Source organism: Pedobacter frigiditerrae (genome assembly GCF_004331645.1).
GTDB lineage: Bacteria > Bacteroidota > Bacteroidia > Sphingobacteriales > Sphingobacteriaceae > Pedobacter > Pedobacter frigiditerrae.
This window is the reverse complement of record NZ_SJSK01000003.1, coordinates 1-115,343: the sequence shown is the minus strand read 5'-3', so window position 1 is coordinate 115,343 and position 115,343 is coordinate 1. Positions and strand designations below refer to the sequence as shown.

Genomic DNA, 115,343 nt, shown 5'->3' with positions numbered 1-115,343 from the left:
AAGTTTAATCCGATGTTGGTTAATTCTGTGGTAGGCTTTATTGGTCCAGAATACCTTTATGATGGTAAACAAATTACCAGGGCAGCACTAGAAGATCATTTTTGCGGCAAACTTTTAGGGCTTCCAATGGGTATGGATGTTTGTTATACCAATCACGCAGAAGCAGACCAAGATGACATGGATAATTTGCTAACCTTGCTGGGGGTTGCCGGGTGTAATTTTGTTATGGGTGTACCGGGTTCTGATGATATCATGCTCAATTACCAGTCTACTTCATTTCATGATGCTTTATATCTACGCAAAGTTTTGGGATTAAAACCAGCCCCAGAATTCGAAAAATGGCTAATAGCTCATCAGATTTTTGATGAATACGGAATGCTTGCAAAACATACTAATTTAGGGATTTTAAAAAATTTGGATGTATTATGGAAGAGTTAGAAAATGTTGGAAAACAACCGTTGCTTGACTTTAATTTCCTTAAAGAATTAACCGATGCCCGTATTGGCCTTGGTCATGCCGGCACCAGTATACCAACTAAAGAATCGCTTAACTTTAAACTTGCCCACGCCCAAGCCCGTGATGCGGTTTATACACCAATGGCAATTGTTGCGCTGAGTAGTAAATTAGAATCATTTAGTTTACCATCAACCACATTATATAGCAAGGTTAAGGATAGAACCGAATATTTACAGCGACCTGATCTTGGTAGATTGCTTAACCAGCGTTCGACAAAAGTGCTGAGCGATGAGATAAAAAACTGCGATGTAGTAATCTGCGTTGCTGATGGGCTATCTGCACTGGCTATCAATTTAAATGCATTTGACGTAATCAAGCTGTTAGTACCCAAAATACAACAGGCCAACTGGAGCTTAGCAACCATATGTTTGGTTATGCAAGGGAGAGTTGCCATTGCCGATCAGATCGGTGAGATCTTAAAGGCGAAGTTATCCCTTATTCTTATTGGAGAACGACCAGGTTTAAGCGCAGCCGATAGCATGGGCATCTATCTTACGTATCGGCCAAAGAGAGGTCTTACCGACGATTCGCGTAACTGCATTTCCAGTATCCGTAAAGGTGGACTATCTGCTGAGTTGGCTGCAAATAAAATCTTTTACCTAATTCAACAAGCAATGGGTAAGCGTATTTCGGGCACTGGATTAAAAGATGAGTACGAAAGCTGAAAAGTATTTATTTTGCATGGTGCGATGGAAACCTTCAAAAAACTTAATCTATTGTATCTGGACGAAGATATTGAGGGAAAAATGGAAATAATTCGTTCGATATTTCCAAAAAAAACTTGTTTTTGAAAACAGAAACTATCGAACGCCAGAAATAAGTATTGCCGCTTCTTTTATCTATCAGATTAACAACCAGTTAAGACGTAAAAAAAGCGGAGTAACATCTAAAAAATTAGAGTTATCCGCTTTTGTACCGCAGAAGGATCCAGTTCGAACCAATTATTGGAAGATTTAAGGCTTATTGCAATGTTTGAGATGTTTGAGTTTGACCCAATAGGATAGTTCTCGAACCAAACAATAAGTTTATCTTTCCTAAAAAGAATTTATGATGAAGGCAGCAATTACATTTATTATTTTAATCTCCTCAATAATTACTTCATATACGCAAAAAGAAGTAAAAAATGAGAATAAGACTTTGGCAAGTCAACAGCCACCACCATTACCAGAAGCTAAATGGCTTGATAGTGGAAAAGTAAAATTGGCAATTGATACAACATTAACCCACAAAAAAGGTGCTTTCGAATGTGATTCTGTTATTATAGTAGATTATAACGGAGCTTTTGGTGAACATACATATTTGCCTCTTAACGATAAAGGGCAATGGATAGCTACGATAAAAAAAACAAAAAGATTATTAGAAGATCAACTCAATTTTATTCAAATAATATTCGGCAGTAAATCATCTTTTAAAAATCCAAAAATGGTTTTTTGTTATGAACCAAGGATTGGGCTAATTTACTACAGGAATAACAAAGTAATTGCACAATCGGCAGTATGTTTAAGCTGTTGTAGAATGGAATCCACTGCTAAATTAGGAAGTGGCGACAATTATGCATCTTACAACACAGAAACTAACGAAAAAATTGCTAAATTCTATGATCAGTTAAATTTGCAATAAATCTGCTATTTAAAACAAAAAGCCATCTATTTTCCCCTCTCTAGCAAACGTCCAGCTTGTGCCCAAAACAGAAAACCAAAATACAATAATTAATCAAATTAGCTTAAAACAAAAAATTCAGCATATTTCTTAGGTATGCTGAACGATTATTTATTACAATCACAAGCGGGGCCCTTATGCTAGATGGGATAATCGAATCTTGCGATTGCTTCTTCTTTCATTGTCAGTTAATGTTTTATCCAAAAACTGTAAAGCTATAGACGGATAAGACCCAAGTTAGTCTTATATCAAATTCCTAGTGATCTTACCCTTAATGATATACATGGAACTGATACTTTCTTTGGTAATTACCGTATCTCCCTTAAAATTCGGATTGCTAGAGCGTAAGATCAATTTACCTGGATCTTGATGTTGGTGTATTAATTTAATGCTCCTTAAGCAATTTGTTTTTTCATCACCCATGATTACATAAGCCTCGCCCCATTGTAATACATCAAAATTGGTTACCTCTTTTACGGCAATAATTTCGCCAGAGGCATATTTAGGGTACATGCTATCACCATAAACAGGCAAATAGGCCGTGCAATCATTAAAAGGTTTATAGTTTACAAAGTACTCGGGCTCATCTTCCATTAACATCAGGCTAGGCGCTCCAGCATCAGCCAAGCTAACGTCGTAATAAGGCACACCTTCCTTAGCTTCAGATACAACTGGCCCCTTTTTTAAAAAGGGCTCTCCTATCCCATCCGTTAACCATTCTTGGTTCACGTTAAATAGCAATGTTAACTTATCCTTAATAGCATTTGAAAGCTTTTCTCCTGTTTTTCCGCTTAAAATACCAGACAAAGAACCTTGCTTTATATTCATTGCTACAGCAAAATCAGATTGAGTTTTAAATTTCAACTTCTCCATTAAAACTTTTAGTCGTTGATTTTCAGACATATGAATTACCTTGTTATATAATTTATATATTATTATAGATTATATATAATAATATGGTATATTGGTATTACTAACGCAAGTTATTAAATCTACCTCAAATTAATATACCTCCTATGAAAGATCTCACATTTAACTCAAACGAAACTAAATTCTTGGATGGGATTCAAGAGTTTTTCGGCACCAGAACCGTAATTAATCACCTTACTTTTATCGATAAATGGATGGAACTGTTATTGGGTGGCAAGCCTAGTAAAAGATGGACTAAACCCGCCGACCTCTATTACTTTTATGAAAGGATCGAAGCTTTATTTGAAGTGAGTTATCAACTCAATAAAGCAACTGAAGGCTATGTTTCATTAGCAGCTAGCGCAACATTAGATCAAGCATTTTTAGAAACGGAGCAATATGCCTTAACTTACTTCCCTTATCAATTAAAAGAACAACACTTATTAAATCCATTAAAAGCCATTAAGGCCATTTTTAAGAAACAAGACCTGCAGTACTACAAACAAACCTTAAGAGAATGGGTGGCAGAAGGATTAAATGATAATTACGCAACAGAAAATGCAGACTATATTATCCCATTATATACCAATGCCAAAAAGTTGATTGCTGCTTGTTGGTTATTTCATGAAAGGGTGGTTACTAAGAATAGTTTCAAAAAGCCAAGCTATCCCAACCCATTATTAAACTTTGCCTTAACCGAACCTCGTTTATTTACAGAAGAGGAGGTTAAAAGCCCTTATTTAATGATTGAAGAGTTTTTCAATTTTACCAATTTAAGTGGCTACCGAGAAGAACTGCAAGATTGGTTCATGTCTGTAATTAATGAAGATATAGCGGCAAAAAAACCAAACGATTGTTTATTTATACACAACCAATATACCCAGTTGGTACAGGCAGGTTACATCATTGTAGCTCAAAAATTGCCATATGTACCTAAACCAGATAAACATGACGGTAGAACCATGGGTCAATGGATGCTTGACAAAAGGGACAGTGATATTTCAGAAGGAGAAATCATGTTGGGCGATGAAGAACCCCATGTGCTCAGTTTAGCAGAAAGAGCGGCACCAATGGAGTATTGTACGGAGGCTTTAAGCCATGATAAGGTGGTAAAGCTAAGGTTTGGCTTGCAGGAATGGCTAGATGCTGGTTTAAGCGAAAATTCGAGCATACATGGTATAGGCGATGAGTATGCCTTTAGCTTTTACCTCACGCTGCAAAAACTCACAGAAGCTTTTTACCTGATCATTACGGAAAATGCCAAAACCCCTGTTTTACCTTTAACCATAGCAAGCCATGAAGCCTAGGCCAAATTTAACACAAGAGTTTAATAGCTTATTTAGCTATTACCCTGCAGACTTGATTGAGGCTGCTTTGGTGCCTTTAATGCCAGCTTCGGCCGATGAGATAGATGAACATACAGCTATTCAGCAATTATTTTATGCCGAGCTGACTGAAATTATACATGGCAATTTAATAGCATACCAGCAAACAAAAGCTAATGAGCAAGCCAATACAGCAGAAAATGAAGCGTTAACAGACGCAAAATCGATTATTAATATCCTAACACCCATTATCCCCATTGGCTATGTTTTCTTTCAGCAGGGCAAGCTAAACAGTGGCAATTTAACCTTTGTAGTAGATAGATATGAGTATAAACCAATCGACGAAGTACATCAGGCTGTTAACTTCAGCCTAATGGCTTACCCAAAAATCACTTTTGAAATACATACCTATGGCACCATGGTTAATTTAATTAGCAATGGACATTTCTATTATGCTACCTTATGCGCTCAAAAAAACTGCATCTATCAAAAGAAAGCACATTATAACCTACCCTCACCTAATCCTGTCTTATTGGCCGCAAATAGGTTAAATGCAGCCATCTTATTTAAGCAAAACAGCGATAAGGCCCTTAGTTTCATGAACGGTGCTAAACAATACCTTGAGCGTAATGAAAATACCATGGCCGTTTTCATGCTTCAACAGGCATGTGAGTTTACTTATCGGGGTTTAATCATGGTCTTTAAAGGCAAGAACATCAAAAGCCACGAACTGGTTATGCTTCGAAAGCAGCTGACCCATTATGCGCCACAGGTTATTGGCCTTTTTCATCCTAAACCAAAAAAAGAACTACGTTTATTAACCTTTTTGCAAGAGGCTTACATCAAGGCGAGGTATGAAAATGCATACCAAATTGATCAAGAACAAGCCTTAGAATTGGTAATAGCCACCTCAAGTTTAATGAAGGGAGTGCAAACCTTATTTGATGATTATTTGGCAGAAACCATTTGTTGAATGTAGAGCGTTGTTTGTTGTGCGTTGTTCGAGTTTTCTTCGGGAATTCATTTAGGTTTCTTCGGGAACTGTTCGGGAAGCGTTCGAGTCTGCTTCGGGAAGGCTTCGGGAAACGTTCGGGAAGGCTTCGGCACCGACCCGAAGAAAAGCCGAGGCCAAGTCGAACAAGAGTAAACCGCAACCCGATGCAGCTATGACCCCATCTCGAAGCTGTTTCGAAGCACTTAGCATCGTTTCTCGAATGTTGATTGATAAAAAACAACTCCTTTATCAAATGTTTACCCTACTTCTTCAAATTTAGCACATTGTTTAGAAAGCAATTCAAAATCTGCTCTATACTCGATGTGTTTCCATTTTGTTCAAAGATTTCAGCTGATGAAGAGTTAACTCGAAATAGCATGACTCTCAAAGAAAAGGCCTTAGCTTTCGCTAAGGCCATAATAGCTTGAGATCAATTAATTCATTATTAGCTAACCTATTTAAACTTTGCCCAACAGCGTATTATTAATCCTATCGGTAAACTTACCTTCAAAGGTTAATGCCTCTAAAAAGATGCCCGGAATATCATTTTCACGATTTTCCTTTCCAAATTCTACAAATGTATTTTTCAATTGTTCTTTTGCCATCATTAACTGTTTACCAGCAAGGTACCATTCTTTTATTTTTGCTGCCCAAGCTTGTTGCAACATCATGTTACTGCTTTTTGGAATGCCCCAGTTATCCCCCTTGCCTAAATGCGTTGAGGTAGGTGGCTTGCCATTAGCGGTCATAAAGGCGCAACAAGGGAAACAGGCCGAAACTTTTTGAGTGTTTTTGCCTAATGCAATTTCAAATATAAAGCTGTTATTATCTATCGTGGTCGAATATAAGCTCATGGCTTGGATCATGCCATGGTAACTTTTAAATAATTGGCCAACTACATATTTTTGACTAATCTTTGGAATCGTATTAACCAGATTAATGTTATAACCCTTTATTGGAAGTGGTTTTCCTATAGTTTCAATAGCAGTTAAAGCACTATTTGTAAACTCAACTGCTTTACCATAGGCCTCAGCTACTTGTTGGTCTGGTGCTCGATAGGCTGGCTTATAAAGTTCTAGATTAGATGGACCAACAATAAAACATTGGTTTACTGTAGACATTCCTCCAATATAAGCACCATAAGGCGGTGGTGCTGCTGCATTTGCCGCATCAGTTAAACGTTTAATATAATTGCTGTATTGATCTGTCATTGCAGCAATAGCAGGGATAGTTGATGCTCTTGGCGTAGTGGCTATAATATAACCAAACTCTTGTACTGTAGCAGATTGGCTAACGGAAACATTAACACCTAGCTTTTCAAATACTACTTTTACCTTGTCATAAGAATCCTTTTCATCAACAGCAGACATGTATTGAAAAATAGTGTTGCTGTTTTTGGAAGCATATCCCAATACAATTGCAGTGCACACGGCATCTGCAATTGGTTTAGTTAAAAATTGGCTCATACCTACTTAATTTATAGGAGGAGTAAAACTAACTGTGTGTCCATCCGTCGTAAATAAAATTGCATTGCCATCGAATGTTGCAGAATACTCAACCTCCCCTTGTAGAAAATTACCTCCTCCGACTGGTCTGCCGTAAATAACATTACTGTTTCCGATTCTAAACTTGTTAATGGTAGGAGGCAATGTGTGCATAATTCTACCATTAGCGATTTGACCACATACTGTGTTATTATCCAAAATTGTAAGTAATTGCCCGGTATTGTTTGTAATTGATATGAACATAATATTAAATTGTTAAAGATTGCCTACTCTAGTCAGGTTTTTCGGCTTCCACCTGTATGTTAGTTTGTTAAGAGATTTGTCTTTTCAAGATGGCTTCATAACCTTCTACCAATAGCTTATATCCTTCTGAAGTTTCTTGTGGGGCGAGTGATATTTCAATTTTTCCCCAGGCCATTTTCGGCTTTTTCTTGAATAAACCACCATTACCTTCATTACCAAGATCAAGTTGCACTTCACCATTAACTACAGCCATCCTAAAACTTGCCGTAAGCGTTGCCTTATCAATTTTAGACATGGTTAGAGGCACCAAAGTGATCAGGGGAACTGAGATTTCTAGGTTTTCAATTTCACCATCATGACCAAGATGTGGATATTCAAGAATTACAGTCCTCGGAACTAATGTATGTTTGTTAGGAGTGGCAGCACTTTGAACATTAGGTTGTTCTTTATCTTCATCTTCTGCCACATGTGTTTCAACGGCCTTGGGTGCTTCGATAAAGTATTTATCTAATAGTGATGTATTTTTATCCATCAATGCATCACTGGCACTGATTATAGCTTCTTGAATAGCGTTTACGAATAATTTAAAACTGATCATGATTGATATAATTTATTTATGTTGATTAAGCTATGCTGAGATTCTTCCTTTTACGGCTTCCAACTTTTCGATTGTTTCTTCTACAAGCTCTTTGCTTTCTGGGGCAAGGCCAACAGACGCCGCACAATTGGGGCATGCAAAATGTACACCCATCATCAATTGTTTGATATCGAAGGGAATTCCAGTATTACAAACTGGGCAAGGAATATTTTGACTTTGCGTTATCATGTTATTTATTTTAGTTATTGAATAATTCTTGTTTATTTTCAGTTGGTACTGCCTGGATCGATTTGGTATACAGGTCAATGATGGTAAGCACACCTGCAGGCAGAGGAAGTGTAGCTGCATTGATATTGATCTTCACTTTATTTGAGATCTTACTCTGGTTTTTGGAATCTCGATTGCTATTTGAACCCGAATCGCTCACTTTACCATATAGCTGTGCTTTTCGGTCGGTAATCTTGTTTCCTGATTCATTAGTTCCATTTGATGGTTTAGAAGCTACGGAAGTAATCTCCATATCGAAATCTATAGTTACCTTATCTACCACTAAAGAATTCATGGGCACAATGGTAAGCAAGGGTAGGCTAAAATGAGTTGTAACCAATTGAATTGACTGTGGAACTGCTGGCGCAGCTTCAACAGCTTCAACTACAGGGATAACACCTGGTGCAGAAGCTGCTATTGCTTTCACGGCAACTTTACCACGATCTATTACAGGTTTGGTTAATGCCATCTGTATCAGAATCGGTTCATAGCCATCTCCGTTTTTCTTAAAGCAGTATTCAAGCAAGAACCTGGTTTGGCCTTGTGCCATTACCACATTGGCCTTTGAAACCGCCACAAGTGGAGCGCTGATTAATGATTCAATGTCCAATGCTTTACTAAAGTTTGGATTGAATTTTTGATTCGTTACTTTTGGCATAATTGACTATAATTATTTGTGAACAAATAAGTTAGCTAGGCTAACTTATTTGATTTTGTTAATTTAATTCGCTCCGATTGTAATTGGTGAGATAGACTGTGCAAATGCTTCGATGATGGTATTTACACCCTTTGGTAGCGGAAGCTGAGCTGCATGTACATTCACACTATATTTAGCAGAATTACTCTTTTCATAGTGTGTGTTGTGCGTAGAGGAATCTTTCGAATCGTAACTGGCACTTCCCCTGATAGTAACCGATAATGGACCCCAACCCATCTTAGCTTCAAAACTGCCTTCGCCCTTGCTTTCTGTTGACTTTGCTTCTGATTGATCTTCAGAGAAGCTTGATTTTACTTCCATTTCGAAATTGATATCTACTGTATCAACTGCTAATGAATTTAGTGGAACAATGGTTAACATTGGCAAGTTGAATTGCGTTACAAAGCTTTGGATTTGTGTTGCGACTGCCGCTTTCGCTTTAACTGGTGGCTTAGCTGTATCGTCAGCATCAACTGCTGGAGTACCAGGAGTGATTATCCCTCTTTGTAATGACATTACGATCATAACTGGCACATAGCTATCATGTTTCTCGATTGCAGGTGTGCCAATTACCTCTGCCTTGCTCAACAAGCCAGTATCTTTATCGAATTCTGCAGGTTCTCCTTTAACAAGATCAGCCTTAGGAACAGTGATTTTTGTGAAACAAGTATCTAACATGAACTTGGTTTGAGTTAGCGCCATTGCTGCATTGGCACGAGCAGCAGCATTTAGTGGTCCGCCAATTAGAGCATCCATAGGCAGGCCTGAGAACTCTTGTGACATCGACAGTAGATTAGATTCCATAACTTTTGTTTTTAATTATTAGTGATTTTTGTTGATTACTTATTGATTTGGCAGGTGAAATAAGATGATGGTTATAGCATTGCTAATTTTTCAAGATCTGCCTTGGTACCATTAAAAATATCTTTATCTACCTGTCCACTTACGCTTTTAATGGTTCCCGTACCACTGTTTTGCCAAATAGTATATTTATCCCATCCAGGCGGCAATAATGGTGGGGCAGATTGATAGGCGGCAATCCATAACGGATAGTTTTCAAAACCTGTGGGATTACCGAGGAAATCATGCCAAAAAACACGATTGGTATAAATCATTGGTATACGTCTTGTTTTGCTTGCTACACCTGTTAACCAATCCTTTACTAATTGTACACAAGCGGTACGGTTCTGAATAACATAAGGGTTTAGGGTATCTGGCACTTGCCATTCTACATCTAATACTGGAGGTAAAAGACCTGCTTGTGAAAAATCAACTCCACAACCTAAAAAGTTATCGATCTGTTGTTGAGCTGTTGCGTCCTTGAAATTTAGAAAATGATAGGCCCCATGTAAAATACCTAAACTGCTTAATTTAGAAAAGTTGCTTTCAAACATGTGGTCTTTAAAGCCCGCACCTTGGCTTGCCTTGCAATACACAAAACTTACTTCTTGTGCCAAAGTGGCCCAATTAATTGTACCGTTGTTGTGAGAAATATCAATTCCCTTAACAATGCCAGCAGTATCATTAGGCGTTAGTAGTGCATTTATGGCATTCATGGTGTTCGTACCGGCAATGCCATCATTAAGGAGCTTATGCTCGTACTGAAATTTCTTTACCGCGTTTTGAGTGCCGATTCCGAAAATTCCATCAACGGTAAGCGGATAGCCCAAATTGCTTAATTGTTGTTGTAGTGATTTTACATCATCACCTTGCGAATTCAATTGAAGAATAGCCATAATTTGATTAGTTTAATTTAAGGGCAAATAATTGATAAGATAGCATTGCTTATGCTTGCTTTTAGGGCAAGAAACAGCGGTTAAAGCTATTTTATCATTTTGCTTATCTCAAATTGAGCTAATAAATGACTTGTATTTACAGGCATTAATGCCCCTTTAAAAAGCAGGTAAAACTACTTGGTTGTTCAAGCGTATCACTACTATAATGGCTTATAATACCTCAAATAAGAGGTGCCTAATGGCAAATAACACCAAGCCAGCAGTATTTCGGCTTTGGGTTTTGAGTAACAGATTATTCCGATGGCCCTCTACTGTGCGTACACTTAAGAAAAGTTTTTCGGCAATTTCGGCACTGCTATTTTCTTTACATATCAAGGCTAACACTTCTTTTTCGCGTGGGGTAAGCTCAAGAGAAGGGCTATTAAATATACTGATGGTTTTACTGCTAGAACGATTTGCCTGTTGTATCGCCATCAACACCTGTTTATTCATGTAAAAACCAGTTTCATAAGTACTTTTAATGGCAGCTATCAATTCTTCCTTATTACAGTTTTTAACCAGATAGGCAGCTGCGCCAGAGGTAATCATTTTAGAGATTAGGCGGTCTTGCGAATGAACAGACAATACTATTACTCGAATGGCCGGATATTTATCGGCAATGAACTTGTTCAATTCAATGCCATTCATTTCTGGCATGTTCATATCCATCAATAAGATATCTGGAATTTGTGCTGGCAAGGTGTCAAAAATTGACAGTAGCATAGACGCAGTTGCTGCCTCTGCTACCATTTCAAATTCAGGAACACTCTTGATTAGCAAGACCAAACTTTGCCTAAAGATATTCTGGTCGTCTATAATGCCTATTTTTATGGTTTCCATCTTAACAGTTTATTGTAAATTGACATTGATATCCATTATGCTGGACAGTTGGATTGTTTACCATGGCCCCTATCATTTTCAACCTACTTTCTATATTATGAAGACCCATTCCTTTTCTAGTTTTTTGTTCACCAATCGCTATACCCGTACCATTGTCTTGATAAGTAACAGTAATTCCTTTATCAACTACAGTGAAATAAATGTCAACTGTTTTGGCGTTTGCATGTTTGATTGTGTTATTTAAAAGCTCTTCCATAACTCGATATAAAGAAATCGTTGTAGTAGCACTGAGCTCATTAAGTTGAATTTCTGCTTGGTTATGGATGATAATTTGAATATGCTGACCTTGGACAATTGAGTCGCATAATTCTTCCAATGCACCTAAAAAACCATATAACTCAATCCCAGGGGGAGAAAGGTTATGCGAAATATGGCGTACATCTTTGATTACTTTATCAATAATATGCTTACATCGACCTGAAAAAATGGCTAAACTATTTTCAGAATCAGGTTTAAAAACATCTATGGTAAGCCTCAAGTTTGAAAGTGCAGTACCTACATCATCATGTAAATCCTGACCAATCCGTTTACGTTCATCTTCTTGGGAGTTAATTATTGCCTGAAGCAGTTCTTCCTGATGTAGCAATTGAACTTGTTGATCACGGTCTTTCTGCTTCAGTGTCTTATTCTGCAGCCTCACGTTTAGTAAGATAAAAGAAATCGCCAAGATGCACATTCCGGCAGTGCCAGCGAAAATCAGGACATATATATTTTCGTCGATGTTTTCCATTTGATAAATCCAAAAGCCATAACCAGGTAAAGCACAATAACAAAGGTATCATGCAGATTCCATATTAACATTTTCGCATCATGGCTTAATTTAAAGGTGATTACATTAGAGAGAATAAAAACAAACAAAGACCCCGAGAAATACAACAACAGGCCTGCATTGATGAGGTTAAAACCATTGTTAGTCCATGATTGGCTCGTATCAGTATCAACCGAGTTGAAAAAATACAGTAAGCTGTAACAGATAAAAATCAGGGCCTCTAGTGGTCTAACATAAGAGTTGAACTGGTATTTACTCTGAAAAAAAAGCACGTTGATTAAACATAACACGGGAAACACAGCCATGATTAGGTAGCTGTATTTCCTAAATGACCTGCTTTGGTTAAGTCCAACAAAATAGACTGCCAAGAACAAAAATTCCACTACAGTATAAATATGGAGTAGTGGTAGATTATTATTTCCAGATTGTAAGATTGCCATTAAGTTAATACTACCTGAAACAAGAAGATAAAGTAGTAAAACCTTAAACAACCTATTGATGTAGCGATAGTTATATACTGCCACACCAATAGGAATAAAAATTGAAATTGGAACAATCAGGCTTTGATAATAATAGGAAAATGAATGTCCGTAAATCGTTAACAATGACATCTGTTATTAGGACAATTCACTTTCTGGATCACAGCAGTGTGGGCAGGGCTTAGTAAAGTCATAGATAGATGAATCTTCTTCATCAGTTGTTGCAGGTTCTATGATATCTTTATAGGTACCAGCTTCATCAATAAGAACAGGAACAAGAACAGCAGAAATACCTTGTCCTTTTTTAAAACCCGGTTGATGCAAGGTAAAATAGGCTCTGGCACCTTTTGCCTCTGGGTATAGCTCAGACAAGGCCTTAATGTCTTCAAATGGAATATAAAAGCCTTTGGGTAGCACAGCATCTTGATCATCAAAGAGAGGTTTGATCGTTTCTCGCCAAAAATTTGTACGGTCCATTGCCTCAGCAAGCGAGATTCTGTTATCATCAAGAATTGATGCAGGTTTCTTTTTCATTAATTTAGTTTTTAGGGGGTTAATTTGTGAGCTAAAAGTAGCAAAAATGAAACGCCAAACAACTAAAAGTTGTATTCATTTATGCGCATATTTGATTGTTTTTTTCAATTTGCGCACTAAAATGTTCAATCTTTTTACATTTTGTAAATAAGGTATTAAAAATTTCAGTTTTATTTAAGGACATTAACCTTCTTCACTAAACTCAAGCCAACTTAGGTACTTCAAATGTAACAGAGACCAACAAAGAAATCAGTTACGAAGGTGCAACAGTTTGACAAACCTTCGTAAACAGGTATTAACAAAATAGGTAAGTCATTTCAAGTAGATGGTAACGAAGTAATTAAGTTTGATGCTGATGCAACAAAAGCTCAATAATAATACTATCATTAACTAATAAATACATTAAGCATTTGACAACAAAATAGTATAGCGCGAGCCTAATGTAATCTTGCATATCTACAACATAAACCTAAACATCCATTGTAGATCGGGCAACAACCTTTTTATATTTTAGTGTACCAGGCTTATAGTCTTCCAACCATTCAGCTGCAGTTTCTGCCAGAAAAAGAGATTTACGTTTGGCTCCATCGTCTTTGTTAACCTTGTTATAAACAGCCCTAAAATAATAGTGATTGTTAATTCGATTAAACTCAGTGTAATAAATATCTGCTACTCGCCTATTTCCTCTTATAATCACCATGTTTTCATCATTAGAAGTGGTTGATGGGCCACTAAAATTTGCCGAGCCCGTAATTACAACTGGATCATCTCCCAGTGGGTCAATTAACATGAATTTAGAATGCACGTAGGCTACATGTGTATTTAGTTTCAACTGTCTTGTAGATACTTCGCGTGTCCACTGATACAATGGGTCGTTTAAATAAGCACCCCAGGCTTTATAAACATTCTGTTTGGCATTAATATAAACAAATGGCTTTTTAGGTTTCTTTCCGTCTTTAAGCTTTTTAGGTTCATCTGGTTTTTCAAGCAGCATGAATGAAAGTTGATCGGTGTTTAGGTTATCTACCAATGCTTGTTTAAAAACATCGTTAACACCAAATGCCAAGGTTACGCAAGCCATTACATCGGCAGAGTCAAACATGGCAGCATAACTTTTTAATACTTTTTCTGTAGACCTTGGACTGAATATACAGGTAATACCTTGTTGTATGTCATTCCAATCCCTAAATTCAAAATTGCCATAAAGCTTTTCTATATCAAGCCTAAGGCTTGCCATTTTTGCTTTATCCCCTGCGTCATCGCCATTGTCTAATTGCCCTGGGTCTACAGACAAAATGGTCCAATATTTTTTAAAGGCTGTGGCAGTCTCCTTATTTCTTATCCAATGTCCTACGTTGGTTTGTCCATGAAAGCCACCTTCAGAAATATTTGTAGAACCTGTCCAAACTTGAGCGGGTGCTGCTTCGCCCCCTTTTTGGAAAACAATGAATTTATTGTGCTGAATAGAGCCCTTATTTGCTTCTCTTAAGATGATGTTTTGATCAAGCGCTATCCCAATGTCTTGCAACATCTTCAAATTTGCATCTCTCGGAAAAGAAACCATTTCATTTTCCTCATTCAATTTAGGGTTGTTTTTAGCATCAATAATGATTTTTACCTTAACCCCCTTGTCTATCGCTTTTTTAAATGCGGTAACCACGGGCTCATACCTAAATTCATAAAAACAAGCATAAAGCATATCGCCCTTTGCTGCCTGGCCAATAAATTTAAGGATGGCATCATCTAATTCCCTACTTAGCCATTGCTTGCATTCGGCCTTCAATATTGGATCTGTAATTTTATCTGGCCTTAGATTATTGAATTTGCGAGCATAGGCTTGGCTACTGGCCACACCACTGTTAAAAAAAACATCGTGCTCTCCAGTGGTGTAATAGGGCTCAGTTTCTATTTGAATGGTAATTGGGTCATTTTTTTTCAATGCATTAGGCTTCCCTGTCATTGGATAGATAGCATATTTATAGCTTTCGCCAGCGGTACAGGTAAAATCATCCCAAACAAAGCTCTGAATGGGGTGCTTAAATGTTTCTACACTGGTATCTTTATCAGGATTTGGGATAACGCTTCCAAAAACCTTGTATCCTTTTGGAACCTTTTTTTCTCCTGTACTTAGGTTAACTCTTTCGAATGCAAAACCGAGCAGGTTAGCTGTATCGGCATCTCTAAAATCGATGGTAAATGATACTGTATTTGTACCCGATACAGCGTATACGGTGTAACCTTGGGTAGGTTGCGATTTGCTTCTCATGAGATCGTTTTTAAATTGAAAAAAACCTAAATTACTTTTTTACTAAAGATAATAATTTAATGTAAGTTATTAGTTATTAACACTATATAACTTTATTAGTTAAAATTATACTTTTATATCATTAACTGCTAGGGTAAAATCACCTTTTGTTATCAAGTAATTATACCTGTTTAATTCTGTCGATTCCTTCGGGTGTTCTTCGGGCGGTGTTCGTCTCCGCATCGCTGTTTCTTTGTCACTTGTTCGTCTAGGCTTCGTTTCAGGCTCGCCACAGCATCGCTACTGCGTCGTAACAGAGTCGCCACTGCTTCGGTCATGCAGCGAATAAAGGACGAACAACAGACGACCCAGTACATAACCTGTAAGGATTCTGTTAGGTTGTTGATATAATGCAAAAGCGAAGGAAAGGCAAAGCAGCGTAGAGGGGTGAGCGAGGAATCGTGGAGTTGGTTAACTAGTTAGCTGACTAGCGTTTGATCGATGATTAAGGGGAGATTGACGGTGAGTTGTGAACGGTTATAGTTGCTGATGACTCACCAGATACTTTAAACTATTGTTATCTGCTAATAATTGTACAACCTCATTAGAATTGATTTCATAAACGAAAAGGTTCAAATCGTCATTGTATGGGTTGCTCCAATAGGCCTTTATATTGATATATTTTTCGCCGTTATCTTCAGCAAAGAGTTCAGCTAATTTTCCTTTAATGTATCGGATACCGTGATTTTTCCAACATTCTATAATTGATTCAGACAATTGGTAATGTCCTCTCTTTATTTCTTTCATCTGTGAAAGAACGGATATCACCCCTAAAAAGTTTTCCTTAAGCAAAAAATATATTACTAATTTTAATAAAGGCAAAAACCTATTGATCTCTGGCAACTCTTTTTAACCAAACCCCACTCTCGAACTTTATTTCTAGAGGCAATTCTAAAATCGAATAAGAAAATTCACACTTAAATTTTTTATTCTGAATAAATAAACGTTAATTAGACATTTATTTATTTGTATGAACGAAACGAGCTATGTTATAGGCGTAGATTATGGAACCGACTCAGTAAGGTCCGTATTGGTAGACACCGCTAATGGAAAGGAAATCTCCTCTTCTGTATTCTTTTATCCGCGATGGAAAAAAGGCATGTATTGCAATCCTGCACTGAATCAATTTAGACAACACCCTTTAGATTATATTGAAGGTTTAGAGCACACCATTAAAGATTGTATTGCAAAAGCAGGAGGAAACAACATTGCAGCTGCTATTAAAGGAATTACAGTTGATACAACGGGCTCTACTCCTATTGCTGTTGATAAAACCGGTACACCACTATCTTTAACAAAAGAATTTGCAGAAAATCCAAATGCCATGTTTGTGCTTTGGAAAGACCACACAGCAGTTAAAGAAGCTAATCAAATTAACGAACACGCTACTAAATTCCCTACAAATTATTTAAGCTACGTAGGTGGAATTTATTCATCAGAATGGTTTTGGTCTAAATTACTTCACATTCTTAGAACTGATAAAGTTGTAAGAAAAAATACGGTTTCTTGGGTAGAGCAATGTGATTGGATTCCTTTTTTACTTTGTGGTGAAACAGATGTAAACAATTTAAAACGCAGTCGTTGTGCAGCAGGACATAAAGCTTTATGGGCAGAAGAATTTGGTGGATTGCCACCAGAAGAATTCTTCACAAAATTAGACCCACTTTTAAAAGGTTATAGAGAAATTGCTTTTAAGGATACTTACACTTCAGACATCCCAGCAGGGAAATTAAGTGCAGAATGGGCAAATAAATTAGGTTTAAGTACCGATGTTGCCATTGGCGTGGGTGCTTTTGATGCACACATGGGTGCTGTTGGTGGACAAATTGAACCTTATTACTTAAGTAAAGTAATGGGTACAAGTACATGCGATATTCTTGTTGCGCCTAATAAGGATATGAAGAACAAATTAGTTGGCGGTATTTGCGGGCAAGTTAATGGCTCAGTAATACCTGGCATGGCTGGTTTAGAAGCCGGGCAATCTGCTTTTGGCGATGTTTATGCTTGGTTTAAAAATTTAATCAGCTGGCCACTAGACAATTTATTAAATGATTCATTAATTATTGATGAAACAACTGCCAACGCCTTAAGAGAAGAAGTTGAAGGCAAAATCATAGCTACCTTAAGCAAACAAGCTGAAGCTTTAACCGACGATGATTACGCAGAACTTGCTGTAGACTGGTTAAATGGTAGAAGAACACCAAATGCAAACCAAGAGCTTAAAGGAGCAATTACTGGCTTAGGTTTAGGAACAGATGCACCCCGGGTATTTAGGGCATTGGCCGAAGCAACCTGTTTTGGTGCAAAAAGCATCGTAGAAACTTTTAAAGAACAACATGTTCCTGTAAAAGGAATTATAGGCATTGGTGGTGTAGCTAAAAAATCGCCTTATATCATGCAAATGATGGCTGACATTTTAGAAATGCCAATCAGGATTCATCGTTTTGAGCATACTTGCGCTTTAGGTGCAGCTATGTTTGCAGCAGTTGTAGCCGGAATTTATCCCAATGTAGAAGCCGCAATGAAAGCAATGGGAACTGGTTTCGAAAAAGAATATCAACCAAACCTTAAAAAGAGAAAAATGTATCGTCACCATTACCTTCAATATCAAACTTTAGGTAGACATATAGAAAAATATAACAAAAAGGAAGCAAATCCTTATTTATCATGAGTTATACAAACATAAAAGAAGAAGCTTATATCGCCAATATGCGCTTGCCAAAATTGAATTTAGTGTTATTCACCTTTGGTAATGTTAGCGCAGCTGATAGAGCAAAAGGCGTATTTGCTATTAAACCAAGTGGTGTGCCGTACGAAGATTTAACGCCAGAGAAAATGGTGATTGTGGATTTTGAAGGCAACACGGTTGAAGGCAATTTAAGACCTTCATCAGATACGCAAACACATGCTGTTTTATACAAGAACTGGAGTGATATCAGCGGAATTGTTCACACCCACTCTACTTATGCAACGGCTTGGGCGCAAGCTCAACTGCCCATTCCAATTTTCGGCACCACACATGCAGACCATTTAACGGTTGATATTCCTTGTGCACCGCCAATGAATGATGAAATGATTAAAGGTAATTACGAATATGAAACTGGTTTCCAAATCATCAATCACTTTAAAAACCTAGAATTAAGCCATAAAGAGGTAGAAATGATTTTAGTGGGTAACCACGCTCCTTTTACTTGGGGTAAATCTGCAGAAAAAGCAGTTTACAACAGTGCGGTTTTAGAAGCGGTAGCACAAATGGCATTGTTAACGCAACAAATAAATCCAAGTGCACCTAGATTAAAAGATTCGTTGATACAAAAACATTTTGAGCGTAAGCACGGTGCTGGTGCTTATTACGGACAAGAGTAAGGTTAATTGTGCAAACTGGTTGAGAGTTTAATTGTAAAAACTGGTTAATTGGTTAACTGCATCCTACGATTAACCAATTCAAACAATTAACCAATTAAACTCAACAAACAATTAACCAACAACGATTAACCTATTTAAACAGTTAACCGATTAAACATAAAAACTATTAGCCAATATAAAATTAAAATGATTGATTTAAAGAAATTTCAAGTTTGGTTCATTACTGGAACACAAGATTTATACGGAGAAGAAACCTTAAAACAGGTTGCTGTACATGCTCAAGAAGTAGCAGAAGCGCTAAATAAAGAAGGAAAAATATCAGTTTCTGTAGTTTACAAACCTATCGTAAAAACACCAGACCAGATATTTGAAACCCTACAACAAGCTAACGTTGATAAAGATTGCATTGGCGTAATTACTTGGATGCACACCTTCTCTCCTGCTAAAATGTGGATTAGAGGCTTAAACATCCTTCAAAAACCTTTATTGCACTTACATACTCAATTTAATCGTGATATTCCTTGGAGCACCATTGACATGGATTTCATGAACTTAAACCAAAGTGCTCACGGTGATAGAGAATTTGGATTTATGGTTTCGCGTATGCGCAAAGACCGTAAAGTGGTAGTGGGACATTGGCAAGATGCTGAAGTTATTGGCCAGATTGATACTTGGGCAAGAGCAGCAGCTGGATGGAATGATTGGCAAGGTGCTAAATTTGCTCGTTTTGGTGACAATATGCGTTATGTTGCCGTTACTGATGGCGATAAAGTAGAAGCTGAAATGAAATTTGGTTTCTCTGTAAACACTTATGGGATTGGCGATTTAGTAGCTATCATAAATAATGTTAGTGATGAAGCAGTTAAAGCCTTAGTTGCAGAGTATGAGGCAACTTATACCATGGCAGATGATTTAAAAACTGGTGGTGTAAGACATGCTTCAGTTTATGATGCTGCTAAAATAGAAATTGGCTTAAGAAAATTCTTGGTTGATGGTAATTTTAAAGGTTTCTCTGATACTTTTGAAGATTTACACGGAATGATTCAATTACCTGGAATAGCTGCACAACGTTTAATGGAAGATGGTTACGGATTTGCAGGAGAAGGTGATTGGAAAACCGCAGCTTTAGTGCGTGCTTGTAAAGTAATGGGTGCTGGTTTAGCAGGTGGCAATGCATTCATGGAAGATTACACTTATCATTTCGACCCATCAAACTCAATGGTTTTAGGCTCGCACATGCTAGAGATTGATTCTTCATTGGCAAAAGGAAAAGCAAGTTTAGAGGTTCATCCATTAGGCATTGGTGGTAAAGCAGACCCTGCTCGTTTGGTATTTAACGTTGCTGGCGGTAATGCATTAAATGCTTCTTTAATTGACATGGGTAACCGTTTCCGTTTATTGGTTAACGAAGTAGAAGCTGTTGAAGTAGAAAATGATTTGCCAAACTTACCTGTTGCAAGGGTTTTATGGAAACCACTTCCAGACATGAAAACAGGCTGTGCAGCTTGGATCTATGCAGGTGGTGCTCACCATACAGTTTATAGTCAAAACTTAACAACAGAACATTTATTAGATTTTGCAAATATTGCTGGTTTAGAATACATCAATATTGGTGCAGATACAAAAATCAATCAATTTAGAAATGAACTTCACTGGAATGAAGTATTTTATAAATAACAAAACCTTAAACCAAATTAAACCACAATTATGAACAATTTAACAGGGATAGATTACGCAGTATTTATCTTTTACTTTATCTTAATATCTGGCTACGGATATTGGATTTACAGTCGCAAAAAAAACAAAGGCGTTTCTGGCAGCCATGATTTCTTCTTAGCCGAGGGTTCTTTAACCTGGTGGGCAATTGGCGCATCGTTAATTGCATCGAATATTTCTGCCGAACAATTTATCGGTATGAGTGGTCAGGGTTTCCAAGTTGGTATCGCGGTAGCAGCTTATGAATGGGTGGCAGCAATTGCTTTAATCATTGTGGCTGTTTGGTTCATGCCTGTTTACTTAAAGAATAAAATCTACACCATGCCTCAGTTCCTACAAACGAGGTATAATGAGACCGTAAGTTTAATCATGGCGGTTTTTTGGTTGTTCTTATACATTTTTGTTAACCTAACTTCAATTTTATACCTAGGTTCTATTGCCATTAGCAGTATGGTTGATCCGATGTATTTTAAATACATTGTGATTGGCTTAGCAGCTTTCTCATTGATCATTACCTTGGGTGGTATGAAAGTAATTGGCTTTACCGATGTAATTCAAGTTGTGGTATTGATAGTAGGTGGTTTAGTTACAACCTATATCGCATTAACAATGGTGAGTGATCACTTTGGATTAGGTAAAGATGCCATTGCAGGTTTTAAAATGTTAATGACAGATTCGCCAGACCACTTTAAAATGATTTTGGCAAAGCCTGATGCAAACTCTACGCAAGAGTATGTAAACAAATATTTAGCCTTACCTGGTATTGCCATGTATTTTGCCGGTCAGTGGATTGTGAACTTAAACTATTGGGGCTGTAATCAGTACATTACACAACGAGCGTTAGGTGCTGATTTAAAAACTGCAAGAACAGGTATTTTATTTGCTGGATTTTTGAAATTAGGTATGCCAATTATTGTAATGTTACCTGGTATTGCGGCTTACGTATTACACAGAAATGGTGCTTTACAACATGAAATGGCACCAGATGGCAAAGTAATTGCAGATAATGCTTATTCTGCGGTATTAACTTTCTTACCTACTGGATTAAAGGGTTTATCATTAGCAGCTTTAACGGCAGCAATTGTAGCTTCTTTGGCTGGTAAGGCAAACAGTATTTCTACCATCTGGACTTTAGATATTTACAAAAAATACATTAACAAAGCTGCTGACGATAAAAAATTAGTGGTTGTTGGTAGATGGAGTATTTTAGCGGCAATTGTAGTTTCTGTAATCCTTACTTGGGACGATTTATTGGGAATTGGTGGCGAAGGAGGATTTACTTTCATCCAAAAATATACTGGTTTTATTAGTCCGGGTGTATTTGCAATGTTCATTTTGGGTATGTTCTGGAAACGTACCACAGGAACCGCAGCCATTGCTGGTTTAGTTACAGGATTTCTACTTTCTGTAGTATTCAATAATTTTGCGCCTACTTGGTTTGGCCATGATAATTTCTTGTATACAGCTTACATCAATAAAGATGGTGTGTACGAAATTCCATTCTTAATCTGTATGGGTTTATCATTCTTGTTTACCATGATTGTAATGGTAGGCTTGAGTTTATTAGGTCCGAAAGTTAACCCTAAAGCATTCGAATTAGATAAATCTATGTTTAAGGTTGCGCCTTCTACTTTGGTATTAATCGTAATTACTTTACTATTAATTACGCTGATCTACGTTAAGTTCTGGTAATACAATAATTGGTTGGTGAGTACACCAACCTGGGAAAAGGCGATAATCTTAATTGGTTATCGCCTTTTTTGTTCATTAATCTAACCTTAGTCTGGATTTGCAATCTCGACTAACATACCTTTAATTATTGGTTGGTGAGCCACCAACCATGAAACCATGCGTTATGTATGTTACTCAGCCTTCCACCGCATTAAGATTGCCAGTCAAGCTGGCAATGACGAGATGTGTTAACTAGTCTCCCAACTTCACCATCGCTTTAATCACCCCATTTTTTGGGTCGAGCCAATTGGCGAACTCAGCTTTAACTTCATCAAAATTAACTTGATGCGTGATGTAAGTGGTAGGGTTAACCAAGCCTTTTTTCATAGAGGCTATTACATGTTCAAAATCTTCGATAGTTGCATTTCTGCTGCTCATTAAAGTAGATTCACGTTTATGAAACTCTGGGTGATTAAATATTAAATCGCCTTTTTGTAGTCCAATCAACACAAATCTTGCACCATGAGCCATATAATTAATCGCATTATTAATTGCTTTTTGGTTTCCTGTGGCATCAATTACAACTGTTGGCATATCACCATTGGTAATTTTGCTTAATTGCTCAACTACATCAGCATCTAAAGCATTTATGGTATGGGCAACTTTTAATTTATCCTTACAAAACGCCAACCTATCGTTGTTTATATCTACGGCAATTACCTTCGCCCCTGCTATTCTGGCAAATTCCATTGTACCTAAACCAATGGGTCCAGCACCAATAACCAAAACAAATTCACCTTTTTGAACATCTGCCCTGCGAACACCATGAGCGCCGATAGCCAAAGGTTCTACCAAAGCTAATTCATCATAACTTAAATCTTCTCCGTGCAGTAATGTTTTTGATGGCACAGAAAGGTATTCACGCATTCCGCCATCAACGTGGACACCACAAACTTGTATTTTAGCGCAACAATTTGGCTTATTCATTCGGCAAGCAATACATTCGCCACAATTAAAATAAGGGATGAAAGTTACTTTCTCACCAACTTTAAAATCGTCATTACCATCAACTGCTATCAACTCTCCAGAAAGTTCGTGACCTAAAACTCTTGGGTAATTGAAAAATGGCTGTGTACCTTCAAAAGCGTGCAAATCTGTCCCGCAAATACCAATTCGTTTAATTTTAATAATGGCCTGACCCTTTTCTAATTGAGGCTTTTCAGTAGCTGAATATTCGAAAGTTCCGGGAGTTGTACAGGTTAAGGTTTTCATTTTCTATATTTTCCTTGGTTGGTGTCTCCATCAACCGAAATGTTTTTATTTATTAATTGCTCTATCCTTTGATAAGCTAAGCATAGCAGTGTAATTGGTTGGTGAGGAGACCAACCAAGGAATCTCTTACGCGTTAGCCAATGCTCTATCTAAGTGCACATAGCCGCCATCAACGTGAATAATTTGTCCAGTTGTATGACTTGATTTATCAGACATTAAAAAGGCAGCCATATTTGCAATTTCTTCTGCTGTTGTCATTCTATTTTCCAAAGGAATTTTAGCCGTAATTTCTGCCAATTTCTCTTGTGCGTTAGGTAATGTTTCAATCCAAGTTTCGTAAGCAGGTGTCCAACATTCGGCAACCATGATTGCATTTACACGAATACCATATTTCAATAGTTCAACGGCCCATTCCCTTGTTAAGGCATTTCTACCACCATTTGCAGCAGCATAGGCCGAAGTATTCCCTTGTCCGGTTTCCCCAGTTTTAGAAGTAATGTTTACAATTGCACCTTTAGATTTAATCAATTCTGGCAAAGCATAATGAGCCATTAAATAATAATGCACCACATTTTTATGTAACGACGACATAAAATCTTCGTAATTCCCATTTTCAAGACCTACACCGTCGTTAACTCCAGCATTGTTAACAAGACCGTCAATTTTACCGAACTGCGCTATAATCGCTTTAATTACAGCCTCACACTCTTCTGGTTGTGCCAGTTCTGCTACAAACTGAAAAGCCTTGCCGCCATTCGCATTTATTGCATCGGTAACTATTAAGTTATCAGCCGCTTTACGACCAACCACAACTGCAATTGCTTCTTCCTTGGCAAATAGCTCTGCCATTGCTTTGCCTATTCCTTTTGCACCACCTGTTATGATGATTACTTTATCTTTTAAGTTTAAATTCATGATGTATGTTTTTATTATAAATCGTCACCCTGGACTTGTTTCAGGGTCTTTTATGCAGGAAAGATGCTGAAATAAATTCAGCATGACGAAACTTACTTAAGCATATTTATAATATCTGTTCTTCTTGATTCTGGTATAACCTTTAAGCTTTCTATTTTTCCATTTTTTAAAGTTCCTTCGACAGTTGTTTGGTATGGCGCATACAATTTAAAATGTACATCCCAGGTTTTTGGCCATGCAGGAAACAGCAAAATTTTTGTTCCATCACATTGCATCAACATTTCTTGCAATCCTATCATTCCAGAGCCACCCCAGTTATGGTCTGGTGTCCAATCATATCCTGGCCCCCAAAAAGCTGGAAATCTTCTTCCTGAATCTTTTAATTTCAAAGTTGTTAACCGAGCCGCTTCATCGGTTAGTCCTAATCTGGCAGCGAAAATATTGTCTTGTTTCCAACCAATATGACTTCTGAATTTCAATACATCAGAATCTAACTGGTAAGTATTTATTGCTGTATCTAATCCAAGCTTGCCTGCTCCATAAATCCCCCATGGAAAAACAGGATACAATTGTGGGCTTTCTGTGTTGTTAAGTCTCTCCCATAACTTTGCAGGAGAAATGGTTGGCTTTCCATTAAACTCTCTAAAACTAATTGGCGGAATTGTATTTAACATTGCTTTCCAATTCTGTTTTTGTTCTTCAGAAGCTGATTTTATCTCTGTTAACCTTTGTAAAACTGTTTTTAAACCCGCAATGGTAGATGAAGCATTATAAGCCATCTTATAGGTCTCTGCCGCAGAACTTGGATATAAAACCAAATGCCCATTTGCATCTAAAGTTTTTGCTCCTCTTTGTTTAGCTAGATAAGTATAATGCTCTCTAAAAAAAGTAAGGCTACTTTCTATCAGTGGAATATATTTTTGAATGTTCTCTCCATTATAACGTTCTGTTTCTAAAATCATCATACAAAACTCTAGCACGGTGTCCCACTCATATTCTAGCCAAGCGTTGTATTCCATTCCCTTGTTAAAATCTGCAGGACGTTTCCATCCGTATTCTGTAGGATTTGGTAAACCGAAATTTTCTATTTGCTCTGTAAAACTCCCACCCTTGTGACCCCAAGCAGCTTCTGTTCTTATCTCCGCATTTTTAAGGATGTTTAAATAGAAATCGAATTGAGGTTTCATCATTTCAAAATCTCCACTTTTTAACATTGGCCAGTAAACTAAACGTTGATTTTGTGCGGTATGTGTTCCTCCGCCCCAATTTCTAAAATCTGGGGTAAATTTGAATGAAGTATCTGTTAATTGAGGGTCGAATGTGAAAAGTCCACCATTAAATTTTGTTGGCCAATCACCTTTAGCATTAGCCCCTAACATATACCTAAACAATTGGTAATTTTTACCAACCTGATTGGCTAAGCTATCTGATGAATTGATGTAAATGAAACTTTTTTTCCAGTAGTTATTCCACCAAGTTTTATTAGCTGCAAATGACTTGGTAGCATTGTATTTCTGATTCTCAATTGAGTTATTATCTCGACTGCTTTTTAATAAAATAGCAATCTGATTAGAGGTGGAAGGTTTTGCGCTTCTGATAGTCCAGCCTTTATATGGTGTACTTAAATATTGGCCGGTATAGTTGCCTGCTGCAACCATATTTTCGCCTTGCATTACGCCACCAAAACTTAGGTTTTTTAATGGGTTAAACATTGTCGATTTATAGCTTTCTAAACCTTGTTGCTTAACTACCACATCAAATACTGTTTCTGCATTATTTTGATGTGAGAATTCGATTTTATTTCCATTAAATGCTATCTCATCCTTGCTTGTTTTTACAATTCCTTGAGGTGCCCATTTGTAAGAATTCTGGTTATTTTCTTTTCCTATGGTTACCCTATCTTCAAAACGCCAGCTTTCATAACTTGCTTCTGCAATTATATTATTATTTGATTTAACTTCAAGATTTACAATAGGTTTAAAAACGTCTATCCAAACATTTACTTGAGCATTAAGTTTACCATTTATACCTGTAATTTGAACATATCCATCTTTTAGAATCAGTTCTTGTTTAAAGGTTTTTCCCTCAAAAGGATTGGGGCTTAATTTCAGTTTTACTCTACCCAATTTTAGTAAAGTATTGTTCTCGTCAAATGTTCCACTTCGTGATAAATAAAGGTAAATTTCTCCATTTTCTACCCACACATTTATGCCTATATCACCACCACCAACAGGCATAGATTCTGATGAGTTTTTGCTTTGGCTAGTCCAGGTAACATTTCGTTGCTGTGCTTGTGTATTATTATTTAACCACAGAGACACGAAGAGCACAGATAGCATTTTTAACCGCAAAGAAGCAAAGGGCGCAAAAAAAGATTTTAGTGCCGGGGCTATAAACCATATAAGACATTTAAGGAAATATAAGTTCCTATATTTCCAAATTAGTGTTCTTTGTGTCTTTGTGGTTAATCTCATTTTAATAATCCCAATTATCAGTTCTAAACGATGAAACTGGCAAACCATCATTACCAAACAAATCTCCAATTAAGAAGTCTTTAAAAGCATAACGTACGGCAACTGGCGCTTTTACGTCTGCTGAAGTAACCGTAACACTACTTCCTGTAATTTTAGCGGTAGCTGGATAAAACTTCTTGTCTTCTCCTGCTATTTCAAATAAAGTTAAATCTTTACCAAAAGAAGTTAACCCATTTGGCACATTCTTGAAGTTAATTACGGCTTTATCTTTATCAATAGTTATGGATTGGTAATCTGGACTTGCAAAACCAAATCCCTTTACATCGTAGGTTTGCGCCAAAGCCTGATAAGCCAAGCGTGAACCAACATCTTTTTTGTTTGCAGGATGAATGGTATTTCCATCGCCAATATCCATTAAAACTGCCATTCCGCTATTTGGAATTTTAGACAAAGACTTCCGCTGTGCGTCTCTTAAAAAAGCTGAATTTGATTTTGGATTATTAACAATAGGCTTATATTTGTTTGGAGCTATCTGTGCATAATAAAAGGGAAATTCGCCCATTCCCCAGGCTTTTCTCCAATTGCTTACCATTGCCGGAAATAAATCTTCGTATCTATCTGGTTTATCAACGTTAGACTCCCCTTGATACCATATTGCACCTTTGATACCATAACCAATTACTGGATGCAACATTCCGTTGTACAAAGTAGTTGGTGTTCTGCTCACTTCTTTAATGGTATCTGTTGGTAATGGAACTTTAACTTCTGGGAAAGCTTTCAAATCATCAGATGACATCCAAGCTTCTATAGTTGAACCGCCATAGCTATCGCCAATTAAACCTATTGGCACGCCTAACATTTCACTCAATAATGAACCAAAATAATAGGCAGTGGCGCTAAAATTGGAAACTGCTTCAGGTCCTGCAACTTTCCAATCTGATGGTTTACTATTCTCCTGTCTGATTGTGATTGAAGAACGAGGTACAGTGTAAATTCTGATGTTAGGATTTTTAGATTTTAAGATGGTTTCATTAGCACCTAAAATTGGCTGGTTTTTAAAGCCTTTCAATGGCATCTCCATATTAGATTGACCACCACAAAACCAAACCTCTCCTATTAAAATATCTTTTAAAACCAGTAACTCTCCATCATTAAGGCTGATTTCGAATGGTCCGCCAGCTTTTGGAGTTGCGACTTTAATTTTAAATTTCCCTGTGGCATCGGCCGATGCCGTATATAGTTTTTTATTCCATGAGGTAGTAATTTTAACCGTTGATAATGGTTTTGCCCAACCCCAAATGGCAACGTTACTTTGTTGCTGTAAAACCATATGGTCCGTAAAAATAGATGCCGGTTTAACCTTAGCAAATGCCATTGATGACATTGCCAAGAGCCCAATAACTACAATTGATTTAAGAATTATTTTTTTCATCAGTCTGTGATTTGTTTTTGGTTTCATTTTCTTCTTCTTTTAATGCTTGTCTTCTCCAATAGTTAGCTAAAATAGACCCTGAGATATTCATCCAAGGGCTAAACACAGCAGCAGCTAAACCAACGGTACCTAGTTTACCCATTGAACCGGCAAGTCCAGATGCCATGCCTCCGTTCTGTAAACCTACCTCAAACGCCACCGTTCTTGATGATTTTTTATCCAATCCAAATACCCGGCTTAATATATAACCAAACAAATAACCAGCTCCATTATGGATTACAGAAGCTAGGAAAAGCAAAAATCCCACTTTTAAAAGATTTTCTCTACCTGCCGCCGTAGTTACTGTTGTAAAATATACAATGCCAAACATAGAAATATAAGGCATTATATCATCTAATTTTTTGATTTTTAAAGTAATGAGGTGATAAACTACGCCAACCAAGAATGCGCCAGTAAAGAAACTAAAAATCTCTACTGATGCCATCGCCTCTGGATTAGCAAATGTTTGCTCCAATATATTCCACAAGCCAAAATACAAAGCCGCAAGCCAAACCATACAAGCAATAGAAATTATTTTAACCGTGCTGACTCCTTTTGGCGTAGCTCTTTTCAAATAATCGTGTACCAATGCCGCACCAATTGGTACAATTACTATTTTGATGATTTCCATCATCATGTTAAAAAACTTAATTTCTATTAAAGTCCCTGCTAATAATTTCATCAATAATGGAGTCATGAACGGTGCTATTAATGTTGCTATGGCCGTTACCGCTACAGATAATACCAAATTCGCTCTGGCAATATAAACCATCACATTGGAGGCTAAACCACTAGAACAAGAACCAATTAAGATGATGCCTGCCGCAATCTCCGTTTCGAAATGGAAAACCTTAACTAGCAATAAGCCCATTAGAGGCATGATAGAAAAGTGGCATAACAAACCAATGATTACACCTTTTCCACTATTAGCCAAACCAGCAAAATCCTTTAATCCCATTTGTATGCCCATACCAAACATTACAAATTGAACTACAACAAGAATTAACCATTTATTGCGCAAATCGAAACTGCCCCATTTTAAAAATGCAGTTGGATAAATCATTCCTACAACAACTGCAGTGATAATCCAAGCGGTGTATTGATAGTTTTTTAAACTTTCTAACGCTCCAATTCCAATGGCTAAACTTACAGCCAATGTTACAGCCGCAGGTTGCCAAAGATTTAGATTGCCTGTAAAAATGCCAAGCACCAATGCAATGGCTGCAATAATGCTTATCAACAAACAAAGCTTTCTGAATTGATACATCGTCAGCTATTTAAAAGTTGTGCAATGTGCTGTATAGCTAATGTTGGACTTGACAAGATTGGAACTTTCTTTTCTGATTCTTGTAAGGTATCAACCACCCTAGACATTGAGGCTTGAGCCAAAACAATCACATCTACTTGTGATGAAAGCTCGATTAAAGCCTTTGCTACCATCTCATCATGTATCTCTGGGTTACCGCCCATTAAGGCATCAAAAGCACCTTCACAAAGTTTAGATGTTAATTCAATTTCTTTACCTACAATTGCAGCTCTACGTTTTACTAAATCACTTGTCGGACCTAAAGTTGTTGGCAAAGTGGCAATCACTCCTATTCTTTTACCAGTTTTTACAGCTAAATCTGCCATTGGCTGGTCTACACGTAAAACAGGCACACTAGTTAATGCTACTGATGCTTCTATGGCAGCGCCGATAGACGAACAGGTTACTAAAATGATATCAGCACCTGCTAATTCAGCAGAACCTACATGATCTACCACTCTTCTAGCTGTTAATTTGGTGAGCTCATTTCTAGTTATCACATCTTTGATTAAGCTGTCATCAACAATGTTGAACACATTTACATCTGGTAAATATTCACTACACAATTTTTGAAAAACGGGAACTAAAGTAGCTGAGGTGTGGACAAGTCCTAGTGTTTTTTTCATATCGGTTATGTTTGGTTTGGTTCTATGTCTTTAGCGGCAGTTAAAAAGAAATCTTCTTTTCCAACTTGTCCACCTTTAAAGGCGATTTGTAAATGATTAATTGCTGTGTTTGGTGCATGAGCTTTACACAAGGGTGAGCCTGGAGAAAGTGGAGCTATCATTTCTACCGCTTCAATTCCCATTGCTCTTGCAGCATAGCTTGATGTATCGCCGCCAGCTACAATAATTCTTTTTAAGGAAGTTTTTTCTGTAACCAGTATAGCAATTTTTCCTAATAAAGCTCCATAAAGTTTAGCTGTAGTTGATTTTGAAAAAGATCTGAATATAAATACTTTATCAGTTTCGATTACACGTTCATCATCGTTACCTAAACTGGTATGAATAATGATGCTTTTACCTTTTTGAATTAATTCAACAGCTTTTGTGGCATAGGCTTTAGCCACTTCATTTAAGTAATTAATATTTTCAGTTAAACTGGATGAAGAAACTTGTTTGGCTAAGGTGATGGTATCAATGGCTACTTCGGCAAAGCCTTTGTGCAAGGCAAAGCTAATTTGTGTTGAAGTAACAGCAGAACAACTTCCAGAAGCAATTAGAATGGGCCCATCAACTTTGGCTATCTCCCATTTTTGTTCTGATTTTAACAATCCACTTTGTTGCCAATAAGCACCTAAAGCCATTTCTATTCCTGATGAACCAGCAGAGAAAAGTATATCTTCCTCATTTGCCTGTGCGTCTATTATTTCTCCAATTGATGCCAAGTCTTGTTGCTCTAACGCATCGAAAAGGACAATATCAGCTGCAAATTCTAAATCTTTTGGTTCTTCTTGATATTGATGTAAATCTAAGATATTGAATAAGTCAATGTTTTTTTCTGTCTGCTTAGCTAAACGTAACCTAATATCACTTTCATCGGCTGGAGTTACGGGATGTTTACTCATAGAGGGATGCCTATCTAAGCGGTAAATAGCGCCTGCACTTCCAATTCCCATTCTTGCGAATAGATTTCCGAAAAGCATATGTCTGCCTAAAATTGGCGCAGCTACCAATACAGGAACGAATTTAGATTTGAATATAGCTGCTCCTATATCTATCGCTTTCCCAATACTTCCAATAGCAGGAGATGAATCGAAAGTTGAGCAAACCTTATAGTGAACGTGTTTCGGATTAAGTTTTTGCAAATCAGCAAATGCTGGAGTTAATACCCGCTCCATTTCTATAGGAGACATCGTTCTACTCATTCCAGCTACTCCTATTGCTTGTAAATCAGGATAATTTTTAAGCTGAGCTAGTGTTGGGGCTTCAATAAATAACATTGTTTTAATTCCTGCTCTGCTCAAAAACTCTAAGGCATCGGTTGAGCCTGTAAAATCATCTCCGTAGTAGGCAATTAATAAGCTATTTGTTGAGTTCTCCATTATTTTTTACCGAATAACTTTACTGAATTATTAAATTCTGCATGTTTAGCTGCGATTTGTTCAACAGACAAACCTTCTACCGCACCTTGCCAAGCTTGTTGCAAAGCCAAAACACCACCAGTTGGTCCGTCTGGATGAGCCATAATTCCGCCTCCAGCCATGTACAATAAATCAACTGTTTTCGTTCTACGATAGGTTTCAGGCGCTTGTCCACCCCATTGCCCAGAAGAAACGACTGGCAAGACTGAACCACCTAAAAATGGTTTTAAACAAGCTTCAATTGAAGTCACAACTGAATCATCAGACTCCCAAAACTTGTTCTGAATGCCATTCACGTGAATTTGGTCGACACCCGATAAACGCCATATTTTTTGATAAGCCGGAAACTCAATCCCTAACAAAGGATGGCGATTTAACATTCCCCAACCATTTCTGTGTCCGTGAATTGCCAATTGCCCATTATCACAAATCTTCTTCACTCCTGCTAAACCCACACTATTTAAGCTAATCATTGCTGATGTTCCGCCAGCATTTACAACTTTCTCATAGTTGCGTTGCATTTGGTCCATTTCATCGCTGATGTTAAAGGCATACATTACTTTTTTGCCAGTTTTATCAGCTTGTGCATTAATTACGTCCATAATTGCATCAACTCTGTTGGCAAAAGGAGAATTAGCTGATGAACCTAACAATTCATCGTCTTTGATAAAATCGATGCCAGCTTCAGCTAATGTTTTAACCAATGCAGCCGTTTGCTCAGGAGACATTCCAATGCTTGGTTTGATGATGGTGCCAATTAATGGCCTGTTGTAAACATTGGTTAGTTTTCTACAACCTTCAATCCCAAACCTCGGTCCTTTATAAGCATCTGCAAACGAAGATGGAAACTCAATATCCATCAGCTTTAAACCTGTAAATTGAGTTAATTCGTATAAATTACCCTGTAAGGTGGAAACCAAAACTGGCAAATTATAGCCAAAATTTTCTATCGACCAAGAAACTTTAACCAAAGCTCTTTGGTATGTACCTGGTTTCAATTTTACGCTAGGAATAGATGGCTCTGAGGCTGAATCTAATCTTTCAATCGATTCTACCCTAGCCGCAAAGCGTTGTTTCAGTTCTTCAGTTTCTCCAGGAACGGCTATAAAAGTGCCAGATGATTGTTCGCCTGCCAAAACTTGGGCAGCTTTTTCTATGTCAAGCGGTGTTTCAATGTAATATGTTGCGGTAATTCTTTCCATTTTTTATCTACTTAATGGTAACCAAACCGACATTTCTGAGTGACCTCTATTGCCCCACGCAAAATATGGCACCAGTTTTATTGGAGTGGTTTCATTCGTTTTTGAAATTGGATGATAGAGTGTGTTTGTCCAATCTGTTTTAGCTCTCAATTTTGCACTACCTTCTAAACTCATCATTTGTGCACCATCAATGGTTATTGGCGTTGCTTTTAATATTATTGAAAATGGAATAACAGCGTTGAAGATATTTTTCCCTTGGAAATCATTAGATTCTAAGCAGTAAACAACTGGTCCCCTTTTAACAGCTACTTGATTTCTATTTTCCTCAACCAATGGATTTGATTCAATTAATTGAGCTTCCATTGGTAAAATAAGCTCTACTACATCGCCTACTTTCCAATTCCTGTTTACTTCAACATAGGTTCCAGATTTTGCAACAACATTAAAAGGTTTTCCATTTATATTGATTTTTGCATTGCTCGTCCATCCAGGAATGCGGAAAAACATAGAATAAGCTTTACCAGCAGTTTCGTTTACTGTAACCTTAATATTTCCATCCCAAGGATAATTGGTTACTTCAGAGAGGCTAATTTTAACCCCATCTGCCAGTTTAGTATTTACTTTGTTGCCACCATATAAGTTAAACCAAATTCCTTTATCAGACACGCTGTAAGCATAAGCACTTACTTCGGCAATGGTACGCACTACATTTGGTGGACAACAATTAGACAAAGAAATGTATGGCACCCTGTCTTTAGACCAGCGTTGCTTGAAAGGTAAATTATCGCTTTGCGCCAAAGGATTGGTGTATAAAAAGTTTTTACCATTTAAGCTGATGCCTGATAAAACGCTGTTATGCAGTGCTAATTCCATTACATCAGCATATTTTGCATCGCCTGTTAATTGCAGCATTCTCCAGTTCCAAAGCACATTACCAATGTTGGCGCAGGTTTCATTGTGAGCTGTGAAGTTTGGTAATTGATAATCTCTACCAAATGCCTGATGGATTTTTTGTACCTCAGTTGGATTATAAGAAGTGCCATCTGGCGAAGTCCCATCATACAAAGAGCCTAATCCTCCAGTAACATACATTTTGTGGCTGTTTACATCATCCCACATCAAGTTTAAAGATTTCATTAAACTATCATTTCCAGTTTCTGAATATAAATCGGCTACGCCAGCATACAAATAACTTGCCCTAACGGCGTGGCCAGTGGCTTTTGTTTGCGTTAAAAAAGGAATTCTATCTTGGTTATCATCAGTTCCATCATCTATTTTGCCTTTAATGGCGATTAAATGTTTGGCCAGTTCTAAATACCTAGGTTCTTTTGTGGTACGGTACATTTCTATCACGCCCATATAATGAGAAGGGCAAATTGCATTTCGAGCCAAGGTTGGCGATGCCGTTTTGTAGAAGTTGTACAAATATTCAGTCGCTTTTTTAGCTACGTTTAATAAAGATGTTTTTCCCGTAGCACGAAAATGTACACAAGCGGCCGTCATTAAATGTCCGATATTGTAGGCCTCGAAACTTAATCTATCTTGAAACTGATTTTTTGAGCCTGTTTTGCGTTGCTCAATCATTGCCTTGGTGTAGATATAACCATCTTCACGCTGTGATTTAGCAATAACAGCTATGGCTTTATCCATCATTTCATTTAATTTTGGATTACCCGTTGAAGCATATAAACTTGCCATTGCTTCTAAGGTTTTGTAATAATCGCCATCGTGAAACGAAGGTCCTTTATGGTTTCCAGTGTCTAATCCGGCAGCAATTTCAAAGTTTTTAAAAGCGTGACTGGTTTTAGGGTCGTTATAAATTGCCCACATATTTGGCACCATTGTTTCGGTTGCCACTTTAAAGCGGTCTGCCCAAAAACCTTTGGTCCAAGTCACATCCTTCATGTCTAAACTTTTCAATTTAGCATAGGGGCTATTGGTATTGTAGGTTAAGGCGTTTTGTTGGGCTTTTGTGGAGTTTAACGCTAGAAAGAGTAATACGATTAGTCCGAAAGTCGGAAAAACCGAAAGTCCGTAATTTCTATTAAGTTTCTTCATCATTATTTCTCTTCAATTTTAAGGGTAACTGGCCCGAATAAACCAGCTGGATTTAATGGTTTTCCACCTAAACGAAAAGGTGCAGTAGTATTTGTAATTCGTTTATCAACAGGTAATTTACTATCTCCAATTAAACGATTAGCCCAAGTGTTGGTTACTTGTATTTCAATTTGGTTTTCACCTTGTTTTAAAGCTTTGCTTACTTCTAACTCAAATGGTGCTGTCCATAATGTACCACAATCAATTCCATTTATTTTTACCTCAGCTATGCTTGAGAAAGCACCTAAATCTATCCAAACTTTATCTGTAGATTTTCCATCAAAGTTGAATGTTTTGGTGTAGGATGCTGTACCAGAATAATACTTGATGGCACTATCAGCATTTAATGCCCAATCGGTTAAAGTTTTAAATTCAACAGGAGTTGATGGGCCGCCATAAGATGGGTTGAATTTTACTTGCCAATCTGTAGAAAGGTTTTGAATGGGTTTAAAGGTTTTCCAATTATTTCCAATATCATATACAGTATCAGTTGTTGACTTTTCAAAAATCACGAACAGGGATTGATTAGGAACTAAATTCATTCTAAAGCTTGTACTTTCACCAAAAGAATACCACTCTTTCAATTCAATAGTCTGATTACTAACCGCATCAAACAATACAGGAATTTTATCTTTAATGCGAAAATTAAAATCAACCTTTCTTTCTTCTTTGAGTTGATTAGATATAAAATAAATATCTTTATCTATAGCTTTTCTGTGAGTATAAGCAACGTTTTCAACAAAAGTTATCATTTCTGAAGTACAATCTTGTGTTACTGATAAATCTGGCTCTATTCCAATATCAATAAAACTTGACCTTTTAAACGGTGCTAGAATTACTTTTCCAAAGCCAATTATTTTTTCTAGAGTTGAGTTATAATTATCTTTAAAATCCTTCTTGATTTCACTGAATTTCCCATCCCAAATTTGATTAACCAAACCATTAAACTCAGAATCATTAACTTTTTGTAATCCAATTTGATATAATGGTTTTTCTCCTACAATAATCGTTGCCCCGGCTTTTACCAGTTCTACCAATTTTTTAACTGCAGCATAACTCATATATTGGTAATTCGGGTTCATTTTCATATCCCCTGGAATAACCAAAACCTTATACGATGCGCCACTTGCAAACACGACTTCTCCATTATTAACGGTTGCTGTACTTAAAACATCTGGGTTAAAACTGTCATAAGCATAACCTCTCAAAGGGTTTACCCAATTTTCTGGGTCGGCCATATTTGCCGAATGAGAAACACCAGCTGGAATTGACCTTAAAGGCTCACCAAAGTTTGCTAAACGTTTCTTTTCAGCTTCTACCACATCGGCACCAAAAAGACCTGGTAAAGTAGAAACTAACCTATCCGGCAAAACTGAGCGACGAGGCAATTCTTCGCCAGTAAAAACTGCGATATCAACTACTGGTTTTCCTTGTTGTAGCAATTCTTGTGTTCTTATGGCATAATCTACCCAAGCTTTACTGGCTTTCCACCAAGTTTGGTCACGTTGAAAGTATAAACCAACGCCATCCAAAGTCATTCCTGGTTTTCTATCCATCCAAGGATTATGTGTAAAAACGTGATAAACCAATTTATTTATTCCTAATGCATAATTTCTGTCTTGCAAGGTTTTCATATTCATCGGACTTTCATTCCAGTCCATTCTAACCGTTGTAAAAGCTTCCGCTTGAATAATGTTCTTGCCATAGATATGAGCGCCAGAAATAGCATCAAGCATGTCATTTGGTTTATCATGAGTTGGACTATTTAACCAAAATTCGCCCATTGGCACATCTACAGTTTTGTAGTGCAATAAACCATCGCTCATCATTGTTGGGGCAATACTTTCTGCAGTAAATGTTACTCCCTTTTCTTTGGCTAAGGCTGCTAAGGTTTTGTAAAACTGGTCGACAACCAATTCTGAAATGGTCTTTCTAACATCATATAAAAAGCTTTCAGAAACCGATGCGCTTTGCACAGGCAATCCGGTCATAATTGGAAGATAAGGCGTTAAATCATATCCTCTGCGCTTTAAAAATTCCGCTTTAAAATTGCTTGACCAATTCTGACTGCCACATTCCCAGCTATCAACGTGAAACATGCTCAAAACCTTTGAAGCTATTTCTGGCCCACCATATTTTAAAGCCTCTCCATACCATTTATTGAACTGTAATTTTACAGCTGTCGGATTAAATTTATCAACCTCCAATCCTATTGCAGCGCCACCAGTCGCATTTTTTTGTCCGGTTGAAGTATGCCCTACTCTTAAGATTGTCCAATTCCCTACTGGAACTTTCCAATCTAAACTACCATCTGATTTTAACTTTGCAGTTAGGTTAATTATTTTATTTAATGGCACACATGAATTGCTTGGCAATTGCTCATTGGTTGTCCTTTTACTGATGCGCCAAACAGAACCATTTTTACCCTCAAACTGATTTATTTTAGCTTCAGCAAATAATTCTAGGTTTACCAATTTTAAAGAAGGTTTCCATTTTGCAGCATCTAAATCTTCGGAACCGGGCTCAGAACCAGTTTTATCGTAAACAAAACGGAAAAATTTAGCAATAGTTGGCACGATTGAATGTGTTACATCTTCATCCGTATCTTGCCAACCGTGTCTTGGTGGCTCTAATCTGCCAATTGAACGAAAGGTTTTACCATCATTGCTAACTTCTATTTTTAATCGCTGAGCTTGGTAGTTATTACCACTTACTTTAATCTTAATTGTGCGACAAGTAAATGGCTTTTCGAATTCATACTGAATGTAAAGTGATTCATTTGAACCAAAGTTTTGTTTGTTATCTGGTTTAACTAATCCACTTCCATCTGCTCCATTACTAGCAGTAATTTTAGGAATTATGGTTTGCGTAGATTGGTTTGTTCCTGTTGGGGATGGATAAGCATAAACAGCAATATCCTTATAATAACCTTCCTTCGATTCTGGTTGAGGTAATTTAATCTTAGTATTTGATGCATTGACAGTTATCTTTGACGAAACTACCTTTTGCATAGATAATTCTGGGGTAATCCACGGTCCGCCAGCAAGGGCAAAACCATCGCTTACGTGCATCCCTAATTTCAAATCTAAGCGTTTGGCTTCATCCATGGCAAACTTCACCATCTCCCACCATTCGGGCGTTAATTGCTCTATTGGTTTTTCATATAATGAAGGAGTTGATGACTTACCACCTTTAATGGTCATTAGGTAAGCACCACCAATTCCGTTGGTTTTCATTGCCTCTAAATCGGCAGTGATTCCTTTTTTAGAAATACCAGATTGTACCCAATACCAGAAAACCCAAGGTCTAGCATTTTCATTCTGTTGTGCGCTAAGCTTAAAACTAAAGGCACAAAGCAGAAAGAACAAGAAGATTTTGCTAAACAGTGGTTTCATTTTTATTCTTGTTTTTTTTTTACCACAAAGGCACAAAGAACACTAAGTTTGGTTAATTAATTTCTTCTTTGTGTCCTTAGTGTCTTAGTGGTTAGTTTAAATTATTTATGAGCGATTTTATAACCTTTCAATCCGAAATAAAGGATAACAATAAAACATACCAATGGAACATAGTAACCAAGTTGAACATTGTCATTGAATTTATCTATTAATGCGCCCATAAGTACAGGAACGATTGCTCCGCCAACAATTGACATAATTAACCATGAAGAACCTGGTTTAGTATCATCTCCAATACCTTCAATACCAAGTGCAAAAATGGTAGGAAACATAATTGACATAAAGAAACCTAATCCACCCAATGCATAAACCATAATAGGTCCAGTGCCTAATACTGCAACTAAACAAAGTAAAATGGAAACAATTGCATAAACAGACAATAGTTTTGCAGAAGATATAAATTGTAATAAAGCTGTTCCGGCAAAGCGACCAACTGTAAATAGAAAACCGTAAGCAATTAGATAATCTCCTGCCGTTGCTTCACTGAATCCAGCACCTTGTTGAGCAGCACGAATAAAAGAACTTGTTACACAAACTTGAGCACCAACATAGAAAAACTGAGCTACTACCGCCCACTTTAAATGTTTATGCCTCAATGCGCCCATAAAACTTCCCTTTGCTTCACCATCAATACTTTTAGTTTTTACTTCAGGGAAGTAAATAAAACAAAAAATGATAGCTATAATTACAAGTACGCTTCCTAGAATAATATAAGGCATTTTTACAGACGAGGCTTCTTCAAGAAAGTATGAGTTTCGGTTAATCTCTGTCATTGCTGCTAATTCTGCCTTAGAATATGACTTTCCAGACAAGATAAACCTCGACCCTACATAAGCCGCAACCATGGCTGCCAAGCCATTAAATGAAGCAGCCAAATTCAATCTACTAGTTGCCTTTGCAGGATCACCAAGTACTGCCGCATAAGGATTAGCTGTAGTTTCAAGAATTGTCAAACCACACCCAATGATAAATAAAGCAATTAAAAAGGTAGTGTATGATAACGAATTAGCTGCTGGAACAAAAAGAAATGCACCACCCGCAAACACCAACAAACCAGCAATCATACTCGCTTTATAACCAAATTTCTTTAAAATCATGCCCGCAGGAATAGCCATTAAAAAGTAGGCTAGAAATACTGAAGTATCAATTAACATTGATTGCACATTATTTAAATTGCAGGCCTTTTTTAAATGCGGAATTAGACTTGAATCTAAATTGTGGGCCATTCCCCATAGGAAAAATAGGCTTATCACAAAAATAAATGGTAATAAATACTTTTTGTTCGACGAAGAATCTCCTTCTACGATAATTTCAGGTTGATTGTTGTGGTTCATATTTTGGTTTTTATTTAGCACCCCTAAATCCCCTAAAGGGGACTTAAAGTATGGTTTATATTATTTTTTCTTAACTACTAGCAAGTGGTCGCATACTAAAACGATCTCTCCGTGTTGGTTAATAATTTCTACGTGTTCGGTTACAGTTCCGTATTCAGGTTTTTTAGCTTCTGCTTTTTCTGAAATGGTCACTTCAGAATGAATGGTATCGCCAATAGAAACAGGTTTTACAAAACGTAACTTATCATAACCTTTAGACATGGCTTCAGTATTTATTTCTGATGCGGTTAAGCCAATTCCAATACTAAAAACCATTGTGCCGTGAGCAATACGCTGTTTAAACGGCTGTGTCGCACACCATTCTGCATCCATATGATGAGGAAAAAAATCACCTGTGTGACCAGCATGAACCACAAAATCAGTTTCTGTTATGGTACGACCCAAGGTTACGCGTTTATCGTTTAAGAGGTAATCTTCAAAAAATTTTGATTTGAAATACATATTTTTTTATTCTTAATATCCCTGGCGGGTGTCTCCACCAGCCAATAATTATTCATTATTTAGATCCTTCGCTTTGCTCTGGATGACAAGCCTACATTAACTGTTCACTTACCTTAACCCCACCTTTATCACTAGACTGATAAGCACTTTCCACAACCGCCATCGTATTAATTACATCCTCTACACTGGTATTTAAAACTTTATCCGAACCTTCGTTATACCTCATTAAATTAGACATGGTGCCAATAAATGCTTCTGGAAACCAAGAGCCATCTAATTTTACTATTTGCCATTCAGGCGATTTTCCTTCTTCTAAAATACAATATTCAAAAACATCAGGTACGCCGTGAGGATAATCCATCAATAAACCTATTTTAGCTACAATTGCGCCTTTTGTCCCCTCCCATTTGATATAACTTTCTTGGTGGTTTGATCCAAAATCGTGGTCGTGATTGGTATTAATAACTGCGTGCAAGGTATCGCCGTAATCGAATAATATCGTACTACGAGATGATGACAAACTCTTAGCAGGATGTTTTAAAGTTTTCGCCAACACACTCTCAGGATTACCCAAAAACGAACGAATTAAATCTACGTAATGAATACTGTGGTACTGAATTTCTAACCTTGGATGTATAATTACGTAAGGAAAAATCTCCCAAGGCGTTTTAATCGTCACACGAACTTCCATATCGTATAATTCGCCAATTAAACCAGCATCTATTAAATATTTGGCTGCGCTTACAAATGGCGCATAGCGTAATTGAAAATTGATGGCCGCTTTAAAATCCTTTTCCCTACATAACGCTAAAATCTCTTTTGCCTGATTAAAATCATCGCCCATTGGTTTCTGAATTAATACAGCACTGCCATTGGGTAATTGTTTTAACGTTTCAATGTATTGCTCTGGCATAATGGTTAAATCATAAACCACATTTGCAGGAGCTAATGCCACAGCCTCTGCAACAGAATTATAAACATTGGGAATATCAAAATGGCCGGCTACTTTTTCTGCTCTTTCCTTGGTTCTATTAACAATACCGTGAACTTTAAAACCTGCTATTTTGTAAGCTGGCAAATGCGCATCAGTTACAATTCCTCCAGCACCAATAATTATAATGGGTTGTTCAGTTACTGGAAGTTCAGGTTTATATTTGATATCAATACTCATTTTTCTAATTCATTAATTTGTTGCTGTGCCAATTCAACCAATTTTTCTGTTGGTTCAGTCGTATTAATTGCAGCAAGTACCATTTCATCAATTATCGTTGCAATTTGCGCCCAGTTTTTCTTTTGAGGCAACATATTCGCTACAGCGTGTAATGTTTCTAATTTGTGGTAATATGGGATAATCCTATTAATCTCAGCATCATTCCAACTAGAGATTCTGCAACCAATACCACCTTCTAAAGTTAAAAGTTTATCGTTCTCCTGGTTTGTAACAAAACGGAGAAAATCATACGCAATAGCCTTGTTCTTACTTCCTTTTCCAATGGTATAAAGCCAATAAACATTTAAGGAAGCAGATATTTGGTCTGCAGCAGATGGTAAAACATCTACGTAAATTTTGCCCTTAACTTTTGAATTTGCATCCACTTCGCACATTGCAGCAAAACCAAACCAATTGATCATCATCGCTGCTTCGCCATTCATAAAAGCTAAACCTGCCGCTACTGAGTCAAATTGAGCAGAACCTGGATGAACTTTTGTTTTGTCCTTTACAATGTTTCTATAAAAGTTTAAACCGTCTATAGATGCTTTTGTATCGATGTTAATCGAACCATCTGTATCTACTAAACTTCCACCTCTAGTCCACAATTGGAGGCAATAATCGAATACGGTATTGTGTCCATCTGGGTAACAGGCAAAAATACTTCCATATAAATTATCCGCAGGGCGATTGAAAAACTCGGCAATTTGCCTAAAGTCTTCCCACGTTTGTGGAACCCTTAAATTTTTACCATACTTAGCAAAATAATCAGCTTGTTCTTTGTGGCTTTCGAAGAGGTCTTTTCTATAGATTAAGCATTCCGGACCATCGTGAAAAGGCAATCCAACTATTTTTCCATCGAAATTTTGTAGACTTAGTAAAGATTTGCTCCATCCATCAGGAAAATTTACCGGCGGATTTTTTTCAATGTTATCATTTAAAACTTCAAAAGCATTGTTTACAAAACCCTCATAAATCCAATCAGTGTTGATATGGGCTACATCAAAATCTCCATTAGCTAAGCCATTATTGGTTAAGGTGCTTTCGTGAAGTTCGTGTAAATCCATCACCACCATATCCAATTCTAATTTACATCCAGATTGCGAGCAGTATTTATCCCAAAATTTCTGCATGGCAGATTCAAATGGAGCAAATTTGCGTACTGCAATTCTAAATGTTTCTTGTGGATTATGCACTTGCAATGGATTTTAAATTAAACTCTTTAATGATTTTTTCATTATCCTGGCCCAACTTAGGCGAACCTTTCGATGAAGTTAATAATTCTCCATCAATACGAACGGGACAGCGAGTAGTTTCATATTTATAACCATCAAGCATTTCTACTTCTTGTATCATATTTAAAACCTTAAATCCGTCGTGAGCCATTAATTGTTCCCAATTTAAAACATCGGCACACCAAATGTCGGCAGGTTCTAATTTAGAAAGCCATTTTTCTGTTGTTCCTGTTAATAAATGTTCGGCTATTATTGCCTTAATTTCATCTCGTTTATCATATGCTTCTTTGATATCGGTAAATTTCAGCATTGCCTCACATTCCAATAATTTCCCCAGTACCGGAATGGAACCCATGGCTAAAGCCAAATAACCATTTTGGGTCTGATAAATGCCATAAGGAGCACCTAAATAAGCATTAGCGTTATTTTTTACTGAACGTTCTGGTAATGCACCTCCGTCGTTCATAAAAGTTGTAATGGTCTCAAACTGGAAATCATAAGCAGATTCCATCATACTTACTTGTACCAAACCACCTTCATTTGTAATTGCTTTGCGATATAAACAAGCCAATAATCCTTGTGCTAAGTGAGCACCGGTTAGCATATCTATAATAGATAAACCCATGGCCACCGGACCGCTATCAGCATTGCCTGTTAAGGAAGTTAAACCTGTAACCGACTGTAAAAGCAAATCTTGACCAGGCTTATTTCTCCAAACACTTTCTTCGTTGCCAAATCCAGAAATTTCACCATAAATAATTGATGAATTGATTTCTGAAACAGATTGATAATCAAAACCCAATCTCTCCATCACACCAGGACGGAAATTATGGATCATGATATCTGCCTTTTTAAGCAATTCGCGAACCATTTCGCAATCTTCCTCACTTTTTAGGTCGACCTCAAAGCTTTCTTTATTTCTATTGATGGCGTGAAAAACTGATGATTCGCCATTCATAATTAAATTAGAAGTGTACAAGGTGCGACAAATATCTCCCACACCTAAACGCTCAACTTTAATTACACGAGCACCCATATCTGCCAGGCGTAAACTTGCCGATGGACCAGAAAGGAACTGACTAAAATCTATAACCAAATAATCTTCTAGAGGACGCATATTTTTTATTTTTTAACAAACCGTCATACTGAATTTATTTCAGCATCTTTCTTGCAATACAGACCCTGAAATAAATTCAGGGTGACGAATAGGTTCTTCTAATTTAATTCAAACTCTTCATTAATTCCCACATTGTGATGTCCTAAAATTGGTGCTGGTTTATCTGCATACAACTTATTACCATCCATCCTAAGTGGACTTGAAGTAGTTTTTATATGTTTACCATCACCCAAATTTAATTGCTGCTCAATTTTTAAACTTTTATAAACATCTAAATTTGTAGCTTCTCTATAATTTAAAACTGCAGCACACCAAATTCCATTACTTTCTAATAACCCGAGCCAATACTCTCTATTTTGATGTTTGAAAGTTTCACCTAATCTCAAAATTAATTTGTCTCTATTTTCGAATGTAGAATTTGCATCTGTATATAAATCAGTGATATCACAATCAATTATTGAACAAATCAACTTTAAATCGCCCATTGCTAGTGCGATATGTCCATTTGTAGTTGCATACATCCCGTAGGGTGCGCTTAAATAAGAGTGGGCGCTTCCTTTTACCGCACTTCGTTCTGGTAATTTTCCGCCATCATTTAAATAAGTAGTGATGACTTCAAATTGTACATCTAAAATCGATTCTAATAAACTCACTTCAACTAAAACACTTTGATTTGTCTTTGCTCTTTTTATTAAAGCAGCAATTAAACCTTGCGCCAAATGGTTACCGCACATGATATCAGAAACTGATAAACCAAATGGAACTGGGCCGTCTATATCACTACCAGATAAGTAAGTTAATCCGGAAACAGACTGCACCAACAAATCCTGTCCAGGTTTATTTGCCCAAGGACCCTCATTACCATAACCAGTAACAACGCCATAAATAATTTTTGAGTTGATTTCTTGAACGGAAGTATAATCTAAACCAATTTTCTCCATCACCCCTGGTCTAAAATTGTGAATCATGATATCGACCTTGCTGATTAACTTTTTCAATCTCACTAAATCATCTGCATTTTTTAAATCAGCTGCATAGCTCTCTTTGTTGCGATTAATAGTATGAAAAAGCAAACTATCATCATTTACAAAAAGGTTTTTGATAGATAATTGCCTACAAGCATCTCCTGTTCTTGGTCTTTCAATCTTGATTACTCTTGCGCCTAAATCTGCCAATCTTAATCCAGCAGATGGCCCCGCCAAAAATTGACAAAACTCTAATACCAAAACTCCTTCTAACGGTCTTCTCATGCTAATGTTAAGGTTTTAGATTCTTGATATAGTTTATTTAAATCTGCTAAAACTTGATACTCATTTCCACCTTGCATTAAATAATTTCTCACCACATCACCAGCATGGTCTTGAAAAAACATAGAACCATGGTAACGTGGACGAAGAAATGCTCTTTCTAAAGCTGGCAAAGTATTTAAATAATAATTTTGGCTTTGTCTATTTACCTCTTCATTTTTCCAAGCGATTAAATGTCCTGGTTGACCGCCACTTTCGAAATATAAACTTGATTGACAAGCTGGTGAACCTACAAATTTTGCATATTCAACCGCGATTTCTTTGTTTTCGCATTTAGAAGAAATTGCTAAACCTGTTCCACCTAAAGTGCTTCTCAAATTGGTTTTGCCATCCAAAGAAATCATATCATGAAAATGCAAAGGCTTTCGAGCATATCCGTTTCTTGAGTAATTTGAATAACCATAGGCAAATGGACAATAAGCAACCTCATCACTTTGTGTCATTGCTTCATAAACCTGAATTGGGTTTCTATTAAAGTTTCTTACATCAATTTTTAATGCCAATTGGAGATACATTTTTAAAGCCTTAACACCAATTTCTTCTGAAATTACAATATCATCTGCTTGGCAAGGGTCTTCACCTAGAGAGCAACACAGCGTATAAAAATTCATCAAAACATCAATCGGGATGCCTGCAAAAGCCACTAAACCTTTATCTGCCAATGCCAATAAATCTTCAAAAGATTTGGGTAAGGATAAACCTTTTTCTTCCAGTAAATCTGGCCTGCTAGATGCCACAGGAGTTGCTGCATCTATCGGCAATGCCCATTGATGGTTATTGAAATTATAACTATCGTAAGAAGCACCTACAGAATTTACTTCTTGGTCTTTTAAATAATCAGCTAGCAAATATTCATCTAATGGGATAATCGATTTAGTTCTTGAAGCAAAACCTGCCCAAGGATGGTCGATAACCAATAAATCAAATCGCTCTGCCAATTCTTGAATAGAGAAATCTGCAAATTGCTGTAAACTTCTCTTTTCCCAAGTAATCTGAACATTTGGATTTAGCTCAGCAAATCGCTGTGCCGTTGCCACCATTGGCAATAACCCACGACTATGGTTCCAAGTAATTCCTTTTAAAATTATATTCTTACTCATCATTCTCTCTTTTCTTTCCCGCTGATTGAGATGATTTACGCAGATTAATTATCATCTGCGGAATCTGTTAAATCTGCGGGAGATATTTTTATTTCTTCACTGTTGTTATCAAAATCGATGAACTTGCTAATCCATTCGAAGTTGCTGTTAATTTAATGGTTCCAGCTTTTTCTTTGGCTTGAATTATCGCCAAACAAAGTCCGTTAAATGCTTTTCTATAGCTTGCTTTAAAAGGCTCTAAACTTGCTTGAAATCCATTGTCAACTCCGGCAATGAAACCTTCTCCTTCTATTTTAAAATTCACTAAATTATCCGCATTTGGCACTAAACTCCCATCCTTATCTAAAACCCTGACTGTAATAAATGATAAATCTTTACCATCGGCTTTAATATTTTTTCTATCAGCAATCAATTCAATTTTAGCTGGAGCACCTGCAGTTTTAATTTCTCTAACCAAAACTTCTTTTCCGCCTTTGCGAGAAATGGCTTTTAACGTTCCAACTTCATAATTCACCTTCCACATCACGTGCAAATCTTCGCCTTGTTTGCTCTTTTTGCCAAGCGATTTTCCATTCAGATACAATTCTACTTCATCAGCATTGTTGTAATAAGCCCAAACCTCCACAGATCTGCCTGCTGACCAGTTCCAATGCGGTAAGATGTGTAAAACAGGTTTGTTGGTCCACTCGCTTTGGTATAAATAATAAGAATCTTTAGGGAAGCCTGCCAAGTCTACAATACCAAAATAAGAGCTTCTAGCAGGCCAAGCATAAGGCAAAGGTTCGCCCAAATAATCAAATCCAGTCCATACAAAAATGCCCGAAACATGGTTGTATTTTTTAGCTTCCTTTAAAGTTTCTTCATGGGTTGAACCCCAATAGGCTGAAACATTATCATAGGCTGAAGCTGCCCAATCCTTATTACCTTCTGTAAATTTGGTTTTCCCGTCTTTTGGCCAACGGCGAATGCTATCGGCAGTATCATAATAACCTCTAGTTTCTAAAGCAGACGTAGTTTCTGCAGCTAAAAACTTAACATTCGGATAGTTAATTGGGAAATCTTTATACTTTTTATGGTTATAATTTAATCCGTAAATATCTAAAGCACCAGCTTGGTAGATGAAGTTTTTTTCGGCAATGGTTTCTGTAAGTGCAGAAATTACGGGGCGAGTTCTATCTAAATTTTTAACAATGGTAACCAGTTCTTTAGTGAGCGCAATACCTGTACTATCAAACTGTTCGCGAATTTCATTTCCAATACTCCATAAAATGATGGATGGGTGATTAATATCACGCTTAACCATATCTTCCAAATCTGTTCTATGCCAATTGGGGAAATTTAAATGGTAATCGTTTTTATTTTTCTTTTTAGCCCACATGTCAAAAGCTTCATCCATTACCAAAAAGCCCATTTTATCACATAGATCTAGAAATTCTGGCGCTGGAGGATTGTGCGCTGTTCTTATTGCGTTTACGCCCATCGCTTTCATGATTTCTAACTGACGCTCCATTGCGCTGACATTTACAGCTGCACCTAAAGCACCTAAATCATGGTGCAAACAAACACCTTGAATCTTCATTGATTTTCCGTTTAATGAAAAACCTTTTTGAGCATCAAAATTGAATGAACGAATACCGAATAAAGTGGTTTTGCTATCGATTACTTTTCCATTCTGCAAAATTTCAGTAACCAATTTATATTGTTTTGGATGAGCCACCGACCATAGAATTGGATTTTTGATAGATAAATCTGTAGTCATATCTAGGTTACCGGTATCTAGTTTTAAAAAATATGAATTACTCTTTTTAACTAACTTGCCATTTTCATCATAAATTGAGTTGATTAAAGCACCAGTTTGATTTTGTTTGGTCTTGTTGTAAATGATAGTACCAACATTAACTAAAACCTTGCTCCCATCTGTAGAAAGTTGTGGGTCTACTTTCACTCCCCAATGAGCAATTGCCACTTTTGAAGTTGAGGTTAACCATACATTTCTGTAAATTCCAGAACCCGAATACCAACGTGAATCTGGTTGGGCAGAATTATCTACCTTAACAACGATGGTATTTTTACCTGCTTTTAGATATTTGCTTAAATCGTAAGCAAATGAGATGTAGCCATACGGACGTTTGCCTATAAATTGACCATTTAACCAAACCTCGGAGTTTTTGTAAACACCATCAAATTCTATGGTTGTAATTCTATTTTGAAAATTTGCTGGAGCGATAAAATCTTTTCTATACCAACCAATTCCAGTCGGTAATCCACCACCCTCTGGTTTAGCAGGATTTTTCTCGTCGAATTTCCCTTCAATGCTCCAATCGTGGGGTAATGTTAATTTACGCCATTTAGCATCATTAAAAGTTGTGCTTTTTGCTTTAGGCTCATCGCCTAAAAAGAACTTCCAATTTTTGTTAAAACTTTCTCTAACTCTTGATTGCGCATAAGTTCCAACGCTCGCAAAAAGCATTAGAAATAAGATTTTATATTTTAAATTGTTAATCATTACTGGTTTACAAAATTCACTTTACTTTTCCCTAAATCTCTTGAAGTTGCAACTGCAATTCCTCGTTGGTTTTTCTTATTTACCGCACAATAGAAATGATAAACAATTCCTTTATGTTTTAACACGAAAGATTTATGCGCATATAATTCATCATATTTTTCTGAAGACTGAATAAGGTTTTCGCCGTTCCAATCTGTCCAGTTCACTAAATCATTTGAAGCAGCAAAACGATTAAATGCGCCTTTTCTATCTTCCCAAAAAGCACCGAAATAAAACATTACCCAAGTATTATTTATTTGCTGTATCACTCCGTCTCCTGTTATCCCAACTGGGTGATGAACAACCGGATTTTTCTGAAATCTTTTCCAATTTACCATGTCATCAGAAACAGCCATTCCAATGCGCTCATACCACCTTGTTTTTTTATTGTTTACCAACGAATCGCCAACTGCATTGTAATACATCACAAAGTGATGTCCTGTTAACTTTTCTTTATCTTCAATTATCGAACTTTTGAAAAGTTTATTCCTGTTTTCCCACCACCTTACATCAGCATCTGCTGAAGTTAAAACTGGTTTTGCTAATCTTGTCCATTCTTGAGCAGACCAAGGATTACTTTCTACATAAGCCATTCCGATAGATAAGGGTTCAGTTTCATAACCTTTTTCCTTACCACCGAAATAAGACATCCAATATTTGCCATCGAATTTAGACAGCTTATAATTTCCATCCCATTTTGTATTGCTTAAAGCATTGTAACCTGCTTTTTGATTGTCATCCCAGTTGCCTGCATCACCAAATGACATTTGTTTGCCGAGGGTTTCCCAGTTCAATAAATCCTTACTTTTTGCCAACCAAGTTTCATAACCTCTTCCACTGTAAATCAAGTAAGTCATGTACCAAAATTTCCCTTTTCGGAAAATAGTTGGGCAATCCATTTTATGTTGTTCATCATTAGGAACTAACACTAAACCATATTTAAAAGGTGTTTTTACTTCTTGATAAATCTTTTCCATTTCTGCTTGAGAAACAGGATTAGATTTTTGAGCATTTACTTTTAATGCACAAACAAACAGGAAAAAAGCTAAACTTATCTTTCTCATTTGTTTTGAACTTTAAATTTATAAACGCCAGAACCTATGGCAATTTTTGCTTTATTCCCATCGTAATTAAGAATTTTGAACTCTCCATTACCTTCATTAATTATGCTTTGTGGTCCGTTTACAGGTAAATAAACTGTAGCCGATGTATTTGCAGGAATGTTTACTTCAAGCTCAAAACTCGTTGCTGATTTTTTCCAATTGGTGGTAATTAAACCATAAGGAGAATTGTAGCTTGTGTTAGCGGAGGTTAAATCCCCAACAATTTCTGGCTGGATTTTAATCTTGTTAAAAGCGATAGCACCTTCATCTTGCCTAATGCCACCCACACCACTATAAAACCATTCCATTAAATGACCTAACATGAAATGATTGTTGGAAACTGTTGGCAATGCTGCCCAGCTTTCTGTTAAAGCAGTAGCACCTTTTGCAATTTGCATTCCGTAACCAGGTACATCAGAGCGACTATTCATATCAAATATCACATCAGACCTGCCTTCATCTTCCAAAACCCTTAATAAATAACGGTAACCAATATCTCCTGCGGTAAGGCTATTATTTTTGCTTCTAATGTCTTTTATGATGTTATCTACGACAGCTTGTTTGTACTGTGGCTCAACCAATTCCATATAAACAGCCATTGCATTTGCAGCTTGACTACCAGTTGCATATTGCTTGGTTTCGGCATTAAAGAATTTAGCATTAAAGGCTTTACGAACTTCAACTGCAAGATTTTTATATGCAATCGCATCTTGGGGTTTGCCTATTAGATTAGCAATTTTTTCTAGTATTTTTAAGTCGTAATAATAGATTGCCGTTCCCGTAACTCCCATTGGCGTTAATTGAGAAACACCAGGAGGATTTGGGCCTAAATCGTACCAGTCGCCTAAACCTTGAGCTAAAATATGGTTGTTTGCTTTCGTCTTTAAATAGTTGATGTAACGTTGCATCATTGGGTAATAATCAACCACGGCTTGTTTATCACCATACCATTGATACAAATACCAAGGCATTAAAATCCCACTACTACCCCATTCTGGAGAGTCACGAAACATATCTCCACCCCAAGTAAACTGAACATATTCTGGTGCAATTTCAGGGATTAAACCATCAGCAGTTTGCGAATTTTTCATATCCTGCAAGGCTTTTTTAAATAACGGGGCTACATCATAATTATAGCGAACCGAACTTCCCATTAAGTGTAATTCTTCTAACCAGCCTAATTTTTCACGATGCGGGCAATCGGTAAATACACTGACCATATTGCTTTTAATCGCCCAATCAATTAACGTAAATGTTTTATTGAACAATTCATTTGAGCTATTAAAACTGCCAACTGTTGTTGCCGCATTGCGGATGTGAAGACCTTTCAAATCTTCAATAATAGCTCTATTTGATGAATTTTCTTTGCTAACTGGAACCCCGCCTTTTACTTGCAAGTAGCGAAAGCCAGTGTACATAAACTTTGGTCGCCAAGTTTCTAAACCATCGCCTTTTAAAATGTAAGTGAAGTAAGATGGACCACCAATATTGCGTTGCGTAACACTTCCATCAGCCTTTAACAATTCTGCTGGAGTAATGCGAATGGTGTCTCCCTTTTTGCCACGAACTTTTAGTTCAATAATGGCTGATGAATTTTGTCCTAAATCATAAACCCATTCACCATTATTTACAGGCTGAATTGTTTTCGCACTAAAATTTTCAAAAACTTTAACTGGTTCTTCTTTTTGCGCATTCAGTTTCGGTCCGTCAACAAGCAAAGCTGATTTCCATTTACTATCATCGAATTTCGGCAAATCCCAACCTTTTTGTTCCAAATTTGCGTTATGATCTTCGCCACCGTAAATGCTCGAAAAAGTAATTGGCGATGGCGCTGTTTTCCAAGTTGGATTAGAAATGATATTTTCATTTGTACCGTCAGTATATTCTATCGCCAAACGGCAAATCATTTTAGGATAACCAAAAGCAGATTTTAGCTTTCTATATCTGCTAGAAATGGGTGGAACATAATAAAACCCATTACCCAACATTACCCCGATTACGTTTTCTCCGGCCTTTATTTGCTTTGTTAAATCGTAGGTAACATATAAGGCTTCTTTATCATATTTTGTCCAGCCGGGAGCTAAAAAATCATCCCCTACTTTTTGTCCATTTAAGTTCATTTCAAAATGCCCCAAACCAGCAATAAAAACGGTAGCTTTTTTTATAGACTTCGTAACGCCAAAACTTTTGCGAAACATTGGCAGAATGTTGTTTTCTTTGAAAGTATCTTTTTTTCCATCTACCCAAAGATCGGTTTGATTAGAATCTGTAATTTTATTGTAGGCGATCCAATGTGCGCCTTTCCAATCAGTAATAGACAATAAACCCATTTGCCAAAAAGAGGTTTTGCTCCAAGCAGATAAACCTTTGTTATCCCAAACCTTAACTTTCCAATAATATTTTTTAGTTGATAAAAGCTTTAATCCATTATATTTTACTTGAATAGATTGATTAGAAGTAAGTTTTTTCGAATCCCAAATATTGCCTTTGTTGCTTTTTAAGTCGCCTAAGTTATCTGCAACTATAATTTGATAAGCAGATTGAAGAACATTGTATTGTGAAGACTGCAGTTTCCAGCTTAAAGAAGGCTTAGCAACATCAACTCCTAATGGATTTGTCCTGTATTCACAAGTTAAATCAACAATTTTTAATTGCTGGCCATAAGTAGGAAAAGCAAATACAAAGAATAAGAAAGCTGTTAGAATTCTGTTCATTTTTTTTAAATAAATTAGCATTGGTTGCTGCTAATATTTAATCGCTATGCGATACAAATAATATCTGTTTATAATTTGGTTGCTAATGCTTTAATTATATTTAAGCTTCAATTCAAATATAAATGTTTTTTTTAAATATGAAAATTTTTATAGCTAAAAAAATTACCTATCTTGAAAAATAATAAATTACAAAGCATTTTGTATGTTTGAAAAACTAACTATAAAATATTACTTGGCATAATGAACGAAAATGAATCAAAATATCAGGCTCCAGCTCTCGATAAAGGACTTGATATATTAGAATACCTTTCAGCTCAATCGATTCCACTTTCTCAGTCTGAAATTGCTATTGGAATTGATAAAACCCCAAATGAAATTTACAGGATGTTGATGAGTTTAGAGAGCCGTGGCTACATTTTAAGGGATGAAGTTTCGGGCAAATACCGTTTATCTTTAAAGCTTTTTTACTTGTCACATCGCCACTCTCCTGTAGACGAATTGAGAAAAGCAGCACAGTTTCCTTTAGAAGAACTGGCTGATACCGTTCGACAATCTTGCCACTTGAGCATTTTATACATGAATCAAGTAATGGTAATTATCCACGCAAAAAGCCCAGGTCCAATTGCACTTTCTATTGAGGAAGGAAACCTATTTCCATTGCCTTTAACTGCCTCTGGTAAAGTTTTATTGGCTTATATGAATGAAGCAGAGCGAACCACGGTTTTAAAAGCTAATCCGATTTACAAGAAATATCCAAAACCTAAAAGAGATGAGTTTTTAGCGTCCTTGGCCAATATCAAAGAAACTGGAGCTTATTTTAAACCCAGTGATTTAGCAGAAGGTGTTTCAGACATTTCACTTCCGATAGGAAAACATAGTACAAATGGCATTATAGCTTGTTTAACCATCTCGATGCTGAGCACTTTAAATATTAACAAGAATATAAAGAACGATGAGATATTAGCTGAAGCTAATAAATGTGTTAAAAAAATTGAGCAAAGGATTGGGGTTTTAGGGTTGTAAACTTAATAAGGCGTCATTGCCAGCTTGACTGGCAATCGTAATGCTTTGAGCAGGTAAGCAAACCTATTAAGTGCTTTACGATTCCCGTTTTCACGGGAATGACGAAACCTTTCTACCCCTGATACTTCACCAAATACTCAACTCCTTTTTGTATCGTTACTTCGTATAAACCTTTTGAGATTTCTTTTACTTCTGCTCCATTTACACTTGGCTTAGTGACACTTCTAAATCTCAATTTACCAACACCATCTGCTGCTTTAATCTTTATTTCTTTCTTACTTACCGAAACAGCAATTTCTCCATTATTAGTTGGCACTTTACCTTCCATCCATTCTAAACCTCCTAAATTTGGTTCAATCATATAAGTTTGATAAGCGGCTGAAGTAGGTTTAACACCCAAATAATATTTACCTAATAGATAAATTGGACTAGCACCCCAAGCATGGCACAAGCTTTTACCAAATGGTCTACCATACATTGCTAAATGTCCTGTGTCTCTCTTATCAGGATTATATTCTTCCCAAAATGAGGTTGCTCCTAGTTTTAACATTCCACCCCAATAATTTTTCATTTCTTTTAAAACATAAAGTTGTTCCCCCATTGCACAAAGTGCCTCCAACTCGTAAAAACGCATATATGGAGTGGTAATTTTGGCAACTTTATCATTCAACAACACATTCTTTTTTACTTCTAATTTTTGTGCTGGCGTAAAATAATCAAAGAAAATACCGAACATATTGGCGTAACGAGTTACGTTATCTGTCTGCTTTCCATTAATACGGCTATGAACTAAAGCTTGTTTAGTAGGGTTCCAGTACAAGGCAAATATTTTAGCTTTTAACTCAGCTGCTTGTTTAGAATAGATAACTGCGCTTGCATTATCATTAGCTAATTTGGCGCATAAAGCCATTGTTTCTAAACTTCTGCAATACAATAACTGCTCAAAGCTCACTTCGCCTTCTTTGCTTAATTTATCTGCCCAATCTATAAAAATCCAATCTCCAGGCATCCATTCTAATAAACCATTTTTGTTTTTACGACCATCAATGTAAGTCATTAAGGTTTTCATCCTTGGATAAATATCTTCTACGAATTTTTGATCTCCAGAATATTGATAATAATCATAAATACCTAAAAACCAATAGAATGAATAATCCATAATGGTATTGATGTGAGCTGTAACAGGATCTTTTCCGCGTTGTGCCCACAATGTTCTTTTTACAGTTGACGCATCAAAAAACGAATAATAATTCATTAAGTAACTTTGGTAGGCATCTCCACTCCACACCCATCTGTCACGTTTAATGCCATCGATAAAAAACTCTCTTGTATTAAGCTGGAAAGTGTATTTAGAAACGTCATAAATCTTGTTCAATTCAACATCAGAACTTTTAAAACTTCCTCGTTCTGCCACAGGCGAATATTCATAAAGCATAGAAACCGAATCGAGCGATACAGCACCTTCTGGCTGAATATTTACATACCTAAACGCCTTAGAAAGTATCATTATTGAATCTGTTTTTTTAGATAAATCAAGCTCCAATAAATCTAAAGTTTCGCATTTATCGACCGACAAAGCTTCTTCTTTCGATTCTCCATAATAGATATTTAATTTGCCTTTTCCTTTTAGTCCATGAACTTTGATGAAACCAAAAGTTTCTTTGCCAAAATCTGAAATAAAACCTTTATTTACTTTATCTGTTTTAACCGCAAACATTGGAGTTGTTGGCAACTTAAATTTTGAAGGTGGAGTTAACGGGTCAGTTAAATTCCACGTTCCTGCATTAACGAAGGTTGTTCCAGATTTATCTGATGTTTTTCCACTCGCATCAATCCATTCTTTGTCCTCAAAAGTGGTTAACCAAGTCTCATCAGAAACCACAGTTTTACCTTGTACAAAAATGGCTGGCACTTGAGCTGTGCTATAAACTTTTAAGCTTAATTTATGCTTTCCTGCAGGGATAGTAATGGTTTTTGGGAAACCAGTAATTGCCTGACCATCAATTTTAACATTATAAGTTCCTTCTACATACAGTTTAACTTCTTCGGCCGTTGCCAAATTAAACTCTTTATGAAAATCTACTAAAACAAAGTGACTATCCATTTTCCAGAACACTGGAAAAAATGAACCTCTTTCTGTTCTGCGATTTTGCATTACGTTACTCATGTAAATATCAAAATCTCCTGGATACCATATCCAACTAGCTTTTTGAGCTTGAGCTTGCTCGATAAATAAGCTAAAAAATAAAGCAAGAGTAATGTAAAACTTAGTATTTAAAATCTTCATATCTTAGAATTAATGTCCGTTAAAGAAAATGTAAAGGGCTATCATTATTAAAGTCAATACACCAAAGGAAATCCATACTCTACGAGTAGGTTTCTCAATATTTGCTTGGTGCTCTTCATTTATTTTGTAAATAGATGGTGAAGTATCTGCCAAAGAAATAATTACAGAGAGCAAGGCTAATAATGCAAAAATCAGGAAAGATAAAACCATGTAATGTGGCCAAAAATCATACTTTGATGATGGTAAAACCCATAGGTAACAAACGCCAATTCCTAAGCTAATGATTGAGCCTATTGAAAGCGTAAAATTAACAGCTTTCTTAGTTGTTCTTTTCCAAAAAACTGTCGACAAGAACACTACTGATAATGGTGGAGCGATAAAACCAAGCACTGCTTGAAAGACATCAAATAACTTAAGTCCCTTAATATTATCTATGGCTAAGGCTACAAAAATGGCAAAAAGACAACCTGCAATAACCGTTAATCTACCCACTTTAATAATTTCTTTTGTAGTTGCTTTAGGATTGATTTTTTTCACATAAACATCCATTGTAAAAACGGTACTTAGGGAATTTAAGCAAGAACCAATTGTACCCACCAAAACGGCAATAAGCACCACGATTACCAAGCCGTTCATTCCAGGAGGAAATAAATTGGTTACCATTGTCATGTAAGCCATATCTGGATTGGCTAGTCCTGGATACAAAACATAACACAATATGCCTGTTATGATAAAAAGAGGTAATGATAATATTTTAAGCCATCCAATAAAACTAACGCCTAATTGCCCTTGCTCTAGGTTTTTCGCCCCCAAAACAGACTGCACCATAGACTGGTCTGTACAGAAGAAAGCGACAGCAGAAACTGGATAACCCAATAAAATAGCATACCAAGGATATTGCGGGTCGCTTGCAGGTTGTGCTAAATTCCAAAAATGCTTTGGTGTTTTTTCATATAAAGCTGCAATTCCACCTACCTTTTCTAAGCCTAGATATGTTAGTGCCAGTGAAACACAAATCAATAAAATCATTTGAAAAACATTCACTTTCGCGATGGCTTTTAATCCTCCAAAAAAAGCAAACAAACCTGCAAAAGCCACTAAAACCGTAACCGATTGCCACATCGGAATACCCAAAATCTGTCTAACTAAAACACCACCAGCAAATAAACCAAGCGACAACCAAGAAATTAAAATCTTTACCAATGCGTACCAAGCCAAGATATTTTGGGTAGAATCCCCATACCTGTTGCCCATAAACTCAGGCATTGTACTCACCTTTGCTGCCAAATATTTGGGTGCGAAAACAATGGCCAAAAGAAATAAGAAAATAAAGGCATACCATTCGAAATTTACTGCAACAATACCCGTTGCATAGCCGATGCTTGCAAATGCAACCAACATAGATGGACCAACATTGGTGCCCCACATGTTAAAACCAATACTGCTCCAGTTTAAGGACTTGTTGGCTAGAAACAGGCTTTCATCAGATCTTTTGCCCTTAGAAAAGCTAGCTCGATACCCTATAACCACTAAAATAACGAGATAGGCGATTACAATGATGTAATCTAAAGTCGTTAAACGTTCTACTATGTTGCCCATATTTGGTTTGTTAATTTGGTTTTATTCTCTTACCAACCGAAATTATTAGCCTCTGTTCGTTTCCCCACGAGTGAGGTTTTTAAAGCCCTATCTCCTCTTTCGAAATATTATATTCTTTTAAAACATTATCAATCTTTACTGGCAAACCAGTTTCTAACGACCTGTCCATCGCTTGTAACAAAGCAACTGTCCCAATTCCTTCTTTTAAATCTGGGTATGCTACAGTGTCATTGTTGATGCTATCTGCAAAATATTCTAAGTAATTTTGGTACTCACCAGCGTGGTGACTTTGCCCTTCGAAACGGAAATAATGTTTTAAAGCGCTATCTCCCCAAACCACAATTTTCTCTTCACCCGTTTTATCGGTTACCGCATAACGCAATTCATGATAATCTGCTTGACTAGCACCTTCTGTACATCGTAAAATGGTGCTCATTCCGCTATCGCGATAAGCAGGCTGTGTTGGACCTGTATAAGCACCACTTACACGAGCAATTCTTCCATCTTTTGCTTTAAATATAAAATGCATGGTGTCTTGATTTTTTAATCCAGCTTTGCTCCCATTGCTACTCAACATTCCGTAACCCATCACCTCTTCAATATTTGGCAAATACCATCGAATGAAATCCACCGGATGGCTTAAACCTCCATAAAGCCATTTAAAGGATTGTTTTAACGACCAACCCTTTTCTAAAAACCACCTGTGGTCAGCGTGATATTGGGCTTCAATGGAAATTAGCTCTCCAATTAAACCTTCTTCAAAATCTTTTCTTTGGCGTTTTGCAGGTTCAAAAAATCGAGAGCTTTGTCCAACAAAAATTTTCTTTCCAGATTGCTTACTAACTTCTAATAATTCTTTTGCCTTAGCTAAATCATCTATAAAAGGCTTGGTACAAATAACGTGTTTACCATGAAGCAAGGCTTGTTTAATGTGCTCAGCGTGTAAATGGTCGGGCGTATAAATGGCAATTACATCAATTTCCTTATTATCCAGCATATGGTGATAATTTGTAGTATAATGATGGAAATCGAATTCCTTAGCTCTCTGTTGACAGGCTTCTTCGCTTAAATCACACATGGTAACCAGCTCATAAGCTTTACTAGCCAATGCTGCAGAAATCGTACTTCTTCCTTCTCCTAAACCTAAAATTCCTAGTTTTAACATCTATTTTATTATAAATATTTTAATTCCTCCCCTAACCCCCTCCAGAGGGGGACAGTATAGCGCCTAATTTATCTTTTTAAAAAAAACCCACACTTCATCCTTTTTTGTTCCTTCAATTCCCTCTTGGTATTTTTTCATTAAAGCATTCCATTCATCAACTCTTGGATTATTTAAGGTTGTTTTTGGGTTAAGCTCGTCTAAATTTGCTCCTTTTGGAATGCTGATAACTAGCATTAGCTGACGACCATTTCTATAAATAACCAATTGCTGGAAATCTGCATTACAAAACCCTTTCGAAAGCTCTGGCCATTTATCAAATTGTGTGGCGTGCTCATCCAAATACTCTTTTTGCATTTTTTCATCCTTCACTAAATTGGCTGATAAAATAATGTGGTCCCGTTCCTTTGCAGGTTCTAACAAACAATTCCTTTGCCTCGTAAAATCGTAAAAAGTGTTGTCGTACAATTTTACTTCAGCATTGCTGAATTGCTTTTGAAACTTGTTTCGTAATTCTTTAGGTATTTGTGTTGCGAAATAAATCACCACACGGTTTCCCCATTGGTAAATTGAAGAAGCTGGAATCTGATTTGCTTTTAAAAATGAATTTAAAAGTACTTCAGTTGGTTTTGTTCCTGATTTAAAAATCAATTCTAATATAACTTGCTGGTTTGCCAAATTGATGGGTTGCGAAGATTTGTTCGCAAATTTATCCTTCAATAAATATTTATATTTCTTTTGCAAACCTGCATTTAGCTTGATGCTATCGGCTACTAAATCGCCATTATTTTGCCAAATGTTTTCAGGTCCATTTGCATTTTGAAGATACTTTTGTGCTGGCGTCCAATTGTCTCTTATGGTGTAATAAGCCGTGCCTTCATCCGTATAAATATAGAACCAATGACTTGGGATATGGGCATAAGGCGCTTTGTAAATACTATCGATGTAATTCTTTGTGATAAACGATTCAGGTTGAGCAGACAAAGTATATATCCCAGCAACATCATACATTCTTTTGCCGTAATGATGGATTTTATTACCGCTGATTACATTATTCTTCATTGCATTAATAGTTGGTGTCCAACCCCAACCTACGCTAATTGCAGAATATGAAACTTCATTTATTTCATTATTTAATATCTTGATTCCTTTTACATAACCAGCTCCAAGACCAACTGTGCCCCAATCTTCATTGGTTACGTTTGTAATTAAGTTGTTTTCAATTCTATCGTTTGTAGAAATCTCTCTTTGGTCTTTCGGGTTGTAAGGTAAATGTGCTTCCATCGCTTCGTCAGAAAATGTTCCGATTAATATTCCAGAGCCACCAATATCTTTAAAAAGATTCCCTCTGATTAAATTATCCTGTGTACCTTTTTTGTAATCCAACCCCGTTGATGCCAAATGCTCAAATTTGCAAGAATCAAAACTGGTATTTATTGCATAACTTACCTCAACAGCCGCAGGTGGTCGGCCAACCCAAGCCTGATTTTCTAATTCTTTCTTATCAGGAGTTCCTGCGATTTGAAGCTTGTAGGCATCGAGCATAAACATTCCTGTTTGTAAAGGAACGTGGCCTTGTTTAGATGGCCTTAACCAAGTAGAATGCTCAAATGAAATCCCCTTAAACGAAACATTTGCTACAGGATGGTCTACTGTTCCTTCAATTTTCAACAATGTTTCTAAATGCGGCACCACAACATTAACTGTCTGCATTTGCTCATTTTTTGTAGCCCAATAGTATATTTTATGGTTTCTTAAATCTTCAAACCATTCACCTGGTTCATCTAAAAATTGGATAGAATTAGTTAAGTAAAAAGCAGAGTTTCCATCTTTCGAAATCCATGGCGATGGCCAAGGATGCTCTGATTGAATTCTACTTTCTGGTTGCATAAAACTTAATTCTACTGCATTTCCAATTACTTTAGCCGATTTAACTCTCAAGTTTGCAATTGCCCACCATTGGTGAATAACCATTTCCATCCCTTCGATATTTTTTGGATTGAAGTTTTTAGGAATTGGAATTCTACAGGTTTGGTTTTTGAAATCCCAAGATAAAATCCGATTCATTACTTCTCCATTTCTATCCCGTGCCCTAGTGCTTTTATTTCCATTTACCCAAAGTTGCCTAAATTCTAAAGTTCTGCCAGCTGGCGATGGTGCTTCAGCAACCCAGATATTCCCCATTGCTTCTTTTAGCAAACCAGCAATGGGAGTTGAAACCTTTTTCCAACCTTTAATTGATAATCCACCACTAAAAATCACTTTAGCATTTTGAGCAGAGATAATTTGTGTCGGGCTATCTTTTGTACCTGAATCTTCTGGTTTTAAAATGATGGTTTCATCTAATTTATAGACTCCATTTTCAATGATAATGCGAATTCCTCCTTTTACAGTAGCATCATTTAAACGACGTAATTCCCTTGCTTTACGCAAAGCGGAATGTAGTGTTGCTAAAGGTTTTTCTTTGCTTCCAATATTGGCATCTGAGCCTTTTAAAGACACATAAATATCAGCTGCGCTGGATGTAAAACCCATAAACATCAATCCTAGTAAACAACAAAAAATTAGTTTTTTTCTCATCTTAACTAGGTTGAAATATCTTTTTTAAATAAGCCGTGTTTGCACTGAAGTTATACTTCACGTTTGTAGGTTGTTTAGCATCACGAGACCTTTCAACCACTAACCAACCACACCAACCCATGTCATCTAATGTTTGTTTAACTTTAACCAAATCAATTTTAGGGTCATTTTCTAACCACACGCCATCTTCATTCGTAGCATGTATTTGGATGATATTTTTCCTACCTAAAATCCTCAATTCTTGATGTAAATCTCTTCCGTTCTTTATCGCATTAGAAAAATTGAAATAACTTTTGATGGCTTTTGAACCAATTTCATTTAACAATGATAATTCACCTTTTGCATCTAAAGAAGTTTCAATGCCAATTACAACACCTGCTTTTTTAGCCATTTTCCCAACAATACTTAATCGTTCTACAATTGGCTGTCGCAATTCTGGATTTTTCACTAAATCGCCCTGAACACCTAATGGTAAAAAGCCAACTTTCACATTCATTGCTTTCATTGTATCCAAGCAATCTTGAATCATCTTCAAGTAAGTTGGTCGTTTTGCAAATGATTGTGCATAAAATCCAGTCATTGCCAAAGCACAAATTTCCAAGTTCAATTCTTTGGCTTTGTCTAAATATTCTTGCCTAATTTTTGGGTCTGCCAGTTTGTTATCAAAAGTTTCTCTATCACCTAAACCACCCATGTCAATCTCTAAACCATCTGCACCAATTTCTTTTGCCAATTGCAGCGCACTAATTTTTTGACGTTTTAAAATCATCAAATCAATTACCGCAATTTTATATTTTGACTTTTTAGCCGTTGCAAATAAAGACCCACTAGGCAACATTAAGCTTCCTGTTATCAGCGCCAATGTATTGATGAATGTTCTTCTATCCTGCGTTTGCATCTTAGTATTTAAAATTTGGAAATAATTTCTTCAGGTTTTCGAAACCCATTATTGCATTTTTAGGTAAATTCTGGCCTTTATCGCCAAATACATATAATGCAGGTTCTGGTTCGATGGTTACCTTGGTTTCATCGTATTTACCCCTTTTATCTTTTACTGTAGCAGCATTTAGCTTGAAGTTTTTGATTAGAAAATCGTATAACGCAATACGTTTATTTATTCCGAAATCATGTTTTTCAGTTGGCAGATGAACATTTTCAACTTTGCTGCTTACACCATAATACCCATACATTTTTTGTAGGTAAGGGAAATCGTGTTGAGGCGTTTCTGCAGTCCAATCGCTACCATCAGATACAATTAACTGAGGTCTTGGAGCTGCCATTGCTGCTAATTCTACATTATCTGTTCCACCAGCACAAAAATGAATTGGCATTCCGCTTTCGCAAGGACAACCGCCATAAAAGTATGACGACATGGCCACCACTGGCGCACTTAACTTAATTCTAGCATCCATTGCCGTCATTAAAATAGAATGACTTCCTGCACCTGAACCTCCACTAATCCCAATTCTAGCTGTATCTGTTTCCTTTAAGGAAGTGAAATAATCTAAAATTCTTATTCCTCCTAAGGTTTGTACAGTTTGCGCTAAAGCTTTTCTGTGGTCTTCATATTTAAATTGAAGCATTGATTCGCCCCAGGCAAATAAATCGTAACTAAATGCCATTGCCCCCATTTTGGCAATCATGGCACAACGAGTCTGACAATCGGCACGAAAACGTTGTTTTTCCCAGTGCCCATCTGGACTTAAAACTACAGGGATTTTACCTTTATAATTTAATGGTCTATATAATGAACCATTGATGTATAAACCAGGCATAATTTCAATGGCAATATTTTCAACCGTATAACCATCAAATATCCTTTTAGGAGTAATAATGGGTTTTGAGTTTGGTTTAGCCGGTAATGGTGATAATAACAAAGCTTCGTACAATTGAGGTTTGATTAAAGCTTTACGTTTTTCCCAGCTTGCTACATCATTGTATTTAGTTGCCAAAGTATCTAAATAAGTCCAGCCATCTTTTACATCCCAGCGGTTATATTCATATTCCTTAAGCTTGTAAACTTTATCTTTTTCTTTGTTAACCTTCATGTCTAAAGGTTTTAACACATTGTCTAACGTTTGGTCAACATCTGTCCTAAAGCGCCAATCTGCATAGTTTACCCATTTGTCTTTTACCTGTGGGTCGCTGTATTTAATCTTAACACCAAACTTTGTCTCAATATCCTTAAGTACTTGTAAAAGTGGTTTTCTGTACTGATTATCTGTATTTCCACTTTGTGCGAAAAGATTTAAGCAAAAAAAGTTAAGCAATAGCAGCCATAAAGCTGTTTTTTGCTTTAAGATTATTTGGCACCTAGCTATGATGATTGTGGTTATTTTTCTCACGGTTCTTCGCTTTTTGTTTCAGTTAAAACTGGTGCTTTATAACCTTTCATACTTGGCCAAACTCCGTTTTCAATCTTCTTCAATTTTAATTTCGAAGGGTCAACAACCACGTGTTTAATTTTCTCTCTTCTCCAAGTATAAATAAAGTGCAGCATACCATCTGAAGTTTGAATTACCGCAGGGTAAGAATACTGACTAATTGGAGAATCTTCTAAAATCAATGCTGCATACCATTGTTTACCATCTTTTGAAATGGAAACATTTAAAGGTGTTCTTGGTCCTTTCGCTAATTCTCCAGGAGGCAAAACGTGGTTATAAACCAAAACGTGTCTGCCATCTTTCATTGTTACGGCATCAGTGCCAGAATTATTGTTTGGTAAATTGGTTTTTGCCAGTGGTGACCAAGTTTCTCCGTTATCAGTTGACCAAGATTCTGCTAAAGCACGGTTTCTTGTTCTTGCTAATATTTGAAGTTTACCGTCGCCGTGTTGTAAAATACTAGGTTGAATTGCATCCATACCACTGCTGTCTATTGGACCTATGGTACGCCAAGTTTTACCAATATCTTTAGTCACCTCAAAATGAATTCTCCATCCTTTGCCCTCTTTACTTGATGGAGCAAAAAGATTTCCATTACTTAACAAAACAGGTTTATTCTTTACAGGACCGATATATCCTTCAAGTAATTTTGTAGCCTCTGACCAAGTTATACCACCATCTTTTGAAGTTTTCATCATTCCCCACCACTCAGATGGTTTTGGACCGATTTTGTAAAACAAGATTAAATCGCCTCCAGGAACTTGATATAAAACTGGGTTCCAAGTTGGTAATCTTTTGCCATCTGGCTGAATACCATTTGCCGCAGAAACTGGTGCCAACCAGTTTCCATCCACAAAACGACTGATATAAATTTCTACATCTGGGTCGCGTTCTTTTGTTCCGCCAAAGTATGATGCCACTAATCCAGTTGGTGTTTCAACAATTGTGGCTGAGTGACATGATGGAAAAGGAGCTTTATCGTATAAATACTCTTGTTTTACGATTCCTTTTTGCCATTTTTCTAATTGTGCATTTGCTCCTATCGCTACCGCGAAAACAAGCCCTACTGTAATGTATATTTTTCTTTTTAGCATAATCTTTATTTTGGGGTAATAAGAAATAGATAATAGTTTATTCTTATCCTATTACCTATCCTCTATTACCTTCTTTAGCTTTTTTCTCTTTCTCAGCCTTAATCTTTTTGGTATAATCGCTGTACATGGTCCTCCAATTACGACCATTATTATTTAAAAATTGTTCTGATTTTGTCTTATAGATTTCGAAAATCGCAGAAATCTGTTTCATATTTTTATAGTCCACCGCTTGTTCACGAGCTTGTTTTAAAAATCCTAGAATTTTTGCTTCTTCATCAGCTGTTAAATTTGGAACGATAGATTTATAACCATTCATTGTAAAAGCAACTTTACCGATGGTGTATTTATCTAAGATTGCTTCAACTTGTTCTGGTGTTAAATCTTTCTTTAAACCATCCATTAAAGCGGTGTGAACCGTTGTAGGTATTGCGCTATCAGCAATTATCTCTCTATCCAAATCACTTAGTTTATTTCCAGTAACTGGATTTATTCCTGCTGGAACAGTAGAAGCAGGATGTGCATTATGCCAATTTCTGATAGTAGTTAAATGAGTTGCCACAACGTCTTTTACACGAGCCTCTTTTTGAGCATCACCTAAATTTAAGGATGCAACCCATTCAGCAGCTTTTTTACTGTTCTCTTCATCAGCCGCTGCTGGTGTTTGTGCTTTTGCAAATGTGATTGCAAGTGCTAGACATGTGAATACTAATATCTTTTTCATAATTGGTTATTTTATCATTTGCTACGAACTATTATTGTCCAACCTCTCTATCAGCGAAGCTGACACCCCTCTAAATTAGTGGGATTTCACTTTAAGGCTTAACAAAATACTTATTCGTTTCCTAATTCCCCTTTAGGGGCTAGGGGTCTTCTTCTTCACTACAAACGAATAATCTCCCGAGCCAATCTCATAAACTGCTCTTCCATTTTCATTCTTAACTAATCTTAAATCTTTAATATTTTGCTCTGCAACAACATCTCCCTCATTTGCTGGTAAATAAACTACCGCAGTTGTATTTGGCGGAACAGTTATTGTCCAGTTAAATTGTTTAGCTGATTTTTTCCAACTGCTTTTAATTATTCCATGAACAGATTGATATGATGCATTTACATGGTCTAATCCAGCAATCATTTCAGGTTTCATTGTTATCTTTTTAAATCCTGGTGAAGCCGCTTTTATTCCTGCCAAGTTCTCGTAATACCAGGTTAATAAATCTCCCAACATCATTACGTGATTTTGAGAATTCATTTTTGGGTCAGCAGTATTTCCATTCCATAACTCCCAAATGGTTGTTGCTCCATTCTCAATCATATATCCCCAAGATGGATATGTCTTTTTAGTTGCGACTGTGTAAGCTAAATCTGGTCTGCCGTAATCGTTTAAACAACGCATTAACCATTGAATACCCACTAAACCATTGCTCAAATGTCCTTTGTTGCTTACTTCAATAGTGTAAACAATGTTTTTAAAAACCTTGTCCACTTGTTTCTCAGGCACCATTTTAAAATAAAGTGGAATGATGTTATCAGTTAGAACATTAGTTCGGTAATATCCTTTTTCGTTATAATATTTTTGGTTAAAAGCATCCTTTATTTTTTGGCCAAGCGCCTCAAATGTTGCAACATCACTGTCATTAGCTGAAACTTTCGCAAACTGAATCATCAACTGCGTAAAATGATAGTAATAAGCTGTAGAAATTAATTCAGATGGATATTTTTTATCAGCACTTTTGCCTCTTCCAGCCTCAATGGTTACTGGTGGCATACACCAATCTCCATAGCTATCTTTAGTCAGGATATAATCTTTCATATATCTATCTTTCATATAGCCAAGCCACTTTTTCATTGCCGGGTAATTATCCTTCACAACATTTACATCTCCTGTTTGGTTGTAAACCATTTCTGTGATGAGCAATATTGTTCCTGGCCAAGTCATGTTATCACTATAATAACGCCAAAATGCAGGTGCAACATCCGGAATAGCACCATCTTCTTTTTGAGAATTCCTGATGTCTTGCAACCATTTGGTGTAAAACCTGCCGTTATCAAAAAGGAAACTTTCTCCAAAAGCAACTGCACCTCTATCACCCAACCAAGGCTGGCGTTCATTTCTTTGCGGACAGTCTATCGGAATACCTTTGTAATTACCTGCAATTCCCCACCAAGCATTCTTAAAAATCTGATTAGTTAAAGCGTCAGAAGTTTCAAATGTGCCAACGGTTTTGATATTATCGTAAATCATTTTGCCAGTAAAGTCAGCCAAAGCAGGTTGATAAGTGTAACCAGTTAACTCTACATATCTAAATCCACGATAAACAAATGTTGGCTCCCAAGTTTCTTGCTCAATTCCTTTAATTGTGTATAAATCTGTGTTTTTCGCATTGCGAAGATTAGCTGTAAAAAGTTCGCCATTATCTTGCAAAGATTCTGCAAAACGCAATTTGATTTGTTTTCCTTTTAAGCCTTTTACCTTAATTTGTAACCAGCCTACCATATTCTGACCCATATCAAGAACGAACCTTCCGCCTGATATTTTTTTTATAGAAACTGGCTTTAGCGTATTCATTACCTTAATATTCTCATTCATTTGAGCCTCAATAACTCCTGTTGGTTCTTGTACAAACTCAGCTTTTAACCATTTGCTATCATCAAAGCCAACATTGTTCCATCCAGTAAATTCTTTGGTAGCATCATATTCTTCACCATCATATTCATTATTGGTTCTAATTGGTCCGTCTGCTGTTCCTTTCCAACTATCGTCTGTATCAATATTAGCTGTTGTACCATCTGTATAAACAATGTTGATATTCATCAGCATTTTTGGGAAACCGAAAGTCTTTATCTTATAAGGTTTTTCGTTCTGGCGCATAGCGAAGAAACGACCGTTTCCTAATATCGCACCAATAGCATTTTTGCCGTTTTTAATGTATTCAGTTACATCGTAAGTATTGTACTTCACATTTTTAGTATAATCTGTAGGCGTTGGTGTTAAAACATCATTACCTACCTTTTTACCGTTGATGTAAAGCTCATATAAACCTAAACCAACAATGGATGCAGTTGCATATTTAACTTGTTTAGCACTTTGAAACTCTTTTCTATAATATCTTGCAGATAAACGTGAATCAGTCTTCATATTATCCCAAGGAAAAGCCCTATCGAATCCAATCCATCCCTTTGGCCAGTCTTTGTAAAAAAGCAAGCCCATTGTAAACGAATTATTTGCCGACCATTCGCTTTGACCATCATTAGTCCACACTTTAACCTTCCAATAACAACGCAAACGACTTGTTAATTCCTTACCATTATAGGCAACTTGAATAGATGTTTCTTCATTGATTTTACCAGAATCCCATAGATCTCCTTCGTTCGCATTTAATTTTTCTGGTGTAGTGGCTACCAAAACCTGATAAGCAGTTTGCATCACATTACGTTCCGCAGAAATAATATTCCATCCAAACCTTGGCTTAGCCGCATCAATACCCATCGGATTAACCAACATTTCGCAAGTGGTATTTTGCAAACTCACCTGCGGTGCCATCTTTTGAAATGGCAGCAGGAGAATGCTAAACAGTACGATATATATTTTTAAGTTCATTATTTACTAATTAATTGTAATGTTCTAGGCACTTTAGGCATTCAAAACCTTTCAACATTCAAACACATTTTCTTTGCGCTCTTTGTGTCTTTGCGGTTAACTTCTTTTCTTCGCGTTAAAAGCTAATTCCCACTAAAATCAAAATACAAAGTCATTTCTAATGCCCTTGCTGGTTCTTTCTCAAAATCGTAAAATACATGTTTCATTCCCATCGGGCCAGTTGTTTCGGGTTTTTGGGTCTTAGTTCCAATGGCAGATATTCCATTCATAAAAGAAATATCTCCATTAGGAAAAGTTGGGCTCATGTTATCCCATTCTGTATCCTTTGATTTTTTTGGTGTAAATAACCTGAAGAAAATATCTTCTTGGTCGGTGTATACTTTGAATGTGTTATTTCTACCAATAAATTTACACCAATACATATTCGAATAATAGCCTTTAAACTCTGGGTATAAAAATGGAGGTTCGCCCGTTGCAGAAGTATTATAGCTTTTTTTCCAAATCCCAAACTGATTCCCCTTCATCCTGTTTTTCCACACTCGATTAGGTCCATTTCCTTTATACTCAACACCTTTTATTTCAGTCTCTGGATAAGAAAAATTCATTCCCACAAATGTGGTAAAGTAAGCCAAAGGAAAATATTTAACCTGCATTTTAACAATTCCAGAAGGATAAATTGTCCATTCTAACGTATTGAAGTTCTCCTTACGTTCAAAGGTTGAAGAAATAACTACAGTATCTCCAATAGTTTTGTGAGTGAAGTTTTTAAAATTGTTAACCCCTTCTTGTAAAATCGGACCGTTTGTAAACGGAATTTCGCCTTTTGCATTTTTAACCTTTTGCAATAAACCAGTCGTTTTATCAAACACAACATCAATTCCATTTGCCGAAACCTCGTAAGTTGATGCATTATTTACAACATTAACTTTTGATTTTCCAGTTTTTACCACCAATTTATTCACTTCATCTTTTGGCAATGTAATTGGAAAACTCCAAGTAAAAATGGTTTCGCCATTGGGCGATTTAGCTGTAATATTCAACACATCGTAATTTCTCCAATCCTTTGGCAAATCAACTTTTAATATACCTTTTTCAAAAGGTTTTATCGATGGTGAAGTAGCCGTTCCGTTTTTAAAAACAGATATTGGATTGGTCAGTTCTTCTAATCTCCATTCGAAAGTGCACTGATTTAAATTGGTAAAAGCATATCTATTTTCGACATTAAATGAACCATCAAAACCTACTGTCATTTCCCTGTGCTCAAAAAATATTGGGCTCCAAACTTCCTTTATCGTATAAAAACTTCCTTCTTTTTCGTGATAAGGTCCAACAATCCCATCAGGACCGTGATTTCCATCTGTATCAACAAAACCATTTTTATCTACCCTTACTACGCCTTGGTCTGCAAAATCCCATAAAAAACCACCCGCAGACAATGGATTATTCCACATTGTTTTCCAGTAATCTTCTAAACCTGCACCATGCCCACCATCCCACATTCCATGTAAAAACTCAGTTGGCATTAAGATATTATGTCCGTAATCGTAGTTTCCAATTCCGTAATTATAATCGCGATAATGTGTGGTTTCAAAGCCGTTAAAAACTTCCCAAGGATGAATCAATGGGCGTTTCTGAATATCTTGTTCAGCAAATAAATTATCTAGCTCTCTGTTATGACCACCTTCATTTCCGTTAGCCCAAAATATAATTGATGGATGATTTTCATCGTTTTCCATCATTTCACCCAATAATTTTGTCCCTGTTTTTGTATCGTAGTTGCCATGCCAGCCTGCCAATTCATCCATTACAAATAAACCAAGCGAGTCGCAAACGTCTAAAAAGTGGCCATCTGGCGGATAGTGAGCCATACGAACCGCATTCATATTCATTTCCTTCATCAGCTTTACATCAGCTATGCTAATTGATTTACTCGTTGTTCTGCCAGATGTAGGATAAAATGAATGACGATTTACACCTTTAAATTTCATTTTTACGCCATTGATGTAAACGCCATCTCGTTCTTTTACTTCAATCGTTCTAAAGCCAATTTTTTTAGAAATGGTATGGACGATTTGATTTCCTTTATACAAGGTGAATTTGGCCGTATATAAATTAGGGAACTCGGTTGACCACAATTTTGGATTTACAAAATCGCGTTGAATCCTGATTTGATTTTCAATTGCAGCATCAATTACTTCTCCATATTCAGCACCAGTATTATCGTAAAGCTGAATTGAAATTTTATCAGCTCCTTTTGCTGCATATACATTTGCTTCAAAAAAGCCATCTGCTTTTGCATTTAACTGAACTCTTTCTAGGTGAGCCTTAGGTAAAGCTTCTAAATAAACAGGTCTAAATATCCCACCGAAAATCCAAAAATCTGCTTTGCGTTCTGCATTGTTAACCGATTGATTGGAAGAGTGTTTAGACACTTTAACTTCCAGTAAATTATCTCCTGTTTTTAAAAGTTTAGAGATATCATACTTAAAAACATAAAACGAACCTTGATGAATTGCTCCTGCAGATTTGCCATTAATTTTCACTTCGGTATCTGTCATCGAACCCTCAAAAACAATGTTAATTTGTTTGCCTTTCCATCCGGCAGGAACAGCAAATTTGTACTTGTATAAACCTTCCTCCTTACCTCTTAATGTATCCTTATCGAAACCATAATTGTATTTACCAAACCCGTGTAACTCCCAATTTGAAGGCACAGGAATAGTTGTCCATTTACCAGAATTTGCTCCTGCTGTACAGAAAAAATCCCAGTTTACGGTTTTGTCGTTTCCTGTTCCAGATAACATTAATCTCTCCGTTTCTTGTGCATTTACGGCAAAGAACATAGATATTAAACACAAGAAGATGATAAATCTGCGTTTCATTAATTGGTTTTAAATTGATTGGTTAGTGGATTGTTAGTTCTAAATGGTAATGCAGGTAAACCATTGCTATAAAAATTACCTGATGGATTTTCTGACCAATTGTATCTCACTTCAGTTGGTTGCTTAATTTCTGATGATGAAACTTCTAATGTTTTACCTACCAATTTTGCTGTTGCATTTACAAATTTTCCATCCTTACCTGCAATTGTAAAACCAGATAAAGATTTACTATCATTAGTTATAACAGCATTATTCAAGTATGCTAATTCTAAAATTGCCTTTCCGTTCTTAAACTGGCTTGATTTATAAATTGGTCCAGAGTAGTTAATTTTCTGATGATAAGTTTTTGCCAAAGCCCAAAGCGATAACCTTCTGCCTACCTCCCATTTGTAAGTTGGGTGCAAATCTTCTTGATTATCATTTAAATCGGTAGTTACAACAATCCCTGTATTTGGCAAGCGCAAAACCTGAGCTTGTGCTTCCCAAAATTCAGGCTCTGTATCTGAAGTCATTGGCACTTTTCCAGTGGTTTTAGCGTAATTATATGGCGCTATTTGCACTTCATAAAATGGCATGCTTTCATCCTTCCATGCTTTTCTCCAACTTGTAATTAAGGCTTTCATTTTATAAGCATAGCTGATGTTTTCTCCTAAAAAGCAGTTTGTTTCCCCTTGATACCATAAAAAACCACGCAGGGCGAATTTGGTTAATGGCTCAACCATGGGCGTATAAAATTTACTTGGATCGTTGCCAACTTTCTGACTTTTAAAAAATGGCTCATTAGCAAATGCTTCATCAGAAATCCAAGGTTCAATAGCGCTTCCTGGCACAGCCGATGAGATTACGCCAATAGGTATCCCTAATTTCTCTTGTAATACTTTCGCGAAAAAATACCCTACAGCAGAAAAATTTCGCAATGCCGAATCTTGCGCAAGTGCCCAACTTTTATGAACAGAATCTGGTTTGATTAAAGCTTTTCTATTCACTAAAAATATCCTGATTTTCGTATTTTTTGCTTTTACAACTGCATCTGATGGAACGCCTAATTTCTCGTTTTTAGGTTTCGGAATTTTGGCCAATTTCCGCATCGCATACTCCATATTAGATTGACCAGAACATAACCAAACTTCACCAACTAAAATATTATCTAAAACAATCTTATTGCTACCTGAAATAGTCATTTTTTGTGATACAGCTGATGTTTTTAAAGGAGACAAAACAACAATCCAATTCCCTTTATCGTCTGTAATTGCAGTTTTTGTTTGTCCAGCGAAATTTACGGTTACTTTCTCTCCAACAGCACCAAATCCCCAAATGTTAACAGATTTATCGCGTTGCAACACCATGTCATTTCCTAAAATTTGAGGTAATAATATTTTCGCATTGGCGGAAAAGGAGAATAGAGAAAGCACAAGTCCAAGCAAGAAAGCTTGCCTTCCTATCCACAATGAAGGAAAAACTCCAAACTCCAAACTCCAAGTTCCAAACTGCTTTACCATTTCCCTGTTTTTAAATATTTAATCGAATAAACGGCTTCATTCTTTTCACTCTCACCAGCTTTTGGTAAATCATAAGTTTGGTCGGCTGGTGTATCTACATCAGGAAAACGACGAACAGTTCCTGTTCTAAATACAATTCTGGAAACTTCAGCTACAGGTTGAAATGCCAAGCTCGTTAACACATCTTTTCCGTTTACGGTAATGGTATAAAACCTGGTAAAAGCATCTAATTTGATTTTAACATCATAACTTTCTCCTGCTTTATAACTCATAAAGTTTTTATAGCGAGCACCTGCTTTTGCACTTAAAGTACCAGTAGAATCGAATGTTAAGCGAACAGTTGCCATTCCTTTTGCATCTTGCAATTCAATCTCCATCTGCCCAAAATTATCTTGTTTCGGAATAATAGAAAATTGCGTGGTTACTTTTGATGAGGCAGGAAAAACTCTTTCCGCTTTTGCGTAATCAAATGGGTCTTTATCTTTTAGAACTAATGTTTTGTTTTCTACTTTTACTGGTGCCCATAGCGGACTGTAAATATTCCAAAGTGCCAATTCCTTTCCTGCCTGAAGTTTTGAAAAATCATCATCTACTTGCTGTTTAGCAATTTCAGTTACTGGTAATGGAATTGATGAGACCCAAATATCTTCCTTGTTCATGCTGTAGGTTACCCATAATTTTCCGTCTGTTGGCTTACCATTTCCTTCAATAATGCCTCTTACATATTGTGGACCATAAGATTTATAATTACCGCCATAACGCATTGGTGCAACTTCGCCATTAACCAGCAGTAGATTAGTGTACTCCAATCCATTTTTACTAGTAGAAATTGCCAAAGGCCATCTATATTCTGATGGATTATAAACTGTTGCAAAGTTTCCATCTGCAGTTCTTTGTCCCCAGAATTTAGCATTGCTATTTACAAATCCTGGAGCTCTACTTGCATTTTCGGGCCAACTTTTCCCATTATCTGTACTAATTGCTGTTAATGCATTTTTCCATAAACCAACCACTCTACCATCATTTAAATGATAGTAATTGAATGCTTTATATTGCTTTTGCAAAGTAATTAAAGGGTCTTTTCTATCCGCTTCTTCATTCCATTGTTGTGTCATTAACTTGTTAGCCAACAATTCATTACAAGCTTCAACAAAAGCTTTATTTTTACTCCTTGTGTATAGGGGATATAATGTATTTTTCTCAGACCAATTGGGATTATAGTGAATAAAATAGATGGGTCCGTATTTGCCATCTGGCTGAATTTCTCTTACCGCCCTACCAATTCCATTTCCATCATTGGGGTCGTCTTTTGCATCAAAGCTGATGGCATAAAAACCTAAAACTAGAAACACATTTTTTGTAGAAACATAAAATCCCATCCTTTGGTGCATTACGGCATCTAAATCTTTAGCTACTTCATCTCTTCCTGGCTTTTTAGTTCCATCTGTAATTCTATAAATAGGAAATATCACCTCTGGTTTGGTCCAAGTATATCCATCAGCGCTGCTTTGTAATAAAGTTTGTCCTGGCGGGATGCTTTCTCCTACTTTATCGCTCAAATACTCCACATAAAATTTATTGTTCCAATAAGCCAACATCGGAGCATGATTATAAGTCCAACCAAAGTTTTCTGCTAATTCTGGATGTTCACGATTGGCTCTAAAAGTTTGAATACTATGGATACCTACAACAGGTATTAGCTGCCCGTGATGATAATCTGCATTAACCAAGGTTTTGCCAGTATAACGTATGGTATCTTGTGCCTGCAATGTTTGTATCGCAAAAACGAATAATAAGATGATATATAGTTTATTCAATTTCATTCTTTTCTATTTTAAGCACTAAGGTCACAAAGAATTAAACCTCAACTTTGCGCTCTTTGTGTCTTTGCGGTTATCAATCCTTTTTCAAGCTCCTCAAAATCTTCTTCTCTACCCTAATTACAGTTCCGTGTTTATGTCCTTCTGGTATGGTAATCGATGAACTGATGTCTTCAAAATTCTTAAAATCGTATGTTTTTAATGTGGTATATTTTTTATCGCCATAAGCATCATAATAAATCAAATACTTATTTCCTTGTCTTAAAACTGTTGGTCCTTCTGTTAATTTCGGGCTAAAACTCTCTGAAACATTAGTATAAGGACCTAAGGCATTTTCACTAAAGGCAACCTTTAAATCTCTATTTGGGCGGGTATTATCCTTTAAAACCAAAACGTAATCCTTTACCGCTCTTTTTACAATTACAGCATCAATTACACTAAAACCTGGGTCTAGGAATAACTTAGGGTCAGAAAAAGTCTTAAAATCTTTTGTTGTAATAGAATACATCCTGTGGTTATTGTCCTCTTCTTCAATCCCCTTTGGAAAACGAAAAGGAATTGTTGAAGCCCAAATAATAATGAACTGTGAATTTTCATCATCATAAAAAATTTCTGGTGCCCAAACATTAACCGTTGTTGGTTCTTTTTGCATCACTGGAATAAATTTTTGTTCACTCCAATTTTTCAAGTCTTTAGAAGTGGCATAACCAAATCCATTATCACCTTTCCAACTACAAGTCCACACTAAATGAAAAGTACCATCTGGACCTTGAACAATAGATGGGTCACGCATTATTTTTTGTGTACCAACGGCCGGTTTTAGAAATACTTTGTTCAAATCAGTCCAGTGTAAACCATCCTTAGCATATAAAAGTCTTAACCCTTCATTGGCTGGTTCGTGGAACGATGTAAAAACGTAAGCATATTTTGAGCAAGAAGTTAATGCACAGCAAACCAAGCTAATTATAGCTAAACGAAACGATGATATGAACTTTGTTTTTGACACTAATTTTCTTTTCTATTTAATTAATAACCACCCCGCCTTTCAGGCACCCCGCCAAAGTAGGGGAATTGCGAATTATACACCTTTCACCCTCATCCTTCCAAACCTCTACCTTAAATCTTATCCAATATTAAAACCCAATCATTACCATCTTTTGGTTCTGCTGGTGGATTAAAATTTTGTACTCTTTTATTCTCCACTTCTCCAATAACCGTAGTTTCTCCTGTTCTTGGATCATACCAGGATGCTTTAACTTTTGCACCTTCTATTTTACCCATATTAATGCTGAAATCTTTTCCTGTATAAGTATAAGCCATCACATAAGCTGCACCTCTAGTGGCTAATACCCTTTCATATCTTTCGCCATTTGTACCAGCAATTAAGGTTTGGTCTGGAACCCTATCAAAATAAGAACGAGATAACATCAAGTTTTTTAAATGAATCATTTGTTTAGCACCAGGAGAGTTAATAGCTACAAACCATTCGTCATGCGGTCCATAAGCTGGTTTTGGGTCAGTCTTTTTATAGAACTGCATGATAGAGTTATGTCCATAGGTGTAACCAAATGCACCAGCAAAAACCGACCAATAACCATATCTTCTTACATCGTTGTCATTCCATCTTGGTTTGCTTGGGTCATGTAAACCATAAGGAATATCCTCATAAGATGGTTCTCCATCAATAGTTGGTTTTATAGGTTTTAAGTTATAATCAACATCGATATATTTCCAATTATCTGGCCCAAAATGATTTTTCTCACTCTTAATCGTATCTTGAATATAGTTTCTATGGCCAGATTGCACCATGTTAAAATCTAACCAATCAGCATTATGAAACCAATCTGAAGATGCTGTTCTACCCCTTGGATGGAAAGTGATTAAGTGATTAGGGTCGTTTGCCCTTAAGTTTTCGCCTATGGCTTTCCAAACTTTCATTTGATCGCTACCTCTAATATCACCACCGTTTAGCCAAATGATATTCCATTTATCCTTATATCTGGTAGCCAAAAATTTAGCGTATGGACCAGCTTGAGCTTCCTTAACTCTTTTATCCTTAACATTTGTTCCCCAAACAGGAACCATTGCCATATAAATCCCTCTTTTTGCAGCTTCATCAACAATATAATCTACATGGTCCCAATAATCGTATTGCAATGAATCCTTAAAATCATTTCCTTCAGTAACTGCTGGTTTAGAAACATCTGAATGCACCAACGAAGAATCTAAATAAACATTTCTAGAAGGCACGTCATGCAACACCATTGCCTGAACAACATTAAAGCCTTTCTGCTTACGGTCTTCTAAATATTTTACCGCTTCTTCCCTAGTTAACCTATTGAACAATAACCAGCCAGTGTCTCCCAGCCAAAAGAAAGGTTTTCCATCGCCGGTCATTAAATATCTTTTATTCTCAGATATCTGCAGACTTTTGGGGTCTTTAGAAATGATTCTTTCAATTTTCTTTTCTTGTCTACAACTGTAAATTGCTAAGGCAATTAAAAGGATTAAAATTATTTGTTTTAGTTTCATAGGTTAAATTTTATCAAGTATGATAACTTCATCGCCATTACCAACTTTATTTATTTTGATGATTGAGCCTGCATTTACCTTCTCTTCTTTTAAAATTGATCCATTTCTGGCGCTCTGGATTTTTAAGTTAAAAGTTCCTGTGGCTTTAGTTAAATCTAAGTTTATGGCATCCGCCGATGCGTTGTACAAAATGTATGCTTTACCAATATTTGATAATCCGTATTGTTTGTTAACTCCAGGCAAAAAAGGTTTCATGGTAGCGGCCAATGTTAAGGTTGCCTTATCTACTCCATAAACGTTAGATAAAGAACCTCCAGCCATTAAAATTGCCCAACCATAACTATCAAAATTATCACCAGAATAAATTACTGCCTTGTTGGGGAATTTTGTTTTGTATTCCGTAACTGCGTGATAAACCTCTTGGAAAGAAGTTTTCTTAGGTTTTAACAAACGAGCGTGTTGTCTAGGTGCTAAATTTTGTCCTCCTTGTGGCGCATATGCAGTTCCATCTTCTTGATAATGCCAATACCTGATATCAATTAAATCTACAACATTTGCTCTGTTTGGGTCGGCAAGGATTGCATCTTGTACATCTTTGGTTACACTCAAACCAATTATTGGATGTTTTCCAGTTTCCTTTTCCCATTCCTTAATGGTATCAATCCAGAATTGCACAAAATGTAGCGGACCAGTAAACTCTGCTCCAATTAGTTGAATAACGCCATTATTGTCGTTAAAATTTTCTAAACATTTATAGATATAGGCCTTGTGTATTTTTCTTCTAACTGGGTCAGTTACATCATAAAACTGCTCAGCCATAAATACACGTTTATCGCCTGCATAAGGAACTGGTTCTGGAAAGCCAGTATTGTTAATGTTGTTTGCAGTACGCCAAGGGAAATCTGCATAATGTGCTCCAGCTTCAATTATATTATGCTGAAAATAGTTTTCATGAATTAAGACTAACCCTTTTTGGTCAGCCAGATTGGCAAATGTTTTTAACCTATCCCAATACCAAAGATTGTATTTTGTAATGTCGTATTTACTCAAACCATCCCAAGCTTTATCTTGTCCGCTACGTGCAAATGGCAATTCATAAAATGGTGCCCAAACATCTCCATCCATACGGCGAATACGTTCATGATCATCTCTTCTTCGATCGTACCAAAGTCCGTAATTATGGTCTACTATTTTCACAGCACCATTTTTCATTGAATCCGTAATCTCTTCTAAATCATCTGTTAATCCTTTGCCAGAACGACCAGGAACAAAACGAGTAATATGCGATTTGTTATTTTTCAATCCATATGGTCTTGCACTACCATTCCACCATTGTACATCTTGTCTGTTACCAACTACTAGTTCATCACCACGAACTAACCAACCGTTTTTAATAGACATTGCGGCAGCCATTGTTGGCTTTGCAAGTGTGTTAATTTGATAAGTCTCATTAGGTTTTATATTTTCCGTAACAGGAATTGGATTTCTAGTTGGCGCCTTATCTATAAACTCTACTAAAGTTAAAGCTGGTTTAACAGCAAGTTTGGTTAATTTTTGAGCTACATCTACAGGTGGACTACTAGAAGCTTCTGTTTCTATAGGTAGTACGACGTTACGTGCATCTGCGTCATTTCCAATTCTGTCTTTTAATTGCGCATAGTATAAACTTCTTGGTTGAATTTGCTCATTAGACATATCCCAATAACCATCTCCAGCAAACTGTGCCCAAGTTCCAAAAGCCCAATTTTGAGCTGTTGGTGGCTGATAATTATCTACTCTTGCCGCACTGCATTGCCAAAAAACACTATTTGCAGCTGCCCAACCCGCCCCTTGTCCATCTTGCCCACGGTTCATGAAGCTTAGTGCGTGCCCATCTACATTTACGATATCAAATAAAATACCTGATGCCCAACTGTCAATCGCACCGCTAAAACTAAAAGGCAAATAAGATTGACATTGTACAAAAGCATTTGGACCTGGTGCACAAAAACCTACAGCGAAATCATGCATTCCATATTCGGCGTAAATTCTTTGGAAAAGTGTTTGCTGACCAGCAGTAAAAAATGTATTTCTTCTTTCGCCACCAATTTCAGAGATTGGCGCTAATGACTTACAATCCTCAACTGTAATTCTTTTAGCAGTTTCTAAAATATTCACTGCAGAACCAGCAAAATGCTCAAATACAACTTGACGAACCCAAGCATCTTGCACATTTTCTAGACAAATGGCTGTCCAACGATGGTATTCATCTTTTAAATTTTCTTTATGATAATCTGATTGGATTTTTAAATTTTCTACCCCAACTTGATTAATCCTTCCACCCCATTTATACTTTGAAATAGTAGCACCGCCATATTTTGCATCTAAGGCAGTTGTTATTGGTGCGTCAATTGTAATTTCATTTCCAGCAATGCTGATGATTTTTCTATCCCAGTGAATATCTCTTGTACTGGGTTTCCAGCCAAGGGCACTTTCTCCACCACCAAATTCGGCAGTTTTTAAAGTTTCAATCCAATTTTTCGTAGAGGGACGATGAATAAAAATGTTATCTCCAACCTTTAAACTACCTGCATTCGCAACGGAAAACTTCATCGCATTAATAGGAACATATTCATCTGTTATGGCTATTGCGGATTCTACAATTTTATCAGCTTTTCCTAAAATTCTAATTACACCAATTCTATCTAAACCTAATGCTTGTATTAAAGTTCCGTTAGCCCCCATTCCACTACCACGAAGAATAACTCCAGAAGCTTTTATTTTTAAAGTTCCTGAAACTTTGTAAATGCCTTTTTCTAATAGTACGCAACCGCGAATACCATCTTTTCCCATTGGGAGATTTGAAACGTAATCTAATGCAGATTGAATATGATTTGTTGCATCACCCGTTAATAAAGGAACTTTAGCTTTTATAACCGCATTTGGAATTGCCTTATCGCCAGCCATGTAACCGCTGTAAGAAAAATCTACAATTCTATTTCCTTGCGCATCTGGCGTGTAAGCCAGTTTTCCATCTTTACCTTTAAAGATTGGTTTAGGTGGTAATTCTACTTTTTTGTTTTGGGCATTTGCACAGAAGCTAAAACATAGAAAAGCCAAGAATAAAATCAGCTTTGACAACTTTTTATCTGTGTTGCTTAAAAACTTGTCAAGGCTTAAATGATTATTATTTGGATTTATATTTAGCATTTGTGTTGCATTTTTAAACCGCAAAGGCGCAAAGAACGCAAAGCAATTTTCTTTGTGTCTCCGTGTCTTTGTGGCAATCTAATTTACGGTTTAACTTTTCCAATCTCAACCAAACTGTTTAGATATACTTCAATATTAGCATAGCCGTTTTTTGAAATTTTTACTGCATCAGCAGCATTTTTAGGATTTAAACCATTTTTACTTTCCCAAGCGTCCGGAATTCCATCTTTATCGGAATCAACATGAGGGGTTCCTTTGTATGCTGGATAACCACCAACTTGGGCAATGTCTGAAATGATACCTTTTTTGTAGGAATCATTTGCTAAACGACGTTTTACATAGTTCTGTTTAGCTGGCAACTTTTCATCTTCAACGTGTTGTATTTTACCAGTTCTAACTTGTTCAACAATTCTTAGATCAACTGCATCTCTTTTTGGCAAAGAAGCACCTGCATTTGCCAAAACATAAGTATAAGCCTGTTTTGCATCAATTAAACTAACTTTCGCCATTGGCAAAGGCGTATTTGTTCTAATTGAATCTAACAACTTTTGTTTATCTCTTCTACTTTCTGGTTGTACACCACCATCCCAATTATTTTTTGTTACCCTTTCATTCCCTTCAACAATGTTTCCTGTTACATAAGCTCTTCCAAATTCATTGGTAAATTTTTTATCACGACCAGATTCTGGTTTTAATATTCTATAAGCAATTGGTTCGCCAGCTGGAGTAATCGGTCCGGGTTTGTAATAGTTATTAATGAAACTATAAAATGATGCATTGTCGCCCCCATCCGCACTGCGATTCCACCAATTAAAAACCACGTTATTTACAAAACCAAAATCGCCATACATACCAACCGAAGGATTTCTACTGATATTTGATGCCCAAAGATTTCGCATAAACGTACTATTTAACCCACCAATAGTACTTCCAAATGCGTGATTATAGGTATCTAAAGCCTCAGAGAATATTGAATTTTGAATTGTAACGTTAACTGTAGGTAACTTAACAGGTTTAGAACCATCTTTAGGGTCGTAAACATGGCGGTAAATAGACATATTTTCATCTAATCCCCAACTTGCTGAAACATGGTCGATGATGATATTCCCAACTGGATTACCACCAATGGCATCGTCTCTACGTGTAACATCAGTCGCTCCTCTACGGAAACGCATGAAACGGATAATTACATCATGTGTATTTAACCAAACAGATTCTCCCGCTACACAAATCCCATCGCCTGGCGCACTTTGACCTGCTATTGTAATGTATGGTGCTCTAATAATTAAAGGAGTTTTCAACTTGATAATTCCAGAAACATTAAAAACCACAATCCTTGCCCCACCCTGCTCACAAGCTTCTCTTAAACTACCCGGACCAGCATCTGCTAATGTGTTAACCACATAAACTTTTCCGCCTCTACCACCAAAAGTGTAGGCGCCACCGCCTTCTGCACCTGGAAATGCTAATAATTTTGATTGCGGTAAATCGCTAGGTTTTGCTGCCCAAGGGATATAAGGCTTACCTAATTTAGCTTCTGCATCTACAATTGGTTTTACTTTCAGAAACTGAAGTTCAGAAAGTCTTTCAATCTCCTTAAGTAGAGAATCAGCTTTCTTTTCCATCGACTCTGGTATAACTGGATACTGTGCAAAAGCTAAATTAGCAGAGCCGATCATACCTATCAGCATTGCTGAAGTTAATATTTTGCGCATTTGATTAAGGTTTTACTATACTTACCGGCACAACGCTGTTTAAGTAAACTTCGATGTTTGAATAACCACTTTTAGAGATTTTTGCAGCGTCTGATGCATCTTTTGGATTAAGACCAGCTTTAGTTTCATAAGCATCTGGCATGCCATCGTCATCTGAATCTTGGTAAGGAGTTCCTTTGTATGTTGGATATCCACCAACTTGACTAATTTCTGTAATTATTCCTTGTTTATACGAATCTTTTGGTAAGCGACGGTGTTCGAATTGAAAATCTGATGGTTTAGCATTAGGATGCACCTCAATTTTACCTGTAACCACTTGCTTAATTACGCGAGTATCTACAGGGTCTCTTTTTGGTAAATTAGCTCCAACATTTGTCAATACAAACTCTTTAGCTTGCAAAGTAGGAAGTAATGAAATTTTAGCCATAGGAAAAGGCTTTTTAACCCTCATTGCAGCAAAATATGGTTGTGAATGCTCGTAAGTCATTAAATTCCCTTTTTTATCCTCTACCTGCACACCACCATTCCAATTGTCTTTGGTTACTTTTTCATTTCCTTCAATGATATTTCCTTCTACATACGCTCTACCAAATACCACATAAGGTAATTTACTACGACCAGATTCTGGTTTTAAAATTCTATAGCTAATTGGGTCTTTTAAATCTGTAACAGGCCCTGGTTTATAATAATTGTTGATGATATTATACAAAGCTGTATAATCGCCACCATCCGTTGACCTATTATTCCAATTAAAAATTACGTTATTAGCAAAGTTAAAAATACCATTCCAACCAATTGAGGGATTTCTTGCACCATTATCCGCCCAAAGGTTACGCATAAACGTACAGTTCTCTCCACCTAATGTGCTACCAAATGCATGGTTCCAATAATCTAAAGCTTCAGAAAAAATAGAGTTCTGAATAGTAATATTTACAGTTGCTAATTTATCTTCAATTTTACCAGTGCTATCGTTATACATGTGGCGATACATCGACATGTTTTCATCTAATCCCCAACTTGCCGAAACATGGTCAATCATGATATTGCCCACTGGATTACCACCAATGGCATCGTCTCTTCTGCCAACAAACGTTTCTCCCCTTCTAAAACGCATGAAACGAACAATTACATCATGTGTATTTATCCAAACTGATTCTCCAGCAACGCAAACACCATCCCCTGGCGCTGTCTGACCAGCAATTGTAATATAAGGAGCACGGATGATTAAAGGTGTTTTAATACGGATGATACCAGCAACATTGAAAACAACAATCCTAGCTCCACCTTGCTCGCATGCATCACGCAACGAACCAGGACCACTATCATTTAAGTTCTTAACAACGATAACTCTACCGCCACGACCGCCAAAGCTATAAGCACCACCACCTTCTGCACCTGGAAATGCAATAATTTCTGATTGAGGTAAATCTGTTGGTCGTCCTGCAAAAGGAATATAAGGTTTACCTTGTTTCGCTTCCCTTTCAATAATTGGCTTAGCCTTTTCCCAAGCAATGTCTGATTGTCTGGTAGCTTCACGCATCATGTCATCAGAAGCTTTTTTAATATCAGCTGGAATGTTTGGATATTGTGCAAAAGAATAATTTGCCGAGAGCATTAACAAAGCAACAATTGCTAGGTTTAAGAATTTCTTTTTCATTTGTGTTTTGTTCAATGGAGACCAAAAAATACGCATTTATTTTAAATTCGTAACGCTAATTTGGTTATTCCAGGTAAATTTATTTTGGTTAGAAAGTATATTATATATCAAAAATAAAGGGTTCAACCTACTAATTTATCTATTATATTTTCAAAAGAATATAACATCTTATCATTAGCCTTTTTACTAAGTAACAATCTTAATTCAATCTATGTTGCAAGTTAATCATTACTAATAATAAAATTCATATATAAATGTAACATTTCCAAATAAAAATATAGATAAAAAAAGGGACACTTTCGTGTCCCTTCTAACCAAATATGCCAAAACGTATAACGAATAATCGTTATATAGTGTTTTAAGCAGTTATTTTTGAATCTTAATATCAAATACTATATAAGTGCTTTTACTAGGATTTTCTTGGTTTGCATAAGTTATCTGCAATGCACCATATTTCCCGGCAACAGTTTTAAATAAAATAGTCTTTCCTACGGCTTGATTAATACTTGTTGAAGTACCAGATGCCAGTTGTGAAACTCCAGTTGATTGTAATAGCGTAGATGAATTTAAATTTGCAAATGTAGGTGAAGTTATTACTTTTAGTAAAGTTGCATTTTTAGTAAACGTGCTAATATCATAGATAGAAAGCGGAGCTGGGATTGGTGTAATATTTAATGCATAAATAGTATGACCTTTTGGTGTAGTACCGCTTTGAATGGCAGGATCCCAAAAATAACCAAAATCAATTAAATTACTCTTTGTAGCACCTGTTGTATAACTAAATGCTTCATTAGTTGATAAAGAGTAATAAGTGGGATTTATCTTGGTAGTAGTATCAGGTACAATAAGCTTTTTAACGGTAAAATAATTGAAGTCATTATTATTAGTTACTGTTATCGTTAGTTTTCTTTCACCCATATAAACACCTGCTTTATCCTTTGCTAAAAAACGGTAAGTATATACGCCTGGAGCAGCATCTGCGGCAAACGTTTTATCACTAGTGAATGATAATTTATTTGTTGTCACGGTTTCTTTTGATATTTCCGTCAAATTTTTCATGATAAAGACAGTTTCCATTTCACTTTCTGAACTGATGGTAAAATTAAACTTTATCACTGCATTTGGACTCACCGTAATATTTTCTGTAACGTAATTTGCAGCTGGATTTGCGAAGGTTACATTGACCTTATTACTGTTAGGAATGTCTATTTTTTTACAGCTAAATACAATGGTTGTTAATCCAAGTATTGCTGAAAGAATTATATTTTTTGTTTTCATTTTCTTTGATATTTAATTCAAATCTATTTATCCCTATTACAACAATGGATCAAATGTTCCGCCAGACCAACCTAATGTTTGCTCTATCTTAACAGAAGATGTCAAGAAACCTGCAGGCAAAGGATAGAAATAATAGTTAGTTGGAAAACTAATCGGCTGTGCGGTATCTAGACTGATAATTGAAGGTGTAAAATAACTATTTACCTGAGTTGCATTTGTTACATCTATATTATCTCTAACCTTGATGGTTGTTGCAGGAACTAAAGCCTCCAATGTAGCTACAGTATTAGGTGATTTTGGCGCCCATCTGTATCCTTGTCTAACCGTACCAGTTAATAAATGAAAAGTTCTGGTACGTCTTAAATCGTCATATCTTTTTCCTTCCATTGCAAACTCAACCTGACGCTCATTCAAGATAACGGTTGCTAATTGCTCAGTAGTAGTGGCTAAATCTAAACCATAATTTTTAGTTCCAGCCACAATTCCTGCACGCGTACGTAATTTAATCAATAATGTTTTTGCTTCCGCCATTCTACCTGTAGCATTCGCAGATTCAGCAAGATTTAATAAAACTTCAGCAAAGCGCAACTCTATCCAATCCATACCGCTACCACCTCCAGTATTGCTATTATAAGCAGCACCAACTGCAGTTATGCTAGGATTTGATATTCTCTTGATGTAAAAACCAGTTGAAGTTTGCTTACTCACATCTTCAGTAACACCAACATAGTTCCATTGTCTACGCCCTGATTTTCCGCTTAGTGGCCAAACATTACCATTGTAAGCGATTGAAGCTTCTAAACGAGGATCTCTATTTACATAAAAAACAGACTGGTCATAAGTAAAAGAAGAAGATGCAGCATTTGTAATTGGAACACCATCCTTTAAAGTGTAGGCCTGTACTAAATTCCAAGTAGGTTGATAACTACCCCCACCGGCACTAGATTCTGAAAAAGGTCTTAATGCATTTTCAATATTTGTTCCCCTTCCAGGGTTAGTTGTAATTGCATCATATGTTCTCCACATGATCCTCTCTTTATTAGAAGCAGACTCATCAATGAAAATATTTGCATAATTTGCAATCAAATCATAGCCATTTGCCAAACCTTTATCATATGCATCTTTACAAGCTGTATATGCGGTTTCCCATCTTGTTAAGTCATTAGTTGGGTTAAATTGTGGACTCGCCCAGTACATTAATACTTTTCCTTTAAGTGCTAAGGCAGCCATCCTACTTATCCTTCCTCCGTCTGAGTTCACAGGCCAAGTGTATGGCAAACCATAACAAGAATCTAAATCTGCAACAATTTGTTTTACACATTCGCTTGTTTTCGCTCTTGGCACATCTAAAACATCAGTATTGATATCTTGAGATTTTAGCACCAATGGCACACCACCATAAAGTTTAATTAAGTTAAAATACATGTAAGCCCTAAAAAAGTACATCTGTCCTTTTAGTTTAGCTTTTACATCAGCAGCTAAAGTACTTGCTTCAATTCCTTGAATAGCAAGATTTATACGTCTGATTGTAAAGTATTGGTTGTTTCCTGAGCCTGTATTATTTGAAGCAATATCAGGAACGCTTGCCTCTGTTAATTGTCCATATAATAAAGCCGTGGTTGCACCATTACTTTCATCAGAAGTATTGTGCAGCGCACCCGCAACTGGCCAATTTGGCATTACCAAATCATAAGTTTTATTAATGTATAAATTGGTGGCAGATTCTGTATCCCAGATAGCAGGATCTAAACCACTTAAATCTCTTTTATCAAAAATATCTTTCTGACATGACAATAATATCATGCTTAATGCGACAAGTAAGACAAGTTTGTTAATTATATTATTTTTCATTTTGATCTTATTAAATGATTACATACTAATGTTTAGTCCCAAAGAAATTGTTCTTAAGGTTGGATAATTTGCAAAATTACTAGTGTTTGGATCTTTATATTCAAAAGGATTATAAATATTGAAGAGATTAGTTCCAGTAATGTATGCCCTAAATTCAGGAATTCTAAACTTCTCTGAAATTTTCTTTGGCAAACTATATGATAATACTGCGTTGTTAACACGAGCAACTGTACCACTAACTGACCAGAAAGTAGAGTTTTCCTTTGCTAAAGGAGCATCTGCTCTTGGGTATTTTGCATTTGGATTTTCTGGTGTCCAGTGATCTGCCCAAAATGCTGGAGCAGATTGCGTTGTTGTTGGAACCTTTCTTGCCTCAGAGTCAATAAACTTGCGTCCCCCTACAGCAAAAGCAACATTTGTACTTAGTTTAAATGTTTTATAAGATACACCTAACGTAAAGCCAAAATTAATTTTTGTAGCAACGTTATCATACATAATAGTAATGTCGTTATCGTCAATTATTCCATCTTTATTCACATCTTCATAATCCATAAAACCAACTTGAGGTTTTGCACCAGCAATTTTATAATTTGGATTATTTGCTAAGATGGCATCAACTTGAGCTTGTGTACGAAGAATACCTTTTGCGATAAAACCATAGTTAGAGCTTGTATAAGTATTTGAGCTTTTACCAATGGGCACATCTTGATATTCAGTTACAGTACCTAATCTTGATAAGCTGTAGTAAGATTGTATCAATTGGTTACCACCAGTACCAGCAATAGCGTCAATGCTATAACCCCAATTATCATTAAATTTATTTCTATAACCTACACTAAATTCTGTTCCCCATGAATTTTGAATGCCATAGTTTTTTAAACCAGAGTTGATACCTACAGTATACGGTAAACCAGTAACCGTATAATTATCAAAACCATCATAAGTATGTCTATGCCACACATCCATTGCAAAACTTAGCTTGTTATCTAAAAACGATGCATCTATACCATAGTTTTGAGTAAATGCCTTCTCCCAAGTAATTTCTGGATTTGGATAAAGGTTTGGATCTAAACCATTGGTAACAGCAGTTCCAAATAACATACCTGTAGTTTGAGTAAAGCGAGCAAGGTACTGGTATGATTGCACCCTATCATCTCCAACTAGACCAACGTTAGCTCTTAATTTTAATGAACTTACAAATTTAACATTGTCCTTAAAAAATGGTTCTTCGCTAATTCTCCATCCTAAACCAACTGAAGGGAATAAACCCCAACGTTTATCTGGCGGGAAGTTTGCCGAACCATCATATCTAGCTACCGCTTCTAAAATATATCTATCATTATATGAATAATTCAATCTTGCTAAATAAGAACGTTTACCTGCTTCTTTTGCTCCATCTAATTGAGCAGTTGTAGTAGCGGCATTAAATGCAAAAAATTGATCCACACCTGGTATTTGCTGACCATCGCGATAAGTTGCATAACCATCTCCACTTGACTCAGTTTGCTCAGTAAGTACTAAGATATCAAAATCATGTTTTTTGATTTTTTTAGCATAAGCCAATGATCCAACTAATTGGTAACTACCACTAAAAGTAGTACCCATAGATAAACGGTTTGAATTGGCTATAGTTGATGTTGGGCTTGTTGTAGGGACATTGGTATATAACAAACCATTTTGACCGCCTCTTACAAAATTATAAACCGTGTAAGATGGGAAGTATTGTTTAGCATTACCAAATCTATTAAACTTACCAAACTGAACCTTAGCTGTTAATCCAGTTAAGAATTTCGGCTTATATTCAATACTTGTATTTAAACTTAGACCTTGATTATTGTTTCTTTCATATTCGCCAGAATCAAATAATGCCTGAGGATTCCATGCTCCTGGAGGATTTGGCCCGTTAGCCCAGTTATTTGGCTTGCCATTAATAGTTAATGGAACCCATGCCGGTGTAAGAAATAATGCTCTGGTCATTAAATCCTCCGTATCAACACCACTGTTTTTTAAAGTATTTCTATCAGTAGTTGAATAGTCCATATTCAAACTTACACTTGCTTTTAACTCTGGGGTGATATTAGCATCCATACCTGAACGGATACCGTATTTTCTTATAGAGACATCACCAAAATTCCCATCTTCATTATAATAATTACCGCCAGCAAAAAATGTTACCTTTTCATTACCACCACTTACATTAATAGTATGACGCATTAAATTTGAAGGTTTCCAAAGCTCATCATACCAGCTTTCATTTGGTTTACTTTTTAGTAATTCTAAATCTGCTTGAGAAAAGCGAAGATTGTTGGCAGAGTTATTCAACTCATAACCATCATTTAACATTTTAGCATGCTCATATGCAGTTAATACGTTTGGTTTTTCAGTAGAAGTTGAAGTTCCAAAATAGCTAGAGTAGCTAATTCTTGGTTTACCTGGTTTACCTCTTTTTGTAGTTACTAAAACAACACCTTTAGCACCTGCTGCACCATAAATAGCCGCAGAAGCGTCTTTCAAGAATGAGATCTGATCAACCAAACTTGCATCAAGATTATCAAAATCTGATTTCGTAACTGTTAAACCATCAATTACAAATAAAGGGTCTGATGTTAACCCCAATGAACCAGAAGCCCCAAAAAGGGTAGGATTTCTAATTTGTAACGAAGTATTTGCACCAGGCTTACCAGATGCAATACTTACACCTAAACCAGCAACCCTATTCTGAAGGGCATTACCTAAGTTCGCCACTGGTAAATCCTCTATTTCTTCGGCTTTAATACTTGCAACAGCACCTAGAACATTAGCACGTTTCTTAGTACCATATCCAACGTTAACAACTACTTCATTTAGTGTGTTATTTTCAGAAACCAAGGTAACATCAACTCTAGCACGGTTACCAACAGTAACTTGCTGTCTAACGTATCCAATAAAAGAGAATACCAATACATCAGCATCAGATTGCACTTGAATGGTGTAAACACCTTCAGCATTTGTGCTAACATTACTTGGTTTGCCTTTGATGCTTATGTTAACTCCAGGTACAGGACCTCCTTCGTCAACTACTTTACCCGTAATCTTTCGATCCTGAGCAAAGATAACTGAACTTGCCAACAACATTAGTAGCAAGAACAATGAAAATTTGTGTAAAAATTTTGAGTTCATATTATATTATTTGGTTAGTGTTTGATTATGATATTAATTTTTTGCAGCAGCAGCTTTTCTTCTCTTTTCCCATTCAATTCCTTCCTTTTTTAAATCGTATCCGGCTGCAGACAAATAATTGTTTATTCTGCCTTTATATTTGCCAAACCAAGCATGTTTTTTATCCGATGATTCTGCATCCATTGCTTTTTCTCTAGCTTCGGTTAACCAAACCAGAATTTGCTTTTTCTGATCTTCAGTAAGGGTTAGTATTTGTTCTTGATAAGCTTTATAAGTTAACGGTAAAACACCGTAAGTCATCCCATCTTTTACTTGTTCAACTTGTTTAGCTGTTATATGTGCTGATAAATTCTTCAGGTATTTTTTATGAAGTTTGGCTAGGGAAGCATCAACTGCTCTGTTTTCCTTAGCTATCGCTGTATCTCTTTCTGCCTTATTCTCTTTGTATTTTTCTTTTACAGCTTTTATGTTTAAATCACGAGCAGCGTAAATATCATTCAAATTACTATATTGATCTCTAATTACATTAGTAACTTTTCCGGCTTTAACTTTATCATTAATGCCTAAAACCGCTACAATTTTAGCTGCACGTTCGGTGATTACCTTTACATAAGCTTCCTTGTCTACAACTGCATTATTCTGCGCAAACGTATTTGTAACGTTTATCAAAATAAAAAAAAGTATTCCTAAAACCCTCATTCTCTTTTTAAATTAACTTCTTTTCTTAATTAAATTTACCTCACCGCAAAAATGCACGGTAATTCCTAACTCATCCATTGCTGCAGCTTTAACCCTACAAGCTTCATGAGCACTAGCTTCGTAATTTGCGTAAACTACCTGAATATGGTTTGCTTTATGTCTGGCCATCATTTGGTCGCGACTAATGCCTTTTAAAACAGCATGCATGATTGGCCATTCTGGCGTAGTTTCATTCCAGCGCCTGTTGGTTTCTTCAATTGGTAAAGCTACAACTTCTCCCACACCTAAATCGCAGTGTAATGCATTATCACAAACATATACCCTACTCCAAACTATAAATCCTGGTTTACTTATCCCTTTTAATGTTCCACCGCCTAATCTAAAATACATTGCAGGTTGCCTATCGCTACTTGCTCCTTTGTAACCATCTATAAAATGAGCAGATGGAGCTGCACCAGAAATTAAGAAAAGCCATACAAATTGATTGAGACCTTCAACATTGTAATTTTCGCCCCAACGAATATCATGCAAGGTATTTTCCCCTGTCATACCCAATTCTTTCCACAACTTATAAGTTACTAAAGAATCTAATCCTGCACATTCATCAACTTCGTTAAAATGAGGTAATGCTTGTTTAGCGTACAATTCTTTTCCTTCTATTGAGTAAACAGGTGGTCTATCTTCATTATTTAACAAACCTTCTACTAAATCGCTGGCTACCGTTAAGTCCTTTAATCCTTGTTGATATTGTATTCCTATGGTATCGCAACTAAATTCATCCGCTATGCGAACCGCTGCGATATACATTTTACATTGCTCTAAAGTTTGTGATTTAGTTAACTCCGTTTGTTCATTGGTTCCCCAATTAAACTTCATTCCTTTTTTAATCAACCAATTTAAAACAGCTTCAGCTTCTTTTTCAGTTACCTGAAGCATTGCTGCATAAAGTGCAGATTGACTTAATCTCTCTTTAAAAAATCCTGTTTTATGCAAAAGCTCATCTGGGATAATAGCATTGTACATTCCCATACAGCCTTCATCAAAAACACCCATGATGGCTTTTCTATTTTTTAATGAACGAGCAAAGGCCCTGCCTTTTTTCTCATCCGCTAAAGGAATTTTACTTAAGCTAAAGCTTTTAACGTGACTTTGATCATAACTGATTTTACCAGTAGACAACCATTCCTGTAAACCATCGGTAAAAAAGTCATCGTCAAAGTTTTCACTCCACAATGTGCTGTAATTAATTCCTGCTTTAGTTAAACAGCCATTTAAATTTAGCATACCCACTAAACCAGGCCACTGACCACTCCAGTTTGCGACTGTTAAAATTGGACCTTTATGTGTGGTAAGTCCAGCAAGTATGTGATGTGAATATTGCCATACACTTTCGGCAACAATTAAGGGCTGATTTGGGTCGATATCATGGAACACATCCATACCCATTCTTTGGGAATCTATGAAGCCATGTTTTTTTGTAGAATTGTAAGGATGAGCACGTTTAACAGTCCAGCCAAATTTCTCAATTGCTGTAGTTAAATTACCTTCCATTTGAAACTGGGCAGCCCAGCAATTTTGATTTGCCGAAAGCCTTAAATCTCCACTAGAAACTAACACAATTTGTTTTAGTACACCCTGCTTCATAATTCATTACTGAACAAACAATTTATATAAAAAGAGTTTGTCGGTTTATATTTTGGTTATAGCCAAAGCGGCCATATACAAAACTCAACAAAGAAAAACACTATTTTCTCTAAGTTTTTACCAAATTAATATAGGATGTTGTCATAAAAGCACCTACCTTTAGCTTTTAAGCATCTATGATTTGCAAAAATTAGAAACGCTTAAAAAACCAAATATTTATTTTTTAAGATGAAACCTCATTTTCACAAAGTCCCAATTACTTTACAAAGTTCGTTCAGTATTCGTCATGACATCAAGCCAGATTTTGGCAATATTTGGCACTACCATCCGGAGTTAGAATTACACTATAACATGAAGGGTGAGGGTGTTCGATTTATAGGTGACAACATTAGCAATTTTGTGTCTGATGAGATGGTATTATTGGGCGAAAATTTGCCACATACCTGGCGTTGCAAAGAGGAATATTTTCAGAATAATCCAGACCTTAAAGTTGAGGCAATGGTAATCCATTTTTTACCAGATTGTTTAGGTAAACATCTGTTGAACTTACCTGAGGCTTACCTTATCCCTAAGTTATTTGAAAAAGCTAAAAGTGGATTGATCATTCATGGTAAGGCTAAGGAAAAACTAGCAAAGCTGATGGGAGACGCCATTCACGCCACCAACTTAGAGCGCATCATTATTTTGCTAACTATCTTAAAAACTTTAGCTGAAACAGACGAGTTTGAATTAATTACTAGCAAAAACACCTTCTACCAATCTAATGAATCAGAAACGCTGAGAATTAATAAAATCTGCACTTACACACTTTCTAACTATAAAAAGGACATTAGCCTAGAAGAAGTTGCCTCCTTAAGCAATTTGAGTATTACTTCTTTCTGTCGTTATTTTAAATTGATGACCAAAAAAACCTACTATGATTTTTTAATTGAAATTAGGGTAAGTCATGCTTGTAGGTTTTTGATTGAAAACAAATTACCCACAGAAATGATTTGTTTTAATTGTGGCTTCAATAACGTTTCTAATTTTTACAGACACTTTAAAAAGGTTACCGGAATGACGCCGTTGGACTATAAGAGGAAGTATTTGAACGAATAAATTTGTTCATTCTACATAACTAATTCCCTTTCGCCGTCATTTCGAAAGAGATTTTTCATCGAGGATAAATCTGTTTCCTTTAATCACTCAGATTCATTTATTTTTTTTGTAAAAGCTAATTCTAACTTAAGCAAGTATTAACCTGATCAATGCTACAAACTTCTTTATATTGGTTTAATCACTTACAATCAAGAACAATATGTTTGTAAAAACACATCATTACTCTGCCTAACCCTAAGCCATCAAAGCTAATGTACAGAGCCTATAAAGACGAAGGATGAACGTAAGATTAACGAAGGATGAACGTAAGATAGAACCACAACCAGTACACTTAAACTAAGGGAAAGCTAAAGCTTAGTTGTTGCTAAATTTACACACTAAACAAAAACCTTATCTCTCTCAGCCAACATCTCCACTCTTTATTGCTGCCTACATCTCCCTTATCGCAATCCAACTCTCCTCTTGACACGACCTACAACAACTACGCATCTGCTAGGTACCTGATAGGCACCAACTAGGGTACTGCTTCGATAAAAAGCCTAAAAAACACCTATACAACTGGTAATTAGGGCGATTTCGATAGGGTTTTGCCTACAGGAAGCCTACAATCGCGGTTTTGTATAGGACATACGTGACTTAAACTAGCTTTTGAACGGAAGTTTTCCCTTAGCTACTTACAGAAAAATTTATCTAGATTTTATTGATGGGCCTATCAATGTACCAAACGATCTAAAATAAGTTTACAGTGAATTAGGCACCTGAATAAACAAGTTATCAAGAATTGAGATCATCTTAAATGGTTGCATTTTTAACTGAAATCAACAATGCGAAAATCTCACCATTCAAAAGATCCTTATATAATCACTTTAATGTTAAAGTCATTTAACAATGCGGTATAATCAGTAAACAGGCTTTCTACTTCTTTAATAACTTGCGGGGTAAACAAACCCACTTCTCTTCTGGTATAGGTTGAGATATTTAAGCCTCTTTTTTGAAGGAAATATTTTGATACAATTGGATAAACATTGTGCATGACATCCATATTATCAATGATAAATTGTTGTACAACATTTACCTCCTCAACCAAGCTTTCATTATTATAATGGTCACAGAGCCACACAATCAATTCAGGGAAGTAATTACCTTGTATGCAAGACAAACCTGCTGAGCCAGCTTTTAAAGACGCTACAGCATGAACCATATAGGCATCATACAAGCCAAATTGATGACCTTGGGTAAGTGATAATTTTTCTTTGATTTGATTAAGGTCTAAACTGGTGTCTTTATGATAAATTACCCTATCAGTTGCCACAAATTGCTGCAATTGACTAGGCTTTAAAACTCTTTTATATGGAACTGGACATTCATAAAAACCTAATGGGATATTATCTGTCTGCGCTAATAAATCAAAAACATTGGCATTAAAAATATCATCGCTATCATTTTCATTTGCTAACAAACTGGTAATTGCAATTACAGCTTCTACCCCGGTATCGTTAACACTCTTCACAAAATCTGCTTGTTTGCTAATGGCTCCGCCAAATGTTCCAGTTGCTATAACAGGTACTTCTCCACCTACAACATTTATAACGTGTTTGATGGCTTGAATTCTTTCTACATCAGTTAACTCGAACATTTCGCTCGACAAACAATTGGCAAACAAACCAGCTGCACCAGCTTGTAAATAAACTTCAGTTAGTTGTGTAAGCGATACATAATCAATACTACCGTTGCTCGAAAAAGGTGTAAGCATTACCGGTATGAATCCTTTTTGTGAGTTTTCCATTCTCTGTTTTATGTTTGGTGTCTTTGGATAAGCGTGTATAACGATTAACCGTTAAGGCACAAATTGTTGATTTGTTATATAATCAGCGCTCCACTTAATACTAAGCGCTCTTTTTCTTTATTCTAGTTAAAATTATTCCTGTTAAGAAAATGGTTAAAGTGCCAACCACAATAATCATATTTTTATGCAAAGGATTTCTAAAGGTTTCAAACTCTGGTGGAAGCAAGTGAGAGAAAGTCATCCAGATGATGACTGCTATCCCTATCATTGTTGCAGTAATTGCTTCGTGATTTTTCGTCTGTCTACTAACAATTCCAAGCAAGAATAAACCTAACATCCCTGCTGCAAAAATCCCTGATAACTCCCACCACACATCTAAAATGCTTTTCACACCTATCATTGCAATCCCTGCTATCATCCCTAACAATCCAAAAACAACTGTTGCGATATGTAAAACAGATAAATTTTGCTTTTCGCTGATGTCCTTTTTAAAATATCTTTTATAAATATCAACTGTAAATACTGTTGCAGAAGAATTCATTCCAGAGCTAATGGTACTCATTGCAGCAGATAAAATAGCCGAAACAATTAGGCCAACTAATCCGATGGGAATTTTGTTAACCATGAAATGAGGCATAATTTTATCTCCATAATCTGCTGGGACCAATGCGTTTTGCACCTTCAATATTTCAGCCGCCGAAGCATTTAACGGCAATCTTTCTACTGCAACCTGATGTTTAATGGCTAAAATTAAATCTGGATTAACTTGATAATAGGCATATAAAGCCGAACCTATCACAAAAAACAACAACGAAGCCGGTACATATAACCAAACGCATAGCCAAATTGACTTAGATGCTGCCTTACTTGATGATGCCGTATGGTAACGCTGGATATAGTTTTGATCCATCCCGAAGTTATTGAGATTGATAAAAAAACCATAAAGCAAAACCACCCAAAATGAGGAACTGACAAAATCCGGAGAAAAACTACCTAAGCTAAACTTATGGTCGGCCTTGCCTATTTCTATCACCTTTGCTACGCCACCAGGCACATTTGTAATGATAAGATATAGGATTAATAACGCTCCAAAAGTTTTTACTACCGCCTGTACAACTTCAGTCCAAATTACGGCTTCAATGCCTCCCATTACTGTATAGATTATAATGCAAATTCCCATCACAATCATTATCATTTGCATTGAATATCCTGTTAAGGCTTGCAAACTCAAAGCAATTCCAAAAAATATAGAGCCCATTCTTGCCAATTGCGTTAACAGGAAACAGATTACCGCATAAGCTCTAGCCCAAGGCCCAAACCTATTTTCTAGATGGGTATAGGCTGATATTTCTCCAGTACTTCTGTAAAACGGAACAAAGTATTTTGAGGCAATCCAAGCTGCTAAGGGCATTGAAATGCTAAAAACAAAGGCATTCCAGTTTGTTCCGAATGCTTTTCCGGGCACGCCCAAAAAAGTATTACTGCTTAAAAACGTTGCATAAATTGATAATCCTATCGCCCATCCAGGGATAAGTCCAGAAGCTTTTGTAAACTGTTCTGAATTTTTATTCTTTCTCGAAAAATAAACGCCAACCAAAATCATCCCTATAAGATAAATTACGATTATTGCTAAATCTAGAATCGGGAGACCCTTCATTTCTGGTTGTTCGTTTATAATTGGTTAAAACAAATATCACTGCATAAGTAGCAGTTTTAATATCTAATTTTACCTATGTATTGTAGTATGTTATCTTGTTGGAATTTAGTACAAGATGTCTATTAAACATTTCAAGTTAAAAATTCGTCATGCTGAATTTATTTCAGCATCTAATTTGCAATGAAGACCCTGAAATAAATTCAGGGTGACGGGCTCTTATTATTGAACATCTAGCGCATCAACATACAAACCTTTAGTTTCTGTTGAAGTAATTCTCACCAAATAACTTCCTGCATTAATCATACTCCGAGTATTGGTGTTTAAATAATTCCACTTACCTTCTTTTGTTGGTGTAAATTCTACCAATTCAGTTTTCATCAATGTGCCGTCAGCTGATAAAAATTCAAGCTTTGCTTTAAGATTGAAATCAAATGGATTATGGTATTTAATCGTTATTGAGTAAATATCAGCAACACCGGTGTTTATTTTCCATTCTAAAACATTGCCTTCATTAGCTTTAAAAACAACTCTAGGCTTACCCATCAAATTTTCCCTAACTAAGCCCTCTCCTTTTAATGTGGCATCAGTTGCTTTATAAGTTGTTACCGATTTTAAATCGTAGGCTGGCTCTAAATTAGTTGGAGGCACAACTGCAACTGAATACATTTGAGTATTCGAAGCTTTTTGACCAAGTTTAATTTCATCATCTATGGCAAACCTTTTACGAAATACATTGAACTTTGCACCTGTGCTGTTAATTACCATGGATTTGGCATCCTCGTAATCAACTAACCAATCTAGCTTTGCTTTTTCATCAGCAATTACAAAAACATCAGCCGCTGCCGTAAGCTTAAATGATATGGCTTTACTAGTTTTATTTGATGTTTTTACATACTCTGCGCCAAATAAATTAGATGGCAGTGAGGTAAATTCGATAAATTCATCACTGTATTGTTTATCACCAATATCTAACCAGGTTGATTTTTCAATATCATTTGCGTATTCGATAATTGAATTATCTTGTGGACTAATTTTTATCTTTTCATTTGTTGTTGCTACAGCGATAGCTGAAATTAAAGCTTGCCCGACCTTAACTTGTGGAAAAGAAACAACTAATTGCCCTGCTTTGGAAAATACCTTAACCGTCTTTTTTAGCACTTTATTGGCTCCAACTTCTACCCAAATATCTAAATCTTTAATAACCGTTTTATCATTGATCGCTACATCAAATAAACGCATTCCTTTTGCATCCATTCCGCCTCCAACGCCCAACCAAGGTTCAATAAAATACAATTCCACTAAATATTCTCCATCTGCAGGAATTGGGAATTGAAATTTCAGCTGGTCTCTCCCATACCTAAAGGTTTGAAATAATTTCCAATCTGATGTTCCTTTGATAGGGTCAAACGTTCGTCGCTGACTAGCAAAAAAAGATGGAACACCTGGGAAGTTGGCCGTCCAAGATGTTGAACCATAAGCACCAATTTTGGAGTTAGCTTGTTGATCTGTAGACCAAACTTTCCCAAATTGGTCAGTATAACTTGGTCCGCCAGCATTTAAGCGATATAAATAATGATATCCTTTTGTAGGTTCGGCAATGTTTGTATTACTTACTAAACTCTTAAAATTTGGTGCTTTTGGCAAGTTGTTTAACACGATATAATCCTTTGCAACAGCCTTTCCATTTACATAACCTACAGCATAAAGCACATTATATTGGATATTTGGCTCGTCCCATTGAAAATGGCTTCCAATTCCTTTTCTTGTCCTTTTACCTAACGATTGCTGATTTACATCATTAAAAAGTTCTACTTCATCGCAATTTGAGTAAACCGTAATACTGTCTTTTATGCCAGGAGTTGACCAACGATTTGGCCAAGTATGGGAAACAATGTAAGCCATTGGTTCAGTTTGTTTTGGCGCATAATTAGCCCTGAACATATAATAAACATCAGTTGGTTCTTCCCAAGGTGTGTACATTCCCTTGTAATTTACCGGACCAACTCTATCTAAATCTCTTAAACCTTCACCACCTTGTACCCTACCAGGGTTATCATGAGAGCTATACAGCCAGAAGTAATGCCCTGCCGTTTTATCCTTTACACTTTCTGCTAGTCGAACCTTGATTTCCATTAGCTCGGTCATGTAATTTTCGGTATGCGTTGGGCTTTTAATCTGCGCGTCTGCTGAATGTAAATCTAAAGTTCTCCACGCACCGTATTCACCCACCAAAACCTGTTTTTGCAAATCATCGCCATAGGTTAAAGGATTACCCCCGTAAGTTCCAGTCCAGTTTTGAGGCACATCCCAATCGGTTCCTTTACCACCATTACAAGTAGTTACTTTACGTTGTGATGATGCCGTTGGGTCTAATTTTCTAATCAGTTCTGTGCATTCTTTTGCAAAATCTTCGGGCAATGTGCTTTCATTTTCTAAGCCCCATAAAACAACCGATGGACTGTTTCTTCTTTCTTTAACCCAGTCTGTTAATAATGATTTAAAGTTATTTCTAAATTCAGGTGTATCGTACCAAATGTGTGCAGCCATTTGCGTCCAACTTAAAACACCTAATTTATCCCAGTAGGTTTGGTAAAGCAAGTTATGTGGTTGGTGCGCATCGCGGAAAGCATTAAAACCAGCAGATTTAATTTGCATCACTCTAGAACGAATTTGCTCGTTACTAAAAGCGTGACTCTGACCAATTAAATGTTCATATTCTGCAATGCCGTTTATGAAAACTGGCTTTCCATTCAATAAAAATACTTTCTGATTTGCTTTATCGCCAATTGGCCAACTGATCCATCTTATGCCATAAGGCGTATTTAATTCGTCTACAACCTTTCCACTTTCAATAATCTTAGTTTTAATCGTATACAAATACGGATTTTCTATCGACCATAATTTGGGGTTAATCAGTTTATTTGATTGCTGATTTATAACTAATTCTTTATTGCCAGCAATCTTTTCAACTCTGTTTAATGAAGCTAAAATTTTACCAGCCGCATCTACCAACTGGTTACTGATTGTAATGCTTTTGGTACTAGCTCCGTAGTTTTTTACTGTGGTTTCAAAATTTAGCACGGCAGATTTTTCTGAAATCTGGTCATCATTCCATATGTGAACACCAAACGGTTCAATCCTAACTTCGTTGGTAACAATGAGGTGCACTGGTCTAAAAATGCCCATTGGCTGCGAGCCTTCAGAAAAACCTCTTTCTGTTGAGCAACCACCATCTACCCAAGGTAAATCTTGAATATTTGCAGGATGATCTGCTCGAACCGCCAATAAATTATCTTGGTTATTGAGTTTGATAACCGATGTCACATCAAGTGTGAAAGTTGTTCTTCCACCTGCATGATAACCAACCTTTTTACCATTTAACCAAACTGTGGCATAAGAGCCTACTCCTTCAAAATAAAGAAAAAATCGTTTCCCTGACCCGATAGCCATCGGGTTAATTTCATTTGTTTTAAAGCTTTTTCTGTACCAAGCATAACCGTGTTTATTGCCATGTAGCTTTCTTTGGTAACCTTCGTATTGGTCCCAATTGTGAGGAACATTTACTGTTTTCCAACTGGCTAATTTGTAATTACTATTTTCAAATCCATTATAAGCATTGCTATTTTTTTCATCAGCGATGCTTGACCAATTTGAATTGAGCAAAATATCTTTACGAATATTTTGGGCAAAAGCTTTTGGAATCGAGATAAGGAAAACAATAGTTAAACAAGCAGAGAAGAACCGACTTGGCTTAGCGAAAATCTTCGTCTTTTGACATCTGCGATTTTTCTGCGAGAAAAAAAAATCCTTTTTCGAAAGAACTCCACGTTTTTCTGTGAGAAAACTATTTAATGCAACTTTCATAAAGTTTTCAAATCTCCATTCAACTTATAAACTCCCCCCACTTTTGTGACAATGCTTATGGCTTGATTTTTATAACGAAGCTTACAAGTTCCTCCAACCTTAGATTTAACCTCAACATTTTCAAGTTTTCCGTTATTCCATTTTATTTTCAATTCAAATCCGCCTCTGGCACAAAGGCCTTTAATTTCTCCAAACGGAATGGCATCTGGTAAAGCAGGCAATAATTCAATATAACCTTGGTGACTTTGCACAATCATTTCGGCTATGCCAGCAGCACCACCAAAATTCCCATCTATTTGAAATGGCGGATGTGCATCAAAAAGATTAACATAAGAACCAGAAACTCCTTCACCAGCTGGTTTCAACAACATTTTAACCAAAGTCATGGCGTGATTACCATCTTTAAATCTGGCCCAATAATTAATTTTCCAAGCTAAACTCCAACCTGTAGCATCATCTCCACGATATAAAAGCGATTGTTTGGCCGCTTCCATCATCTTTGCATCTTTATCCCAAGTTACATCATCACCAGGGTAAACGCCCCATAAGTGAGAAACGTGACGGTGTTTATTTGTTGTATCATCCTTGTCTGTTAACCACTCTTGCAATTGCCCATATTTTCCAATTTGGTTAGGTGCAATTTGTTTCACCTTTGTTTGTAATGACTTACTAAAAGCATCATCAACACCTAAATTTTCAGAAGCGGAGATGCAATTGTTAAACAATGTTCTAATAATCTGATGATCCATTGTTGGCCCTGCTACTAAACCACCATTTTCTGGAGAATTAGATGGCGTACTAATTAACCAACCTGTTTTTGGGTCTTTTATTAAGAAATCCTCAAAAAATTGGGCCGACCTTTTCATTACTGGATAAGCTTCTTCCTTTAAGAATTTTTTATCTCCAGTAAACAAATAATGTTCCCACAAATGCTGACTTAACCAAGCAGCACCTGTTACCCATATACCGTGGTTTGAAGCATTAATTGGCGCCGTACCATTCCACAAATCTGTATTATGATGTAAAACCCAACCTTTTGCATGGTAATATTCCATTGCTGTTTCAGTTCCTTTAACTGATAAAGCTTTTATTTTACTAAACAAAGGCTCGTTTAAAGCAGTTAAGTTTAACATCTCCGTTGGCCAATAATTCATTTCTAAATTAATGTTGGTGGTGTATTTACTTCCCCATGGTGGAGATAATAAATCGTTCCAAATACCTTGCAAGTTTGCTGGTTGTCCGCCTGGTCTAGAGCTTGAGATTAGCAAATACCTGCCATATTGCATATACAAGGCCATAAATGCAGGGTCATTAGCTTTTGCGAACTTTACTAAACGCTCATCAGTTGGTAGTTTTGCATTTTCAGATGTTCCAAAATTAACATCGAAAGTCTTGTAATAGGTTTGATATTCTTGGATGTGAGCTTGTTTAATGGACTCAAAAGGAGACCCTAACAACCCAATTTCACGAACTGAGTTAAACAATTCGGGATTACCCGAGACATCATCGGCATTTACAAAATTAGTTCCTGCTGTTAAGTATAAAGTCACTTCATCAGCATTGATGATACTGATTTTCTGATTCACAACTTTTAGTGTACCATTTTTAACTTCAGCAGCTAAACGACTTTCTCCTCTTAGTGCCCCATCCTTAACTTGTACTGAAATAGAGATGGTATTGTTATTTACAACCTTTACTATTGAATTTAAATGTGGACTAGACAAACCTGCATCAAAACTGATAGATTTAGGTTTACTGGCGGATAAATGAATGACAACCGCTTGATTTGGCTGACTGGCAAAGTATTCCCTTTTGTAATCTACTTTGTTTAAAGTATAGGTTGTGGTTGAGATTGCTGTTGTTAAATCAAGTGTTCTCTTATAGTTTGAAACCGCTGATTTAACATTTTTGAAATACAAATTTAAATCGCCAAATGGCTGATAACTAGCTTGGTATTGAGGAGTTGCAGGCGGTTCTTCATTTTGAATTTTATACTTCCATTTTTTAATCAGTGAAACTCCATTTTCAATAGTAGAACCAACAGGATAAATCCCGATATATCTTTTTGTGTCTTTGTAACCTGCAATTCCACCTTTATCGTAATAGTTTAGAACCTGTATGGCGATGGTATTTTTCCCAGTTTTTATCAGCTTTGCTGGAATGGTATAATTTCTAGGTTCTAGGTTGTCGGTATTACCAACCAATTGACCATTGATATAGGTGAAATCTTGGTCGCGAATTCTGTTTAAATCTAACACCAAATCTTTTCCTGCCCAATTTGCAGGCACATCAAAAGTAGTTCTGAACCAAACAGCACCATCTACATTGTTTAAGCCGACTGTTTCCCAACCTTCATAAGATGGAACTTGTAGCGTTTTCCAAAGTTTATCATCGTAATTCCCTAAAGCTGGATTTCCTGTAATTCCTTTTCCAGCTTTCATTTCTGACACCCATTTTGCCTTATCTCCAGCTTCACTTCTTAAGCCCATAAATTCAGCTCCCGCTAAGGCCTCCGCTTCTTTTTGTTTACCTTCAAATAGTAGTCTTCTAATTTCTGCAAGGTATTTTGATGCTCCTTTTTTATTGTAATTTCTAGGTTTACCAGACCATAAAGTTTCTTCATTAAATTGGATATGATCTTGAGTAACACCTGCAAAAATCATTGCCCCTATTCTTCCATTACCAATTGGCAAAGCATCAGTCCATTTTTCTGCAGGTTTATTGTACCAAAGGTGATGGTCTGTTTGAGCGAATGCAATGTTGTTTAAGCCCACAAGCAAAAACAGTAAAGTAAAAATATACTTGAATGAAAATTTCATTATTTATCTCCAGAAATTATAGTTATTTCTTCCTTAACCTCAGCCTCTTTTTTGACAGAGGTTTTGGCATTTCTAAAATTGTTATTGCCTATGCTGATATTCTTTGTTTCTGCACCACTTAAACGTAAATAAGTAGTTGTTCCTACAAATGGGTTAGCATTATAAATAAAAGCATCATTCACATTTCTCAAATCTAAAATTGGTGAATTAGCTAATGGCGTATAACTTTTTACGTTATCTAAGGTTAAAAAATTCACTTTAGAAGCAATTACCCCAGCACCAATTTCTGTATTGATTTGCACATTATGGAATTCAATTCTATTTGAATTAGAAATGTTGAAACCAGATTTTGCATCTAAATTAATATCGCTAAATGTGATGTTTTCAATTGGCATTTCTTCCAATCCATTTAAATAAGCAGCCTGATTTACTTGTCCAGTTATATTACTAAAATGGATATTTCTAAATCTTGGTGTACGTTCAGAAACAGGCTCAACTGTTGTTTTTGCATATTGTAAATCTAAAACGATAGCTTGTTCCCTAATGTTTTTCATTACAATATTGCTTACTCTAATCTCCTCCACTATCCCACCTCTTCCCCTAGCAGATTTAATTCTGATACCTCTGTCAGTACCATCAAAAACACAATTAGAAATGGTGATTTTCCTCACATCACCACTCATTTCGCTGCCAATTACCACACCTCCGTGACCAGATAACATGGTACAGTTTGTAATTGTATGATTTTCTGCTGGAGTTGCCATTTTTCTACCTGGCCCATCCTTACCAGATTTAATGGTAATACAATCATCTCCTACGCTAATGTGGCAATCTGAAATGTGCACATTTTTACAAGATTCTGGATTAATACCATCCGTATTTGGCGCATTTTTATGAGGATTAAAAATAGTAACTGCATGCACTTTTACATTTTCACAGAACTCCGGGTTAACCGTCCAAAATGGCGAATTACGAATAGTAATACCTTCTATCAGAATGTTTTTACTATACATAAACTGAATAAAAGGTGGACGTAAAAATCCACGCTTCATTTGTTTGGGGTCATCTGGTAAAAGAATATCCTTGTTTAGTTCATCAAATTTCAGTTGCCATTTAGAACGAGCTTGCCCTTCTTTGTAACCCTCAACAAAATCCCACCATTTTTTACCGTGACCATCAATAAGGCCTCTTCCTTTTATAGCGATATTTTCTACTTTATAAGCATAAAAAAGTGGCGAAAAGCTAGTTACATCCACACCTTCATATCTGCTTTTTACCATTGGTAAATATTGGTCAAAATCATCACTAAAATGCAATTCAGCTCCTGCATCAATTAGGATGGTAATGTTGCTTTTTAAATGAATTGGACCCGTTAAATATTTACCTGCTGGAAAATAAATTGTACCACCACCTTTTTTTACCGCTGCATCAATAGCATTTTTGATAGCCGTTGTTGCGAGTTTGCTGCTATCGTTTTTTGCGCCGTAACTGAGCACATTATAATAGTTTTGCGCATTTGCGGATATGCTGAAGCATGTTATTAGAAGAACAATTAGAGATCTTAAGGTATATTTCATTTTTTTCTTTTTACGTTTTGTCATCCTGACGAAGGAAGGATCTCTGAGATAAATTCTTATTAAGAGATTCTTCGTGATGCTCAGAATGACAAAAGTCGTTTATTTCATTGCAACTTTAACAGGTTTCAAATCATCAGTTTTATAGAGTAATTTACCATTTACATAAATCTGAAATCCTTTTCCTTTATTGTATTTCTTACCTGTTTTATCCCAAAGTAAGGTAATGGTTTTATCGTGATATGAAATTCTATCCAACATGAACCAATCCCATTGCCCTTTCGGAATTAAGGGATAAACTTCTAAAATATTATCTTCACGAGGTTTAAAACCTATTAAATCATTAATTACTAAATCAGCAAAAGTAGAGTGGTTGTAAAAACTACTCCTCGGATTATCGCCTTTTAACCATTCGCCATTTTTCTCATCCTGATATTCACCAATGTATGGTTTGCCATTTTTGGTATGCGATTTAGCATATAATTGCAACTCATTATAAAAAACCTTTGGCGTCATTTTACCATGGTTTTTATAATTAACCAATAGGTTCGATAATCCTTTTAAAGTCTGCGAAGTTGCAAATGGCCATAAAGCGCCATCCCATTCGCAACTATGTCCTGTACCGCGAGTTCTAAATGTTGGTTCCCTTCTTTCGGCAGTTGTTAATCCCCAGGGTGATTTAAAACCAGCTGTATCTAATAGTTGGTCCCAAGCTTTAGCATAATCTGCATTATCATCAGGCAAATTAAAGTCCCAAGGAATAAAACCAATTGCCTCTCTGGCTTTTGCTAATCCGCCTTTGGCATTTCTGGTTTTAAAGAAAGAAGTAGATGCATCCCACAAACTATCTTGAACTAGCTTTTTCAATATGGCTTGTTTAGCTTGGTACTTTTGTTTTAAAGTCTCATCCTTCAACAAAGTTGAAATATTGACCAAGGCCTTTGCATTAGCATACATGTAACTGTTAATGGTTGGACGATTATTTTGGTCTTTTCTCGAACCACTTACAGATTCTTCCATTCCATCTTTTACATCGTGTTGCCAAAACAAACCATTTTTAACCTGCCTTTCTGTTTCCCATTTGGTGTAATCTGCATCCAAAGCAGGAAGAATGCCTTTCAAAAATCCAACATCAGGTTTTACCAAATAATTTTGATAAACGGCATCATCTACCCAACTGCTAAATTGATGAAAACGTTGTTTTGTTTGACCAACATCTGCTTTATACAACCAAAAATTGATGTATTCTTTTAAATAAGTATTGTTTTTCAACCACCTACCCTCATAAATATGGTGACCTAAAGCACAGCTGATGGAATTGTATTTTCCAGCGTGTTTTACAGGTTCAATAAATTCTGTGAAAATGAAACCTTCTGGCGTTTTAACCAAATGTTTTCTAAATGTCCACCAACGGTAGTAATAATTTTGCTCAATTATTGGATCTGGACAATCTAACAAAGGCACATTTACTGATAACCAATCAAATGCTTGAGCATTAGGCACAAAATTTTTAACCGCTTCTGTATCAATTTTATTAAAGTAAGTAACATACTTTTTCAATTCAGCCGTGCTTAACAATTGCTTTTGTTGCGCATAGCTTGTTACTGTTATCAAAAGCAACAACAGCGTTGATGATATTTTTTTTCTTTTACTCATTATTCAAATAGCCAATCTATGTCTCTTCCACGACCATCGAGACCTGCATTAAAAATTCTTAATTCTTGTTTATCGTCAATAAAGCCTAAAACCAAACAAGCACCTTTACTTAAATTTAAAGTATGTGTACCAGCTGCAAATGAATAAGCGTGAATATTTACTGGCGGAAACCCATTTACAATCATTCCGTTAGAAATCTTGATTTCAGATTGACCATAATTATTGGCACTAGCATCTATTTCTAGTTGTGGTGCAGGAGAATATTTAGGATTTTTCTCATTAAAGAAACCAATCAACAACTTAACAGGAGTTTTTGTAGTAAACTTAATTTCTGTTCCGGTAGTTATTTGTTGCTTTATAGAAAACTGAATTCCTTTTAGGCCAATTAACTTTTCAGTAACCTCTTTTATTTGAGAAGTAGTGTCAGAAAATACAACGGCAGATTTATTGATTATATAAGTAGGATTGCTAGAAAGTAATTGCACATCAGCATTTTGGAAAGCTACGATTGGCACAACAGGCCCTGGTTTAATCGCTTTTAAGGAATCAATACTTTTTTTGAAATGGTTTAACTCTTTGGTGTAAACCGGTAACATTTCTTTCCAAGTGATGAACGTTTTATCAACGCCACGCATTGGAATTTTGCGTTGTTTGGTTTGCATACTGTTCGCATACAAATAGTCATTTTCAGTCAATTTTACCAATTGAGCATAGTAATCCACACTCTTTTGTAGAGATGGTAAAGCTTTTTCCAAATCCTCAACTTTGTTAGAATATTTAAACCTTAAAACCCATAAGGCACTTTTAACCTTTTCTGCATAAAAATTTGCCATTGCATCATAACAATACATGTCATTTTTAAGCCTTCTAAATTCTTCTTTATCTTTTGTAACAGCAGTTGATGCCTGATTAATTGAGACCAATGCTTTTTTCCCGTGTTCTACAACTTCTTTTGCAATTTGAACTGGAGTTTCTCCAATATGTGGTTGTTTATTCCATTCTTTCTCAGCGTACTCGATAATCATTTCTCCTTCTGGCGCTTCAGATTCGTACATTAAAGTAAATAAACCATAACGGAAAGGATTAATCAATTGTGTCATTAACATCCCTAAGGTTAAAGTCTGACGGTTACCATCGGTGATACCATAACGCCTCAATAATTTAGGGGAAATCTCTCCGGCTTCTTCATAAGCATTCAAAATTGCTTTTCCAGCACTTAGGTTTGCACCATATTTATGGGCTAACTGATTACCCCAATAATTGATTTCATCGTTTCTATTTCGATTAGCATTCCAAGCATATCTTGCCCATTCTTTGTACCAAATCCAGTCTCTATCAACTTGTAATTGTCTTTGGGTAATTTTATCCGCTGTAAAAGGCCAATCCCAGTAACCAGATTGAGGGTATAAATGCAAGCCTTTTGCCCCATAAATTTTATCCATTGCCTGTACCGATTTCTGGATGAAATCTGCCGAACCATATCTAAAAGGTTCCAAATTAGCTAGAATGTGTACGTTAGAAATATTCATTGTACCAATCCTGCTCAAGGTTCTATTTAACTCTGCCCAAGCACCTCTTGGCCCATAAGTGGTTAAAGCTTCTCCATTGAATTTATTCTCAGTATATAAGTTCTTGTAAATTGGTAAAGCAGCTTTCATCACCGCTGGCGCATCTGTATCGTGGGCACGTAAAACGATTGGAGGCTCTTCTTTAATTCCAGCTGCTTTTAAACCATCTTTAACACCTGGAATTATGGTTTTAGTAAACCAATCAATATCATCCTGTCCAACACCTTCCATTGCTTCTCCTAAAGCCACCATTATACCTACATTAGGATATTTCTGAACAAATGCAGCAATGGATTTCTGTGTATAATCGGCAATTAATGGAATGATGGGGCGATTTCTATCTTGAGTTTTTAAGTTATGTTTTTCTGCAAAAGGTTTTGGAATGATGATGTTATAAAACATCTGAATTACCCAAATCCCTCTTTTATCCGCTTCTGCAGTTAAAAAACGAAACATTTCCTCATTCTTTTTAAAGGTCGCTTCATCAACTTCTAGAGCATAAGGGTAATCTTTTAACTTCACTAACGAAGAAAAAGGGTGACCATTCCATAAATACAATGAGTTGAAACGATTATCAACCATCATATCTAAATACTTTGTCCATAAAGCTTTATCGTAAAACCAAGGAAAACTTTCCGGAGTGTATGGATATTCGTAAACATCTCTTCCCGGTAAATAATCTGGCTTTTGCAAACCTATACAAGTGCCCCTCAATACCATTTGTGGGTGGTCCGTTATAGCCAATTGAGCTGGTATTTTTCCGCCAGATGCAATTTTCTCACTTAAATCTACGCAACCATATAAAGTTCCAGAGTTATCTGCGCCTATAATATATAATGTACCATCTTTATCATACGAAGTTAAAAAACCTTCTTTACCTGCTTTTAACGATTTGTTTTTCAGAGAAATAGGAAATAATTCACCAAATATTTTTTCATTAAATGTCCCAACAACAATAGCATTTTTATGCTTAAGAAACTTTTCCCTATAATTAATTACAGTTAATGTTACATCATAACCTGATTTTTCTAAGGTAACAATCAAACGTTCAACACCAAAAAGCACTCTCTGTCCACTTTGTGAAGAAATATAAATAGTTTTAGATTCTTTAGGCAGTTTTGCTGCTTCAGAAATTATTGGAGCTAAAAATAAAAGGGAAAAGGAGATTAGAAAATTTCTCATTCAATTTGGTTCAAGCGCTTAAACTTTATAAGTTTAAACTATATTTGGTTCAACAATATTGTTTAAATATAAAAACAACATTCAAATATAAGTAAATCAATATTTTGTTTAATGTAATATTTCTGCAAGTTAATGTAGCATATTAGCATTTGGATTTTGCAATTTCAGAAAAACTTTAATTAAAGATTAGATTAATTATTCCGACAATTACGATGATAGTTAAAACGCCGACAAAACAGTTGCTATAATCTTCAACATCGAATAAATCATAACGTTTCATTTTCTTAGGTTGATATTTTAACCCAAGAAGAAAACAAAAAATCTGTTTAACCCATTTTCCAAGATTTGCTAATAATAATCTACCTATTACATAAATAATTATTTCACCCAAAAAAGCCATGATAAATCTCAACTTATACCCTTTAATAAATATGCCAATATAACATGATACTTAGGCAATAAAATACAATTATAAATATCCTTTTACTGTTTTATTTGTAAACTTGGATAAGTTATAGCCAGATATAATTTATTAGCTAGTTTTGCTACTAAATATATCTTTCGAATATACAGGTTTTAAAGATTTGCAAGCATTAACGATAGAAGCGGCATCCCCCGATTTTTCATCAGGGATATAGTCCCGAAACTTCGGGATTAAAACGCCCAAATCCTTAGACCTTATTGATTTTAGAATATTAAAAACTAAATATAAATATGTTTTCATTACAAGGAAAAAAAGCGGTTGTTACCGGAGGTGGAAGTGGAATTGGAAAAGCAATTGCAACTATATTAGCTAAACAAGGTGCTGAAGTGCACATTATAGAATTGGGTATTGAACAGGCTTCGGCTTCGCTAGCAGAAATTAAAAATGATGGTGGAAAAGCTTTCAGTTATGCTTGTGATGTAGCTAATCACCAAGCGGTTGTTGATGCCTTTAAAACAATTGGAAAAATTGACATCTTGATAAATAATGCAGGTATTGCACACGTAGGAAAAGTAGACACCACATCAGAAATTGATTTTGACAGGGTGATGAATGTAAATGTAAAAGGTGTTTACAATTGTTTACACGCTGTTATTCCTCAACTTCGTTTAGCTGGTGGAGGTGTGATTATCAATATGGCATCGATAGCTGCGCTAATAGGCTTGCCAGACCGTTTTGCCTATAGCGCGGCAAAAGGGGCTGTAAAAGCAATGACAATGAGTATAGCAAAAGATTACATCAATGAAAACATCAGATGTAATTCAATTTCGCCAGCAAGGGTTCACACACCTTTTGTTGATGGATTTTTGCAGAAAAATTATCCTGATAATATCCCTGAAATGTTCGAAAAATTATCAAAATCACAACCAATTGGCAGAATGGGTAAACCTGAAGAAGTTGGTGCTTTAGCCTTATTTCTTTGTAGCGATGAAGCAGCCTTCATTACTGGATGCGATTACCCAATTGATGGTGGATTTACGACTTTAAATAATTAAATTATACAAAATTTTACAGAATGAAATTAATAAGATTTGGCGAAGCTGGAGCTGAAAAACCAGGAGTAATTATAGACGAGAAATATTATGATGTATCTAGTTTAGTAAGTGATTATGACGAAAACTTTTTCGCTGGTGATGCCATTACAAAACTAGCTGAGGCAATAAAAACTGCCGATTTACCAGAGGTTGATAAAAGCGTAAGATTAGGTGCTGCTTTAGCTCGCCCTTCTAAAATAATTTGCGTTGGTTTAAACTACAAGGACCATGCAGCAGAAACAAATGCACCAATTCCAACTGAACCTATTTTATTTTTTAAGGCAACTACTGCTATTGTTGGCCCGAATGATGATTTAGAAATCCCTAAAAACAGTGTAAAAACTGATTGGGAAGTTGAATTAGCAATTGTGATTGGTAAAAAAGCTAAATATGTTTCAGAGGCTGATGCTTACGACCACATTGCTGGATATGTTTTACACAACGATTATAGCGAACGTGAATTTCAATTAGAAAGAAACGGACAATGGGTAAAAGGTAAAAGTGCAGATACTTTCGCCCCTATCGGGCCATTTATTGCAACACCTGATGAAATTGCAGATGTGCATAATCTTCGCCTTTGGTTAACCGTGAATGGAAAAACATTGCAAAATGGAAATACAAGCAACTTGATTTTCAATGTTCCTTTTATGATTTCTTACATCAGTCAGTTCATGACTTTATTGCCAGGAGATGTGATTACAACAGGAACACCAGCTGGAGTTGGATTAGGTCAGAAACCTACACCTTGGTATTTAAAACCTGGCGATGTTGTTGAGCTTGGAATTGATGACTTGGGAAGTAGTAAGCAAAACGTAAAAGCGTATCAATAAACTTTTAATTATTTTTTTGTATTTTAACGAGCCAATCTAAAATCGTAAATCAAAAATTAAATCATGGATAGATACTGTTTTACCCTCGACCTTAAAGAAGACAAAAAATTAATTGAAACTTACAAGCAGTACCACCGTTCTGTTTGGCCAGAAGTGAAGGATAGTTTAAAAGATGTCGGGGTTATAAACTTGGAAATCTATTTATTGGAGAATCGACTTTTCATGATCATGGAAGTCGATGATGATTTTACTTTCGAACAAAAAAGGAAAGCCGATTTGGCAAACTCAAAAGTACAAGAATGGGAAAAATTGATGTGGAATTTTCAGCAAGCATTACCTTGGGCAAAAGCAGGAGAGAAATGGGTAATGATGGACCAAATATTTGAGTTGTAAATGATTGATAGTCACGTTCATTTTTGGAATTTTGACCCAATTAGAGATAATTGGGTAACTGAAGAAATGGGCATGATCAGAAATGATTTTATGCCAAAAGATATTTTAAAAACTTATAGTGAAGTAGGAATAACTGGTTGTGTTGCCGTACAAGCTAACCAAAGTGAAACTGAAACGGAATTTTTACTTGATTTAGCTAAACATCACTCAATTATTAAAGGCATTGTTGGTTGGACAGACTTAAAAGCCGACAACTTGGCCGAAAGGTTAAATCATTGGAAACAGTTTCCACTAATTAAAGGTTGGCGACACGTTTTGCAGGCAGAGCAAGATGACTTTATTTTGGATGACAAATTTGCAAAAGGTGTAAAAACCTTAAATGAATTTGGTTATAGTTATGATTTGTTGTGTTACCATACGCAGTTAAATGCCATCAATAAACTAGTAGATAAATTACCTAACCAACTTTTAGTTTTAGACCATTGTGGTAAACCAGATGTAAAAACTCAAGACTTAAAAGCTTGGGATGAAAACATTAAAGCTTTAGCTCAGAACCCAAATGTATATTGTAAAATCTCAGGCTTACTAACAGAAGCCGATTGGTATAATTGGACAGAAACTGAGATTTTTAATTGTTTTGATGTGATATTTAAACACTTCGGAACCAATAGAATAATGTATGGAAGCGATTGGCCTGTTGTTTTAGTGAGCCGACCTTATACACATTGGTTTAATTTGGTTAAAAAATATGTTTCGCAATTTACTGATGATAAAAAAATGAAAGTTTTTTCAGGCAATGCAAAACGGTTTTACAATATATAAATTAGGTCGTCACTCTTAATTTATTTCAGGGTCTTTCCTTCAAGCCAGATGCTGAAATAAACAGCGAAGCTCTCTTGAAGGAAAAAATCAATAAAAGCTCCTGAAAAATTCAGGGTGACGCAAACTGAAAAGCAGAATAGAGCAGGATGGAAAATAAAATATAAAACATTAGTTTTCCCTTTTTAAAATTAGGTCTGAAAAAGACAACCAAATAAAAATGAGTAAAAAAATCACTTTCCCTTATCATTCACAATACCCATCAGTAGCAGATTTAAGACGTAAAGCAAAATCTAGAATTCCCAAATTCGCTTTCGATTATTTAGAAGGCGGTTGTAACGAGGGACTTAATCTAGCACGTAACGAAAGTGATTTCGATAATATTCTTCTAAAACCTAACTATCTACGTGTTGGTGGAGAAATAGATATGTCTGTAGAATTATTCGGACGTAAATACAGCGCTCCGTTTGGCGTATCTCCTATTGGTTTACAAGGTTTAATGTGGCCAAATGCGCCAGAAATTTTAGCTAAAGCAGCCGCTAAACACGATATCCCTTACACCTTAAGTACCGTTTCTACAAGTAGCATTGAGCGAATTGCTGAAGTATCTGAGGGAAAAGCATGGTTTCAATTATATCATCCTACAGAAAACAGTTTAAGGGATGATATTTTAAATCGCTTGAAAGCAGTTGAATGCCCAGTTTTAGTTGTTTTAGTAGATGTACCTGCATTTGGATTAAGATATAAGGAAATCAAAAGCGGATTATCTATACCACCTAAAATGTCGATTAACAATATATTGCAAGCTTTTGCTCGTCCGTTATGGGGCATTAAAACCTTGCAGCACGGCATTCCATCTTTTGCAACCTTAAAACCTTACATGGAAAAAGGTTTAGATATGTCGCAGTTGGGGCAATTCATGAACAAAACTTTTACTGGCAAGGTAGACATTGAAAAGGTTCAAGCAATCCGTGATATTTGGAAAGGTCCATTAGTACTAAAAGGAATTGCAACAGATGAAGATATGCAAGCAGCTATACAAATCGGTGTAGATGGTGTTATTGTATCTAATCACGGTGGGAGACAAATTGATGCAGGTGAATCTTCAATTAATTCACTGATTAAATTAGCTAGCAATCCAGCTTATAAGTCTAAACTAAAAATAATGCTAGACGGAGGTATTCGCTCTGGAGTTGATTTAGCAAGGGCACACGCAGTTGGTTCTGAATTTAACTTTATGGGTAGACCTTTCATGTATGGAGTTGGCGCATTAGGCAACGAAGGCGGAGAACACACCATCAACATGTTTAAAACGCATTTATATCAAATCATGCAGCAGTTAACAATTGAGAATATTTCTCAGTTTCCTGAGCGCTTATTAAATCCATAAAATAGAATTCCTTGGTTGGGTGTCTCACCAAGCATAAAAAGCCTTAGCATAATTGTTAAGGCTTTTTTTGTTTAGAAAAAGAGTGTCAGCTTTTTATCGCATATGCAGTCCTGCTTTCAGCTTTAGTCTTTTCGCTTTCAGCTCAAGACCTATCGCTTCAATCAGGTTTATTTAACAAAGCTGGCAGTTCTTGGCATCTGCTAGGCACAAACCCCTAATAGTAGCACAAACCTGCGCAAAACAAACCCCTGGCTACCGGCAGGCAGGCGATAGCAGAGAAACCGAAATTCTAAAAGAATTTTTGTTGAAACGGATAGCGGGACTACCGCTTAAATGGAAAAGAAAACTGCTTTACCTTTAAAATTCTACCGGATAGTCCTTCGGTAAAATCCCCTCCTCCGTCATTCCCGTAGCCTGTCCCGACTTCTCCTATGTTTGTTATCATCTAATAAAAGGAATATATTAGGTATGATACTTAAGTGAAGAAGAGTGAGAGCTGACCGACTTCTAAACAACCCACGGGTATGTTCGTCCGAAGATATTGCCTCACTCTTTTTTACCTTTTAGARTCTGAACAGAATGTAAGGCATATCGTTCAACGTTATAGCCAGGATATCCAGCAGGAGAAAAGACGAGGGAAGGTCACTCACTTGGGTTCAATTAAAACTCAAAGACTATGACGGTAAAACAGGCGGTGGGCATTGACGTGGCCAAAAAAGAACTGGTGGTGTCCATTGGGCGAATGAGCCATGACACGGGCGTAGATATATACGCCCACAAGACATTTTCCAATCACGCCAGGGGCTTCATGGATCTTGTGGCATGGGTGGATAGGATGACAATGAGGGGCGTTCAGACCAGGTATGTG

At 36.3% G+C, this 115,343-nt stretch carries 79 protein-coding genes (1 of these 79 running past the window's edge); 17 read left to right on the top strand and 62 right to left on the bottom strand.

Annotation, left to right across the window (positions count from 1 at the left end):
* The 3 genes from EZ428_RS12295 to EZ428_RS12285 form a co-directional block, all read left to right on the top strand.
* A protein-coding gene (locus EZ428_RS12295) for an ethanolamine ammonia-lyase subunit EutB (protein WP_131553471.1) crosses the window boundary here: on the top strand, nucleotides 1-438 show its end. The gene continues 951 nt to the left of window position 1, outside the view; only the last 438 of its 1,389 coding nucleotides appear in the window; its start codon lies off the left edge, out of view; it ends in the stop codon at nucleotides 436-438.
* A complete protein-coding gene (gene eutC, locus EZ428_RS12290) occupies nucleotides 426-1,181 on the top strand; it encodes an ethanolamine ammonia-lyase subunit EutC (RefSeq protein WP_131553470.1) in 756 nt (251 codons plus the stop codon). The genes EZ428_RS12295 and eutC overlap by 13 nt, the downstream gene beginning before the upstream one ends.
* Before the next feature lie 382 nt (nucleotides 1,182-1,563).
* Nucleotides 1,564-2,136, top strand: a complete 573-nt coding sequence (locus tag EZ428_RS12285) for a hypothetical protein (protein ID WP_131553469.1) — start codon at nucleotides 1,564-1,566, stop codon at nucleotides 2,134-2,136.
* 282 nt (nucleotides 2,137-2,418) lie between these two features.
* Here the strand turns inward: EZ428_RS12285 and EZ428_RS12280 are convergent, their stop codons facing one another.
* The gene (locus EZ428_RS12280; protein WP_165501765.1) at nucleotides 2,419-3,048 is read right to left on the bottom strand and encodes a S24 family peptidase; all 630 of its coding nucleotides are present in this window, start codon (nucleotides 3,046-3,048) and stop codon (nucleotides 2,419-2,421) included.
* A 143-nt stretch (nucleotides 3,049-3,191) separates the two neighbouring features.
* Here EZ428_RS12280 and EZ428_RS12275 point away from each other — a divergent pair, with 143 nt between their 5' ends.
* Nucleotides 3,192-4,391: a hypothetical protein gene (locus tag EZ428_RS12275; protein WP_131553467.1), complete on the top strand. Its 1,200-nt coding sequence runs from the start codon at nucleotides 3,192-3,194 to the stop codon at nucleotides 4,389-4,391.
* Nucleotides 4,381-5,382, top strand: a complete 1,002-nt coding sequence (locus tag EZ428_RS12270; RefSeq protein WP_131553466.1) for a HEPN domain-containing protein — start codon at nucleotides 4,381-4,383, stop codon at nucleotides 5,380-5,382. Before EZ428_RS12275 ends, EZ428_RS12270 begins: the two co-directional genes overlap by 11 nt.
* Nucleotides 5,383-5,861: 479 nt before the next feature.
* Here the strand turns inward: EZ428_RS12270 and EZ428_RS12265 are convergent, their stop codons facing one another.
* The 12 genes from EZ428_RS12265 to EZ428_RS12210 form a co-directional block, all read right to left on the bottom strand.
* Nucleotides 5,862-6,869, bottom strand: a complete 1,008-nt coding sequence (locus EZ428_RS12265) for a hypothetical protein (RefSeq protein ID WP_131553465.1) — start codon at nucleotides 6,867-6,869, stop codon at nucleotides 5,862-5,864.
* A gap of 349 nt (nucleotides 6,870-7,218) precedes the next feature.
* A complete protein-coding gene (locus tag EZ428_RS12260) occupies nucleotides 7,219-7,749 on the bottom strand; it encodes a DUF2589 domain-containing protein (RefSeq protein WP_131553464.1) in 531 nt (176 codons plus the stop codon).
* A 30-nt stretch (nucleotides 7,750-7,779) separates the two neighbouring features.
* The gene (locus tag EZ428_RS12255; RefSeq protein ID WP_131553463.1) at nucleotides 7,780-7,977 is read right to left on the bottom strand and encodes a hypothetical protein; all 198 of its coding nucleotides are present in this window, start codon (nucleotides 7,975-7,977) and stop codon (nucleotides 7,780-7,782) included.
* Nucleotides 7,978-7,987: 10 nt separating this feature from the next.
* Nucleotides 7,988-8,674 carry a DUF2589 domain-containing protein gene (locus EZ428_RS12250; protein WP_131553462.1) on the bottom strand — a complete coding sequence of 229 codons (687 nt, stop codon included), beginning with the start codon at nucleotides 8,672-8,674 and terminating at the stop codon, nucleotides 7,988-7,990.
* 63 nt (nucleotides 8,675-8,737) lie between these two features.
* Entirely contained in the window at nucleotides 8,738-9,517 is a 780-nt protein-coding gene (locus EZ428_RS12245; RefSeq protein WP_131553461.1) for a DUF2589 domain-containing protein, read from the bottom strand.
* Nucleotides 9,518-9,588: 71 nt separating this feature from the next.
* The gene (locus tag EZ428_RS12240) at nucleotides 9,589-10,449 is read right to left on the bottom strand and encodes a GH25 family lysozyme (RefSeq protein WP_131553460.1); all 861 of its coding nucleotides are present in this window, start codon (nucleotides 10,447-10,449) and stop codon (nucleotides 9,589-9,591) included.
* 210 nt (nucleotides 10,450-10,659) lie between these two features.
* Nucleotides 10,660-11,328, bottom strand: coding sequence for a response regulator transcription factor (locus EZ428_RS12235; RefSeq protein WP_131553459.1), 669 nt, complete (start codon nucleotides 11,326-11,328; stop codon nucleotides 10,660-10,662).
* 1 nt (nucleotide 11,329) lies between these two features.
* Nucleotides 11,330-12,118, bottom strand: a complete 789-nt coding sequence (locus tag EZ428_RS12230; RefSeq protein ID WP_131553458.1) for a sensor histidine kinase — start codon at nucleotides 12,116-12,118, stop codon at nucleotides 11,330-11,332.
* Nucleotides 12,085-12,768 (bottom strand): hypothetical protein, encoded by a 684-nt coding sequence (locus EZ428_RS12225; RefSeq protein ID WP_131553457.1) that lies wholly within the window; start codon nucleotides 12,766-12,768, stop codon nucleotides 12,085-12,087. The genes EZ428_RS12230 and EZ428_RS12225 overlap by 34 nt, the downstream gene beginning before the upstream one ends.
* 6 nt (nucleotides 12,769-12,774) lie before the next feature.
* On the bottom strand, nucleotides 12,775-13,170 hold the full coding sequence (locus tag EZ428_RS12220; protein WP_131553456.1) for a hypothetical protein: 396 nt from the start codon (nucleotides 13,168-13,170) through the stop codon (nucleotides 12,775-12,777).
* Nucleotides 13,171-13,639: 469 nt separating this feature from the next.
* Nucleotides 13,640-15,436: a phospholipase D-like domain-containing protein gene (locus EZ428_RS12215; protein ID WP_131553455.1), complete on the bottom strand. Its 1,797-nt coding sequence runs from the start codon at nucleotides 15,434-15,436 to the stop codon at nucleotides 13,640-13,642.
* Nucleotides 15,437-15,952: 516 nt separating this feature from the next.
* Nucleotides 15,953-16,222, bottom strand: coding sequence for a hypothetical protein (locus EZ428_RS12210; RefSeq protein WP_165501764.1), 270 nt, complete (start codon nucleotides 16,220-16,222; stop codon nucleotides 15,953-15,955).
* Nucleotides 16,223-16,445: 223 nt separating this feature from the next.
* Between EZ428_RS12210 and EZ428_RS12205 the strand changes: the two genes are divergently transcribed.
* The 4 genes from EZ428_RS12205 to EZ428_RS12190 all read left to right on the top strand — a co-directional run bounded on the left by EZ428_RS12205 (nucleotide 16,446) and on the right by EZ428_RS12190 (nucleotide 22,249).
* Entirely contained in the window at nucleotides 16,446-18,146 is a 1,701-nt protein-coding gene (locus EZ428_RS12205; RefSeq protein ID WP_131553453.1) for a ribulokinase, read from the top strand.
* Complete coding sequence (locus EZ428_RS12200) at nucleotides 18,143-18,841, top strand: L-ribulose-5-phosphate 4-epimerase (protein ID WP_165501763.1); 699 nt, start codon at nucleotides 18,143-18,145, stop codon at nucleotides 18,839-18,841. The genes EZ428_RS12205 and EZ428_RS12200 overlap by 4 nt, the downstream gene beginning before the upstream one ends.
* A gap of 186 nt (nucleotides 18,842-19,027) precedes the next feature.
* Entirely contained in the window at nucleotides 19,028-20,518 is a 1,491-nt protein-coding gene (gene araA, locus EZ428_RS12195) for an L-arabinose isomerase (protein ID WP_131553451.1), read from the top strand.
* Nucleotides 20,519-20,548: 30 nt separating this feature from the next.
* A complete protein-coding gene (locus EZ428_RS12190; RefSeq protein ID WP_131553450.1) occupies nucleotides 20,549-22,249 on the top strand; it encodes a sodium:solute symporter family transporter in 1,701 nt (566 codons plus the stop codon).
* Nucleotides 22,250-22,480: 231 nt separating this feature from the next.
* Here the strand turns inward: EZ428_RS12190 and EZ428_RS12185 are convergent, their stop codons facing one another.
* From EZ428_RS12185 to EZ428_RS12090, 20 genes are all read right to left on the bottom strand, one after another.
* On the bottom strand, nucleotides 22,481-23,500 hold the full coding sequence (locus tag EZ428_RS12185; RefSeq protein ID WP_131553449.1) for a zinc-binding alcohol dehydrogenase family protein: 1,020 nt from the start codon (nucleotides 23,498-23,500) through the stop codon (nucleotides 22,481-22,483).
* A 126-nt stretch (nucleotides 23,501-23,626) separates the two neighbouring features.
* Entirely contained in the window at nucleotides 23,627-24,415 is a 789-nt protein-coding gene (locus tag EZ428_RS12180) for an L-fucose dehydrogenase (protein ID WP_131553448.1), read from the bottom strand.
* Nucleotides 24,416-24,507: 92 nt separating this feature from the next.
* Nucleotides 24,508-26,754 (bottom strand): DUF5703 domain-containing protein, encoded by a 2,247-nt coding sequence (locus EZ428_RS12175; protein WP_131553447.1) that lies wholly within the window; start codon nucleotides 26,752-26,754, stop codon nucleotides 24,508-24,510.
* A gap of 136 nt (nucleotides 26,755-26,890) precedes the next feature.
* On the bottom strand, nucleotides 26,891-28,321 hold the full coding sequence (locus tag EZ428_RS12170; RefSeq protein WP_131553446.1) for a sialate O-acetylesterase: 1,431 nt from the start codon (nucleotides 28,319-28,321) through the stop codon (nucleotides 26,891-26,893).
* The gene (locus tag EZ428_RS12165) at nucleotides 28,302-29,627 is read right to left on the bottom strand and encodes a bile acid:sodium symporter family protein (RefSeq protein ID WP_131553445.1); all 1,326 of its coding nucleotides are present in this window, start codon (nucleotides 29,625-29,627) and stop codon (nucleotides 28,302-28,304) included. The genes EZ428_RS12170 and EZ428_RS12165 overlap by 20 nt, the downstream gene beginning before the upstream one ends.
* 2 nt (nucleotides 29,628-29,629) lie before the next feature.
* Nucleotides 29,630-30,292 carry an aspartate/glutamate racemase family protein gene (locus EZ428_RS12160; RefSeq protein WP_131553444.1) on the bottom strand — a complete coding sequence of 221 codons (663 nt, stop codon included), beginning with the start codon at nucleotides 30,290-30,292 and terminating at the stop codon, nucleotides 29,630-29,632.
* 5 nt (nucleotides 30,293-30,297) lie between these two features.
* A complete protein-coding gene (locus EZ428_RS12155) occupies nucleotides 30,298-31,710 on the bottom strand; it encodes a four-carbon acid sugar kinase family protein (RefSeq protein WP_131553443.1) in 1,413 nt (470 codons plus the stop codon).
* Nucleotides 31,710-32,951, bottom strand: a complete 1,242-nt coding sequence (locus EZ428_RS12150; protein ID WP_131553442.1) for a ribulose-bisphosphate carboxylase large subunit family protein — start codon at nucleotides 32,949-32,951, stop codon at nucleotides 31,710-31,712. The genes EZ428_RS12155 and EZ428_RS12150 overlap by 1 nt, the downstream gene beginning before the upstream one ends.
* Nucleotides 32,952-32,954: 3 nt before the next feature.
* Complete coding sequence (locus tag EZ428_RS12145) at nucleotides 32,955-35,012, bottom strand: aceric acid hydrolase (RefSeq protein WP_225871055.1); 2,058 nt, start codon at nucleotides 35,010-35,012, stop codon at nucleotides 32,955-32,957.
* On the bottom strand, nucleotides 35,012-38,443 hold the full coding sequence (locus EZ428_RS12140; RefSeq protein ID WP_131553441.1) for a glycosyl hydrolase: 3,432 nt from the start codon (nucleotides 38,441-38,443) through the stop codon (nucleotides 35,012-35,014). Before EZ428_RS12140 ends, EZ428_RS12145 begins: the two co-directional genes overlap by 1 nt.
* 101 nt (nucleotides 38,444-38,544) lie before the next feature.
* Complete coding sequence (gene fucP, locus EZ428_RS12135; protein ID WP_131553440.1) at nucleotides 38,545-39,837, bottom strand: L-fucose:H+ symporter permease; 1,293 nt, start codon at nucleotides 39,835-39,837, stop codon at nucleotides 38,545-38,547.
* Between the two features lie 60 nt (nucleotides 39,838-39,897).
* Complete coding sequence (locus EZ428_RS12130; RefSeq protein WP_131553439.1) at nucleotides 39,898-40,338, bottom strand: MaoC/PaaZ C-terminal domain-containing protein; 441 nt, start codon at nucleotides 40,336-40,338, stop codon at nucleotides 39,898-39,900.
* Between the two features lie 91 nt (nucleotides 40,339-40,429).
* Nucleotides 40,430-41,509, bottom strand: a complete 1,080-nt coding sequence (locus EZ428_RS12125) for a Gfo/Idh/MocA family protein (RefSeq protein WP_131553438.1) — start codon at nucleotides 41,507-41,509, stop codon at nucleotides 40,430-40,432.
* Nucleotides 41,506-42,744, bottom strand: a complete 1,239-nt coding sequence (locus tag EZ428_RS12120; protein WP_225871054.1) for an extracellular solute-binding protein — start codon at nucleotides 42,742-42,744, stop codon at nucleotides 41,506-41,508. The genes EZ428_RS12125 and EZ428_RS12120 overlap by 4 nt, the downstream gene beginning before the upstream one ends.
* Nucleotides 42,737-43,900 carry a CaiB/BaiF CoA transferase family protein gene (locus EZ428_RS12115; RefSeq protein WP_131553437.1) on the bottom strand — a complete coding sequence of 388 codons (1,164 nt, stop codon included), beginning with the start codon at nucleotides 43,898-43,900 and terminating at the stop codon, nucleotides 42,737-42,739. Before EZ428_RS12115 ends, EZ428_RS12120 begins: the two co-directional genes overlap by 8 nt.
* Before the next feature lie 98 nt (nucleotides 43,901-43,998).
* Nucleotides 43,999-45,150, bottom strand: coding sequence for a CaiB/BaiF CoA transferase family protein (locus tag EZ428_RS12110; RefSeq protein ID WP_131553436.1), 1,152 nt, complete (start codon nucleotides 45,148-45,150; stop codon nucleotides 43,999-44,001).
* Complete coding sequence (locus EZ428_RS12105; RefSeq protein ID WP_131554011.1) at nucleotides 45,147-46,307, bottom strand: ABC transporter substrate-binding protein; 1,161 nt, start codon at nucleotides 46,305-46,307, stop codon at nucleotides 45,147-45,149. Before EZ428_RS12105 ends, EZ428_RS12110 begins: the two co-directional genes overlap by 4 nt.
* Before the next feature lie 88 nt (nucleotides 46,308-46,395).
* The gene (locus EZ428_RS12100) at nucleotides 46,396-48,777 is read right to left on the bottom strand and encodes a sugar-binding domain-containing protein (RefSeq protein ID WP_225871053.1); all 2,382 of its coding nucleotides are present in this window, start codon (nucleotides 48,775-48,777) and stop codon (nucleotides 46,396-46,398) included.
* A 35-nt stretch (nucleotides 48,778-48,812) separates the two neighbouring features.
* Nucleotides 48,813-49,916 carry a glycoside hydrolase family protein gene (locus EZ428_RS12095; RefSeq protein ID WP_131553434.1) on the bottom strand — a complete coding sequence of 368 codons (1,104 nt, stop codon included), beginning with the start codon at nucleotides 49,914-49,916 and terminating at the stop codon, nucleotides 48,813-48,815.
* Nucleotides 49,913-52,669 carry a family 78 glycoside hydrolase catalytic domain gene (locus tag EZ428_RS12090; RefSeq protein WP_131553433.1) on the bottom strand — a complete coding sequence of 919 codons (2,757 nt, stop codon included), beginning with the start codon at nucleotides 52,667-52,669 and terminating at the stop codon, nucleotides 49,913-49,915. Before EZ428_RS12090 ends, EZ428_RS12095 begins: the two co-directional genes overlap by 4 nt.
* 240 nt (nucleotides 52,670-52,909) lie before the next feature.
* On the opposite strand from EZ428_RS12090, the gene EZ428_RS12085 reads away from it, so the two are divergent.
* Nucleotides 52,910-53,692, top strand: coding sequence for an IclR family transcriptional regulator (locus EZ428_RS12085; RefSeq protein WP_131553432.1), 783 nt, complete (start codon nucleotides 52,910-52,912; stop codon nucleotides 53,690-53,692).
* Nucleotides 53,693-53,804: 112 nt separating this feature from the next.
* Here the strand turns inward: EZ428_RS12085 and EZ428_RS12080 are convergent, their stop codons facing one another.
* From EZ428_RS12080 to EZ428_RS11975, 22 genes are all read right to left on the bottom strand, one after another.
* Entirely contained in the window at nucleotides 53,805-55,979 is a 2,175-nt protein-coding gene (locus EZ428_RS12080) for an alpha-L-rhamnosidase-related protein (protein WP_131553431.1), read from the bottom strand.
* 9 nt (nucleotides 55,980-55,988) lie between these two features.
* On the bottom strand, nucleotides 55,989-57,578 hold the full coding sequence (locus EZ428_RS12075) for an SLC5 family protein (RefSeq protein ID WP_131553430.1): 1,590 nt from the start codon (nucleotides 57,576-57,578) through the stop codon (nucleotides 55,989-55,991).
* A 79-nt stretch (nucleotides 57,579-57,657) separates the two neighbouring features.
* A complete protein-coding gene (locus tag EZ428_RS12070) occupies nucleotides 57,658-58,743 on the bottom strand; it encodes a Gfo/Idh/MocA family protein (protein ID WP_131553429.1) in 1,086 nt (361 codons plus the stop codon).
* Nucleotides 58,744-58,806: 63 nt separating this feature from the next.
* Nucleotides 58,807-61,320, bottom strand: coding sequence for an L-rhamnose mutarotase (locus tag EZ428_RS12065; RefSeq protein WP_131553428.1), 2,514 nt, complete (start codon nucleotides 61,318-61,320; stop codon nucleotides 58,807-58,809).
* A 1-nt stretch (nucleotide 61,321) separates the two neighbouring features.
* Nucleotides 61,322-62,218, bottom strand: coding sequence for a sugar phosphate isomerase/epimerase family protein (locus tag EZ428_RS12060; protein ID WP_131553427.1), 897 nt, complete (start codon nucleotides 62,216-62,218; stop codon nucleotides 61,322-61,324).
* A 1-nt stretch (nucleotide 62,219) separates the two neighbouring features.
* The gene (locus tag EZ428_RS12055; RefSeq protein ID WP_225871052.1) at nucleotides 62,220-63,665 is read right to left on the bottom strand and encodes a DUF4974 domain-containing protein; all 1,446 of its coding nucleotides are present in this window, start codon (nucleotides 63,663-63,665) and stop codon (nucleotides 62,220-62,222) included.
* Nucleotides 63,662-64,798 carry a sialidase family protein gene (locus EZ428_RS12050; protein ID WP_131553426.1) on the bottom strand — a complete coding sequence of 379 codons (1,137 nt, stop codon included), beginning with the start codon at nucleotides 64,796-64,798 and terminating at the stop codon, nucleotides 63,662-63,664. The genes EZ428_RS12055 and EZ428_RS12050 overlap by 4 nt, the downstream gene beginning before the upstream one ends.
* A 55-nt stretch (nucleotides 64,799-64,853) precedes the next feature.
* Nucleotides 64,854-65,519 carry a DUF3826 domain-containing protein gene (locus tag EZ428_RS12045; protein ID WP_131553425.1) on the bottom strand — a complete coding sequence of 222 codons (666 nt, stop codon included), beginning with the start codon at nucleotides 65,517-65,519 and terminating at the stop codon, nucleotides 64,854-64,856.
* A gap of 132 nt (nucleotides 65,520-65,651) precedes the next feature.
* The gene (locus tag EZ428_RS12040; protein WP_165501762.1) at nucleotides 65,652-68,396 is read right to left on the bottom strand and encodes a glycoside hydrolase family 78 protein; all 2,745 of its coding nucleotides are present in this window, start codon (nucleotides 68,394-68,396) and stop codon (nucleotides 65,652-65,654) included.
* A gap of 122 nt (nucleotides 68,397-68,518) precedes the next feature.
* Nucleotides 68,519-71,278 carry a glycoside hydrolase family 2 protein gene (locus tag EZ428_RS12035; RefSeq protein ID WP_131553424.1) on the bottom strand — a complete coding sequence of 920 codons (2,760 nt, stop codon included), beginning with the start codon at nucleotides 71,276-71,278 and terminating at the stop codon, nucleotides 68,519-68,521.
* Nucleotides 71,278-72,777, bottom strand: coding sequence for a sialate O-acetylesterase (locus tag EZ428_RS12030; RefSeq protein WP_225871051.1), 1,500 nt, complete (start codon nucleotides 72,775-72,777; stop codon nucleotides 71,278-71,280). The genes EZ428_RS12035 and EZ428_RS12030 overlap by 1 nt, the downstream gene beginning before the upstream one ends.
* Nucleotides 72,771-74,600, bottom strand: coding sequence for a sialidase family protein (locus EZ428_RS12025; protein WP_131553423.1), 1,830 nt, complete (start codon nucleotides 74,598-74,600; stop codon nucleotides 72,771-72,773). Before EZ428_RS12025 ends, EZ428_RS12030 begins: the two co-directional genes overlap by 7 nt.
* A gap of 73 nt (nucleotides 74,601-74,673) precedes the next feature.
* On the bottom strand, nucleotides 74,674-75,603 hold the full coding sequence (locus EZ428_RS12020) for a glycoside hydrolase family 43 protein (protein WP_225871050.1): 930 nt from the start codon (nucleotides 75,601-75,603) through the stop codon (nucleotides 74,674-74,676).
* A 110-nt stretch (nucleotides 75,604-75,713) separates the two neighbouring features.
* Complete coding sequence (locus EZ428_RS12015) at nucleotides 75,714-77,129, bottom strand: glycoside hydrolase family 140 protein (protein WP_131553422.1); 1,416 nt, start codon at nucleotides 77,127-77,129, stop codon at nucleotides 75,714-75,716.
* 3 nt (nucleotides 77,130-77,132) lie between these two features.
* Nucleotides 77,133-80,318: a DUF6298 domain-containing protein gene (locus EZ428_RS12010; protein WP_225871049.1), complete on the bottom strand. Its 3,186-nt coding sequence runs from the start codon at nucleotides 80,316-80,318 to the stop codon at nucleotides 77,133-77,135.
* A gap of 83 nt (nucleotides 80,319-80,401) precedes the next feature.
* Complete coding sequence (locus tag EZ428_RS12005; protein ID WP_131553421.1) at nucleotides 80,402-82,033, bottom strand: pectate lyase family protein; 1,632 nt, start codon at nucleotides 82,031-82,033, stop codon at nucleotides 80,402-80,404.
* Nucleotides 82,034-82,037: 4 nt separating this feature from the next.
* Nucleotides 82,038-83,690: a pectate lyase family protein gene (locus EZ428_RS12000; RefSeq protein ID WP_131553420.1), complete on the bottom strand. Its 1,653-nt coding sequence runs from the start codon at nucleotides 83,688-83,690 to the stop codon at nucleotides 82,038-82,040.
* 366 nt (nucleotides 83,691-84,056) lie between these two features.
* On the bottom strand, nucleotides 84,057-84,968 hold the full coding sequence (locus tag EZ428_RS11995; protein ID WP_131553419.1) for a hypothetical protein: 912 nt from the start codon (nucleotides 84,966-84,968) through the stop codon (nucleotides 84,057-84,059).
* 36 nt (nucleotides 84,969-85,004) lie between these two features.
* A complete protein-coding gene (locus EZ428_RS11990; protein WP_131553418.1) occupies nucleotides 85,005-86,819 on the bottom strand; it encodes a RagB/SusD family nutrient uptake outer membrane protein in 1,815 nt (604 codons plus the stop codon).
* An 18-nt stretch (nucleotides 86,820-86,837) separates the two neighbouring features.
* Nucleotides 86,838-89,978 (bottom strand): SusC/RagA family TonB-linked outer membrane protein, encoded by a 3,141-nt coding sequence (locus tag EZ428_RS11985; RefSeq protein ID WP_131553417.1) that lies wholly within the window; start codon nucleotides 89,976-89,978, stop codon nucleotides 86,838-86,840.
* A 33-nt stretch (nucleotides 89,979-90,011) separates the two neighbouring features.
* Entirely contained in the window at nucleotides 90,012-90,677 is a 666-nt protein-coding gene (locus tag EZ428_RS11980; RefSeq protein WP_131553416.1) for a DUF3826 domain-containing protein, read from the bottom strand.
* Nucleotides 90,678-90,689: 12 nt separating this feature from the next.
* Entirely contained in the window at nucleotides 90,690-92,321 is a 1,632-nt protein-coding gene (locus tag EZ428_RS11975; protein WP_131553415.1) for a fucose isomerase, read from the bottom strand.
* 228 nt (nucleotides 92,322-92,549) lie between these two features.
* Between EZ428_RS11975 and EZ428_RS11970 the strand changes: the two genes are divergently transcribed.
* Nucleotides 92,550-93,419, top strand: a complete 870-nt coding sequence (locus EZ428_RS11970; RefSeq protein WP_131553414.1) for an AraC family transcriptional regulator — start codon at nucleotides 92,550-92,552, stop codon at nucleotides 93,417-93,419.
* Nucleotides 93,420-94,272: 853 nt separating this feature from the next.
* Here EZ428_RS11970 and EZ428_RS11965 read toward each other — a convergent pair.
* The 7 genes from EZ428_RS11965 to EZ428_RS11935 all read right to left on the bottom strand — a co-directional run bounded on the left by EZ428_RS11965 (nucleotide 94,273) and on the right by EZ428_RS11935 (nucleotide 109,525).
* Entirely contained in the window at nucleotides 94,273-95,205 is a 933-nt protein-coding gene (locus EZ428_RS11965; protein ID WP_131553413.1) for a dihydrodipicolinate synthase family protein, read from the bottom strand.
* A gap of 100 nt (nucleotides 95,206-95,305) precedes the next feature.
* The gene (locus EZ428_RS11960; protein WP_225871048.1) at nucleotides 95,306-96,808 is read right to left on the bottom strand and encodes a sodium:solute symporter; all 1,503 of its coding nucleotides are present in this window, start codon (nucleotides 96,806-96,808) and stop codon (nucleotides 95,306-95,308) included.
* A 273-nt stretch (nucleotides 96,809-97,081) separates the two neighbouring features.
* Nucleotides 97,082-100,726, bottom strand: a complete 3,645-nt coding sequence (locus tag EZ428_RS11955; RefSeq protein ID WP_131553411.1) for a malectin domain-containing carbohydrate-binding protein — start codon at nucleotides 100,724-100,726, stop codon at nucleotides 97,082-97,084.
* Nucleotides 100,723-103,545 (bottom strand): glycoside hydrolase family 95 protein, encoded by a 2,823-nt coding sequence (locus EZ428_RS11950; RefSeq protein ID WP_131553410.1) that lies wholly within the window; start codon nucleotides 103,543-103,545, stop codon nucleotides 100,723-100,725. The genes EZ428_RS11955 and EZ428_RS11950 overlap by 4 nt, the downstream gene beginning before the upstream one ends.
* Entirely contained in the window at nucleotides 103,545-105,122 is a 1,578-nt protein-coding gene (locus tag EZ428_RS11945) for a glycoside hydrolase family 28 protein (protein WP_225871047.1), read from the bottom strand. Before EZ428_RS11945 ends, EZ428_RS11950 begins: the two co-directional genes overlap by 1 nt.
* A gap of 99 nt (nucleotides 105,123-105,221) precedes the next feature.
* Nucleotides 105,222-106,775 (bottom strand): MGH1-like glycoside hydrolase domain-containing protein, encoded by a 1,554-nt coding sequence (locus tag EZ428_RS11940; RefSeq protein ID WP_225871046.1) that lies wholly within the window; start codon nucleotides 106,773-106,775, stop codon nucleotides 105,222-105,224.
* Nucleotides 106,775-109,525 carry an alpha-d-galacturonidase gene (locus EZ428_RS11935; RefSeq protein ID WP_131553407.1) on the bottom strand — a complete coding sequence of 917 codons (2,751 nt, stop codon included), beginning with the start codon at nucleotides 109,523-109,525 and terminating at the stop codon, nucleotides 106,775-106,777. The genes EZ428_RS11940 and EZ428_RS11935 overlap by 1 nt, the downstream gene beginning before the upstream one ends.
* A gap of 714 nt (nucleotides 109,526-110,239) precedes the next feature.
* Here EZ428_RS11935 and EZ428_RS11930 point away from each other — a divergent pair.
* The 6 genes from EZ428_RS11930 to EZ428_RS24105 form a co-directional block, all read left to right on the top strand.
* Complete coding sequence (locus tag EZ428_RS11930; RefSeq protein ID WP_131553406.1) at nucleotides 110,240-111,004, top strand: SDR family NAD(P)-dependent oxidoreductase; 765 nt, start codon at nucleotides 110,240-110,242, stop codon at nucleotides 111,002-111,004.
* A gap of 20 nt (nucleotides 111,005-111,024) precedes the next feature.
* Complete coding sequence (locus EZ428_RS11925) at nucleotides 111,025-111,873, top strand: fumarylacetoacetate hydrolase family protein (RefSeq protein ID WP_131553405.1); 849 nt, start codon at nucleotides 111,025-111,027, stop codon at nucleotides 111,871-111,873.
* A gap of 63 nt (nucleotides 111,874-111,936) precedes the next feature.
* Complete coding sequence (locus tag EZ428_RS11920; RefSeq protein WP_131553404.1) at nucleotides 111,937-112,266, top strand: L-rhamnose mutarotase; 330 nt, start codon at nucleotides 111,937-111,939, stop codon at nucleotides 112,264-112,266.
* Nucleotides 112,267-113,088, top strand: a complete 822-nt coding sequence (locus EZ428_RS11915; protein ID WP_131553403.1) for an amidohydrolase family protein — start codon at nucleotides 112,267-112,269, stop codon at nucleotides 113,086-113,088.
* 217 nt (nucleotides 113,089-113,305) lie between these two features.
* Nucleotides 113,306-114,475: an alpha-hydroxy acid oxidase gene (locus EZ428_RS11910; RefSeq protein ID WP_131553402.1), complete on the top strand. Its 1,170-nt coding sequence runs from the start codon at nucleotides 113,306-113,308 to the stop codon at nucleotides 114,473-114,475.
* A gap of 676 nt (nucleotides 114,476-115,151) precedes the next feature.
* Nucleotides 115,152-115,343 (top strand): hypothetical protein (locus tag EZ428_RS24105; protein ID WP_449415928.1); only part of this gene is annotated, 192 nt, incomplete at its 3' end.

Excerpts from the sequence above, each read along its gene's own strand:
- eutC (WP_131553470.1), top strand. The coding sequence starts at position 426 with ATGGAAGAGTTAGAAAATGTTGGAAAACAACCGTTGCTTGACTTTAAT.
- EZ428_RS12285 (WP_131553469.1), top strand. The coding sequence starts at position 1,564 with ATGATGAAGGCAGCAATTACATTTATTATTTTAATCTCCTCAATAATT.
- EZ428_RS12280 (WP_165501765.1), bottom strand. The coding sequence starts at position 3,048 with ATGGAGAAGTTGAAATTTAAAACTCAATCTGATTTTGCTGTAGCAATG.
- EZ428_RS12275 (WP_131553467.1), top strand. The coding sequence starts at position 3,192 with ATGAAAGATCTCACATTTAACTCAAACGAAACTAAATTCTTGGATGGG.
- EZ428_RS12270 (WP_131553466.1), top strand. The coding sequence starts at position 4,381 with ATGAAGCCTAGGCCAAATTTAACACAAGAGTTTAATAGCTTATTTAGC.
- EZ428_RS12265 (WP_131553465.1), bottom strand. The coding sequence starts at position 6,869 with ATGAGCCAATTTTTAACTAAACCAATTGCAGATGCCGTGTGCACTGCA.
- EZ428_RS12260 (WP_131553464.1), bottom strand. The coding sequence starts at position 7,749 with ATGATCAGTTTTAAATTATTCGTAAACGCTATTCAAGAAGCTATAATC.
- EZ428_RS12255 (WP_131553463.1), bottom strand. The coding sequence starts at position 7,977 with ATGATAACGCAAAGTCAAAATATTCCTTGCCCAGTTTGTAATACTGGA.
- EZ428_RS12250 (WP_131553462.1), bottom strand. The coding sequence starts at position 8,674 with ATGCCAAAAGTAACGAATCAAAAATTCAATCCAAACTTTAGTAAAGCA.
- EZ428_RS12245 (WP_131553461.1), bottom strand. The coding sequence starts at position 9,517 with ATGGAATCTAATCTACTGTCGATGTCACAAGAGTTCTCAGGCCTGCCT.
- EZ428_RS12240 (WP_131553460.1), bottom strand. The coding sequence starts at position 10,449 with ATGGCTATTCTTCAATTGAATTCGCAAGGTGATGATGTAAAATCACTA.
- EZ428_RS12235 (WP_131553459.1), bottom strand. The coding sequence starts at position 11,328 with ATGGAAACCATAAAAATAGGCATTATAGACGACCAGAATATCTTTAGG.
- EZ428_RS12230 (WP_131553458.1), bottom strand. The coding sequence starts at position 12,118 with ATGGAAAACATCGACGAAAATATATATGTCCTGATTTTCGCTGGCACT.
- EZ428_RS12225 (WP_131553457.1), bottom strand. The coding sequence starts at position 12,768 with ATGTCATTGTTAACGATTTACGGACATTCATTTTCCTATTATTATCAA.
- EZ428_RS12220 (WP_131553456.1), bottom strand. The coding sequence starts at position 13,170 with ATGAAAAAGAAACCTGCATCAATTCTTGATGATAACAGAATCTCGCTT.
- EZ428_RS12215 (WP_131553455.1), bottom strand. The coding sequence starts at position 15,436 with ATGAGAAGCAAATCGCAACCTACCCAAGGTTACACCGTATACGCTGTA.
- EZ428_RS12210 (WP_165501764.1), bottom strand. The coding sequence starts at position 16,222 with ATGAAAGAAATAAAGAGAGGACATTACCAATTGTCTGAATCAATTATA.
- EZ428_RS12205 (WP_131553453.1), top strand. The coding sequence starts at position 16,446 with ATGAACGAAACGAGCTATGTTATAGGCGTAGATTATGGAACCGACTCA.
- EZ428_RS12200 (WP_165501763.1), top strand. The coding sequence starts at position 18,143 with ATGAGTTATACAAACATAAAAGAAGAAGCTTATATCGCCAATATGCGC.
- araA (WP_131553451.1), top strand. The coding sequence starts at position 19,028 with ATGATTGATTTAAAGAAATTTCAAGTTTGGTTCATTACTGGAACACAA.
- EZ428_RS12190 (WP_131553450.1), top strand. The coding sequence starts at position 20,549 with ATGAACAATTTAACAGGGATAGATTACGCAGTATTTATCTTTTACTTT.
- EZ428_RS12185 (WP_131553449.1), bottom strand. The coding sequence starts at position 23,500 with ATGAAAACCTTAACCTGTACAACTCCCGGAACTTTCGAATATTCAGCT.
- EZ428_RS12180 (WP_131553448.1), bottom strand. The coding sequence starts at position 24,415 with ATGAATTTAAACTTAAAAGATAAAGTAATCATCATAACAGGTGGTGCA.
- EZ428_RS12175 (WP_131553447.1), bottom strand. The coding sequence starts at position 26,754 with ATGCTATCTGTGCTCTTCGTGTCTCTGTGGTTAAATAATAATACACAA.
- EZ428_RS12170 (WP_131553446.1), bottom strand. The coding sequence starts at position 28,321 with ATGAAAAAAATAATTCTTAAATCAATTGTAGTTATTGGGCTCTTGGCA.
- EZ428_RS12165 (WP_131553445.1), bottom strand. The coding sequence starts at position 29,627 with ATGTATCAATTCAGAAAGCTTTGTTTGTTGATAAGCATTATTGCAGCC.
- EZ428_RS12160 (WP_131553444.1), bottom strand. The coding sequence starts at position 30,292 with ATGAAAAAAACACTAGGACTTGTCCACACCTCAGCTACTTTAGTTCCC.
- EZ428_RS12155 (WP_131553443.1), bottom strand. The coding sequence starts at position 31,710 with ATGGAGAACTCAACAAATAGCTTATTAATTGCCTACTACGGAGATGAT.
- EZ428_RS12150 (WP_131553442.1), bottom strand. The coding sequence starts at position 32,951 with ATGGAAAGAATTACCGCAACATATTACATTGAAACACCGCTTGACATA.
- EZ428_RS12145 (WP_225871055.1), bottom strand. The coding sequence starts at position 35,012 with ATGATGAAGAAACTTAATAGAAATTACGGACTTTCGGTTTTTCCGACT.
- EZ428_RS12140 (WP_131553441.1), bottom strand. The coding sequence starts at position 38,443 with ATGAAACCACTGTTTAGCAAAATCTTCTTGTTCTTTCTGCTTTGTGCC.
- fucP (WP_131553440.1), bottom strand. The coding sequence starts at position 39,837 with ATGAACCACAACAATCAACCTGAAATTATCGTAGAAGGAGATTCTTCG.
- EZ428_RS12130 (WP_131553439.1), bottom strand. The coding sequence starts at position 40,338 with ATGTATTTCAAATCAAAATTTTTTGAAGATTACCTCTTAAACGATAAA.
- EZ428_RS12125 (WP_131553438.1), bottom strand. The coding sequence starts at position 41,509 with ATGAGTATTGATATCAAATATAAACCTGAACTTCCAGTAACTGAACAA.
- EZ428_RS12115 (WP_131553437.1), bottom strand. The coding sequence starts at position 43,900 with ATGCGTCCTCTAGAAGATTATTTGGTTATAGATTTTAGTCAGTTCCTT.
- EZ428_RS12110 (WP_131553436.1), bottom strand. The coding sequence starts at position 45,150 with ATGAGAAGACCGTTAGAAGGAGTTTTGGTATTAGAGTTTTGTCAATTT.
- EZ428_RS12105 (WP_131554011.1), bottom strand. The coding sequence starts at position 46,307 with ATGAGTAAGAATATAATTTTAAAAGGAATTACTTGGAACCATAGTCGT.
- EZ428_RS12100 (WP_225871053.1), bottom strand. The coding sequence starts at position 48,777 with ATGCTTTTTGCGAGCGTTGGAACTTATGCGCAATCAAGAGTTAGAGAA.
- EZ428_RS12095 (WP_131553434.1), bottom strand. The coding sequence starts at position 49,916 with ATGAGAAAGATAAGTTTAGCTTTTTTCCTGTTTGTTTGTGCATTAAAA.
- EZ428_RS12090 (WP_131553433.1), bottom strand. The coding sequence starts at position 52,669 with ATGAACAGAATTCTAACAGCTTTCTTATTCTTTGTATTTGCTTTTCCT.
- EZ428_RS12085 (WP_131553432.1), top strand. The coding sequence starts at position 52,910 with ATGAACGAAAATGAATCAAAATATCAGGCTCCAGCTCTCGATAAAGGA.
- EZ428_RS12080 (WP_131553431.1), bottom strand. The coding sequence starts at position 55,979 with ATGAAGATTTTAAATACTAAGTTTTACATTACTCTTGCTTTATTTTTT.
- EZ428_RS12075 (WP_131553430.1), bottom strand. The coding sequence starts at position 57,578 with ATGGGCAACATAGTAGAACGTTTAACGACTTTAGATTACATCATTGTA.
- EZ428_RS12070 (WP_131553429.1), bottom strand. The coding sequence starts at position 58,743 with ATGTTAAAACTAGGAATTTTAGGTTTAGGAGAAGGAAGAAGTACGATT.
- EZ428_RS12065 (WP_131553428.1), bottom strand. The coding sequence starts at position 61,320 with ATGAGAAAAAAACTAATTTTTTGTTGTTTACTAGGATTGATGTTTATG.
- EZ428_RS12060 (WP_131553427.1), bottom strand. The coding sequence starts at position 62,218 with ATGCAAACGCAGGATAGAAGAACATTCATCAATACATTGGCGCTGATA.
- EZ428_RS12050 (WP_131553426.1), bottom strand. The coding sequence starts at position 64,798 with ATGCTAAAAAGAAAAATATACATTACAGTAGGGCTTGTTTTCGCGGTA.
- EZ428_RS12045 (WP_131553425.1), bottom strand. The coding sequence starts at position 65,519 with ATGAAAAAGATATTAGTATTCACATGTCTAGCACTTGCAATCACATTT.
- EZ428_RS12040 (WP_165501762.1), bottom strand. The coding sequence starts at position 68,396 with ATGAACTTAAAAATATATATCGTACTGTTTAGCATTCTCCTGCTGCCA.
- EZ428_RS12035 (WP_131553424.1), bottom strand. The coding sequence starts at position 71,278 with ATGAAACGCAGATTTATCATCTTCTTGTGTTTAATATCTATGTTCTTT.
- EZ428_RS12030 (WP_225871051.1), bottom strand. The coding sequence starts at position 72,777 with ATGGTAAAGCAGTTTGGAACTTGGAGTTTGGAGTTTGGAGTTTTTCCT.
- EZ428_RS12025 (WP_131553423.1), bottom strand. The coding sequence starts at position 74,600 with ATGAAATTGAATAAACTATATATCATCTTATTATTCGTTTTTGCGATA.
- EZ428_RS12015 (WP_131553422.1), bottom strand. The coding sequence starts at position 77,129 with ATGAAACTAAAACAAATAATTTTAATCCTTTTAATTGCCTTAGCAATT.
- EZ428_RS12010 (WP_225871049.1), bottom strand. The coding sequence starts at position 80,318 with ATGCTAAATATAAATCCAAATAATAATCATTTAAGCCTTGACAAGTTT.
- EZ428_RS12005 (WP_131553421.1), bottom strand. The coding sequence starts at position 82,033 with ATGCGCAAAATATTAACTTCAGCAATGCTGATAGGTATGATCGGCTCT.
- EZ428_RS12000 (WP_131553420.1), bottom strand. The coding sequence starts at position 83,690 with ATGAAAAAGAAATTCTTAAACCTAGCAATTGTTGCTTTGTTAATGCTC.
- EZ428_RS11995 (WP_131553419.1), bottom strand. The coding sequence starts at position 84,968 with ATGAAAACAAAAAATATAATTCTTTCAGCAATACTTGGATTAACAACC.
- EZ428_RS11990 (WP_131553418.1), bottom strand. The coding sequence starts at position 86,819 with ATGAAAAATAATATAATTAACAAACTTGTCTTACTTGTCGCATTAAGC.
- EZ428_RS11985 (WP_131553417.1), bottom strand. The coding sequence starts at position 89,978 with ATGAACTCAAAATTTTTACACAAATTTTCATTGTTCTTGCTACTAATG.
- EZ428_RS11980 (WP_131553416.1), bottom strand. The coding sequence starts at position 90,677 with ATGAGGGTTTTAGGAATACTTTTTTTTATTTTGATAAACGTTACAAAT.
- EZ428_RS11975 (WP_131553415.1), bottom strand. The coding sequence starts at position 92,321 with ATGAAGCAGGGTGTACTAAAACAAATTGTGTTAGTTTCTAGTGGAGAT.
- EZ428_RS11970 (WP_131553414.1), top strand. The coding sequence starts at position 92,550 with ATGAAACCTCATTTTCACAAAGTCCCAATTACTTTACAAAGTTCGTTC.
- EZ428_RS11965 (WP_131553413.1), bottom strand. The coding sequence starts at position 95,205 with ATGGAAAACTCACAAAAAGGATTCATACCGGTAATGCTTACACCTTTT.
- EZ428_RS11960 (WP_225871048.1), bottom strand. The coding sequence starts at position 96,808 with ATGATTTTGGTTGGCGTTTATTTTTCGAGAAAGAATAAAAATTCAGAA.
- EZ428_RS11955 (WP_131553411.1), bottom strand. The coding sequence starts at position 100,726 with ATGAAAGTTGCATTAAATAGTTTTCTCACAGAAAAACGTGGAGTTCTT.
- EZ428_RS11950 (WP_131553410.1), bottom strand. The coding sequence starts at position 103,545 with ATGAAATTTTCATTCAAGTATATTTTTACTTTACTGTTTTTGCTTGTG.
- EZ428_RS11945 (WP_225871047.1), bottom strand. The coding sequence starts at position 105,122 with ATGAAATATACCTTAAGATCTCTAATTGTTCTTCTAATAACATGCTTC.
- EZ428_RS11940 (WP_225871046.1), bottom strand. The coding sequence starts at position 106,775 with ATGAGTAAAAGAAAAAAAATATCATCAACGCTGTTGTTGCTTTTGATA.
- EZ428_RS11935 (WP_131553407.1), bottom strand. The coding sequence starts at position 109,525 with ATGAGAAATTTTCTAATCTCCTTTTCCCTTTTATTTTTAGCTCCAATA.
- EZ428_RS11930 (WP_131553406.1), top strand. The coding sequence starts at position 110,240 with ATGTTTTCATTACAAGGAAAAAAAGCGGTTGTTACCGGAGGTGGAAGT.
- EZ428_RS11925 (WP_131553405.1), top strand. The coding sequence starts at position 111,025 with ATGAAATTAATAAGATTTGGCGAAGCTGGAGCTGAAAAACCAGGAGTA.
- EZ428_RS11920 (WP_131553404.1), top strand. The coding sequence starts at position 111,937 with ATGGATAGATACTGTTTTACCCTCGACCTTAAAGAAGACAAAAAATTA.
- EZ428_RS11915 (WP_131553403.1), top strand. The coding sequence starts at position 112,267 with ATGATTGATAGTCACGTTCATTTTTGGAATTTTGACCCAATTAGAGAT.
- EZ428_RS11910 (WP_131553402.1), top strand. The coding sequence starts at position 113,306 with ATGAGTAAAAAAATCACTTTCCCTTATCATTCACAATACCCATCAGTA.